The sequence below is a fragment of the Microbacterium sp. 3J1 genome (assembly GCF_001049495.1).
GTDB lineage: Bacteria > Actinomycetota > Actinomycetes > Actinomycetales > Microbacteriaceae > Microbacterium.
The window spans coordinates 453,746-569,088 of record NZ_CDWI01000011.1 but is presented as its reverse complement, the minus strand read 5'-3'; the positions used below and the strand labels follow the sequence as shown (position 1 = coordinate 569,088).

Genomic DNA, 115,343 nt, shown 5'->3' with positions numbered 1-115,343 from the left:
CGCGTGCCGCCGAGGGATGACTGCGCCGCAAGCGACCGTGGCCCGCCGGTGGTGGAGCTCAGACCGTCGTGAGCACGCGCCGTCGCGCCTCGACCCGGTAGGACAGCAGGGCGATCAGTAGCCCGGCGACGGCGAGCGCCGCCCCCGTCCACGACGGAGCGGTGAATCCCCAGCCGATCGCGATGACGACGCCCCCGAGGAAGGCCCCGAGGCTGTTGCCGATGTTGAGGGCCGAGTGGTTGAGCGCCGCGGCGATCGACTGGTTGTCGCCGGCGACGTCCATCAAACGCGTCTGGATCGTGGGGCTCAGCACGGAGGAGACGAACCCGACGATCACGACGAGGATGCACAGGCTGACGATCCAGAACGACAGCGCCGCGAGCAGGCCGAGGACGACCGCCAGCAGAGCGAGTCCGAACAGCAGCGTGCGCTTCAGGTCGATGTCGGCGAGGTGCCCGCCCACCAGGTTCCCGGCGGTCATCCCGAGGCCCATGAGCACGAGGACGATCGGCACCACCCATTCCGGCGACCCCGCGACGTCGGTGACCAGCGGGGCGATGTAGCTGTAGACGGCGAAGAAGCCGCCGAATCCGATCGAGCCGATCCCGAGCGCGAACCACACCTGCGGGATGCGGAACACGCCGAGTTCCTGCCGCATCGTCCGCCCGGGCGAACCGGGGTGCTCGGGAACGAAGAACGCGATGCAGACCGTGGCCAGGGCGAAGACGAGGGCGACCACAGCGAACGCGACCCGCCAGCCCCACTGCTGCCCGAGGAACGTGCCGAGCGGCACGCCGACGACGTTGGCGACGGTCAGACCCGTGAGGATGAACGCGACGCCCTTGGCGCGATTGCCCGGGCCCATGACGTCGGCGGCGACGAGCGCGCCGATGCCGAAGTACGCACCGTGCGGGAGCCCGGCGAGGAACCGGGACATCCCGACCAGCTCGAACGTCGGCAGCACGACCGTCAGCGCGTTGAACAGGGTCAGGGCGAGCGCCAGCCCGATCATCACGCGGTGACGAGGGAAGCGCGCGACGAAGCCGGCGATCGACGGTGCACCGACGACGACACCCAGTGCGTAGAGCGAGATCAGCCATCCGGCCTGGCTCAGCGCGTCCTCAGGGCTCGACGCCCACTGCGTCGGAAGCAGCTCGGCGGCGATGTTGGGCAGCAGCCCCATGATGACGAACTCGGTCATGCCGATGCCGAAGCTGCCTATGGCGAGGGAGAGGAGCGCCCACTTCGCCGCACCCCTCGATTCAGTCGAGGGATTCACCCGTCCATGCTACCGGTCGGCGGAGTCGTCGATCGCCGCCTCCAGGCGCTCGATCTTGGCGTCGAGCTCGCCCGAGTACCCGGGACGGATGTCGGCCTTCAGCACGAGCGAGACCCGCGAGCCGAACGGCATCACCGCCTCGGTCGCGCGCTTGACGACATCCATCACCGAATCCCAGTCCGGGCCCTCGATCTCGGTGAACATGCTCGTCGTGCGGTGCGGCAGACCCGACTCCCGCACCACACGCACGGCGGCGGCCACCGCATCGTGCACTGAGGCGTCGGCGCGGTCGGAGCCATCGGCAGGGGCGCCGCTCGGGGCGACGGAGAAGGCGATCAGCATGGGTTCACTCCCGGGTGTCGGTGTTTCGGAGGACGGGCACCCGCGCCAGAGAGCGGATGCCGACGATGAGGAGGACGACGAGCAGCACGTTCCGCACGCTCAGGATGCCGACGGCGAGCGCGTCGGCACGCAGCAGCGCATCGTAGGTCAGCGGGTACACGAGGAACGTGAGAGCGCACGACGCGAGCACGAGGACGGCCGGCACACCCGCCCTCGCTCGGTCGAGCACGATCCAGATCACGACGGGTGCGATGAGCCACGTCTGGAACTGCGGCGAGCCGACCTTGTTCACGACGATCAGCGCCACGACCAGCGACAGGGCGAGCGGAGGGAAGAGTCGCGAGAGCGCCGCCCCGCGCATCGACTTCGTGGCACCGAGCACCGCGATCACGAGCACGACGACGATCATGAGGGGTGTGAGCACAGCGCCGACGGCATCCGTGCCCGCCGCCGAGACCTGGAAGGTGAGGATGTCGAAGCTGTACTCGATACGCGCCGCGCCGGCGACCGCGAGCCAGAGGAAGGGCGTCGCGGCGACCGCCTCGATCTGGAGTCCCCGCCCGGCCTGCTCCGTCAGGAAGCCGAAGATCTCGGCGTCCGCTCCGAGAAGGAACATGATCGCGACGATGCCGGCGGTCACCGCGGCGGCGGTGACGAGCATCCGCATCCTGTGCCGAGCCGCGACGACAGCGGCCGCGAGGAGCGCTCCCGGCCAGATCTTGATCCATGCTCCGACCGTGAAGAGCACGGCGGCGAGCGCGGGGCGTCGAGTCAACCACAGACCGCCGATGACGGCGAGGGGCACGGTCACCGCATCGATGCGGTAGAGAGCGACCGGACCGAGCAGCAGGAGTGCGACGATCCAGAACCACGCCGCGCGTCGGCGCGGGTGCGAGGGCGAGCGTCCGACGAGCACGCCGAATGCGACCGCGTCCAGGGCCGTCACCAGCGCCGCCCACGCGATCAGATAAGCCGTCGAGACGCCGACTGCTCCCACGAGCGGCGCGGCCAGGACCTCGGCGGCCAGCATCGGGACGAGGGCGACCTGCGGGTACACCCAGATCTCGGTGATCCCCACGACAGATTCCCCCGCGAGCGCGGCGGCGGCCCAGGGTTCGTACACGAGGACGACGTCGCCCATCGGCTGGCTCGGGTACAGCCACCCGGCGGTCGCCGTCAGCGCGTGGACGACGATGAACGCGCACCACAGGAGCGCGACATGCAGCACGGGGGTGCGGCTCACGCCAGGAGGTCCGCGACCGCGAGCGGAAGAGCCTCGGCGACGTCGAGCGCGACGATCGGATGACCGTGGCGGCCGCGCTCGGGATCGACCCCGGCTGCGATCCGACCCGCCGAGCCGTGGAGCCAGGCTCCTGCCGCGGCGACCTCGGCGAGCGGCGCGTCCGGGTTCCCAGCGAGCATCGTGCCGAGCACTCCGCCGAGCACGTCGCCGGTCCCGGCCGTCGCGAGCCACCCCGTTGCTCCCGAGACCTGCAGCACCGCACCGTCCGGCGAGGCGATCAGAGTGTTCGCTCCCTTGAGCAGCACGACGGTCTCGAGCGCCTCGGCCGCTCGTGCGGCCGACCATGCCCGGTCGGCGTCGACATCGGGCCCCATCCCGGCTCGGGCCTGCAGTCGAGCGAACTCGCGCAGGTGCGGCGTGAGCAGCACGGGTGCGGTGGCGGCATCGAGCGCCAGATCGAGGGCACCGGCGTCGACGACGACCGGCTCGTCGCCGAGCAGAAGCTGCCGCAGCTCCTCCTCCTCGCCCTCGGTGCGGTGCTCGGAGCTCGTTCCGGAGCCGATGACCCACGCCCCGACACGGGCGCCCTCGATATCCGGGCTCACCACGGTCTCCGGACGACGCGCCAGGACGGCATCCGCCGCTCGGCCCTCGCCGATGTAGCGCACGTACCCGGCGCCCGCACGCCACGCCGCCTCCACACCGAGCACCGCTGCTCCGGGGTAGGCGGGCGAGCCGGTGCGCAGTCCCACGACGCCGCGCGAGTACTTGTCGTCGTCAGCACCGGGGACGCGCACGAAGCGCGCCGTGTCTTCGCGGGTCCACTCGCGCACCTCGAACATGACTCCACGTTAGTGCGGCGGCCCTCCATCACCCAGCAGCGCACTAGCGTCGGAGGGTGAGCATTCTCTTCTCCCCCGTCAGCATCCGGTCCGTCGACTTCCGAAACCGGCTCTGGGTCTCGCCCATGTGCATGTACAGCGCCGTGGACGGCGTCGTCCAGGAATGGCACCACACCCATCTCGCTCAGTTCGCATCCGGCGGTGCCGGTCTGATCGTCGCTGAGGCGACCGCGGTCGTGCCGGAGGGCCGGATCTCACCCCGTGATGTGGGCCTCTGGAACGACGAGCAGCGCGACGCCTGGGCCCCGATCGTGCGGGCCATCCACGACCGCGGGGCCGCCGCGGGGATCCAGCTCGCCCACGCCGGCCGCAAGGCGTCGACCTGGTGGCCGTGGGCGGACGACCGGGGCTCCGTTCCCGAGTCGAAGGGCGGATGGCAGACGACTGCCCCGTCCGCGATCGCGTTCGACGGATTCGCCGAGCCGATCGCGCTGGACGGGTCCGGGATCGACGCCGTGGTCGACGGCTTCGCCTCGGCCTCGCGCCGCGCGCTGGACGCCGGATTCGACGTGCTGGAGATCCACGGCGCGCACGGCTACCTGCTGCACCAGTTCCTCTCGCCGCTGTCGAACCTGCGGGACGACGAGTACGGCGGAACCCTCGAGAACAGGGCACGGCTGCTCCTCCGAGTCATCGACGCGGTGCGGGATACGGCGGGCGACGGCGTGCCGCTGTTCGTGCGCATCTCCGCCACCGACCATGCCGAGGGAGGCTTCACCGCCGAGGAGGCCGCGCTCGTGGGCCACTGGGCCACCGAGCACGGCGCCGATCTCATCGATGTGTCGAGCGGCGGACTCGTCGCCCACCAGCAGATCGACGTCTTCCCCGGCTACCAGGTGCCCCTGGCCGAGACGGTGCGGCAGGGCGGGCGCATCCCCGTCACCGCGGTCGGGCTCATCACCGCCGCAGCCCAGGCAGAGAAGGTGCTCGCCGACGGGGCTGCCGACGCGATCTTCGCCGGCCGCGAGTGGCTGCGCGACCCGCACTTCGCGCTCCGCGCGGCGCACGAGCTGGGAGCCGAGATCGCCTGGCCGCCGCAGTACGACAGAGCGCACTGGCGCTGACACGACGAAGCCCTCCGGTCCTTGCGGGAACGGAGGGCTTCGTGCTGTGGGGCGTCAGTGGCCGCGGACCCGACGCGTCGCGTCCTGCACCTCGCCCACGAGCTCTTCCAGGATGTCCTCGAGGAACAGCACGGCCGTCGTGTTCCCCTGCGCGTCGCGCACCTTCGCGAGGTGGCGACCGGCGCGGCGCATCACGGCGAGAGCATCCTCCAGATCGGTGTCCTCCTGCACGGGGACCATGTGGTGGATGCGCTTGGACGGCAGCGGCTCGACGAGCTTCGCCGCCGCGTCCGGGCCCTCCGACGCGCGGAGGATGTCCTTCAGATGCACGTAGCCGACCGGAAGGCCTTCGCCGTCGACGATCACGTAGCGGGAGAACCCGTAGCGGGCGACCGCCTTCTCGATGTCGTCCGGGGTGGTCGTCTGCGGCAGGGTGACGAGATCGCCGAGCGGGACCGCGATGTCGCGAGCCTTCTTGTCGGTGAACTCGACCGCGGCGGCCACCGCTCCCACCGTGTCGGCGAGCACGCCCTCACGGCGCGACTGATCGACGATGGTCGCCACCTCGCCCAGGGTGAAGGTCGAGGCCGCTTCGTTCTTCGGCTCCACCCGGAACAGGCGCAGCACGCCGTTCGCGGCGGCGTTGAGCACCCAGATGACGGGCATGAACGCCTTCGACACCCAGACGAGCGGCGGGGCGAGGATGAGCACCGCGCGGTCCGGCACCGAGAACGCGAGGTTCTTCGGCACCATCTCGCCGAACACCACGTGCAGGAACGACACGATCAGCAGCGCGATGGTGAACGACACCGCGTCGACGACGCCGTCCGACCAGCCGACCGCGTGCAGCGGCGCCGCCAGGAGGTGGTGGATGGCCGGCTCGGAGACGTTCAGGATCAGCAGCGAGCAGATGGTGATGCCCAGCTGAGACGTCGCCAGCATGAGCGTCGCGTGCTCCATGGCGTACAGAGCGGTCTTGGCCGCACGCGAGCCCTGCTCCGCCCGCGGCTCGATCTGCGAGCGTCGTGCGGAGATGACGGCGAACTCGGCCCCCACGAAGAACGCGTTCGCGACCAGGAGGACGACGAGCCAGGCGATTCCTGCCCAATCGTTCATCGGGTCACCTCCGAGTCCGTGCCCTGCGGGCTCGCGATGTAGCGGATGCGATCGACACGGCGACCGTCCATGCGGACGACGTGCAGCGTGCCGGTGTCGAGCGCGACCTCGTCGCCGACGACCGGGACGCGCTCGAGCACGCTCATGATGTAACCCGCGACGGTGTCGTAGACGTCGCCTTCCGGCACGTCCACGCCGGCACGGCGTCGGAGCTCGTCCGGGCGCAGCTCGCCGGGGAACGTCACCCCGCCGCGTCCGACGACGACCCCGGCCCTGGTGCGGTCGTGCTCGTCCGACACCTCGCCGACGATCTCCTCCACCAGGTCCTCGAGTGTCACGAGCCCGGCTGTGCCGCCGTACTCGTCCACGACGACCGCGAGCTGATATCCGCGTGCTCGGAGCTCGGTGATGAGACCGTCGACGTGCGCGGTCTCGGGCACTCGGAGCGGCTCTGTCGACAGAGCGCCGACCGGGACCTCGGCACGGCGATCCCGGGGCACCGAGATCGCCGCCTTCAGGTGGACGACGCCGGTGATGTCATCGAGATCCTCGCCGTACACGGGAAAGCGGCTGTGGCCGGTGCGTCGGGCGAGTTGGACGACTTCGTCCGCCGGGTCACTGGCGGCGATCGCGTGCATGCTCGGGCGGGCCGTCATGACGTCCGCAGCGGAGAGGCGCGAGAAGGTGAGGGTGCGGTCGAGCAGGGTCGCCGTGTCGGCTTCGAGCAGTCCGGCGCTCGCCGAGCGCCGGACGAGCGATGAGAGCTCCTCGGCCGTGCGTGCGCCCGAGAGCTCCTCCTTGGGCTCGATGCCCATGCTGCGCAGAACGCCGTTCGCGCTGCCGTTGAGCACCACGACGGCGGGCTTGAAGACGGTCGTGAAAGCGACCTGGAACGGCACGACGAGCTTCGCCGTCGCCAGGGGCAGCGCGAGTGCGAAGTTCTTGGGCACGAGCTCGCCCAGGATCATCGACAAAGCAGTGGCCACCACCATCGCCACGACCGTCGCTATGGGCGCGATCGCCGCTTCGGGGATGCTCCAGGCGACGAGCGTCGGCCGCAGCAGGTTCGAGAGCGCCGGCTCCATCGTGTAGCCGGTGAGCAGCGTCGTCAGCGTGATGCCCAGCTGTGCGGCCGACAGGTGGGTGGACGTGTGCCGGAGAGCGCCGATCGTCAGCGACAGACGCGATTCTCCGCGGGCCTGACGGGCCTCGAGGTCGGCGCGGTCGAGGTTCACGAGCGCGAACTCGCTCGCCACGAACAGGCCGGTGCCGACCGTGAGCAGCAGCCCCACGCCCAACAGGATGTAATCCATCAGTGGTTCCCCTCGACTCGGAGAGGCGGGCGATGGGGCGATCTACTGCAACTGGGAGGGTCGTCCATAGTGTGTCGATTGTACGGGATCACCCTAGGAGCACGGGCGGGGAGGATGACCGTCTACCAGCTGACCGGCAGCGCCTTGCCCTCCTCGTATCCGGCCGCCGACTGCAGCCCCACGAGGGCGCGGTCGTGGAACTCCGGCACCGACGAGGCGCCCGCGTACGTGAACGACGATCTGACCCCCGAGGTGATCATGTCGAGGAGATCCTCGAGGCCCGGACGCAACGGATCGAGATAGATCTTCGACGAGGAGATCCCCTCGGCGAACAGCTCCTTGCGGGCGCGCTCGTACGCGTCGAGACGACCGAACCGCGCCTGCACGGCCTTCGTCGAGGCCATTCCCCATGACTCCTTGAAGAGCCTGCCCTCCGCGTCGCTCTGCAGTTCGCCCGGGGCTTCGATGGTGCCCGCGAACCACGAGCCGACCATCACCGAGGCCGCACCGGCGGCGAGCGCCAGTGCCACGTCTCGCGGATACCGCACTCCCCCGTCGGCCCAGACGTGGGCGCCGAGCTCGCGCGCTGCCTCGGCGGTCTCCAGGACCGCCGAGAACTGCGGTCGGCCGACCGCGGTCATCATCCGCGTCGTGCACATCGCCCCGGGGCCGACGCCGACCTTGAGGATCGAGGCCCCTGCTGCCACGAGATCCTCGACGCCGTCGGCGGTCACGATGTTGCCGGCGACGATCGGGATGCCGAGGCCGAGTTCGGCCACCGCGCCGAGGGCGCGCAGCATCCCTTCCTGATGGCCGTGCGCGGTGTCGACGACGAGGACGTCCACGCCGGCGGCGGCGAGGGCTCTGGCCTTCGACGCGACGTCGCCGTTGATCCCGACCGCGGCCGCGACGGCGAGACGTCCGTCGCGATCCAGGGCGGGCGCGTAGAGCGTCGAGCGCAGGGCGCTGCGGGCGCTCAGCGTTCCGACGAGGTGTCCGTGGTGGGTGACGGTGACCATCTCGACGCCCGCGTCGGTGATCACGTCGAAGGCGTGCCGCTCGGAGCCGATGTCGTCGGCGTCGAGCGACGGGGTGCCCGAGTGCACCAGGTCTCCGAGCTGCGCGTCGGGGAGCGCCGTGGCGAGCCTGGTCGCGGGGAGCACTCCGATGATCCGGTCGACGTCGTAGGGTGCGGCTCCCGACGCCACCACGATCCCCTGCCCGGCAGTCGGGGGCATCAGCCGAAGAGCGTCCGCGACGGTCGCCTCGGGGGGCAGCACGATCGGGGTGTCCCACGGCACCGGTTGCGCCTTGACCTCGCGGATCGCGGCGTCGAGACTCTGCAGCGGCATGTCCTGAGGAAGCACCCCGAGCCCGCCGCGCCGCGCGAGCACGGCGGCGAGCCGGGGCCCGGTGACCGAGTTCATGTTCGACGCGACGAGCGGAAGCGTCGCCGGCGTGCCGTCGCGGGGCGACAGATCGACCTGCAGGCGGCTGGTGACGGCCGAGCGCCGCGGCACCAGGAACACGTCCGAGTAGGTCAGGTCGACTGCGGGTGATTCGCCGGAGAACTCCATACGCCCACGGTACCCAGGTCACGGCGACAGGGCTGCACCTCTTGGCCGATTGCGCAGCGAAACAGGTTAGGCTTGTCAGTCGAGAGTGTGCGGGCCCGGACGCATCCTGCGTCGCGGTGTGCACATGTGGAATTCAGCGATGAAAGAGGGCGATCGAGCGTGTCGAACCAGGTGACCGGCGTCGGGGGCGACGGGGGGTTCGGAGCCAATTCCTGGCTCGTGGAAGAGCTCTACGAGCAGTTCAAGGTGAACCGCGATTCCGTCGACAAGGAATGGTGGCCGATCCTCGAGAAGTACCACTCCGAGGCCGCCGGCTCTCCCGCCTCCTCCCCCGCACCTGCTGCCGAGCAGCCCGCGCATCCGGTCACCGCGCCCATCCCCGTGATCGGGGCTCAGCCGGTCGCCCGCACGACGACGAAGCCCGCCGCCGCCGCTCCCATCCCCGCCCAAGCGCCCAAGCCGGCGACCAAGGAGGCACAGGACGCGGCCGAAGAGGACAAGGTCACCCCTCTCCGCGGTCTCCCGAAGACCCTCGCCGCGAACATGGACGAATCGCTGACCGTCCCGACCGCGACCAGCGTGCGCACGGTCCCCGCGAAGCTGATGATCGACAACCGCATCGTCATCAACAACCACATGGCGCGCACCCGCGGCGGCAAGATCAGCTTCACCCACCTGATCGGGTGGGCGCTCATCCGCACGCTCGACGAGTTCCGCAGCCAGAACGTCTTCTACGCCGAGATCGACGGGAAGCCCTCGGTCGTGGCACCGGCTCACGTCAACCTCGGCATCGCCATCGACCTGCCCAAGCCCGACGGCACCCGCGCTCTGATGGTCCCCAGCATCAAGCGGGCCGACACGATGACGTTCAGCGAGTACCTCGTGGCGTACGAGGACCTCGTCACCCGCGCCCGCGGCAACAAGCTCACCGCGGCCGACTTCCAGGGCACCACGGTCTCGCTGACGAACCCCGGCGGCATCGGCACGGTGCACTCCGTGCCGCGCCTCATGAAGGGGCAGGGCTGCATCATCGGCGCCGGTGCCCTCGAGTACCCGGCGGAGTTCCAGGGGGCTAGCCAGAAGACGCTGAACGAGCTGGCCATCGGCAAGACCATCACGCTCACGAGCACCTACGACCACCGCGTCATCCAGGGCGCGGGTTCCGGCGAGTTCCTCAAGAAGGTGCACGAGCTGCTGATCGGCCAGCGCGGCTTCTACGACGACATCTTCGCGGCTCTGCGCATCCCCTACGCACCGATCCGCTGGAACCCCGACATCGCCGTCGACCTCGCCGAGCGCGTCGACAAGCAGTCCCGTGTCCAGGAGCTCATCAACTCCTATCGCGTGCGTGGACACCTCATGGCGGACATCGATCCCCTCGAGTACGTGCAGCGCTCGCACCCGGACCTCGAGATCGAGAGCCACGGACTCACGTTCTGGGACCTCGACCGGGAGTTCGTCACGGGCGGCTTCGGTGGGCGACGCGTCGCCAAGCTCCGTGACATCCTCGGCGTGCTGCGCGACTCGTACTGCCGCACGCTCGGCATCGAGTACATGCACATCCAGGACCCCGAGCAGCGCCGGTGGTTCCAGGAGAAGGTCGAGGTCAAGTACCAGAAGCCCGGCCACGACGAGCAGCTGCGCGTCCTCCGCAAGCTCAACGAGGCCGAGGCCTTCGAGACCTTCCTGCAGACGAAGTTCGTCGGCCAGAAGCGATTCTCGCTCGAGGGCGGCGAGTCGCTCGTGCCCCTGCTCGACGAGATCCTGCAGGGTGCGGCCACGGCCGGCCTGGAAGGCGCCGCGATCGGCATGGCCCACCGCGGTCGGCTCAACGTCCTCACGAACATCGCGGGCAAGACCTACGGTCAGGTCTTCCAGGAGTTCGAGGGCACGCAGACCCCCGGCAACCAGCGCGGCTCGGGCGACGTGAAGTATCACCTCGGCACCGAGGGAACCTTCATCGCCGACGACGGATCGCAGCTTCCGGTGTACCTCGCCGCCAACCCGTCGCACCTCGAGACGGTCGACGGCGTGCTCGAGGGCATCGTCCGCGCGAAGCAGGACCGCAAGCCCATCGGCACCTTCACCTGGCTGCCGATCCTCGTGCACGGCGACGCCGCGTTCGCAGGTCAAGGCGTCGTCGTGGAGACGCTGCAGATGTCGCAGCTCCGCGGCTACCGCACCGGCGGCACGGTCCACATCGTCGTCAACAACCAGGTCGGCTTCACGACCCTGCCGAACGACTCCCGCACGTCCGTCTACGCCACGGACGTCGCCAAGACGATCCAGGCGCCGGTGCTGCACGTGAACGGAGACGACCCCGAGGCCGTCATCCACGTCGCGCAGCTGGCGTTCGAGTACCGCGAGAGGTTCCACCGCGACGTCGTGATCGACCTGGTCTGCTACCGCCGACGCGGTCACAACGAGGGCGACGATCCCTCGATGACCCAGCCGCTCATGACCGACCTCATCCAGGCGAAGCGCTCGGTGCGCAAGCTGTACACCGAGTCCCTGGTCGGGCGCGGTGACATCACCGAAGAGGAGTACGACGAGGCCAAGGCCGACTTCCAGAACCGCCTCGAGATCGCGTTCGCCGAGACCCACGCCGCGGAGACCGGGGCGATGTCGATCGGACAGGATCTGCCGCCCCTCGACGAGCAGGTGGGCGCGCCGGAGGTCACCGGCGTGTCGAACGAGGTCATCCAGCTGATCGGCGACGCCTTCGTCAACAAGCCCGAGGGCTTCACCGTGCACCCGAAGCTGCAGCAGCAGCTCGAGAAGCGCCTCGACATGAGCCGCAACGGCAACATCGACTGGGGCTTCGGCGAGCTGCTCGCGTTCGGTTCGCTCCTCGTGGAGGGAACCCCCGTGCGCCTGGCCGGTCAGGATTCGCGACGCGGCACCTTCGTGCAGCGCCACGCGACATTGCACGACCGGGCGAACGGCCAGGAGTGGCTGCCGCTGTCGAACCTCTCCGAGTCGCAGGGACGCTTCTTCGTCTACGACTCCCTGTTGAGCGAGTACGCGGCCCTCGGCTTCGAGTACGGCTACTCGGTCGAGGCGCCCGAGGCGCTCGTGCTGTGGGAGGCGCAGTTCGGTGACTTCGTCAACGGTGCGCAGTCGGTGATCGACGAGTACATCTCGGCGGCCGAGCAGAAGTGGGGTCAGCAGTCCAGCGTCACGCTTCTGCTGCCGCACGGATATGAGGGTCAGGGACCCGACCACTCCTCGTCGCGCATCGAGCGCTTCCTGCAGCTGTGCGCTCAGGAGAACATGATCGTCGCACGTCCGTCGACGCCGGCCTCCTACTTCCACCTGCTGCGCCGCCAGGCCTACGCACGTCCGCGTAAGCCGCTGATCGTGTTCACGCCGAAGGCGATGCTGCGTCTTCGCGGCGCGACGAGCCCCGTCGAGGCCTTCACCCAGGGCCGCTTCGAGCCGGTGATCGACGACGCCCGCGACCTCGACCGGTCCGCCGTGAAGCGCGTGCTCGTCCACTCGGGCAAGGTGCATTGGGATCTGCGGGCCGAGCTCGAGAAGAAGCCGAACCCCGAGGTCGCCCTCGTGCGGCTCGAGCAGCTGTACCCGACGCCGATCGACGGGCTGAAGGCCATCACGGACTCCTACCCGAACGCCGAGCTCGTATGGGTCCAGGAGGAGCCCGAGAACCAGGGAGCCTGGCCGTTCCTCGCTCTCGCCTTCGCGGACGTCCCCGGAGACCGGTCCTTCCGTCCGCTCTCGCGTCCGGCCTCCGCGTCGCCCGCGACCGGGTCGTCGAAGGTGCACGCGGCCGAGCAGGCGAAGCTTCTGCGCGATGCGCTGACGACGTCCTGACCCGGGCGGACAAACGCACAGAAGGGGGCGTCCCGACCGAGGTCGGGACGCCCCCTTCGTCGTCGGGATGCGGTCAGTACCAGATGTCGAGAGCGGGCGCGGGGAACGATGCGAACGCCCGGTCGAGCGACTCGATCGCAGTGACGCCGGCGGCGATTCGCCCGGCCGCCGACAATGTGGATGCGCTCACGGCGCCGGCGAAGAGGACCGACAGCGTGGCGACGTCGAGATCGACGTCGCTCGCGGCGTCGGCGACGTTCTCTACGGCGGCGCGGCCGGATCCGTCGACGCGCAGGCGCCAGACACCCTCGGCGATGCCCAGCCGGTCGTTCACGCGGATGACGAGATCGAGTGGCGCCGAGTAGGTGCGGCTCTCGAGGACGGCCCGCACGTCGAGGATGCGCAGCCATCCGTGGTCGTGCACGGTCTGGGTGACCCCGCGCGGATCGCGGACCAGCCAGGGCAGCGGGTCGTCAACCGGACGCAGGTCGGCGGTCACCTCGTCGACGAGATCGTGCTGCAGGGCGAAGCCCCACAGCGCGGCCGTAGCCTCCGCCGTCTCCGCCACGAGCAGCCGCACGTTCAGCGCGAACCGGAACGAGCCGTTCCGCTCGCTGAGCGTGAACGCCAGCACACCGCGCACCGCGCCGGAGCCGTCTCGGAACCGCACGCCGCGGACCTGGTCGCGCTCGGTGTCGCTCGGCGAGAGCCCGGCCATGCCCTTCCACCGCGCGTCCCACCCGGGGATCAGCCCGAGACGACCGAGGCGGGCACGCTCGTGCACCTCGCCCAGCTCGGCTGCCAGCATCTCCCTGTCGACGTACTCGAACGTTCCTTCCGTCGACGGCCCCGCCCATCCGGCTCGACGCGTGTCGACGGCGACGTGCGACATCGGCAGGGCGGAACCGAACCCATAGCGGCCATAGATCGTGGCCTCGCTGACCGTCAGACCGGCGATCGGCACGCCCGCGCCCGCCGCCGCCCGGAGCTCGCCCTCGAGCAGCGCTCTCGCGATTCCGCGCCGGCGGTGCGTCGCCGCGACCGTGACCCCGCTGATCGCCCACATCGGAATGTGCGTCCCCCGGCCGACCGCGAGGGGGGTCACCCAGGAGTCGATCGTGGCGACGGGTCGCGCCTCCGCGGACTCGGGGGCGTCGTACACCCCGATGTTGCGTCGCGCCTCCATCGCGGAGCGTCCGAAGGTGAGCGCCTCGGCAGACGGCTCAGGCCCGAGGAATCCCCGTGACATCGTGCGCTGGAATCCCTCGACGCGCACAGCGTCGTCGAGGTCCAGCACCCGGTACGAGAGGGACTGGGCCGCAAGCCTCTCGGCAGAGGTCGGATCGACGGGAGTGTCGCGTGAATCGATGCTCGTCATGTCCCCACCCTACGGGGGACGCCGACGTCGTCGGGTGGGCGCAGGTCAGTGCTGCGCGGCCTGCACCTCGCGCAGGCGCGCGAAGACCTGGTCCCGCAGCTCCTCGGGAGCGGTCTCCTTGCACGCGCGCGCCACGACCTCGGTCAGCGTGGTGGCGACGAGTGCTTCGTCGCGGCACGAGGGGCAGTTCTCCAGGTGCTCGCGGATCTCGGTGTGCTCGGTGTTGCACACTTCGTTGCGGAGGTACTCCTCCAGGTCTTTCCGGGCTTTGTCGCAGCCGCAGTCGGTCATTTCTTGCTCCTCGGTTCGGCCGCGGAGAATCCCCGCTCCGCGGCGTAATCAGCCAGCAGCTCCCGCAACATCCGCCTGCCTCGGTGCAGTCGGCTCATCACGGTGCCGATGGGCGTCTTCATGATGTCCGCGATCTCCTGGTACGCGAAGCCCTCGACGTCGGCGAGGTACACCGCCAACCGGAAGTCCTCGGGCACGGCCTGCAGCGCGTCCTTGACGACGGATGCCGGCATGTGGTCGATCGCCTCCGCCTCGGCGGAACGGCTGTGCGAGGCGGTGGTCGACTCGGCCCCGCCGAGCTGCCAGTCCTCGAGCTCGTCGATCGTGCCCTGGAAGGGCTCGCGCTGCTTCTTGCGATAGATGTTGATGTACGTGTTGGTGAGGATGCGGTACAGCCACGCCTTGAGGTTCGTGCCCTGTGTGAACGTCGACCACGAGCCGTACGCCTTGACGAACGTCTCCTGGACGAGGTCGGCGGCGTCCGCGGGGTTCCTGGTCATGCGCATGGCAGCGGCGTAGAGCTGATCCATGAACGGGATCGCCTGTTCCTCGAATTCGCGCCGAGGGTCGTCGACCGAGGCTGCGGTTGCGGTGTCATCCATCACCGGCCAGTCTAGGCCGCTGAGGTCCGTCGACCCGCGTTCCATCGTGGCGAGCATTCTGTCTCCTTCTCGGCGAGCACACGCCATTCGATGGGCCTGCGACTCGCGTTTACTAAGGTGGGAACCGATGAGCGCCAACAGGTATTCCCCCTCCCCTGTCCAGGGCGCCTACGTGGCGCCCACGATCGCCGATCCCGTTCGTGCCACCGTGACCGTCCCCGGCTCGAAATCGCTCACGAATCGCGAGCTCATCATCGCCGCGATCGCCGATGGACCCGGGCGGCTGACGTCCCCTCTGCACTCGGACGACTCTCGTCGGATGGTCGAGGCGCTGCGCGCGCTCGGCGTCGGGATCGAGGAGGTCGACGGAGCGGGCGAGTTCGGGCCGGACCTCGTGGTCACCCCTGCGAGGCTCGTCGGCGGCACTACGGTCGACTGCGGTCAGGCGGGCACCGTCATGCGCTTCATCGCCCCCCTCGCCGGGCTCGCGCAGCACGACGTCCACCTGACGGCGCACGAGACGGCGCTTCACCGCCCCATGGGCGGGCTGATCACAGCCCTGCGCGACCTCGGTGTCGACATCGACGACGAGGGCACGTGGGCGCTGCCTTTCACGATCCGCGGTCATGGCCGGATCCGCGGCGGGCGAGTGGAGATCGACGCCTCGGCCTCCAGCCAGTTCGTGTCGGGTCTGCTCCTCGCCGCTCCGCGCTTCGACGTCGGGTTGCATCTCGTCCACACCGGCGAGCACCTGCCGAGCCTTCCGCATATCGACATGACGATCGAGGCGCTGAGCCGGCGCGGCATCCGCATCGAGCGCCCGGCGACGGGCGAGTGGCTCGTCGAGGCGGGCGTCCCCCGGGCCAAGGAGATCGCGATCGAGCCGGATCTCTCCAACGCCGCGCCCTTCCTCGGCGCCGCGCTCGTCACCGGTGGGTCTGTCTCGGTCACCGGATGGCCGGTGCATTCGACGCAGCCGGGCGCCCTCCTGCCCGAGATCCTCCAGGCGATGGGCGCGCACGTCGGTAGGCACAGCGGCGTCCTCACGGTCAGGGCGGGCACCGAGATCCGCGGTCTCGACCTCGACCTCTCGGCGGCGAGCGAGCTCACGCCGACGCTCGTCGGACTCGCGGCGTTCGCGTCGGGGCCCACCACCATCCGCGGCATCGGTCACATCCGACTGCACGAGACCGATCGCATCGCCGCCCTCATCGGCAACATCCGCGCTCTCGGCGGAGAGGCCGAGGAACTCTCGGACGGCCTCCGCATCGTCCCGCGCGATCTCCACGGGGGTGCGTGGGCTGCCCACCACGACCACCGCATGGCGACGACGGGCGCCCTCATCGGTCTCCGCGTTCCGGGCGTCGAGATCGACGACATCGGCACGACGGCGAAGACGCTGCCCGAATTCACCATGCTGTGGGAGCGGATGCTGAGGGGCACCGCCGCGTGAGCTGGCTCGACGACCCGGACGACCTCGAGGGCGACTTCGAGGACTACGACGAGAGCAGCATCCGGACCCGTCCGAACCCGAAGGCCAATCGCCCGCGCACGAAGCGACGGCCCGCTCACGACGACGCTCGCATCGGGCGCGTCCTCGGCGTCGACCGCGGGCGCTACTCCGTGCTCCTCGATGAGGGCACGGACGACGAGCACACCCTCACCGCCTCCCGTGCGCGTGAGCTCCGGCGCACGCCGATCGTCACGGGCGATCAGGCGCGCGTCGTCGGGGACACCACGGGCGACGACGGAACCCTCGGCCGGATCGTCGGTATCGTCGAGCGCACCTCGCTGCTGCGTCGCAGTGCCGACGACACCGATCAGGTCGAGCGCGTCATCGTCGCCAACGCCGATCAGATGCTCGTGGTCGTCGCCGCGGCCGACCCCGAGCCCCGCGCGCGTCTCGTCGATCGCTACCTGGTCGCCGCCCTCGACGCCGGCATCCGTCCGCTGCTCGTCGTGACCAAGACCGACATCGCCGACCCGTCCTCCTTCCTCTCGCACTTCGACGGCCTGGACCTGCGCGTCTTCACCAGCGCGCGCGACGAGATGCCCGTCGACGAGATCGGCGCAGCGCTGGTCGGCCATTCGACCGTGTTCGTCGGGCACTCCGGCGTCGGCAAGTCGACCCTGGTCAACGCCCTGGTCCCCAGCGCCCTGCGGGCGACCGGCCATGTCAACCAGGTGACCGGGCGCGGGCGGCACACGTCGTCGTCGACCGTCTCCCTCCGCTACGAGGGTGCCGAGGGCACCGGATGGGTGATCGACACCCCGGGTGTGCGCTCGTTCGGCCTCGGGCACGTCGACCCCGAGAACATCCTCGCCGCCTTCACCGAACTCGCGACCATCGCCGAGGACTGCCCTCGCGGATGCACCCACCTTCCCGACGCGCCGGACTGCGCGCTCATCGAGGCCGCCGAGCGGGGTGAGCTCACCGAGACGGGGCTGGCCCGTCTCGACTCCCTGCAACGGCTGTTGCAGACGTTCGCAGACAAGGCCGAGCAGACCCCCGGACGCTAGGCTGAGAGCGTGACTGTGCGCCTGGAACCCGGAACCGCTGCCCCCGACTTCTCACTCCTCGACCAGGACGGCCAGACCGTCCGGCTCTCCGACCTGCGGGGTGAGAAGGTCGTGCTGTATTTCTACCCGGCCGCGATGACGCCAGGATGCACCACGCAGGCCTGCGACTTCCGCGACAGCATCTCCTCACTCCAGGGAGCCGGGTACCGCGTCATCGGCGTCTCTCGTGACGAGCCGGCGAAGCTCGCCGAGTTCCGTGATCGCGACGGACTCACCTTCACTCTCCTGAGCGACCCCGACCATGCGGTGCACACGGCCTACGGCGTGTGGGGAGAGAAGATGAACTACGGCAAGGTCGTCGAAGGCGTCATCCGCTCGACCTTCGTGATCGATGCCGCCGGGTCGATCGCCCTCGCCCAGTACAACGTCAAGGCCACCGGGCACGTCGCACGTCTGCGGAAGCTCCTGGGCATCGACGACTGAGTCACGGCGGACCTACTCCGCGGCCGCCTGGTTCTCCGCACGGGTGGTCGCGATCAGGAGTCCGAATCCGAGGAGCGCGGGAAGCCCCACGGCGATGGTGAAGAGCCACACGATCGGCTGGACCGTCAGGGATGCGATCGCGAGCGCGACGCCGAGCACCTGGAACACGAGACCTCCCGACCGTGCCCAGGAACGCCCCGACCGCGTGCCCACCGCGAAGGCGATCAGCGCGACCGCGCCGATCAGTGTGAGCACGATGAGCGCGATGGCGGTGGACATCGACGCCGCGTTCCCCGCGCCGAGCCCGGCGATCTCGATGAGAGCGAACACCACGAGGGCGATGCCTTCCGCGGCGAGGACGCCTGCTGCCGCGAGAGCCAGACCGGGTGAGCGCACGATGTCTCCTGAGAATCGAATGAGAAGCGAAAAAACCCTTGATTTCGCCGGATTCATGTAACAGAATGGACAGCGTCATGTGCTCCCACAGCGGCGTGGGGCGGGCTTCGTGTCCGCATCACAAATGCGGGCATCCGTCCGTATCTCAACAGGGTAGCTGAACCCGAACTGCCACCCGAAATCGAGACGTCGCGCGGCGACGTCTCTCGAACATCCACACCGAGGAGCCCCCATGGATTGGCGCGACAAGGCCGCCTGCTTGACTGTCGACCCCGAGCTGTTCTTCCCGGTCGGGAACACCGGCCCGGCCGTCGATCAGATCGAGAAGGCGAAGACCGTCTGCGCCACCTGCACGGTCACGGAGATCTGCCTGCAGTACGCCCTGGAGACCAGCCAGGACTCGGGCGTGTGGGGCGGCCTCTCCGAAGACGAGCGTCGCGCTCTCAAGCGTCGCGCCGCTCGCGCCCGCCGCGCTTCCTGACGTATGAGAGAAGGGCCCGAGACGATGTCTCGGGCCCTTCTCTCATGTCGGCGTCACGCCGTCAGCCATCGCAGAGGGATGTCGATCACGACCTCCGTGCCTTCGCCTTCGCTCCCCCGCCATTCGATCGACCCACCCAGCTCGCCCTGGATGAGGGTGCGGATGATCTGCGTCCCGAGCCCCTGACCGATGCGTCCCTCGGGCAGTCCGTGCCCGGTGTCGCGAACCGTGACGCGCAGGTTCTCCTCGGTGCGGGCGGCGTCGATCGTGACGATGCCCTCCTGACCCGCGAGCCCGTGCTCGACCGCGTTGGTGACGACCTCCGTGAGCGCGAGGGCCAGCGGGGTCGCATACTCGCTCGGGAGCACGCCGAAGCGTCCTGTCGACTGCGTCCGCGCCCGGGTGTTGGGGGCCGAGGCGACCTCGGCGACGAGCTTGAGGACTCGATGGAAGACCTCGTCGAAGTCGACCTTCTGAGTGAGCCCCTGGGCCAGCGTGTCGTGCACGACGGCGATGGAGTCCACGCGCCTCATGGCCTGGGTGAGCGCATCCCGTGCTTCGTCCGAATGAGTGCGACGCGCCTGGATGCGCAGCAGGGAGGCCACCGTCTGCAGGTTGTTCTTGACCCGGTGATGGATCTCCCGGATCGTCGCATCCTTCGTGATGAGCTCCTGCTCCTGATGACGGAGCTCCGACACGTCCCGGCAGAGCAGGATGGCGCCGATGCGGGTTCCCCGATCCTTCAGCGGAATCGCGCGGAGGGACACCGTGACCCCGCGAGCCTCGATGTCGGTGCGCCACGGGGCCCGGCCCGTCACGACGACCGGCAGCGATTCGTCGACCTGACGCGACGGCGGCACGAGCCGGGTGGTCACCTCGGCGAGCGACTCACCCTCGAGCTCGTCGTCGAAGCCCATCCGGTTGAATGCCGACAGCGCGTTGGGGCTGGCGAAGGTCGTGATCCCGTCGACGTCGATCCGGATCAGCCCGTCGGATGCGCGCGGCGCCCCGCGACGCGGGGAGGTCGGAGCGGCGGGGTCGGGGAAGCTCCCGTCGGCGATCATCCGGAAGAGGTCGTCGGCGCACTCGTCGAAGGTGATCTGCTGGCGAGACGGCGTGCGTGCCTCACCGAGGTTCGTGTGCCGGGTGACGACGCCGATCACGGATGCCGGGCGCTGACCGCCCTGACGCTCGCTGACGATGGGAACGGCCCGCACCCTGGTCGGGGTCTCCTCGAACCAGTCCGGCGAGGACGAGTCCACGATCTGCGCCGACTCGAAGGCGCCCTGCACCTGCGTGCGCCATTGCGGACGCACCCGCTCCCCCACGATGTCGCGATAGAACAGCGTCGCCGCGCCACTCGGGCGAGCGTGAGCGACGGCTACGAAGGAACCGTCCTCGGTCTGGACCCACACCACGATGTCCGCCGAGGCGAGGTCGGCGAGCAGCTGGCCGTCGCCGGCGAGACGATGCAGCCACTCCACATCATTGTCGGCCAGTCGGCCCTGGGCATGCGCGAGATCACTGAGGGTTGACACCCCACCAGCCTAGAGCGCCCGAGATCAGAGCACGGCCAGGGACGTGGCCCGCCACCTGCGGTCGTACCCCTCCAGGCGGATCGCCACAGCGCGTGTGCGGCCCGGCCCTGCGACGACCACCACCGCCTCGACCTTGCCGTCGGCGGGCTCGGTGACCCGCACGGAGCGGACCTCGAATGTCGGGCGCGCAGGCGAGACCCCCCTCGCGCTGCGCGCCCTCGCCGACAGGTTCGCCCGTGCCACCAGATTGCGGTAGGCGTCCTCGTTGAACCACCGGGCGAGCTGATCGACTTCTCTGACCCCGGCGAGCACTTCGAGGACACCATGAGTGAGGCTGCGAAGGAGCGGCTGCGGATCCGGCAGCTCGGCGGACGGCGTGGGCTGCGGTGCGAAATACTCATGAAGCGTCATCTGCAGAACTCTCGATCGGGGAAGACTCGGCTCAGTAGAGCACGCACTCCGCAGCCGTCCCGGCGGGTTCGGCGAGGAATGTGGATAACTCGTACATCGTCGGCTGAGGTTCGCCTACGGTGGGGCGGTGCATTGGGATCGGCTGTTCGAAGACCTTGAAGGACAGCTCGCCTCGGAATGGGAGGGCGAGCGCGCGGCGCTGGACGCGGAGTCGGAGCGACTGCGCATCTCGAGGCTCGACCTGCGGAGCCGTCTGCGGGCTCTGTGCGTGATGCAGGCTCCGGCGACGATCGATCTGCCGGGCGGGCGCCGGGTTCGATCGCGGCTGCACGCTCTCGGGGCGGATTGGATGGCGGCCGCGATGATCGAGGCCGAAGGCGTCTCCACGGCTCGCACCACTCGGCTCTTCCCGCTGTCAGCCGTTCGCGGCCTGACCACCGACCACGGCCTGCTCCTCGCGAGTCTCGAGGAGGGCGAGGCGTCGAGCGCCGACCTCCGAGAGCGCATGACCCTCGGATTCGTCCTCCGCGACCTGGCACGCCGCCGAGTGGCCGTCAGGATAGTCGGACTCGACGGTCCTGACCTGCACGGCACGATCGATCGCGCCGGTGCCGATCATCTCGATCTCGCGCTGCACGATCCGGGCGAGGCGAGACTCGCGGGCGCGGTGCGAGGATTCCGGATCCTCCCCTTCACCGCACTGGTCTCGGTGCAGGCGCTGGGAGATCAGATGCCGTGAACCCGCGACGTGCCCCAGACCTCCGGGAAGCTCGCCTCGCTCGCCTGCCGCCACAGAGCCATGCGACGCGCTTCCTCCGACTGCTCGGCGAGATACTCCGCCAGGCTCGACTCCTCGACGCGCCACCGCGACGGCGACCCGAGCTTCGAGCCGCGCAGACGGCCCTGATAGACGAGGTCGATGACCTCGTCGACATCGATGCAGAGCAGCTCGGCGACCTGTGCCGGCGCGAGAAAGCGCGGAGCAGCAGGGAGCGAGTCGGTCATACTCCCATTCTGTCGCGAAGGCGACGGCAGGCCCAGCCCACGAGAGCGCTGTGGATAACTTCGGCCCCTGGATGCCGGGATCTGTGAGCATGGCGACATGAACAAGGCCACCCGTCGTCGTCGCGCCGTCTGGGGCGACGCACGTTTCCTGGTCGGCATCGTGATGGTCGCTCTCTCCATCGGCGGGGTGTGGCTGGTCGTCTCCTCGGCATCCGCGACCTCTCCCGTGCTCCAGGCGAACCGCACCATCGTCCAGGGCGAAGCGCTCGTCTCGAACGACTTCCGGGTCGTGGAGGTGAACCTCGGCGCGATCGTCGACACGTACCTCGCCCCGCAGGATCTCGTTCCCGGGCTCGTCGCGGCGCGAACGGTGTCCGAAGGCGAGCTCCTCCCGTCGAGGGGAACGACGGACGCCGAGACCAGCCGCACCACGACCGTCGTGGTCGAGAGCAGCACCGGCATCCCCGCTCAGGTGAAGACCGGATCCGTCGTCGAGCTGTGGCACGCCCCGACGCTCGACGAGAGCGGTGAGACGGACGTTCCGAGACTTCTCGTCGCCGATGTCACCGTCGCCGAGGTGACGTCGTCCGAGGGAGTCCTCGCGGCCGGGGGAACGTCCGTGGAGCTGGTGGTCGAGCGCGCCGACGTCGCCGACGTCCTCGCCGCGATCACCGGCGGCTCGCTGCTGTCGATCGTCCCGATCGGGGCCGCCCCGTGACGAGCGTCGTGGTCGCGATGGCTGAGCCTCGCGCATCGACTCTCGCGGCGGAGCTGGAGATCGAGGGAATCCGCGTCGCCGTCGTCGCCCCCGGCAGCATCCTGCCTCTCCCCGAAGGGACGGAGGCACTCGTCGTCAGAGCGGAACGCGCGGTGCTCACCCCGGCCCTCCTCACTGCCTGCGACCGCGCGGGGGTGAGGATCATCCCGGTCGGTGGCCACGGCGACGCACGGCTCCTGGCACGGTACGGCCTGCCGACGGCGCTGCCCGATGGAGCCAGCGGATGGGAGGTCGCCGTGGCACTGTCGGCGGACATCCCGCAGGCCACCCTGCGAGATGCCGGCGGACCGCACCGTGTCACCGTGGTGTGGGGTGCTCACGGCGCTCCGGGACGCACCACGCTCGCGATTCAGCTGGCGGTCGAGCTTCGCAGGGCGGGGCGCCGCACGGCCCTGGTCGACGCCGACACGGTCGCTCCCTCGATCGCCCTCCTCCTGGGCCTCAGCGATGAGGCCCCGGGCATCGCCGGTGCGTGCCGCCGTGCCGAGCTCGGCGCCCTCGATGCCGCCGAGCTGTCGCGATTGTCGGCGACGCTCGAGACGGCGGCCGGAGAGATCGACGTGCTCGGCGGCATCAATCGCCCGTCGCGCTGGCCGGAGCTCTCCGCGGCGCGTCTGCGCTCGGCGCTCCAGGCCTGCAGGTCGTGGACCGAGGAGACGGTCGTGGACGTCGCGAGCGACTTCGATGCCGACGACGAAGCCACCTACGATCTCGCCGGACCCCGACGCCACGCGGCCACCGTCGCGGCGCTGCAGGAGGCCGATGCGATCATCGCCGTCGCGTCGGCCGACCCGCTGGGAATCAGTCGCTTCATTCGCGATCACGCCGAGCTGCGCCGTCTGATCCCCTCCACGCCGATCAGCGTCGTGGTGAACCGGCTGCGACCAGGGCCTCTGGGTCTCGATGCCCGCGGGCAGATCCGTCGCACGCTCGATCGCTTCGCCGGCATCACCGACATCACGTTCGTACCCTTCGACCAGCGGGCGGCGGATGCCGCTCTGCTGCACGCTCGCCCGATGGCGGACGTCACGCCGAGGTCGTCCCTCGTCGCCGCTGTCCGAACCCTGGTCCCGATGCGGGCCGAGTCAGCGCCGGCGGCTACTGGCGATAGCTCGAGAGGAAGTTCCCGAGGCGCTCGACGGCTTCTGCGAGCACGCGAGGCTCCGGGAGGGTGACGAGACGGAGATGATCGGGCGCCGGCCAGTTGAACCCGGTGCCCTGCACGAGCAGGATGTGCTCGGAGACGAGGAGGTCGTACACGAGCTTGGCGTCATCCCGGATCTCATGCACCTCCGGATCCAGACGCGGAAACGCGTACAGCGCGCCGCGGGGCTTGACGCAGGAGACACCGGGGATCGACTCCAACCCCTCCCAGGCGATGTCTCGCTGCTCATGCAGCCGACCGGTCGAGGCGATCAGAGCATCGATCGACTGCACACCGCTGAGGGCCGCCTGCACGGCGTGCTGCGCGGGGACGTTGGGGCACAGACGGGTCGACGCCAGCAGGTTGATCCCTTCGAGGAACCCCTTGGCGTGCGACTGCGGCCCGGTGATCACGAGCCACCCCGAGCGGTAGCCGGCGACCCGGTAGGTCTTCGACAGCCCGTTGAAGGTCAGGCAGAGGAGATCGGGGGCCAGCGTCGCGGTCGGGATGTGCACCGCGTCGTCGAAGAGGATGCGGTCGTAGATCTCGTCCGACAGCAGCAGCAGCTCGTGCTCCCTGGCGATCTGGACCATCCCCGCGAGTACCTCACGGGAGTACACGACACCCGTGGGGTTGTTCGGGTTGATGATCACCATCGCCTTGGTCTGCGGTGTGATCTTCGAGCGGATGTCCTCGAGGTCCGGCTGCCAGCCGTCGTCCTCGTCGCAGAGGTAGTGCACGGGCGTGCCGCCCGCAAGGCTCGTCATGGCGGTCCACAGCGGATAGTCGGGTGCGGGGATGAGAACCTCGTCACCCTCGTCGAGCAGCGCCTGCATCGTCATCGTGATGAGTTCGGAGACGCCGTTGCCGAGGAAGACGTCCTCCGGATCGAAGCGAGGGAAGCCGTCGATCTCCTCGTACCGGCTGACGACGGCACGCCGGGCCGAGACGATGCCCTTGCTGTCGCTGTACCCATGCGCCGAGGGAAGCGCCGCAAGCATGTCATGGACGATCTGGTGGGGCGCCTCGAAGCCGAAGATGGCCGGGTTCCCCGTGTTGAGCTTGAGGATCCGGTGGCCCTCCGCCTCGAGTCGCGCCGCCTCGACGAGCGTGTTCCCACGGATCTCGTACAGGACGTTCTTGAGCTTCGACGACTGGTCGAAGTGGCGCGATGGTGTCATTGAGCAAGCCTACAGCGACGAGAAGAGGGACCCATCCAGACGGATCGGCCCCTCTTCTCGACTCGGACTACTTCTTCTTCTTGCTCTGAGCGCGACGCTGCTCGCGGTTGCCTGCGGCGGGAGCCGCCGCATCCGTCCGCTGCCCGAACGCGCCGCGGGCCGCCTGTTCCGGCTCGGCCTGCTCCGGCTGCGAAGTACGCGCCGCGGCGGCCTGACGCAGTCGGTCCGTGGCGGCCTGCTGCACCTGCCCCCGCTCGTTGCGGACCTCGACCTCGCCGGCGTCGTTGGCCGCGGAGTACTCGAGCCGCTGCTCGTCTCCACCCTCCGACAGCCCCTTGGCCTCGACCTCGGCGGCCTCGGAGTCGCCGGCACGGCGCACCTCGACCTCGAGGTTGTAGAGGTAGCCGACGGACTCCTCCTTGATCTGTCCCATCATCGACTGGAACATCGCGTAGCCCTCGCGCTGGTACTCGATGAGCGGATCACGCTGGGCCATCGCCCGCAGGCCGATGCCGTCCTTGAGATAGTCCATCTCGTACAGGTGGTCCCGCCAGCGGCGGTCGAGCACCTGCAGCACCACGCGCCGCTCGAGCTCACGGGTCGCCGCCTCGCCGAGCGACTGCTCGCGCGCCTCGTAGGCGATCTTGGCGTCGGAGAGCAGCTCGCGGGTGAGCCCGTCTGCCGTGATGCCGCCCTTGCGCCCCGCGGCTTCGGACACGACCTCGTCGATCGTGACGCTCACCGGGTAGAGGGTCTTGAGCTCGGTCCAGAGCGCGTCGAAGTCCCAGCTCTCGTTGTGGCCCTCACCGGTGTGGTCGCGGACGACGCCGCTGATGGCATCCTCGATGAAGTGCTGCACGCGATCCGCGATGTCGTCGCCCTGGAGGATGTGACGGCGGTCCGCGTAGATCGCCTCGCGCTGGCGGTTCAGGACGTCGTCGTACTTGAGGACGTTCTTGCGCATCTCCGCGTTGCGGGACTCGACCTGGGACTGCGCGCTGCGGATCGCTCGCGACACCAGACCGGACTCGATCGGGACATCGTCGGGGAAGTTGGTCCGCGAGAGGATCGCCTCGGCCGCGCCCGACTGGAACAGACGCATCAGATCGTCGGTGAGGCTCAGGTAGAAACGGCTCTCTCCGGGGTCGCCCTGACGACCGGAGCGACCGCGCAGCTGGTTGTCGATGCGTCGGGACTCGTGACGCTCGGTGCCGAGGACGTACAGACCTCCGGCTTCGATGACCTTCTCCGCCTCTTCGGCGACGACGCCCTTCATGGACTCGTAGGTCTCGTCCCACGCGACCTCGTACTCCTCGGGAGTCTCGACGGGGTCGAGGCCCTTGCCCTTGAGCTCCTGGACCGCGAGGAACTCCGCGTTGCCGCCGAGCATGATGTCGGTTCCGCGCCCCGCCATGTTCGTGGCGACGGTCACCGCGCCGAGGCGCCCGGCACGTGCCACGATCTCGGCCTCACGCGCGTGGTTCTTGGCGTTGAGGACCTCGTGCTTGACGCCCTTCTTCGCGAGGAGTCGCGACAGGTACTCGCTCTTCTCGACGCTGACCGTTCCGACGAGCACGGGCTGGCCCTTGGTGTGCCGCTCCGCGATGTCCTCGACGACCTGCGCGAACTTGGCCGTCTCGTTCTTGTAGACGAGGTCGGACTGGTCCTTGCGGATCATCGGCCGGTTGGTGGGGATCGGGATGACGCCGAGCTTGTAGGTGGACATGAACTCGGCCGCCTCTGTCTCGGCGGTACCCGTCATGCCGGCGAGCTTGTCGTACAGGCGGAAGTAGTTCTGCAGCGTGACGGTCGCGAGGGTCTGGTTCTCGGCCTTGACCGGCACGCCTTCCTTCGCCTCGATCGCCTGGTGGATTCCCTCGTTGTACCGGCGTCCGACCAGGATGCGTCCGGTGTGCTCGTCGACGATCATGACCTCGTCGTTCATCACGACGTAGTCGGTGTCCTTCTTGAACAGCGCCAGCGCCTTGATCGAGTTGTTCAGGAACGAGATCAGCGGGGTGTTCGCCGACTCGTAGAGATTGTCGATGCCGAGGTAGTCCTCGACCTTCTCGATCCCGGGCTCGAGCACGCCGACGGTGCGCTTCTTCTCGTCGACCTCGTAGTCCACGCCGGGCTCCAGCGTGCGAGCGATCTTCGCGAACTCGGCGAACCAGCGGTTGGCCTCACCCGACGACGGTCCCGAGATGATGAGCGGCGTACGCGCCTCGTCGATGAGGATCGAGTCGACCTCGTCGACCACGGCGAAGAAGTGCGACCGCTGCACGAGGTCGTCCTTGCGCCACGCCATGTTGTCGCGGAGGTAGTCGAAGCCGAACTCGTTGTTCGTCCCGTAGGTGATGTCCGCGGCGTACTGCTCGCGGCGCACCGCCGGAGTCTGACCGGACACGATGATGCCCGTGGTCATCCCCAGGGCTCGGTACACGCGTCCCATCAGCTCCGCCTGGTAGCTGGCGAGGAAGTCGTTGACCGTGATCACATGCACGCCCTCGCCCGCGATGGCGTTGAGGTACGCGGGGAACGTGGCGACGAGGGTCTTGCCCTCACCGGTCTTCATCTCTGCGATGTTCCCGAGGTGCAGCGCCGCACCGCCCATGATCTGGACGTCGTAGGCACGCATGCCGAGCGTGCGCTTGGCCGCCTCCCGCACCGCTGCGAAGGCCTCGGGCATGAGCTGGTCGAGCGTCTCGCCCTTGGCGTAGCGCTCGCGGAGCTCCACGGTCTCGTTGCGGAGCTCGTCGTCCGTGAGCTTCGAGATGTCCTCTTCCAGCGCGTTGACGGCCTTCACCACCTGGTTCAGACGGCGGATGACCCGCCCCTCCCCGGCGCGCAGCAGCTTCTCAAGAGGATTCGCCACAGATGTCATCTCCCTGTCGGTGGTTCCGGCACCGCCGCCGATCGGGCGCGCACCAGACATACCCTGTCATGTTATCGGCCCGTGACCTCCACGTCGCCTGCATGGCGCGCCGCCGATACTTTCCCGGTATGTATATATTTGGCCTCGACACAGGAGGTCGACATGTCGGTGCGCCAGAGCCTGCTCGCGATACTCGCGCAGGGCCCCTGCTACGGCTACCAGCTGCGGCACGAGTTCGATCGGCGCACCGGTTCGGTGTGGCCGCTCAACGTCGGTCAGATCTACAACACGCTCGAGCGGCTCGAGCGCGATGCGTTGGTCTTCCGCGGCGAGCCCGATGAGCGCGGCCACGTCTATTGGGAGATCACCGAGGCGGGGACCCGCGAGGTCGAGCGATGGCTCGCGACAGCCGTGGAGCGCAGCCAGGCGACACGGGACGAGCTCGCCATCAAGGTCGCGGTCGCGGCGACTCTTCCCGGGGCCGACGTCAGCGGGGTCCTCGCGGTCCAGCGCATCACATCGTCCCGTCATCGCGACGCGCTGCGGCGCCTCCGCGAGTCCCCCGAGGACGGGACTCCGCAGGGGCTCGCCCGCGAACTCGTCCTCGACGCGATGCTGTTCACCGCGGACGCGGAGCTGCGCTGGCTCGACCACGTCGAGCAGCGTCTCACAGACCACCCCCCGCACGCGCTGGCACTGGAGCTGAACCCCGATCGACCGAAACGTGGTCGCCCCTCCCGGGCGGTCGGCGCTGCGCTCGTCTGATTCCCGTTCGCCTGAAGCGGATGCACAGCCAGCGCTCTCGTCAGGGAAACTAGGATCAGTCCTATGGCTGGAATATGGGGCAGACGCAAGCGCGAACAGGAAGAGCTGGCCGCACAGGATGCCGACCTGGCGCGACGTGCGGAGCAGGCTCTCGTCGGCGCAGACGAGCGCATCCGCTCGACCTCCGACGAACTCGTCTTCGCGGAGGCGGAACTCGGGGAGTCGCTCACCGGCGACCTTCGTAAGGCCCTGAGCGCCGTGCGCACCCATCTGCGGGAAGCGTTCCAACTCCACCAGCTCAACCACGATGAGATCCCGGACACGCCCGAGGAGCTGCGCACCCGCAACGCGCGCATCATCCAGCTCTGCGACTGGGCACAGGATCTGCTCGACGAGAAGACCTCGGCGCTGGCCGAATCGATCGCGAAAGTGCGCCGCGCCCCGGAGATCATCGCTCAGGTGCGCGCGGACGCCGCTGCGCTGAGCGGCAGGATCCCGCACACCAATGAGTCCGTGGCTCGCCTGTCCGCACGGTACTCGGACTCGGCGATGCACCAGATCACCGCGAGCGCCGCAGAGGCGGAGCAGCTGATCGCCTTCGCCACGCACGGCGCGGATGTCTCGGAGCGCCGTCGCGAGGCGAAGCAGAACGAAGAGGCGAACCTGGCCCTGGAGACGGCGACCGAGGCGACCCGACGCGCGTCGGCGCTGCTCGACGCCGTCGAGGACTTCGAGATCGAGGCGCTGCGAGCGGAGTCCACGCTGGCCGAGGTCGTGGCGGACTCGCGCAACGACCTCATCGCGGCGCGCTCGGCACCCCAGGTCCCCGCTGTGGCGTCCGCGGTGAGCGCCCTGCAGGCGGCCCTCAGCGCGCTCTCCCCCGCAGGCACTCCGGGAGACCCGTTCGCCGAGCTGTCCCAGTTGCGCGACGCGAACACGGCGCTCGACGACGCCATCGCGACGGCACGGCACCGCGCGGAGCACCCCCTGCCGAGCATCCCCCAGGTCCAGCACGCGATCGACGACGCCGACCGCCAGCTCGGCGTGGCACGCGGCCTGATCGCCGGCCACCGCGGATGGATCGGCGCGGATGCGCGCACCCGACTCGCTGAGGCCGAGCGCCTGCGGGTGGACCTGTCCGACCTGCTTCCCGCAGAGGAGACTCGCGAGCAGGCGCTCGCGAGCGCCCGGCGTGTCGCGCACCTCGCCTCCGAGGCGCTGCAGCTCGCGCAGCGGGACATCGACTCCGCCCGGCCGCAGGATCAGGGCTGGGGCGGCGACGGCTGGGGCGGAGGCGGCGGTTGGGGCGGCGGTCGACGCGGCGGCGGTGGCGGCGACATCGCATCCGGCCTCCTCGGCGGGCTCGTCATCGGAAGCCTTCTCGACGGCATGTTCGACTGACCGACCGTCCCCGAACGTGAGAGCGGCCCGGTCCTGTGGAGGACCGGGCCGCTCTGCGTGTGCCGTCAGGACGCGAGAGCCTCGGAGGGCGGCGCCTGGGTGCTGAGGGCGATCACGCCGTAATCCCAGCCCTTGCGACGGTAGACGACGCTCGGGTGATCCGTGCGCACGTCGACGAACAGGAAGAAGTCGTGGCCGACCAGCTCCATGCGGTCGACCGCCTCCTCGACCGTCATCCACTCCGCGTCGAAGCTCTTCGTGCGGATGACGACGGGCGAGTAGACCTCGTCATCACTCTTCTGCACAGGGATGCTGCCCGTCGCGACGGCCTGCAGCACGTCGGCGGACGCCGGCTGCACGTCGATCCCCTCGAGGGCACCGCTGCCCTTCTCGAAATGCGCGCCGCGAGGGTGCTGTCGACCGTCGACGCGCTTCTCCTTGGCTCGACGCAACTGCTCCGACATCTTGTCCACAGCGAAGTCGAGCGCGACGAACTTGTCGCCGTCCGTGGCCTCCGCTCGAACGACCGGTCCCTTGCCGACCAGCGTCAGCTCGACCGTCTCGTCCGGCACTCGGCCGTTTCGATACACCCGGTGGGTGACCTTCACATCCAGTCTCTGCGCTCGCGCTGCGAGCGTCTGGACTCTGGCGATCTTCTCCTCGACAACGGTTCGGAAGCGGTCGGTGATACCCACCCCGACGCCGACGATGCTCGTTTCCATTGCTGCCTCCTTGTCCCGGTCCTCCCGGCCAAGGGCGGACCGTGGTCGCCTTGTGACCCCCAACCGTAGTCCGCATGCCGACGGAAGTCACGGGTCATTTACTCCGTGTCTCCGATGTGTTCACGGTGCGTTCGCTGTGACGTGGTGTGGCGGCGAGCGCCACCGCCGCCACGACGCGGAACCCGGCGACGTCGAGCGCCCGGGCTGCCTCATCGAGGGTGGCGCCGGTGGTGACGATGTCGTCGACGAGTATCACCGGCCTGCCCCGCCCGCGCCGCGTGGACCACATGCGACCGTGAACGTTGCGCGCACGCTGCGCGACGCCGAGCTCGCGCTGGTCGGCTCCCCCGCGCTCTGTCGAGAGCAGCCGGGTGGGCTCGGCTCCTGCATGGCGGAGGAGCAGCTCGGGTACCCGGTAGCCACGGCGACGGAATGACGATCGCGACGTGGGCACCGGCACCGCGAGCGCCTTCGTTCCCGTCCCAGCCGTGTCGCGGAGGACGGCGCCCAGCGACGCCCCCAGAGGCCGAGCGAGCAGGGTCTCCCCCTCATCCTTGAGCCTGCGGATGCAGCGCGCCGCGACCGACTCGAACGGCAGCGAGGCCCGCACCGGGAGGCCGCCCGGCGTGCGGACGTCTACCGGCCGAGGTCGAATCGCCTCGCGGCAGTCGTCGCAGAGCAGCGTCTCGGGGCTCCCGCACCCCGCGCAGTCCGCGGCGAGCAGGAACGAGAGGAGCTCAGCACCGATGGTGCGGAACGGGCGGGACGAGGGCATCCGTCGATCCTGACGGACCGAGGATCCGTCAGCGCCGGGAACGCTGCGAATCCTCCCACCCGTGTGGATGCCGAGCCGATCGTCGCATCATGGGGAGAGCGGGTCAGCGTCAGCGGCCCGCCCTCGTCGCCAGCACGATCACGCCGACGGTGGATTCGCTCCACGCCGAGCCGCTGCGTGCGAACACGGCGCCCTCGGCCCCGAGCACGCGCACCCCCGCCGCAGCGCGAGAACCAGCGATCGACACCGCCCCCGTCGGCGCGGCTTCGGAACTGCCTGATCCGCCCACGATCTGCGTCACCACGACCCGGCCCTCATCGTCGGCGAGCAGTCCCAGCCGGTCGGCACCGAGCCAGACGAGGCCAGTGACCGGGCCGTCGAGCTGGGTCAGGCGCTCGGTCTCGCCGAGTTCCATCGGAACCCCCGCGTCATCGCGGACCACCGCAGAGATCACGAGCCAGCGTTCGCCTCCGACCACGACGACGGCGGCGACGCGAGCACCGTCTGCCGAGACCCGGATCGCGGAGACCTGTGAGGCCTCCGGCCAGGCGCCGGCGACCGGATGCGCGACGACGTCGCTGCCGATCGCCTGCAGCCCCGACGGCGCGCCGCCGGGAACGGACCAGGTGAAGTCGAGCGGGTCCATCGACGGACGCACCAGCCCCGCGCGCGGATCGAGCTCGTCGAGTCGCCCGTCGCCGACGAGATACACATGCCCGTCAGCGAGCTGCACCGCCGCGTGCGAGTCGTCCACGGCCACGTCGATGGAGAGGATCTGCTGCGGGAGGGCGAGGATCTCCTCGGTCACCCCCGGGATGGGCGTGACCTCGCTGCCCACCACGGTGCCGAACTCCCCCTGTTTCAGGACGAGGCTCCCGGCATCCATCGGCTGGTCGATGAGCTCGACCACCCCGGCGTCCAGAGCGCGGCCGTCGACGCTGAACCGCACCTGGCTGATCTGCAGACCCGCTTCGACGAGGGTCGCCTGCAGCTGGGTGCGCATGCGCGCGAGCGTGGTGGGGTCGAGGCCCAGAGCGGCCCGACTGAGGGCCACGTCGGCCACCTGATCGGCGTCGATGGGCACGGCATCCCTCGCCAGCTGCACACCCGGCGGGAACGCGCTCTGCACGGCCGGATCGAGCCACGGGCTGGGTGCCCCGCCGATCAGCGACTGGGTGATCGTCGTCGCGATCGTCGCGCGCCGGGGGTACCACCGGACGTCGGGCACGAGTCGCTCCCACGTCTGGTCGTAGTACTGCAGGGCGTAGTCGTCGTACACGCGCGAGAACCGTGACTCGTCGATCACCACTCCGTCCGGCGCCTCGGAGATCCGCCATTGGCCGTCACGGAAGGTCACGACGAACGCGGAGTTGGACGCGCTGAGCTCCTCCGCGTACGCCCCGGTGCCATCCACGCTCGCCACCTGGTCGAAGCGCACCCGGACGTCCGCGGTGTCGCCGTCCTCCGCCTCGACGCCCTCACCGAGAGTCGACGAGAAGGATCGTGTGGCTGCACTCGCGTCGATCGACACCCCGGTGTTGGGCCGCCATGTGGTCGCGAGCTCGGGCGTGAGGAAGCCGCGCGCGGTGTCCCAGTTGTCCGCGGGCGTGATCGCAGCCTCCATGAACCCTTCGACGATCGCTGCCGGTCCCGCCCCGTCCACCGGGCCCGAGGCCAGCGGGAGGAAGTCCGGGTCCTGCGGAGAGGCCCCGAGTGCGAGTCCCGGCTGCACATCGCCCGTGGTCGGGAGTCCCGTGCACGCCGACAGCAGCACGACGCCGAGCGCGACGGCCAGCGCCCGAAGAGTGCGGGATCCACGCGACGTCATTCGATGCTCCCTCGGTCGAAGAGCTCGGCAGGCAGGTCGGCGAGCTGGATCGGCTGCGTCGCGTCGCCGAGCTCTGACAGCGGCTCCTGCGGCTCGGTGGAGATCGGTGACGGCCCGTCGAGCACGTCGCCTCCTCGCGGCAGCGTCAGCACGAAGTTCGATCCGACTCCCAGCTCCGACCACACGGCGAGCACGCCGCCGTGCAGCGTCGCATCGCCGAGAGCGATCGAGAGCCCGAGTCCGGTGCCACCGATCGTGCGCTGTCGCGAGGGGTCGGCCCGCCAGAAGCGATCGAACACGCGCTCGGCGTCGGCCGGATCCATTCCCAGGCCGAAGTCGCGCACTCCGGCGGCGACCGCGTGCTGATTGCTGTCCACGGTGACGACGACGGGCCGTCCCTCGCCGTGCTCGATGGCGTTGCCGATGAGGTTGCGCAGAACCCGTCTGACGCGCCGGGGGTCCATGTCCACCGGAGAGTAGCCTCCGGGCGCGACGAGTCGCAGCTCGGTGCCTCGTTCGTCGGCGAGCGGCTTCATCTGCTCGATGATGTCCTCGGCGAGGTGAGCGAGGCTCGTCGCCTCCAGCTCGAGTTGGACGGATCCCGCGTCGTAGCGGCTGATCTCCAGAAGATCGGAGAGCAATGTCTCGAAGCGCTGCACCTGGGTGTGCAGCAGCTCCGTGGTCCGTGCGGTGGTCGGATCGAACTCGGTCCGCTGGTCGTTGAGCATGTCGGCCGCGAGGCGGATCGTCGTCAAAGGTGTCCGCAGTTCGTGCGAGACGTCGGAGACGAAGCGCTGCTGCACGAGGGAGAGCTCGCCGAGCTCCTTGATCTGCGCCTCGATGCTGTCGGCCATGGCATTGAACGAGCGACCGAGAGTGGCGATCTCGTCCTCGCCGTGCACGTCGATGCGCACGCCGAGATCTCCGGCGGCGAGGCGCGCGCTCGTCTCCGCGGCCTCCACGATCGGGGTCGACACCGTGCGGAGGACGATGAACGAGATCGCGGCCACGATCGCCACGAGCCCGATACCGGCTATCCACAGTGTGCGCTGAACGAAGGTGAGCGTGTTGTCCGCGTCGGCGAGGTCATAGGCGAAGTAGATCTCGAAGGGGCCCGCCTCCGGCACCTGGAGCTGCTGTCCGACGATGATCCCGGGCACCGAGCGCCCGCCGATATCCAGAGACACGGACTGCCATGACTGCCAGTCGTCGAACTGCACGACGCGGTTGCTGAGGTTCGGGCTCACGGAGTTGAAGCTGAGGCCGGCTGTGAAGCCGTTGAGCGACACCGCGTCCAGGCCGACGTTGATCCGTCGGCCTGCGAGCCCCTCAGCGGTGGAGTTCCGGCCGAGGTCCTCCTGGACACTGTCCCACAGCTCGACGAGTGCGCCTGCATCGTCGCCGAGCGCGGTGGCGTCCAGCGTCGTCTGCGCCTGGTTCACTGCACGCGCGGCATCTTCGAGCGCCTCCTTCTTGCGCGACTCGAAGAGGTCGTTCTGGATCACCAGCGCCATCGTGACGCAGGTGATGAGGATCGCCGTGGAGGTGAGGAGGAGTGTGATCGTGAGGGTGCGGAAGCGCAGGGACCGGCGCCACAGCGCGCCGAGCACCGTCGGCCATCCTCGCCAGTCGCGAATCACAGCGACCGCCGTGGTGGTCGCTGTCGTCGCGGCCATGCTGCCTCTAGCCCGCACTCCCGGCGCGGTAGCCGACGCCGCGGACGGTCATCACGATCTTCGGGTTGTCGGGATCGAGTTCCACCTTCGCCCTCAGCCGCTGCACGTGCACGTTCACGAGGCGAGTGTCGGCCTTGTAGTGGTACCCCCACACCTGCTCGAGCAGCATCTCGCGGGAGAAGACCTGCTGGGGCTTCGATGCGAGAGCGACGAGCAGCTGGAACTCCAGCGGTGTCAGGGCGATCGGGGCCGTACCCCGGCGCACCTCGTGCGCGTCGACGTCGACCGTGAGGTCGCCGACGCGGAGCTGCTCTCCCACCGTCTGCGGCGTGGGACGCAGGCGGGTGCGGATGCGCGCCACCAGCTCCTTCGGGTTGAACGGCTTGACGATGTAGTCGTCGGCGCCGACCTCGAGTCCGCGGACCACGTCGGCCGTGTCGCTCCTCGCCGTGAGCATGATGATGGGGACCCCCGACTCCGCTCGGATGCGGGTGCAGATCTCGATCCCGTCCATGCCGGGCAGCATGAGGTCGAGCAGCACCAGGTCGGGACGCAGGGTGCGCCACTCCTCGACAGCACGCGCACCGTCTGCGCAGAACACCGGCTCGAAGCCCTCAGTGCGCAGCACGATGCCGATCATCTCGGCGAGCGCGGTGTCGTCGTCGACCACAAGAATGCGTGAGGTCATAACTGTTACCTTATGGCACTCAGTACCACCGCCCCCATGTCTGCGAATCGCCCGAGTGTTGTGACACGATGGGAGCGCACGACGGAGGGAGTGCCGGTGACCGGCCAGACGTGGACCCCCGCCCCGAAGAGGGGCATCATCCCGCTGCATCCGCTGACCTTCGGGATGCTGTTGGGGCGCTCCTTCTCGGCCCTGCGCCACAATCCGAAGGTGCTGTTCGGCTTCGGCGTCGTGATCCAGCTCGCGGTGGTCGTGCTGAGCGCGACCGTCATGGGCTTCGTCTTCGTCACCACGTTCACCCGTCTGGAGTCCCTCTCCCCGGCCTCCTCGGACTTCGAGGCCGTGTTCGCCGGCACCATCGCCATGAACATCGTCGCGGGGCTCGCGGTGGGGCTCGCCTCGATCGCCTTCACCGCCCTGATGCAGGGCGTCGTCGCAGCGGAGATCGGGTACGCGGCCGTCGGGGTCAAGGCGACGCTCGGGACGCTGTGGCGACGAATGGTCCCGTCGTTCTGGCGTCTCGCCGCTTTCGCATCGCTCTCGGTGATCTTCATCTTCGGCGTGATCGTCATCCTGTTCCTGATCATCGCCGGGTTCGTCGCCGGGGGTCTCGGGGGCTCCGCCGAGGGGATCGGCGGCATCGTGATCCTCGTCTTCCTGGTCCTGCTCGCGACGATCCCGCTGATGGTGTGGCTGACCACGAAGCTGCTCCTCGTGCCGTCGATCCTCGTGCTCGAACGCGCGAAGCTGCGAGATGCACTGGTGCGGTCGTGGCGTCTGACGCGCGGACGTTTCTGGATCGCCTGGGGCGTCACGTTCCTCATCGGCGCCATCATGGGCGTCGCGATGCAGCTGGTCAGCCTGCCGGTGACGCTGCTCAGCTCGATGCTCGGCGGCGTCATCGCTCCGACGGGATCGATGGACACGTCCGCGATCATGGGTTTCGTCTTCGCGCTGCTCGCTCCGCAGATTCTGCTTCTCGTGCTGCAGGCCATCACCCTGGTCGTGCAGAGCACGGCGGGAACCCTCGTCTACCTCGACAGCCGGATGCGCTACGAGGGCCTCGACCAGGCGCTCATCAGCCACGTCGAGCGGCGTGATCTCGGGTGGACGGACGAACAGCTCGGCGACCCGTTCACTGTCGATCCCGCGCGCGCGGTGACGAGCGCTCCGCCCCCCAAGCAGGCACCGGAGTGGACGACGATGACGGTCGGGTACGACCCCTCTCAGCCGTACGCCGGGCAGCAGTATCCCGCTGCGCAGTACCAGCCGCAGCAGTACCAGCCGCCGCAGTACCAGCCGCAGCAGTATCCGGTGCAGGCGAACCCCGTGCAGCAGTACCCGGCGCCGCCCGCCCCCATGCAGCCCGAACCGGTGCAGCCACCCCCGTTCGCGTCTGCGCCGCCGAGGCCCGCGCCTGCCCCTGCACCTGCACCTGCTCCTCCCCTCTGGACGGCCCCGGGATCCGGCGGCGAAGGGTCGGCATGATCCGTCGGTTCGACGAAGTCCTCATCCCGGACGGGGACGAGGCGCGCGAGTGGGCCGAGGTCGAGCTCTCGAACCCGCGCTATGCCGACGCGAAGCCGACGTGGTTCGATCTGCTGGCGCGCGACATCGGGCGCTTCCTCGCTGACCTTTTCAGTCCTGAGAACGGTGCGAACGTCGGACCTTCCGCCCTGATCGTGGTGTGCGTCGTCGTCTTCGCGGCGCTCGTCGCAGCGCTGATCATCTGGGGGCGCCCCCGACGGTCGCGTGCGGTGTCCGGGCGACGTACCGACCTCCTCGGCGCGACGGACGACCGCACTGCCGCCCAGCTGCGAGCGGACGCCGAACGCAGCGCTCGGGCCGGCGACTGGGACGAGGCCACCATCCTGCGCTTCCGCGCCCTCGCCCGCGGCCTTCTCGAGCGCGACCTCATCGACCCCTCCCCCGGCGCCACAGCACAGGCGATCGCGCGCGAGGTGTCGCACGTGCTGCCGACCGAGGCCTCGGCCGTCCGCAGCGCCGCCGCCTCCTTCGACGATGTGCGCTACCTGAGGCACCCCGCCACCGCTGAGCGCTACGCGGAGCTGGCCGCGACCGACGACCGTTTCGTCGCGGCTCGCCCGGAAGCGGTGACGGCATGACGGTGCTCGGCGAACGCGCATCCTCGTCCGCCACCACCGGAACCACGGGGGCCGCAACCACCGGCACCACCCGCACCACCACCACCGCAGAGCGCCTTCCGCGTGGGAGAAGACTGCGGTCGCTCGGAGGCTGGGCCGTTCTCGTGGTGCTGGTCCTCGTCGGCGTCTACATCGCGATCCAGGTCAGCGTGCAGATGCCCGCGCAACGCGGGTCCCTCGACCCCGAGAGCGTCGGCGACTCGGGTGCCGGGGCCCTCGCCGGGATCCTCGCCGACCAGGGAGTGGAGATCCAGGTGGTCCGGTCTCGCACCGAGGCGAGGGCCGCCGTCGACGAAGACAGCACGCTGGTCATGGCGAACCCGTACACCCTCACCGACGAGGGCCTCCTCGACCTCCTGGAGCCGGCGCAGCGGGTCGTGTTCCTCTCCTCCGGCACCCACCTGCTCAACGTCCTCGAGATCGGCGACAACGCGTCACCGGACTCGGCTCCGGTCACGGCCGGCTGCGAGTCCCGTGAGTTCTCCACGGTCGGCGAGATCCGACCCGACCGTCTCTTCGCTCCCGCCGACGACGTGGAGGGATGCTTCGGCTCCGACACGTCCGACGCCGCGGCCGTGCTGATCGACGAGCGCGACGGAACGACGCGCATCGTGGTCGAAGGCGCGCGGCTGCTGAGCAACGCCTACCTCGCGGAGGACGGCAATGCCGCGCTCGGGATCGCCCTGCTCGGGCAGACGGAGCGAGTGGTCTGGTACGTGCCCAGCTTCGCCGACACCGACATCGAGGCGCAGACGCCGGACACGCTCGGCTCGCTCACTCCTGGATGGGTGACGCCCGCGATCCTGCTCCTGATCCTCGCGGGGATCGCCGCCGCCGTGTGGCGAGGCCAGCGATTCGGCCCGCTCGTGGCCGAGACGCTTCCCGTGACCGTCCGCGCCTCCGAGACCATGCACGGCAGGGCCCGACTCACCGCGAAAGCCGCCGACGCGCCCCACGCCGCCGAGGCGATCCGCGACGGCAGCCGGCGCCGCCTCGCTCGTCGTCTCGGGCTCGCAGCGACGGCGAAGCCCGAAGAGGTCGCCGATGCCGCCTCCGACAGGCTGCGGGTTCCACGCGGCGCACTTCACGAGCTGCTCGGAGGCCGGCTTCCCTCGGACGACGCGTCGCTCGTCGAGCTCGCGCGTCGGCTCGACGACCTCGAGGGCGCGGTCGAGCGATCCACCGGAGAACTGGGGAAGCCGGAGTGAACCGCCCTGCCCCCGCCCCTGTCCCTGTCCACCCATCACCATCGAAGCCGAGGACACCACGTGACTGTTGAGAACTCCACCGACGCCGAGCTGCGTCAGGCCATGCACCGGGTGCGGACCGAGGTAGACAAGGCCGTCGTCGGGCAGGCGGGAACGGTGACCGGACTGCTGGTGTCGCTTCTGGCTCGAGGCCACGTCCTGCTCGAGGGCGTCCCCGGGGTCGCGAAGACGCTGGTCGTGCGCTCGTTCGCGCGGGCTCTCGGTCTCGACACGAAGCGCGTGCAGTTCACGCCCGACCTCATGCCGGGTGACGTCACCGGTTCGCTCGTCTACGACGCGCGCACGGGCGAGTTCGACTTCCGTGCGGGTCCGGTGTTCACGAACATCCTGCTCGCCGACGAGATCAACCGCACCCCTCCCAAGACGCAGGCGGCGCTGCTCGAGGCGATGGAGGAGCGTCAGGTCTCGGCCGACGGCGTCAGCCGACCGCTGCCCGATCCCTTCCTCGTCGCCGCCACCCAGAACCCGATCGAGCACGAGGGCACGTACTCGCTCCCCGAAGCCCAGCTGGACCGGTTCCTCATGAAGCTCGTCGTCGGCATGCCCGAGCGCGACGCCGAGGTGACCGTGCTGCGCAAGCATGCGTCCGGCTTCTCGCCGCGCGAGCTCACCGGCGTCGAGGCGGTGGTGAGCGCCGACGAGATCCGCGCGGCCCAAGCAGCCGCGTCGAACGTCGAGGTCACCGACGATGTGCTCGGCTACGTCGTGGACCTCGCGCGAGCCACCAGGCAGTCCCCCTCGGTGGAGCTCGGGGCGAGCCCACGCGCGTCGACCGGCCTGCTCGCCGCAGCCAAGGCGTGGGCCTGGTTGAACGCCTCCTCCGCCGTGACCCCCGACCACGTCCAGACCATGCTCGTGCCGGTCTGGCGGCACCGTCTGCAGCTGCGGCCCGACGCGCAGATGGAGGGCGTCTCGGCGGACGCCGTGCTCACGTCGGTCGTCCAGCAGACCCGGGTCCCGATCTAGGTGTTCGTCACCGGTCGCCTCGCCCTCGCCGTCGCCGTCGGCGTCGTCCCGCTCGTCCTCGCCGGACTCGCGGGCTTCCCGGCGTACGCCGTGCTCGCAATCTGGGCGGGTCTGTGCGCGGCGCTCGTGATCCTCGACGCCGTGCTGGCTCCGAGCCCCCGCGCGGTGACCGTCACCCGACGCGTCCCCGCCCGTGCACGTCTCGGAGAGACCGCGACGGTGAGCGTCGCCCTGCACAACCACGGACGCCGGACCCTCCACGCGACGATCCGTGACGCCTGGCAGCCCACGGCCGGCGCAGGCTCCGAGCGCCAGCAGCTCACCGTCCCCGCCGGCGAGCGTCGGCGCGTCTCGATGCCGCTGCTGCCGCGCCGCCGCGGCGAGCTCGTGAGCGAGTTCGTCGTCATCCGCTCGCGGGGCCCGCTCGGGGTCGCCGGCCGTCAGGCGACGCATCGGGTTCGCGGTGCGATCCGCGTGCTCCCCGCCTTCTCGTCGCGCAAGCATCTCCCCTCGAGGCTCGCCCGGCTGCGGGAGCTCGACGGCAACACGAGCATCCAGGTGCGAGGACAGGGCACCGAGTTCGATTCGCTGCGGGAGTACGTGCGCGGCGATGACGTGCGTTCGATCGACTGGCGGGCGACGGCGCGCGCCGGCACCACCATGCTGCGCACCTGGCGACCCGAGCGCGACCGTCACGTCGTGATCGTCATCGACACCGGGCGGACCGCCGCGGCCCGCGTCGGCGACGGGACGAGGGTCGACGCAGCGCTCGAGGCCTCTCTGCTGCTCGCCGCGCTCGCGGCCCGCGCCGGCGACCACGTGCACCTGCTGATGTTCGACCGCGTCGTGCGGGCCAGGGTGACGGGTGTCGAGGGAACGGCGCTGCTGCCGGCGCTGACGGATGCGATGGCTCCGGTGCATGCACGACTCGTCGACACCGACTGGGCGGGTGCCTTCGCCGCGGTGCGTACCCTGACCACCCGGCCCTCGTTGATCGTCGTGCTGACCGCTCAGGACGCCGCCGAGTCGGCGCGAGGGTTCCTCGGCGCGTTCCCCGATGCATCCAGAGCGACCTCCATCCTGGTGGGATCCGTCACGGACGACGGGATCGCCGATCTCGCCCGGCGGCGTGGTTCTCGCGAGGAGGTCTACCTCGCCGCTGCTGCGGAGCGCACGATGCGCGATGCGGAGAACGTCGCTGATGCCATCCGCCGCGCGGGCGGGGAGGCTATCGCCGCCGACCCGGAGTCCCTGCCGCCACGGATCGCGGATCGATATCTCGAGCTCAAGGCCGCCGGACGCCTCTGAAGCCGCGGTCGCACCGGGCGATCTGGCCCTCTGACCAACCGGGCAGTCGGGTGGGGTCGAGCGGGCGTCAGCCTGCGACCAGGCGCGGCGTCCCCGCCTCGTACTCCAGGAGGTCGCCGGTCTCGCCCCGGCGGTGGGCGCGCCCGCCGATGACGAGCATGTAGATGAGGAACACCGCGAGCGCGGCGGCGCCGATCCCGATCTTGATCGGCCACGGGAGCGCCCAGCCCGTCACGAAGCCCTCCACGAGACCGGCGAGGAGAAGCGCGAACACGAGGCCGATCGCGACCGTGGCGAGGGCACGACCCTCTGTCGCCAGCGATTCTCCCCGAGAGCGGTGCCCGGGCGCGACCCACGACCAGAACAGATGCAGGCCGCCCGCAGCCGCGACGAAGATGCAGGTCATCTCGAGCATCCCGTGCGGGAGGATGTACAGGACCATGATGTCGGCCTTGTCGTGCGCGGCCATGACCGCCCCGGAGACCCCGAGGCCCATGGCGTTCTGCACCAGTGCGTTGATCGGCCAGATGCCGGTGATCCCGAACAGCACGCACTGCAGCGCGATCCACGCGTTGTTGGTCCACACCATCCCCATGAACACCGCAGCGGGATTCTCGGTGTAGTACCCGGTGAAGCTCTCGTCGGCATACTGCTCGAGGAGGTCCGGCGGACCGAGAGTCGCGATCAGCGCGGGGTCGGACGAGATCCACGCCGCCGTCCCGACGGCGACCGCTACGAAGCAGAGGGCGATGACCAGCGTCGTCCAGCGGAGGCGATACAGCGCGGCCGGCAGCTGCTGCGAGAAGAACCGGGCCGTCTGGGTGAGGATGCTGTCCGAAGCCCCGGTGAGGCGCAGACGCGCGCGCACCAGGATCGTCGAGAGGTAGGAGCCCTGCGGCGACTCTCCGACGGAGGTCTTCAGATCCGCGAGATCGGCGGATGCCGCGCGGTAGCGGACGATGAGCTCATCGACGCCCGCGCCGTCCAGTCGTGCATGACTGAGCTCTTCGAGCCGCTCCCACTCGGCTCGGCGTGCATCAGTCAGCGCATCGGCATCCACCTGATTTACTGTACTCATGTCTGCCCCGCTCGATACGTCCGACGAGGTCCTCTCCGGCGAGGCGGTCGCGATCGACGTCCAGCCGATCGGCTTCGTGCTGCGGGCGGCCGGGGCCATCATCGACATGCTGCTGAGCCTCGGCGTCTTCCTCCTCACGATCCTCCTGCGCGTCTGGCTGTCCGACATCGGCGTCCTGGATGAGACGACCGACCGGATCGCACTGGTCTCGTCGCTCGTCATCAGCTTCGTCGTCCTGCCGATCACGGTCGAGATGCTCCTCAAGGGGCGCAGCCTGGGCAAGCTGGCGGTCGGCGGACGCATCGTGCGCCTCGACGGAGGCGCGACCGGCTTCCGTCACGCCTTCATCCGCGCCCTCCTGGGCGTGCTCGAGATCTACATGACCCTCGGCAGCGTGGCCGTCCTGGCGGGCGCGTTCAGCGCGCGCTCGCAGCGACTCGGCGACATGGTCGCCGGCACCTACAGCCAACGCGTGCGCACGCCGAGACTGGTCGCCTCCGCGCCGGTCCTCCCCCCGACGCTCGCAGGCTGGGCGCAGATCGCCGATGTGGCACGTCTCCCCGACCGCCTGGCTCGGCGCATCTCCCAGTTCCTGCAGAGCGCTCCCCGCATGATCCCCGCCGCGCGCGCCCGCGTCGCGCAGGACCTCCTGACCGAGGCCGCGCCCTTCGTATCGCCCATGCCGTCCGCACCGCCGGAGCTGGTGCTCGTCGGCATCACCGTGCTGCGTCGGGAGCGCGAGCGTCGAGCGCTGCAGATCGCCGATCGTCGCGCCGAGAAGCTCAGCGGCCGGCACGTCGGCGTCTGACGACGCGACACCGTCAGCCTCGTGCGGGGCGTGACCGGGAGTCCGACGTCAGGCGCGCAGCGCCTCGTGCCGCACGACGAGCCAGCCTGCGGGAACCGACAGCCGATCAGCGTGCGGAGAGCACAGGTCGTGGGCGTTGGGGTGGTGGGCGATGCCGAGCGGGCCGAGGGCCGCCATCTGGTCGCCGTAGTCGTAGGTGAGCGTCGCCACCGCTTCTCGCGCGCAGCCGACCTTCGAGCAGAGTCTTCCGTCCATCTCCGCCAGGCTACGACCGCCGCGGCGGATGTGCCGGAGGCCGCGCCGCTCGCGGCGACCCACGTCGTAGACTTTCGCTATGCCTCGTCGCTCCCGTGCCTCCGCCGCGCCCCGTCGCGGGGCTCGCCACGGTCGGCACGGACGCCTGGGCCGCAGCGAGGTCGTGCGGCCTCCTCTCGCTCCGCTCGACGGGAGGATCGACCGATTCGATCTGACCGTCGGCACCGCGGTGGAGTTCCTGCGAGGGACCTGGCCCGAGCTGGAGGACGTGCGGTTCGAGATCGGCGCGATGCCCGCGTTCGACGCCTCGGTGGAGGTGCCGCGCTGGTATCTCGACCGGGAGAACCGCCGCATCGTCCTGTTCCGCCTGCCGATCGAGCGCCTTCTGCCTCCTGGTCACGACGACGGCGCCCACCGGAAGATGGCGATCGAGAGCGCGGTCTTCCGTGCAGCGGCGGAGTACGTCGGCCGCGAGCCGTGGGACTTCGGCGGCCACGACCACTGACCGCGCCGGCCGCACCCCTGACTCAGGGGTAGACGGTGATGCTCTGCTGCGCGCCGGCCGCCGGCCAGACCGGCCAAGCCGCGAGCGCCCCCGCGGCGGTCATCGTCACTGCCGCGTGCACCGGCGACGATGCGCTCACCGAGTAGACCGTGCGGTCCGTCACCTCGACGGATGCGGACGACTGTGCGGAGACCGTCAGCTCCTGCGGCTCGCCGCCGTCGACGGTCTCGATGCGGACGGTCGCCTCCTCGTCGCCGTCGTTGACGATCATCAACTCCGCGGCGGGCCCGTCGGGTACGGCCACCAGCACCTGCTCTTCGAGCTCGGGGGCAGGGGTGATCCAGGTGAAGTCCGTCTGCGGTCCCGCACCGTCCTGCACCCTCACCGCGGCGAGAACGGGAGCCTCAGCATCGATGTGCACGCTGTAGGTGCCCGGTGACAGAGAAGACAGCGACAGCTCCTGAGGCTGGCCGGCGATGAGCGGCACCGAGAACTCGTCGGCCGCAGTCGTCTCGCCCACCTCACGCACGGTGACCGATGCCTGGGTGTCGGCCTCGGGCGCGAGCATCCGGAGGACGGTCATCTCGGCGTTGTCTCCCTCGCTCTCGAACATCTGCACACCGGCGATCACCGGTCGCTTCTGCGGTGCGGCGACGGCGTCCTGCAGATCGACGCCCGCAGGGTCGAGGGTGCGCGTCAGCGACGACTGCAGCACCGCCCGCACGGGAGAACCAGTCGCCGTCACCTTGACGACGGGGATCCCGGCCCCCGTGGCCATCGACGTGAGCGGAAGGGCGAGCTGCGTCTCGGCGGGCACGATCACCGATCTCGATCCCCGCACGGATCCGAAGACCTCGAGAGTCACCGTGGAGGGCACGGCTCCCGGGTTCGTGAGTACGACGAGGTCCTCGGTCCCCGTCGCGACCGTGCCGCCGACCAGCCAGGACTCGGTACTCGCCGGACGGCACGGGGCGGAGGCGAATCCGAACAGGTCGGGAGCGGCGATGGAGACCGATTCCGTCGCTGCCAGTTCGGGCGCCGTGCGTCCTTCGACGACGCCGGTGAGGCGCTGTACATCACCGCCGTCGACGAGGTCTTCGACGGCGAGAGGGGTCGACTCGGGGGCGCCGCTCGTCCCGTCGACCGTCACGCGCGGAGAAGCGGCTGAGACCATCTCGAGAGGCCGCGACGTCGTGCGCCCGATCGCCCTGAGGTCTCCGTTGCACACCAGTACGGTGTCGCCGGGAAGAGGGGTCACCTCCGCCTGCGCCGGCTCATGTGCGATCGTGGGCCAGGGAGCCCCGACGGCGACGATCACACCGACCACGCAGGCGGCTGCGACGACGGCGCCGGTGAGGACGCGGGCGCTCGTCGCAGCGACGCGGAATGCTCGGGTGCCGTTCATCGCTTGTCCTCCGAAGTGTCTGCGGGCCGCATGTCGGCGCCGTCCGCATCGAGGTCCGAGGCGGACACCTCGCCCGATGCGGGCTCGAACTCGGGGTCGCGCTGTGGGTCGAGCTCCGGCTCGGGCTCGGCCTCGGGCAGCGGGTCCGGGGAAGACTCATCCAGCTCTGCGGCACCTGCGGGAACCGCGTGAGGATGGTCGTCCTCCAGGTCCTCCGTGTGCCGAGGAAGCACGAGCGGCTCGTCAGGGGCTCGCCCGACGATGCGTGACTTCGCTCTGGCGGCTCTGCGGGATGCCCGCGTGGGGATCGACAGCAGCAGCGCCGCGATCATCAGCACGAGCTGCACCGTGACGACCAGACGCGCCGTCGCGTGCTGGCCCGCAGACAGAGCGCCGCGCGGTTGCGCCTCCGCCTCCAGCCGGTACAGCACGCCACGATCGGTCGATCCGGCCTGGACGAACCCGGGGCGCTGATCGAGCGACGTCACGGCCGCCGTGTGCAGAGTGCGCGCGCGGTCGGATCCGTCGTCCGACAGCTCGGCAAGGAGCACGTAGCCGATTCCGACCTCTCCGAGTTCCGCGGCACCGTCGAAGTCCCGGGCCGAGAGCAGGTCGACGGCGAGGGTCGTGATGTCGGTGCCCTGGGGTTCGGTCGCCGTGCTGAGCATCGTCGACTGAGCGCTGAGAGTCTCGCTCGCGCCCCAGGCGACCTCTGCCGCCAGGCCGCCGTCGTCCTGCGGCGTGAGCACGAGCGTGCCCACCGGCCGATCGTCGACGGCCTGCGCGGCGACATAGGCGGGAAGCGACGACGCGGGACCGTCCTGCAGGACCGTTCGATCGGTGTGGAAGGCGGCGAGGGCGGGGACTGCGCACACCGAGACGGCGAGCCCGGCGACTGCGGCGCTGACGAGCCGGATGCGCGGCATGGTGAGGGCCGTGTCGAGCGTAACCAGAGCGGCGCCCGTGATGCCGATCCACGCGAGGCTGAGGCCCGCCCCCGGCCAGATCGGCACCGGCACGCCCTGCGCGAACGACACGGTGATCCCGACCGCGAGAAAAGCGGTGGCGAGGCCGCTGAGGGCGACGACGAGGAGCGTGATCCCGGCTCGCCACCGGGGGGCGACGGCGGACAGGAGCGCGAGGAGCGCGAGAGGTGCGAGCAGGACGCCCGCCCAGGGAGCGAGCTCTGCCCCGACCACGGTCGCCCAGCCGGCGAAGTCGGTGGTCGGGAAACCGGACGCGAGTGCGAGACGCCCCGCTGCGTCGGCCGAGGCCTGGGGTCCCGCCCAGATGAGGCCGGGATCCGCGAGCACCGCGATCAGACTGCCGTGACGGAGCTGCCAGACGACGAGCGGCGCGAACAGTGCGGCGGCCGGAACGAGGACCCAGAGCAGACGTACGGCACCGCGGAAGCGCCCACCGCCGAGCGTGATGCCGAGCGCGACGACCCAGAGAAGGACGAGAGCCGGGATCAGCGAGGGTGCGCAGGCGACGACGCCCGCGAAGAGGATGGATGCCGCGCCCGCCGCGCCCCAGGACCGATGCGCCACGACCGCGGTGTGGAACAGCCACGGCAGCAGCAGGTGCGCGAGCACTCCGGCGGGACGGCCGTCGATGAGGGCGGTGAGGAACGTCGGCGCCAAGGCCCAGACGATGCCCGCGAGGATGCGGAGTCCGGCGCGATCGGTCACCCGTGTGGCCGCGAACCACCCGCCGAGCACGGCGAGCGGGAGTGCGAGGATCCACAGCAGGACGAGAGCGAAAGACGGCCCGGCCGGCCAGAGGGAACCGAGGACCGCGAGCACGGCGGCGAACGGGTCTGCCGGACCGATGACGTCGACTCCCAGACCCCGCAGCCCCCACAATGCGTCCTCCCAGAGGGCCGCGACCGTCGTGCGGAGCGGGAGCAGGGCGCCGCCGCCCAGCACGGGCCAGGCGAGCAGCGTCGTGAACGTCGCCACGCTGACGACCAGTGCCGCCAGGACCGCCCAGGCCCCGCCTCCCGAGAAGAAGCGGAGCTCGCTCACCGCATGCCCCTCGCTGCCGTGGCCGTCGTCCAGCCGTCGCCGCAGGTCGTACCTGCTCACGCGCAGGGGCGCGATGCTGGACCAGCTCGACGTGCGGAAGGCGCGGATGCGCTGTCGAGACCTCGCGATGGCTCCGAATCGCACCATCGCCGTCAGCGCGGCAGCCCATTCGGGGATGACCTCCTCGGGGCGCTTGCCGATGAGGTGCGTGATCGACCGCCACAGAGCGAGTGGGAGCAGAGTCAGCCAGTGCAGCGGCACGGCGAACGCCGGCGCGTAGGCCAGCCGGCGGTGCAGCTGGGCGACCCTGACGGCGTAGGCACGACGACCGCGGCCGGTCGGCAGCGCTGCCGGCCCGTCGGGCGATACCGAGATCCGGGCGGACGGGACGAGGACGACTCGACCACCGCCGAGGCGTGCGCGGACGCCGAGATCGAGTCCCTCGTCCGCTCCGGCGAGCGCGGGGTCGACGCGCAGTGCGTCACGGACCTCGCCGCGGATGAGCATTCCCCGGACGTCCGCGCCCAGCGCGTCGTCCCGCCCGTCGTGCTGTCCCTGGTCGAGCTCGCCCGAGGCGAGTTCGACCGAGCGGCCGAGCGTGGTCATGCTGACGCCGAGCGAGACGATCTCGCGGTCGTTGTCGGTGTGTACCAGCTTGGGTGCGACGATCGCCGCAGACGGTGAGCGTTCCAGTGTGCCGATGAGCCGCTCCAGAGCACGGGGGTGCGGAGCCGTGTCGTGCGCCAGCAGCCACACCGCGCTGCCGTCGGCGACGCGGGGCCTGGCCAGCTCCACGGCGTCGGCGTACGAGGTGCCGCCTCGCGCCTCGATGATTCCTTCGACCATGCTCGCGACGGTCTCGCTCTCCCGAGCGGTCCGTGCGTCGCCGCACATCACGAGAGTGATGGCGGAGGGAGGAGCGGTCTGGGATCGCAGGGCGTCCAGTGTGCGGAGCAGCTGCGCGCGGGCGGACGAACCGGGGCGGGCCACGATGATGGCATGAACTCGGGCTGGCATGACGTGGCAAGCCTAAGCGCGGTATGCCGGACGCCCGAGCAGTGGCCGCGGCGTGGCCCCCAAGCGGATGTCGCGGGTCAGCTGGCCTGTCGCTTGAGCTTGCGACGCTCGCGCTCGGACAGACCGCCCCAGATGCCGAAGCGCTCGTCGTTGTTCAGTGCGTACTCGAGGCACTCGCCGCGCACGTCGCATGAGGTGCAGATCCGCTTCGCGTCGCGGGTCGACCCGCCCTTCTCGGGGAAGAAGGCCTCGGGGTCGGTCTGCGCGCACAGCGCATCAGCCTGCCAGGCGAGGGCGTTGTCGTCGTCGGCCTCGATCTTCCGCACCCCGGGGACACCGAGGTTGATCGGATCGACGAACCAGTTCTCCGGTACGTCCGAACGGTAACCCGTCATCTCGATCTCCAACCCATTGTTCCGCCCCCTCGGCGGGCCGTGCACCACTAATTACACCCGTGTCATTCGATTCGGTCAAGTCGCAGATCGTAAACCCTCAAGCAAGTCTTGAAGGTTCTTGAACTCTGCACGGCGTGTCGCGTCGTGACCCGGAGACCGACCGGACGGGGCTCCGTGTTCCCGGAACCCGGTCGGATCACGCGCGAACAGAGCCCGGTGAGGCCACGAAGGCCTCCCCGGCACCGCTCAGCGTCAGCGAGGTCTCGTCAGCCGACGCGAACACGGCGGAACCGACACGGACCTGGCGCGCCTCGCCGTCGGCTCCGCTCACCCGCACATCGCCCGCCGTCGCGAGCACCATCGTCGGGCCGGCGACAGGCACCACGACGTCGGTGCTCCCGAGCGTCACGCGGCCCAGAGCGAAATCGACGACCGGTACCGGGTAGGTGGTGACCACGCCGTCATCGGCGGGGCGGAGCACGGGAACCTCCCCCGCGGTGGTGTCGAGGATCGACAGGAGCTCCGGCACGTCGATGCGCTTGGGCGTGAGTCCGCCCCGCAGCACGTTGTCACTCGCAGCCATGATCTCGACGCCGAGACCGGAGACGTACGCGTGCAGTAGTCCGGCGCGCAGGAAGATCCCCTCGCCGCGACGCAGCACGACATGATTCATCAGCAGGGCGACTGCGACGCCGGGGTCGCCCGGGTACGCCTCGGCGATCGAGGCGACGCCTCTGATCGTCGTCGTCCACTCCCCCACGTCCGTGCGAGCCGCTCGGAGCACGGATGCGATCACCTGATCGACCTCTGCCTGCGCCTCACCGGACAGAAGCCACCCGATCGTGTCGCGCAGCGCATCGCCGGCGGCACCCAGCCTGGCGGCGAGCGCTGCCACACCCTCGCCCTCGCCGAGCGTCTGCAGGAGACGCAGGGTGTCCGGCACCGGACGCAGACCGCTGAGCGACTCGAATCGATCGCTCAGCGCGACGATCAGCTCAGGCTTGTGGTTGTCGTCGCGATAGTTGCGGGCGGGATCGGCGGGGTCGAGCCCGGCTTCTCTCGCCCAGCCCTCGCGTGCCTGCTCGAGAGTGGGATGGACCTGGATCGACAGCGGCGACGCCGCCGCGAGCAGCTTGAGGAGGTAGGGCAGCGAGCCGCCCGTCACCTCGTCGAGCGTGCCCCCGCCCTCGACGTCGGCGGGGTCGCCGGGGTGGTCCCCGAACCAGACCTCCGCCTCGGGTGCGGTCGACGGACCGCGACCCTCGAGATCGGCGAGCAGGGTCAGCGAGCCCCAGGCGTAGTCACGGGGCGCGTTCGAGAGGCTGAGCAGCATGCCACCAGCGTAGAGGCAGCCGTCCGCCCGACACGCGCCCTCAGCTGCGCCGCCGGTCGTGCGCGGTAGCCTGAACGCGATGGCCCAGTACACGAAGCATCCCGTGGCGGCCCCGCCGAGCGCACCCGAGCGCGAGTCGACGGGGCATCTCCTGCTGCGCGGCTACATCATCCTCGTGCTGTTCACGACGTTCGCGCACTCAGCGGTCTACAACCTCGTGGGCGAGGTCGGCGCGGTGATCGCCCTCGTGGTGTTCCTTCTCGCCACGGTGGCCATCGGCGTGCCTCTGCTGGCGCGGAACAGGCCGCAGCCTTTCGCCTGGCGACGACTCCCCTGGGCGGCGATCGCATACACGGTCCTCGCGCTCGTGTCCGTCGCCTGGTCGCAGTGGCGCGGGGCGACCCTGATCACCTGGGTCCTGCTCGCGACGGTGACCGTCAACGCGCTGTTCATCGTGCATGTGCTCACCTGGCACGAGATCGTCCGCGCGCTGGCGTCGGCGTTCAAGTGGATCCTGGGGCTGTCGCTCGTTCTCGAACTCTGGGTCGCGCTGGTGGTGCACGGCCCGATCCTGCCGAACTTCTTCGACCGCCCTGAGGGCGAGATCGACCCGCACTGGTACTGGGTGCGCGGGAATCTCTTCGACGGCGACCGCATCCAGGGCATCGTCGGCAACTCGAATCTGCTCGCCATCATCAGCCTCTTCGCGATCATCACCTTCGGCGTGCTCTATGCAGCCCGTGCCCGCTGGCGCACCACCCTCGCGCTGTGGGGGCTCCTCGCCGCGTTCTTCCTGCTCCGCGCCGGCTCCGCGACCGCCTACGCATGCGCCGCCGCCGCCGGAGTCGTGCTCGTCGTCGCACTTCTCATGCGGCGCACCACCACCCCCGGCGGGCGGACCAGGCTGTACGTCGTCGTCATCGGAGGGGCCGTCGTCCTCACCGCCGCCGTGTGGCTGCTGCAGAAGCCGCTCCTCGCCCTCCTCGGCCGCAGCTCCGACCTCACGGGCCGCTCCGACAAGATCTGGGAGAAGGTGCTCGACCGCGCAGCGGAGCATCCGCTCTTCGGCAACGGGTTCTCGAGCCCGTGGGTGCCGTTCGACCCCGCCTTCGCCGGGTGGATCGAGGACCACGGCATCACCGTCTTCCACGCGCACAACATGTGGCTCGACGTCCTGATGCAGCTCGGGGTGCTCGGCCTCCTGCTGGTCGGTCTGGCGTACCTCAGCCTTCTCTGGCGGTCGTGGTTCTTCGCGATCGACCGTCCTCGCTGGGACCTGGACTCCACCCGCCCGTACTCGCCGCTCACCCTGCTGCCGAGCCTCTTCACGATCGTCCTGCTCGTGCAGGGCTTCACGGAGTCGACGCCGATCATGCTGTGGGGGTGGATGCTGCTGGTCGTGCTCTCGTTCAAGATCAAGGCCGTTCCTCTCGTGGGCGTCGGCGAGCGCGAGCGAGTGATCGAGCGCGGAGAGAGAACACGGCGGGTTCCGTGACGCCGCGACGTCGTCTGGCCCGCCTCCTCGGATCGGCCGAGTTCGCCCGCGCGTTCACGATCGCGGTCCTGACCGCGGTGTTCGGCTCGTTCACGATCGAGAGGATGGCCTCGCAGGTCACCCTCGCGACGGTCATCTCCGCACTCTGCGTGCTGGGAGCCGGCATCCTGTGGGTCAGGCGCGAAGAGCTGTCGCTGCTGCGCATAGCCCCGTCGTCGCTGCTGGCCTTCCTCGCGTGGGCGCTCGTGAGCGTCGCCTGGACGACCGATCGGAGCGACTCGCTCCTCGCCTGGCTCTCGCTGCTCGGGTACGCGTTCCTCGCGATCACCGTCGGCCACATCCGCGACACCCTCCAGACCGTCCGCGCACTCGGCGACACGCTCCGCGGCCTGCTCGCCCTCTCGCTCGGGCTCGAGATCCTCTCCGGCGTCCTGCTCGACGTGCCGTTCGTGTTCCTCGGCATCCAGGGCGACCTCGCTGCGGGCGGACCGGTCCAGGGCATCTTCGGCAGCCGCAACATGCTCGGCTTCATCGCCGTGATCGCACTGATCACGTTCTTCATCGAATGGCGGTCGCAGTCCGTGACGGCGCCGATCGCCGTGCCGTCCATGGCGCTCGCGGCCCTGCTCGCCGTCCTCTCGGCATCGCCCACGGTGCTCGTCCTCGCCGCCGCCGTCGCCGTCGCCGTGGCCGCTCTCACGATCGTGCGCCACGCCCCTCCGGAGCGGCGCACGTTCGTCCAGTGGGTACTCGGCGTCCTGGTGACCCTCGCCCTCGCTGCGGCATTCGCCCTCCGGCATCCGATCATCGCCCTCATGAACGCCGGATCCGACTTCTCCATCAGGGCGACGCTCTGGAACACCATCCTCGACTTCGTGGCGCTGAAGCCGATCGAGGGCTGGGGCTGGTTCGGCTCATGGGCGCGCGGCGAGTACCCGTTCACCTACATCAACTTCCAGCTCGACGATCGTCATCAGAGCGCGCTGAACGCCTACTTCGATGTGCTGCTGCAGCTGGGCGCAGCGGGACTCGTGCTGTTCCTGCTCCTGGGCGGCATCGCCCTGGTGCGGTCGTGGCTGGTCGCCAGCGTGCGCCGTTCGGTCGTCTACGCGTGGACGCCCCTGATGCTGGTGACCCTCGCCGTCGACTCGATGTTCGAGAGCTTCACGCTCGTCGACGCCGGCTGGTTCCTGCTCGTGCTCTGCGCGCTGCGGGCCGGGCAGTCCCGGTCGTGGCGGGAGAAGATCGACGCGGCGCACACCGGAGCGATCCCCACTCTGCGATCGGAACACTGAGGCTCACGCCCGCCCTCGGGGGATTCCGAGTTCGGGCAGGTAGGCTGGGATCTGCTCGCGGCGACCCGCGGGGCCCCCAGCTTCCGGAGATCCCACCTCGTGACACACGTCCCCTTCGACCCGGCGTCCGCGACGATCGTCATCGTCACCTTCAATCGATCGCATCTGCTGACCGGCCTCCTCGAGAGCATCACGGCGATGGACCCGAAGCCCGGCCACGTCGTGATCATCGACAACGCATCCTCCGATGACACCACCGACGTGGTCGAGTCCTTCCGCGAGCGGCTGGGGACCGAGATCGTCTACCGGCGCCTCGAGACCAACACAGGCGGCTCGGGCGGGTTCAGCGAGGGCATGCGCACCGCGTACGAGCTCGGGTCCGAGTGGATCTGGATGATGGACGACGACGTCGAGGTCGTGCCCGACGGCCTCGCGAAGATGGGCAAGTGGGCACCGCGGTTCAAGAGCATCCAGGGCCGCCGCTACGACTACGACGGCAGTGAGTTCTACTGGCAGTACCGGATCGCGGAGCGCATGGGCATCCCGATCCCGTTCGCTCCGTCCGGCTTCGACGACTCCGGATACAAGGAGATGAACAGCGGATGCTTCGAGGGCATGTTCATCCACCGATCGATCGTGCAGCAGATCGGCCTCCCGGATCCCCGGTTCTTCATCTACTGGGATGACCAGATGTACGGCTGGCTCGCCTCGCGCAAGACCACGGCCGTCATCGTGGACGAGTTCGTCCTGCGCCGCACCCGCGAGATCAAGCAATGGGACATGGGCATCCGCCACATGAACGCCTCGAGCAACGCCTATCGCTTCTACATCATGCGCAACCGCGCGTACATCAAGAAGTACTACCGGGTCCACGGCACCTACAACCCGGTGCTGTTCGGACTCGGCACAGCCATGACCTTCGCCAAGGAGCTCATCCGCCTGTTCTTCGTCGAGCGCACCGTGCGCGGGACGAGCAACCTCTTCCGCGGGCTCAAGGAAGGCGGTCGCCTCAGCCGCGACCGCTCCTGGCAGCCGATGGCACCCCTGGAGGGCTGACAGCCATGACCGACGAGCAGCAGCCCGACCTGCGATGGGCGCCGACGGATCCGACGCCGAGCAACCGCTGGCGGATCTGGCTCATCGTCGGACTCATCGTCGCCGGACTGGTCGTGGCCGCGGTGCTCGTCTTCCTCCTGCTGCCGCGCGGAGGGTCGCCCGACCCCGGCGCCTCGCCCTCCGCGTCGCCGACGGCGAGCGCATCCCCATCGGTGTCGCCGTCGTCATCGCCGACGGCGGCCCCTGAGCCGACGATGACGCCGATCACGACCCCGCCGCCACCCGTGGACCCCACGGTCGAGGCGTTCCGCGGTCAGGTGCAGGTGTACCTCGATGACGCGCTGGTCGGACTGGACATCGTCTCGGAGACGAGTGGCGATGAGGCTCTGGCCGTCGTGGCCACACTCGAGGCCGATGCGCAGCGCCTGGCGGAGACAGCCGCACCCTCCACGATCGCGGCGGAGTGGGGCGACGCCCTCGGCACCTACGCGCAGCGACTCACCGACCTGCGCGACGCGGTCGACGCGGGGCGCGGTGTTCCTGCGGCGGTGGACGCGGCCCGCGACGCGGCGGAGACGCTTCGCGACATCGTCGGGCTCTGATCCTCGCCGAGTGCGTCGCTCAGCGAACGGAGCCGCGACCGCCGCTCAGGCTTCGCCGGATTCGAGGCGACGCAGCCGCTCCTCGTAGTGCGAGGCGAGTTCGAGACGGAGTCGCGCCCGCTCATGCTCGAGCCTCGCTCTCACGAGTGCGTTCTCCGGGTCGGGCTCGTCGAGCTCGAGGCGGTTCCTGAGCCACTCGAAGCGCTGCTCGAGCGCGGCCAGCTGCGGCGCGATGCGGTCGAACTCCGAGCGGATGTACGAGAAATCCGCCTGAGTGCCGCCCAGGCGGGCGTCGTAGTCGCGCTGGGAGCGGTCCACGGCGGCGAGCGCCTCGGCGAGCCGTGCATCCACGCGCGCATCGACGCGGGCGTCCACACGAGGATCCACGCGGCGTTCGACGACAGTGTCAAGGCGGCGGCGGAGTCGGTTCAGCATTCAGTCCTCAATCATTCGGGTGATTGCGATGGTCGGGTATCGGGAGAAGATCAGTGGTGGTAGCTGATGCGTCCGGAGTCGATCCAGCCGCGCATGAGGGCGGACTCCAGGTCGATGCGATGCTCAGCGCCGACGGCGGACGGGTCGCCGTACGCATGATTCCAGGAGGTCTGGTCGGGAGCATCGATGAACGAGAATCCGGTCGCATCGATCGTCGCGTGGGGGAAGAGCCTGGTCGCGATCCAGAGCATGACCGTGCCGGTGGTCGCCCACTGTCCGCCCGCGCGGGGATCGGCGCCCAGAGCCTCACCCAACGGCAGGATGACCTCGCGATTCGGCATCGTCACGATCCCGAGGTCCGCGGGCCAGAACTCGGGGAGCTTCGGGTTCTCCCACAGGAGCCGCCCGGGCTCGATCATCAGGTACACCCGGTCTGTGTAGTCCGCGAAGAACCAGGGCGTCGGACGCACGCCGCGGTTGAAGACGACCACGTCGACTCTCCTGCCGACCGCGGCGGGGCCTTCGTCGTCGTCCATGCGGAAGCCGTTGACCCGGATCACGAGATCAGCCGAGTCGATCACTGCGGCGCGCTCGTCAGAGGGGTCGAGGGGTTGATTGCCGACCACTGCGATACGCCGGATGCCGGCGGCCGAACCGTAGGACTCCACGAGCGGCCGAAGACGGTCGTAGAACGCCGCCTCTTCAGCCGTAGCCTGCTCGCCACCGACGAGCCCCGTCACACGCCCCATAGATCCTCAGCTTAGGGGACGCGGCAGTCAGCGAGGAACAGCGGAACCGGCGCGGGGACCGCCGCGACTCATCGCGTCTAGAGTTGTCGGCGTGACCTCTGCACAGACCATCGATCTCTCCGCGGCGACGATCGGCGCCGGCTCTCCCGTCTTCACCATTGCGGAGATGTCGGGGAACCACAACGGAGACATCGAGCGTGCGCTCGCGATCGTCGACGCCGTGTCGACGACCGGTGCCAACGCCCTCAAGATCCAGACCTACACGGCCGACACGCTGACCATCGACTCCGACCTCCCCGCGTTCCGGGTGGCGGGAGACCACGATCTCTGGGGCGGACGCAACCTCTACTCCCTCTACCAGGAGGCGCACACCCCCTGGGAATGGCATGCGGAGATCTTCGATCGGGCCAGGTCCCACGGGCTCATCCCGTTCTCGACACCGTTCGACCCGAGCTCCGTCGCGTTCCTCGAGGACCTCGGCGTCGAGCTGTACAAGACGGCGTCGGCGGAGATCGTCGACCTTCCCCTCCTGCGAGAGGTCGCACGCACCGGGAAGCCGATGATCGTATCGACGGGGATGGCCACGCTCTCCGAGATCGATGCCGCGGTGACCGCGATCCGGGACGCCGGCAACACGCAGCTCGTGCTCCTCGCCTGCACCGCCGCCTACCCCGCCGTCCCGGAGGAAGCACGGCTCGGCAACATCCGGACCCTCCGTGAGGCATTCGACGTGCCGATCGGTCTCTCGGACCACACCCTGGGGATCGGTGTCGCCGTCGCAGCCGCCACTCTGGGTGCCGTCGTCATCGAGAAGCATGTGACGCTGGACAGGGGGGACGGCGGGGTCGACGCCGACTTCTCCCTCAGTCCGAGCGAGTTCGCCGCGCTGGTCGACGCCGCCGAGCAGGCGCGGATCGCCGCAGCCAGCGGGACCGCCTTCGGACCGACCCCTCAGGAGCATGCTGTCCTCGCGCTGCGGCGCTCGCTGTACGTGACATCGGACGTCCGCGCCGGAGACGTCGTCGGCCCGGCGAACGTGCGCTCCATCCGTCCGGCGGGAGGCCTGGCCGCCGATCAGTTCGATCTCGTCGCCGGTCGCCGCTTCACCCGAGACGCCGAGCGCGGCACTCCCCTCACCTGGGATCTGCTGTAGTCCTGCTGCCGACCAGCCGCCATTTCGCGAAGGCGAGAAAGCCGTCGCCGTCTGGGGGCAGGTGCGGCAGGTAGCCGTTCGCGCGGAACAGGCGCAGGGATGCCGTGTTCTCGCCGTGCACGATGGCGAGCAGCCGGGTGGGCGCGTCGACCGAGAGCGCGCGTTCGGACGCCGCGAGCACGGCCGAGGCCAGCCCTCGCCCTCGGTACTCCGGCGCCATCGTGATCGACAGCTCCCAATCGGTGTCCGAGTGCCGATCCCAGCGAGAGGTCGCGACGGGGTGCCCCTCGGATTCGACGATGAGCAGACGACGATCGGGGTGCCCCACGACGCGGGCGAGCCAGGCCACGTGGGCGTCCCAGTCGACCGCTCCCCTCGTGCGGGAGTTGGCGCGGGTCGCCGGGTCGTTGCGCCAGTCGAACAGCATCCGCGCATCGTCGAGCGTCGCGGCCCTGGCCATCATCGGACTCGGCGATCGGGAGCCGGCGGACGCCGGAGCCGGCCCGGTGTCCGGGACTGTGTCCGAGGCGGTGTCGACGAGCTGCTCCCAGGACGCCACGATCCGCCAGGCACCCCGCCCGTCGACCGTCTGTCGAAGCCGCGCGGCCTGAGCGGCGAGCGCACCGCCGTCCGCGAGAAGCGCATCGAGCGCACCGATCCGCTCCTCCAGGTCGTCGTGGGGCGGGGCACCGAGTCCGACCGCCAAGCCGCGTGAGACGACATGGTCGTACCCGGGGCGCTGGTTGTCCACGGCGCACACGAGCGCCATCGGGAGTCCCATGCACGCGAAGTCCCAGACCGAGGTCCCTGCGGCGGTCACGACCAGATCGTGCTCGCGCGCCACGGCGGGCAGGTCGTCCACGAATCCGATGACACGAACGTCGTGCGCGGAGTGCTGCGCGGCGGCGTGCACCTCGCCTCGACCGCGGGGATCCACCACGGTCACCGCGAGCGGCCGAGCGATGCCGTCGAGCGCGCGGGTGACGCGAGCGGTGAGTCCCTGCGGATCGGATCCGCCCATCACGACCAGGACCCGCTGCAGGGCCGACTCCCGGCGCGGTGCATCCCTCTGCCGGAGCACCTGTTCGCGGACCACCGCGAGGTCGACACCCGCGAGCGGGTTCCTGCTGAGGTCCGGCCGCTCGAACGAGGCCTCCGCGCCGAGATTGGCGTCGATGGAGAGGTCGGCCGCGCGCACCCCGAACGGGCCGTCCTGCATGTTGCTGATCAGCGCGGGAGAAGAAGCGAGGTCGGGCACCTCTGCATAGCTGTCGACGTGCACGACGTCCGCCTGCATCGTCGCAGCCGTCAGCGCGGCCGGAAGCGCAGCCCCCGCGACGCTCTCGACGTCCACTCCGGGCTCCGCACGCGACGCGAGACCCGCCGCTGCCTCGTCGATGTCGCCGATGATGCGCACCGACCACCCACGACGTCTGGCCGTCTGGGCGATCGTCAGGGTGCGCATGAGGTGGCCCATGCCGGTCTCGGTGCTCGCGTTGCAGTGGAGGACGGCTCGTCGCTGACCCATGGCTCGCCCTTCATCACCGGCTCCGGGGCGCGCTCGCACCCACCCGATAGGATAGGCCGGGCGTGATTCAACCCGAGAATCCGCGCCACACGACAACGCTGAGGAGACAGAGTGTCGGTTCTCGAGGGCTCCAGCATCCTCATCACCGGCGGCACCGGATCGTTCGGCAAGGCCTTCATCCGCCATGCCCTGACGCATATCAATCCTCGCCGTCTGGTCATCTTCTCGCGGGACGAGCTCAAGCAGTACGAGGTCAGGCAGCAGTTCGGAGACGACCCGCGTCTGCGGTGGTTCATCGGCGACATCCGCGACGAGCGCCGCCTCGCCCGGGCGCTGCACGGCGTCGACTACGTCGTGCACGCCGCCGCGCTCAAGCAGGTGGACACCGCCGAGTACAACCCGTTCGAATTCGTGAAGACGAACGTCCTCGGAAGTCAGAACGTGATCGAGGCGTCGATAGACGCGGGAGTCAAGCGCGTGGTCGCCCTGTCGACCGACAAGGCGTCGAGCCCGATCAACCTGTACGGAGCGACGAAGCTCACGGCCGACAAGCTGTTCATCACCGGCAACCACTACGCAGCCGCCTACGACACGCGTTTCGCGGTGGTCCGGTACGGCAACGTGATGGGATCCCGCGGCTCGGTGATCCCCTTCTTCGAGAGACTCGGCGCGGAGGGCAAGCCGCTGCCGATCACCGACCTGCGGTGCACGAGGTTCTTCATCACGCTGCCCCAGGCCGTCGAGATGGTCGTCGACACGTTCGAGCTGATGCAGGGTGGCGAGCTGCTGGTCCCGCGCATCCCCTCGATGAAGGTGACCGACCTCGCTCACGCCGTCGTGCCCGGAGCGGAGCTCGTCGACGTGGGCCTGCGACCGGGTGAGAAGCTCCACGAGGAGATGATCAGCCCCGAAGAGGGACGTCGCGCGGTCGTCGTCGCCGAGGGCAAGTACTTCATCATCCAGCCCGACCTCGCCTCCTGGGGCTACCAGGTGCCGCGGGACGCGGTGCCGGTGCCCGAGGGCTTCGCGTACCGATCCGACAGCAACGACGAGTGGTATTCGCAGCAGGAGATCGCGGAGATCATCGAGGCGGGGATCTGACGATGCTCCCCTACGGTCGGCAGTCCATCTCCGAGGACGACATCCAGGCGGTCGTCGACGTGCTCCGTGGCGACTGGCTCACCACCGGACCCGCCGTCGCCGCGTTCGAGAAGCGGCTCGGTGAGATCACGGGCGGGCACCGGGCAGTGACGGCGACGTCCGGCACCGCGGCCCTGCACATGGCCTACGCGGCCGCCGGTGTGACCGCCGGTGATGTCGTGATCTCCACCCCCATGACCTTCATCGCGACGACGGCGACGGCATCCATGCTCGGCGCGCGGATAGTCTTCGCGGACGTCGAGGCGGACACCGCCCTGATCGATCCTGACGCCGTCGATGCACTCGTGGACGAGAGCACCCGGGTGATCGCCGCGGTGGACTATGCCGGCCACCCCGCCGACTACGACCGGCTCGCGGCATCCGCCTCGCGTGTCGGCGCGCTCGTGCTCGACGACGCAGCGCACTCGATCGGCAGCACGTACAAGGGCCGACCGGTCGGCGACCTGGCCGACATCACGACGCTCTCGTTCTTCCCGACGAAGAACCTCACCACGGGCGAGGGCGGCGCGGTCGTGGCAAGAGACCCGGAGATCGCGCAGCGCGCGCAGGAGTTCCACAACATCGGCCTCGTCCGTGATCCCGAGCGCTTCCGAGTACTCGGCGAAGGAAGCTGGCACCAGGAGGTGCACGAGTTCGGGGTGAACTACCGGCTGACCGACATCGCGTGCGCGCTGGGGCTCTCGCAGCTCTCTCGACTCGAGGCCTTCAAACGTCGCCGGGCCGAGATCACCCGCCGGTACGACGAGGCGCTCGCCGGCATCGATGGGGTCACCACGCCCGTCCAGCGCGGCGATGTCGACGCGATGCGCCACCTCTACCCGGTGCGGATCCTCGAGGGTCGCCGTCGCGAGGTCTTCGATCGTATGCGGGAGCTCGGTGTCGGAGTCCAGGTGAACTACATGCCGGTGTACTGGCACCCCGTCTACGCGGACGCCGGCTACCGCCGCGGCATGTGCCCGAATGCGGAGGCTTTCTATCAGGAGGAGCTGTCGCTGCCGATCCACCCCGAGCTCACGGGTTCGCAGGTGGACCAGGTCGTCGACGCGCTCACCGAGGCGCTTCGTTGACACGGATCGGCATCATCACGCAGGCGCGGATGACGAGCACCCGCCTCCCCGGCAAGGTGCTGCTCCCCGCCGGCGGCCGATCACTGCTCGATCATCACATCGACCGGCTGCTCCGAACGGGCCTTCCCGTGGTCGTGGCGACGACCACGAACACGACGGACGACCCGATCGAGTCGCTGGCCCGATCCCGCGGCGTCGAGGTGTTCCGCGGCAGCGAGGCGGACGTGCTGAGTCGATTCGCCGGAGCGGCGACCGAGAGCGACCTGGATGCCGTCGTCAGGGTGACGTCGGACTGCCCCCTCATCGACCCGGCCCTCATCGACGAGGGGGTCCGGCGCTACACCGACCTGGATGACCCGACGGCGTACGTCTCCAACGTGATCGAGCGGACCTACCCCCGCGGCTTCGACTTCGAGGTGTTCTCGACCGCCGCGCTCCTCGACGCCGACGCCCGATCGTCGGACCCGACCGAGCGCGAGCACGTGACGCCCTACCTGTACCGCAACCGCAGCGGGCGCACCCGGCTCCACGCCGTCCTGCACGCCTCGGACGCGTCTCACTACCGTCTGACCGTCGATACCGCCGACGACCTCGTCGTCGTACGGGAGCTCATCGAGAAGCATGACGCCGCGGCCCTCGGGGCTGCCGACATCATCGCGATCCTGGACGAGCATCCGGCGCTCGCGTCGATCAACGCGCACGTGGAGCAGAAGAAGCTCGGAGAATGAGCGTCCCGCTCCCTCGCCCACTCCTCCGGCTTCAGGAGTTGTAGTCCGCGTTGTACCGGTCGAGCACGTCCGTGATCGGCGCGTCCAGCACGAGCTCCCCCTTGTCGAGATAGAGCCCGCGCGTGCAGAAGCGCCGCAGGTCCCGCTCGTTGTGGCTGACGAAGAACAGCGTGCGTCCCTCGGCGAGCAGCTCGTCGATGCGCTTGTAGCACTTGTCTCGGAAGGCCTTGTCGCCGACCGCCAGCACCTCGTCCACGAGGAGGATCGGCTCGTCGAGCTGCGAGACGACGGAGAAGGCCAGTCGCACCTTCATCCCGTTGGAGAGGTGCTTGTAGGGGGTGTCCTCGAAACCGGCGAGCTCCGCGAACGCGATGATGCCGTCGTAGCGGCGGGAGACCTCGTCGCGCGACATGCCGTGCAGGCCGGCGGTCAGCCGCACATTCTCCCTCACCGTGAGGTCGCCGACGAAGCCGCCGGTGATCTCGATGAGCGGGGCGACACCGCCGTTGACCTTCACTGTCCCCTCGTCGGAGAGCAGCACCCCGGCCACGAGGCGCAGCAGCGTCGACTTGCCCTGGCCGTTACGCCCGACGACCCCGATCGACTCCCCCGGCTGCACGGTGAACGTCACGTCGCGCAGCGCCCAGAACTCACCGGGACGCGATCGTCGAGAGGCTCCGGAGAACAGGTCCTTGAAGCTCCGCCGTCCCCGGCGGTTGCGGCGGAAGCGGACTCCCAGCCCGCGCACCTCGATGGCCGGCGGCATCACAGCTCCTTCAGCACGGGTCGCTCGAGCCCGCGGAACGTCCACATTCCCAGCGCGAGGATGGCGACGCACATCACCGCGCTGATGAGGACGGGGATCGGCTCCCAGAGGTCGGGGAAGAAACCCACCCGGTAGAGCGTGAAGATCCCGGCAAGCGGATTGAAGGCACCGATCGTGTCGAACGGGGCGGGCAGGTCGTTAAAGCTGTAGATGACCGGCGAGGCGTAGAAGAGTGCCCGCAGGATCAGGGCGGTCGTCCGTTCGAGGTCGGCGTACAGCACGCACAGCGGAGCCACGAGCAGCCCCAGCCCGACGAGGAGCACGGTCTGCATCACCATCGCGACGGGGAACCACAGCAGCGACCAGGTGACGGTGGCACCGCTGAACACGGCGAACAGCACGAGCACCGGGAGCGAAAACAGGAACTCGATGCCCTTGCTGAGCACGATGCGATTCACCCAGATCGACCGCGGTATCGCGGTCGATCGCACCAGACGCGAGTCCTTGCGGAACGCACGGGTGAAGTCGCCGACAGACGAGTTGAACCACACCCAGGGCAGCAGCGCCACGATGAGGAACACGATGTAGGGGTCCTCCCCCACGCTGCGGTGGAAGACCTGCGTGAAGACGAACCAGTAGATCGCGCTCATCACGAGCGGATCGAGCACCGACCAGAGGTAGCCGAGGAAGCTCGTCGCGTACCGGACCTTGAGGTCGCGGGCCGACAGCAGCCACAGCGAATGCAGGTACCGCCGCGGGGTGCCCGGCGCCCCGACAGCATCGTGACTCACGGTGTCGAGTCTACGAGAGCGAGTTGTTCCAGAGCGACAGCGCCGAGCCGATGGCCATGTGCATGTCGAGGTACTGGTACGTCCCGAGACGCCCGCCGAAGTGCACGTCCCTCTCGCCCTTCGCGAGGTCGCGGTAGGCCAGCAGACCCTGCCGATCGGTGTCCGTGTTCACCGGGTAGTAAGGCTCGTCGTCACGGGTCGCGAACCGGGAGAACTCGCGCATGATCACGGTCTTGTCGGACTCGTATACGTCCTTGCGCTCCGGGTGGAAGTGCTTGAACTCGTGGATCCGCGTGTACGGCACGTCCATGTCCGGGTAGTTCATGACGCTCGTGCCCTGGAAGTCGCCGACGTTGAGCACCTCCTGCTCGAAATCGAGCGTGCGCCAGCTCAGTGCGCCCTCGGCATAGTCGAAGTAGCGATCGACCGGGCCGGTGTACACCACGGGCAGCTGGCCGACGGTGGCCTTCTTGCTCAGCGGCTGCGACTCGTCGAAGTAGTCGACGTTGAGCTTGACGTCGATGTTCGGGTGGTCGGCCATGCGCTCGAGCCACGCCGTGTAGCCGTCGGTCGGGAGCCCCTCCCACGTGTCGTTGAAGTAGCGGTTGTCGTACGTGTACCGCACGGGAAGGCGGCTGATGATGTCGCCGGAGAGCTTCTGGGGGTCCGTCTGCCACTGCTTCGCCGTGTAGTCGCGGAAGAACGCCTCGAAGAGCGGACGACCCACGAGGGCGATGCCCTTCTCCTCGAAGTTCGCCGCGGTCTTCGCATCGAACTCGCCCGCCTGCTGCTTCACGAGAGCGCGGGCCTGGTCCGGTGTGTAGGCCGACTGGAAGAACTGGTTGATGGTGCCGAGGTTCACGGGCATCGGGAACACGGTGCCCTTGTGCGTCGTGTAGACGCGGTGCACGTAGTTCGTGAACGACGTGAAGCGGTTGACGTACTCCCACACGGTCGCGTTCGAGGTGTGGAACAGGTGGGCACCGTAGCGGTGCACCTCGATCCCAGTCTCGGGCTCCGCCTCGCTGTAAGCGTTGCCGCCGATGTGGTGACGACGGTCGATGACCATGACCTTGCGGCCGGCATCAGCCGCGCGCTCTGCGATGGTGAGGCCGAAGAAGCCCGATCCGACGACGAGGAGATCCATATTGCTGCTTTCTGCCTGGGGCTCAGGGACGCGCGGTTCTGGCCGCGGCACACAGCAGTCCACTCTAGCGGCAGGCCGCCCCGAGGAACCTGTCAGGCCGCCGTATCGAGGAGAGCGTCGACCGACTCCTCGATCTGCGGCCGCAGCATCCGCACGTACTCCAGGTTGAGGTGATCCGCGTCGTAGTAGACGGGGATGCCTCCGATGACGGCGTAGCAGGATTCCTCGTCGCAGAAGGAGGACGTGAGGTCCAGGGATCGCACGAGCGGCGAATCAGCCACGAGCGCCGCCGCGACGACCGGGTCGGAAGGCTGCGCCTGAGCGCGCGGGCGTGCGCACACGAGAGGGTCGGCTTCGTTCAGGAGCACGCAATCGGGAGACCGCACCTCGCCGTTGAAGGGCGGGTCGGCGAGCGCGAGCACCCGGGTGTCGGCAGACGCCCACGATCTCCAGTATTCCGCGAGCCCCTCCTCCATCTGCTGCGCAGACGGGATTCCGCTCCCGTCGTCGGCCGTCTGCAGCCTCGACGCCATCGCGGTGACGACGAGGTCGGGGCGCTCCTCCTCGATCGTCCGCGAAAGGTCGCCCGCCCAGGTCTCGCATCGTTGCGCGTCCTCCGGCGCCCACGCCCCCCGGAAGCCCACGAAGGACACGTCCGCCACCGGGCACCCTCCGTAGTAGCTCGTGGTGACGATCCACTGACGTTCTCTGGCGAGATCGAAGATCGCGCCCTGCCACTGCTGCGCATGCGAATCGCCGACGAGCCACACCCTGGTCGGGTCCGCCGCGCCGCCGGAGAAGTCGCATTCGAGGGTGGTCTTCTGGTCGCCGTAGGCGAGGATGGGAAGGAACTCCCCGCACTCCTCGGGCGTGTAGAAGTACTCGTTCGCCGAGGTCATCACAGAGTAGTCGGCGGGTCCGAACCGATCGTCGCACTCGGCGCCGGGGGCGAGGGCCGCCGGCCCCTCGCAGGACGACGCGACCACCTCCGTCGGCGGTTTGTCGGCCTCGACCCGCGCGTGGTACCAGGTGAGGGTGGCGGTGACGAGGGCAGCGACGACGAGCATTCCTGCGAGCATGAGCCCCACAGCCCGCGCGGAAGACCCGCTCCAGAACCGCCACCGTTGACCGGCGTCCTCGACGTAGCGCTTCGTCAGCGCCGCCAGTGCGAGCGCGAGAAGCAGTACGGCCGCCTTCGAGAGCGTGGTTGCCTCGCTGCCGATCACGAACGGCGCCGCGACGATGAGGGGCCAGTGCCAGAGATACAGCGAATAGGAGATTCCGCCGACCCATTGCACGGGTCGCAAGGCCGTCACAGTGGAATGCCAGAGGGACGCGTTCGAATTGCCGGCGATGATGACCGCCGCAGTGCCGAGCACCGGGATGAGCGCGACGTGGCCAGGGAAGGGTGTCGCATGGTCGAACACCAGCGCGGAGTAGGCGATGAGCCCGAAGCCGACGAGGCTGAGGACGTTCGCGGTCAGGCGCGAGAACCGGATGCGAGCGCCGACGAGCGCGACGGCCCCGCCGATCGCGAACTCCCAACCTCGCGTGAACGTGGCGAAGTACGCCTGGGACGGAGCGATGACCGTGTACACGATGCTCGAGGCGAACGAGAGGATGCCGATGCCCGCGACGACGACGATCAGTGCCGTCGACGTCCGAGCTCGCGCCGAACGACGAGATGCCGGCTGCGATGAGCGCTTCGACAGAGCGAGCGCGCCCAGCAGCAGCAGCGGCCAGATGATGTAGAACTGCTCCTCGACCGACAGCGACCAGTAGTGCTGTGCGACGCTCGCCGCATCGTTGAGTGCGGAGTAGTTGACCGACATCGACGCCAGGAACCAGTTCTCGACGTATCCCGCGCTGGCGGCGATCTCCCAGGCGTTCCGGCCCCACCGGGGGTATGGCAGGAATGCCACCACCAGAATGAGCGAGGCGACGAGGACGAGGAACGCAGCCGGCAGCAGACGGCGGATGCGGCGGGCGTAGAAGGCACCCAGCCGCACCGTTCCGGTCCTGGTCATCTCTCCCACGAGGTGCCCCGTGATGAGGAAGCCGGAGATCACGAAGAAGACATCGACGCCCACGTACCCGCCGGTCAGCCGCAGCGGCCAGAGGTGGTTCAGGACGACTAGACCGATCGCCACGGCTCGCAGCGCCTGGATATCGGTGCGGAAGACCCGCGCCTTGGGTGTCGACGCCGCACGCTCCGCAGTCTGCAGCGGCGAGCTCACGGAACGAGGTACTCCCGGAGCAGCTCGTCGCTCTGGCGGGGGACGAATCCGCAGGACCGCGTACGTGCGAGATCGAGGACGCTGTACAGCGGGCGTGGAGCGACGGGAGCGGATGCCGAGGCGAAGTAGTCCTCGGTGGAGACTCCGGTCACCCGAGCCGGATCGTGGCCCGTGAGCTCGAACACCTGACGGGCGATGTCCGCCCAGGTCACGACGTCGCCCTCCGACGTGAGGTTGTACACGCCGTAGTCGGGACGGACCTCGAGGAGGTGCCGGATGAACGCGGCGATCTGCGATGCGAATGTCAGCCGCCCGCGCTGGTCGTCCACGACCTTGGGGTCGATGCCCCGCTCGGCGAGCGAAGCCATGGTGCGCACGAAGTTGCCACCACTGCCGATCACCCACGAGGTGCGCACGATGTAGTGCCGCGGCGCGGTGGAGACCGCGAGGTCTCCCGCCGCCTTGGACTGCCCGTACACGCCGAGGGGGCCGAGCGGATCGCTCTCCCGGTAGGGCCGCTCCGAGGACCCGTCGAACACGTAGTCGCTCGACACGTGCACGAGCGTGATGCCGTTCTCTGCAGCGATCCGAGCCAGTGCAGCGGGGCCGGCGGCGTTCACCGCCCATGACGCCGTGCGTCCTTCGGGCGTCTCCGCCTGATCCACCGCCGTATAGGCGGCGGCGTTGATGATCGTGTCGTAGTCGCGCCAGCGCCGCGCGCCGGCGAGATCGGGCGCGCCCAGATCGAACTCGTCGCGAGTGGTCCACTCGACGTGGTCGAGTCCGTCGAACTCGCCACGCAGTGCGGTGCCCAGCTGTCCGCCGGCGCCCACGATCAGCGTCTTCCGTGCGGCGATCGGCTGCACGTCGGCGAGGCGGGGGTGACCGAGGTCCTTCGCCGAGACCTCGGCATCCGACAGAGGGATCGGCCATTCGACGGCTGCGGTCTCGTCCGCGAGGTTGAGGAACGAGTATGCGGCGTCCGGCGACCAGTGGTCGTTCACGAGATAGGTGTACGCAGTGTCCGGCTCGAGCGTCTGGTACGAGTTGCCGACGCCACGAGGCACGAAGATCGCCTTCGACGGGTCCAGCTCCGTCGTGAAGACGGCGCCGAAGGTCGGCCCTTCGCGCAGGTCCACCCAGGCGCCGAAGATGCGTCCGGTGGCGACCGAGACCCACTTGTCCCAGGGCTCGGCGTGGATGCCCCGAGTTGTCCCCACCGCGTCGTTGAAGGAGACGTTGTTCTGCACGGGACCGAAGTCCGGGAGCCCGGCGGCGGTCATCTTCTCGCGCTGCCAGTTCTCCTTGAACCAGCCTCGCGAGTCGCCATGCACGGGGAGATCGAAGACCACCAGCCCGGGGATCGTCGTCTCCGTCCTGCTCAACGGCTTGCCGAACTCGATGTCACCCACGCTTCACTGTCCCTTCGAGGCGTAGAAGGCCTCGGTCTGATCCTTGGACGGCGCCCACCACGACTCGTTGTCGCGATACCACCGGATCGTCGCGGCGAGCCCCGACTCGAAGTCCGCGAACTGCGGCGACCAGCCGAGCTCGGTGCGCAGCTTGGTCGAATCGATCGCGTAGCGCAGGTCGTGCCCCGCTCGATCCGTGACGTGGTCGTATGCGTCGCGCGGCTGCCCCATCTCCTCCAGGATCAGCTCGACGACCTCCTTGTTGTTGCGCTCGCCGTCAGCGCCGATCAGGTAGGTCTCGCCGATCTCACCCTTCTCGAGGATGGTCAGCACGGCCGAGGAGTGGTCGTTCGCGTGGATCCAGTCGCGGACGTTCTCGCCGGCGCCGTAGAGCTTCGGGCGGATGCCGCGGATGACGTTGGTGATCTGCCGCGGGATGAACTTCTCGACGTGCTGGTACGGGCCGTAGTTGTTCGAGCAGTTCGAGATCGTCGCCTGCACGCCGAAGGACCGCACCCAGGCGCGCACCAGCAGGTCGCTGCCGGCCTTGGTCGACGAGTACGGCGACGACGGGTTGTACGGAGTCTGCTCGGTGAAACGCTCGGGGTCGTCGAGCTCCAGGTCGCCGTACACCTCGTCCGTGGAGATGTGGTGGAAGCGCGTGCCGTGCTTCCGCGCGGCCTCCAGCAGCGTGTACGTCCCGATGATGTTCGTGTCGAGGAACGGCCGCGGGCTGTGCAGCGAGTTGTCGTTGTGCGACTCGGCCGCGTAGTGCACGACCGCATCGGCCTCGGCGGTGAGCCGGTCGACGAGCTCTGCGTCAGTGATGTCGCCGTGGACGAAGCGGACCCGGTCCTCGGGCAGCCCGGAGAGCGACGCCCGGTTGCCGGCGTACGTGAGCGCGTCGAGGACGGTGACGGTGTGCTCGGTGTTCGCGACCGCGTAGTGCACGAAGTTGGACCCGATGAAGCCGGCGCCGCCGGTGACGAGGATGTTCGACATCAGCGACCTCTTTCCAGTGTCTCGAGCAGATAGGTTCCGTAGCCCGACTTCACGAGCTTCTCGGCGCGCTCGCGCAGCTGCCCGTCGGTGAGGAAGCCCTGACGCCAGGCGACCTCTTCGGGTACGCCGATGCGCAGGCCGGTACGGCGCTCCATCGTGCGGACGTAGTCCCCGGCATCCGACATCTGGTCGAATGTCCCGGTGTCGAGCCACGCCGTCCCGCGCGGAAGCACCTCCACCTGCAGGCTCCCGCGCTCGAGGTAGGCGCGGTTCACGTCGGTGATCTCGTACTCGCCACGGGCGCTGGGCTCGAGCGTCCGGGCGATCTCGACGACGTCGTTGTCGTAGAAGTAGAGTCCGGGAACCGCGTAGTTGCTCTTCGGCTGGGCGGGCTTCTCCTCGAGGGACACGGCGCGCCCCTCCGCGTCGAACTCGACCACTCCATAGGCGGAGGGCTCGGCGACCCAGTAGGCGAACACGGCTCCCCCGTCGACGTCGGTGTACCGCTTGAGCTGAGTGCCCAGACCGGGTCCGTAGAGCAGGTTGTCGCCGAGGACCAGAGCGACCTTGTCGTCGCCGATGAAGTCGGCGCCGATCACGAAGGCCTGAGCGAGTCCGTCCGGAGACGGCTGCTGAGCGAACGTCAGGTTCACTCCGAACTGCGATCCGTCGCCGAGGAGACGCTCGAACTGCTCCGCGTCGTGCGGGGTGGTGATGATCAGGATGTCCTTGATCCCCGCAAGCATGAGCGTCGAGAGCGGGTAGTAGACCATCGGCTTGTCGTACACCGGAATGAGCTGCTTGGAGATGCCGATCGTGATCGGGTGCAGTCTGGTTCCGGAGCCGCCGGCGAGGATTATGCCTTTCACCCCCATATCGTGCCACACCCCGACTGGGAGCCCCCAAAGCCACGGTGGACTTGCGCCACACTGATCACACTGGCATCATCAGTTGATTTCCGTCACAATGAGCAGGTGACCGGCTCAAAATCCCCACGTGTGCGCGGCCTCATCGCCAGCGCGGCGGCCATCGTCTTCTCCGTCTCGCTCCTCGTCGCGACCCCGACCGCAGCGAGCGCTGCGCCGGTGCCGTCCTCCGGCGCCCTCTCGACCGTGGCGTCGAGCGCGACAGTCGCGGCCGCGCAGGGGTCAGCCGCGACCGGGATAGCCAAGACGGCGAATCTCGCGCTCTTCCGACCGGGCAACATCATCGCCGACGCCGTGTTCTTCAATCCCGCGACGATGGATGTCGGCCAGATCGACAGCTTCCTGCGCGGCAAGGTGAAGGCGTGCCGTTCCGGGTACACGTGTCTGAAGGACTGGCGCCAGAACACGCCGACGCGGCCCGCCGACAACTACTGCCGAGGGTATGCAGGCGCCGGCAACGAGTCCGCCGCGACGATCATCTACAAGGTGGCGCAATCGTGCGGCATCAATCCGCAGGTGCTCATCGTCATGCTCGAGAAGGAGCAGAGCCTCGTCACGATGACCTACCCCGGCATCGGCCGCTTCAACGCCGCGATGGGCCAGGGATGCCCCGACACCGCAGGCTGCGACCCCAACTACGCCGGCTTCTTCTATCAGGTGTACGGCGCCGCGCGTCAGATGAAGATCTACGCCGAGGGCCGCTGGTTCACTTACTACGCGCCGGGCAAGACGTGGAACATCCTGTACAACCCCGATCGCGCCTGCGGCTCCTCCCCCGTGTACGTCGAGAACACGGCGACGGCCGCACTGTACTACTACACGCCGTACCAGCCGAACCGCGCCGCGATCCTCGCGGGATACGGCGAGGGCGACAACTGCTCCGCGCACGGGAACCGGAACTTCTACCAGTTCTTCACCGACTGGTTCGGCAGCACCCAGTCCGCGCCGCTCGTGCAGGGCGTGGGGCAGACGAATGTGTATCTGCTCTCCGGCGGGCTCAAGTGGCGAGTCGGCAACCTGGAGGACCTGGCCGCCTTCCAGTCGCGGCTCGGAGGCGTCGCATCGGTTCCGGCCTCGTACGTCGACCGGATTCCCACCGGGTCGGACGTCTCCCGCTACGTGCACGATGCGCGCACCGGGACTCTCTACATCCTCGATCCCGACGGAACCAAGCATCGGTTCACCAGCCCTGACCAGATCACGAGATTCGGGTACTCCTTCCCGTCGTACGTCAACGTGGACGCGTCGCTGCTCGACCGGTTCACCCCGGGCGCGGACGTCGCCGACTTCTTCCGCGTGTGGGACGGCCCAGAGCTCTACCTCTTCGACAAGGGCACCAAACGCCACATCGCGACCTACGCCACCTGGCAGTCGGTGTCCAAGGGCACGCCCGGCTACGTCGCCTACATGCCGTCGGCCCCCGCGAAGGCCCTTCCGCACGGTCCCGCGATCATCGCGGCGAACACCCTGGTGCGCGCGGCTTCGTCCGGCGACGTGCAGGTGGCTCTCCCGAGCGGCAGCCTGCTGCGCATCCCCAGCTTCGCGCTGGCCGGCGAGTTCGGAGCGACGAGCTACGCCATCCTGCCGGATGCGTCGCTGGCGCCCAATCCCCGTCTCGCCGGCAGCCTGACGCCCATCGTCCAGTGCGGCGCCACCACGTATGTGGCCTCCGCCGGCCGACTCGTGGCGGTCTCTGGGACTGCGCTGGGCGGCGTCACCCCCGTCAAGCTCTCAGCCCCGGACTGCGGCGCTTTCACCGTCTCGTCGTCGTCCCAGGCCTCTCCGCTGTTCTTCCAGGTGCCCGCGTCCCCCGAGGTGTACGCACTGGAGGGCGGCAAGCTGCGTCATGTCCGGAGCTATGCGCTTCTGCAGCAGCTCAACGGGTCGCGCCCGCTCACTCTCGTGAACTGGTCGCGTGCCACTGTGAACGACTTCCTGACGGGCCCCCACCTCGAGGACGGTGTCTTCGTGAAGTTCACCGGACAGTCGGAGGTCTATCAGAACTCCGCCGGTCAGCTTCGCCACGTCCGGGACTACGCCACGCTTCTGACGCTGAACGGGGGCCGCGTCCCCTCGGTCCTCGAGCTCAAGTCGGACTGGAAGTCGATGTACAAGTTCGGGTCTCCCGTCCTCGCGAGCGGCACCTTCGTGCAGTTCGCCGGAGAGGGCGAGGTGTACCGGTACACCGACGCTCAGCTCCACCACGTCCAGTCGTACGCGAGCCTCGTGCGCCTCGGTCAGGGAAGCCTGCCGCCGATCATCACGCTCGCTGCCGACCTCAAGGCCGGGTATTCGATCGGCACCCCGATTCCGTGAGCCGGAGAACCTCCGCGACTGTGGGATCGTAGAAGCATGAACTCTGCGAAGGATCAGACGCTGGTCATCGTGCCTGCTTGGAATGAAGCGAGGAACGTCGGAGCGACCGTCACGGAGATCCTGCAGGCGAGCCCTTCGTACGATGTGCTCGTGATCGACGACGGCTCGACGGACGACACCGCGAAGGTGGCCAGGGCTGCCGGCGCACGCGTTATGACGCTGCCGTTCAATCTCGGGGTGGGCGGCGCGATGCGCACCGGATTCACGTACGCCCAGCGCATGGGGTACGAGCGGGCCATTCAGGTCGACGCCGACGGACAGCACAATCCCGCCGACATCGACAGGGTGCTCAGCGGGCTGGAGGCTGCCGACATCTCGATCGGAGCGCGCTTCGCCGACGTGGGCGACTACTCGGTGAAGGGACCGCGCCGGTGGGCGATGGTCTTCCTGGCGAGGACCGTCTCCAAGGTCGCCAAGACACGCCTCACGGACGTGACCAGCGGTTTCCGCGCGGCGAACCGGCGCGCCATCGCCCAGTACGTCGACTACTACCCGGCCGAGTATCTCGGCGACACGATCGATTCCCTCGTCGCCGCATGTCATGCAGGCCTCACGGCGACCCAGATCCCCGTGGCGATGCGACCGCGCACGCACGGCACGCCCAGCCAAGGCCCCATCGGCGCATCGATCTACCTCTTGAGGTCGGTGTTCGCACTCGGCCTCGCACTCGTCCGCGGCTCGATCACACGGCCGCGCAGCATCTCGGGAGAGACCCCCGCATGATCATCTTCGTCGGAATCGCTCTCTCGCTGGCGATTCTCGTGCTCGTCCTCTGGATGCTCATCGCCCGTCGGATCCGAGAGAAGTACGCGGTCATGTGGATCGTGATCGCTCTCTGCGTGCTCATCCTCGGACTCTTCCCGCAACTCCTCCTGTGGGCGACCGCGACGCTCGGCGTACAAGTCCCGGCGAACCTCCTCTTCTCGCTCGCCATCGTGCTGCTGCTCGGTGTCTCTCTGCACCTGTCGTGGGAGATCTCCCAGGCTGAGGACGAGATCAGACGAGTCGCAGAGGAAGCCGCTCTGTCCCGGACGCAGATCGAGGTCCTGAGCGAACGCCTCGAAGCCCTCGAATCCCGTCTGCAGGCCGGTCACGACGGCTCCGCGCCGCCGCCCGTCTCGTGAGCACGGAGGTACCCGTGCCGTCGCGGGCGAGCGCGTGGGCGGTGGTCACGGTCTACCGGCCCGACAGCACCCCGCCCCTCCTCGCGCAGCTCGCGCCGCAGGTCGATGGCATCGTCGTGGTCGATGACGGCAGCGGTCCCGACGTCGAAGACGTCCTCCAGGCTGTGCGCCGCCTCGGCCACGACGTTCTCGCACTGACGGAGAACTCCGGAATCGGCGCGGCGTTGAACGCCGGCATCCGTCGCGCGCGAGAAGCCGGGGCGGATCTGATCGTCACCTTCGACCAGGATTCGGAGGTCTCCTCGACCTACGTCGAAGAGTTGATGACCGCTCACGACGCGGCGACCGCCGCGAGTTTCGCCGCCGGACCGGTGGTGCCGGAGTACTTCGCCGATGTCAGCCAAGCCGAGGCCTCCGACGCATCGTCGCCGGTTCTGGCCTCCCATGCGATCCAGTCAGGGATGCTGATCCCCGTGAACGTCCTCGATCGCGTGGGCATGATGGACGAACATCTCTTCATCGACCTCGTGGACACCGACTTCGAACTCCGTTGCGCAGCGGCCGGGCTCCCGTGCATCGTCTCGCGAGGATCCAGATTGGAGCATCGGCTGGGCGCACGCTATCGCCTGCGCGGTCCGCTCGGCGCCCTGCTTCCGGCGGTGACGCTCAGTACCCCTTTCCGGTACTACTACCGGGCTCGCAATCGGATCATCATCGATCGGCGCCACCGCCGCTTCCGTTCCCGGCTGATCCGGGAAGGACTCGCTGACCGGATCTACTTCCTGGTGGCCCTCGCCCTCGCGAAGCCGCGCAGACCGATGTGGGTCCTGCTGCGCCGGGGCACTCAGGACGGCCGTGCGGGGAGGGGTGGCCGGATGCCGGCCGATCTGGCGGCTCAGGCCGCGGCGATCACATGGCGGGCGGAACGGCAGCCGGAGTGACTCCGTCGGCCTCCGACGCACCCCGACGATAGGTCGACAGCGCGGGCCCCGCGAGCACGACGAGCGCCGCGAATTCGGATGCCGCCACTCCCATGGCGATGACCTCGGCCGCGCCGAGGAACGATCCCGCGAGCATGATGGTCAGACCGACCACCGCCGCGGTGATGGTCGCCATGAAGACCACACGCGCGCGGTTCGCCGGGATCAGGAGGTTCCGGATGAGCGGCGTCGCCATCGAGATGCAGAAGAACGCGATGCCGAAGAACGCGCACGGCAGCGGATCGGCAGCCACCTTCGGACCGAAGACGAGGGCGGTGGCCCAGGGCCCCAGGAGGGCGATGGCGAATCCTCCCAGCATCCCCAGCGCCCCGTGGGCGATGAGGGCGAACCTCTGGCGCGCGCGGGCGTCGACGGCGGAGCGGTCGAGGACCCAGGCCTGGAGGGCATTCCCGACGGCGACGATGAGGAGGGTGCCGATCCTGTAGGCACGGTCCGCCGACGCGAACGCGCTGGCGTCGGCGGCGTCGAGGCCGGCGGTCGCGATCGGGATGGAGGTCGAGCCGTACGCGTTGCCGGTCGCGTCGATCGCGGCGGTCGGAGCGAGCATCCTGATGATGCGTCGGAACGCGGGGGTCCGCCGCTCCTCGCGCAGACGGGCGTGTGCATTGAGCCACGCGTGGATCGCATACGCGGGAAGACAGAGAGCCAGCAGCAGGGCCGGGTACGCGAGGATCGCCCCCCAGAACGCGATCAGCGGAAGGGCGATGAGGGATGCAGCGAGCTTCGGCAGCGCATCGAAGATCATCAGCCCGCGCGCATCCCCCTGACCGATGCAGAACCAGGCAGGCGTGAGCCCGGACGCGGTCATGGCGACAGCCACGGCGATGGTCTCGACGCGGTACGCCGGTCCGGAGACGGCTGCGGCGACGATGCCCGCGAGAGGCATCACCACGGCGGCCAGGATCAGACGCGATCGGAGGCTCTCATGCAGGATGACGGCCCGTTCGGCCCGGGAGTCGCTGCGGGCGACGCGGACCGGCCCGAGGATCCCCCAGCCGAAGAGCACGCCCACCATGCCGAGGATCCCGATCGACTGACCGGCTGAGAAGTTCGCCCACCCCTCGTCTCCCACGATCCGCGAGATGACCGGAAGTATGATGAAAGGTGCGAGCGCTGAGAGAACCGGGGCGCCCGTGAAGCCCGCGAGCCTGAGCATGAGTGACCGCATCCCCCCCAGTGTATGCGCCCGTGTTCATGAAGAGAGACCTGAGCCTTGACAGACAGACCGAGCGTCAGCGTGTGCATGGCCACCTACAACGGCGCCCGTTTCCTCCGCGAGCAGATCGACTCGATCCTCGAACAGCTGCATCCCGGTGACGAGCTCGTCATCGTCGACGACGCCAGTTCCGACGACTCCGTCGCGATCGCCGAGTCCATTGCGAGCCCCCTCATCACCATCCACCGCAACGAGCGGAATCTCGGATACGTCCGATCGTTCGAGCGTGCGATGGGCCTTGCTCGCGGCGACGTCCTGCTGCTCGCGGATCAGGACGACATCTGGACCGAGGGACGCGTCGACGCGCTGCTCGGCGCCACCGAGACCTCAGCGGTCGTCGCGTCCAATCTCGTTCTCCTCGAGTCCGGACAGCCGCTGCGCTCGCCCCTCACGGCCCGTCCGTGGATGCTGCGTTCCGACGCCGGCGGACACGTCGTGCGCAACGAACTGAGCATCCTGGCGGGGAACGCTCCGTACTTCGGGTGCGCGATGGCCGTACGACGCGATGCGCTCGACTTCGTGCTGCCCTTCCCCGGGTTCCTCGACGAGTCGCACGACCTGTGGATCGCGACATCGGCGAACGTCGCCAGGGAGCTCGCTCACGTCGAGGCACCCACCGTGATGCGTCGCGTGCATGAGGACAACGCGTCGTCCGCGAGACCTCGAGGCATCGTTGCGGCGCTTCGTTCACGCGTGTTGCTCGTCAGACTGTGGCGCGAAGCGCTCCGACGGCGTGCTCGGCGCAGCGCCGCGCGTCCCTGAGAGTGGCTCAGCCGCCGACCGCGGCGCGAACCAGGGGCGCGAGCTCGCGCTGGAACCACCCGGTGAGTGAGAGCGCGTACGACCCGCTCAGGTGATTCTCGTCGCTGAACGCGATCAGCCCGCCGACCACGGCGTGACAGGTGCCCTCCGGGCAGACCACCGAGCGGAGGTCGAGCAGCGGAATCCCTTCGCCGGCGGCGACGTCTTCGACCCATGTGTCGGTGGGCGAATCCGTCCATGCACACGCATCGGTCACCTCCCCTGCGGCAAGAATGCACGCGGGTCCCGTTATCAGGTCGCCGTCGCGCACGTCGCGGCCATCCACGTTGGGGGTGTCGGTGACCACGATGACCGACTTGCCTGCAGCGCGGAGCTCTCGGAATGCGCCGGCCGCGTTCTCGGGCCATTCCCCGCTGTCGCCGCGGGTGCTCACGATGACGACCTGGAGATCGGGGTCGGCGGCCGCGGCGTCGATGGCTTCGGCTCCCCACGCGGCGCATCGTGCGGCATTCTCGTCATCGGCACTCGACGCGACACGGAAAGGGTTGCACGCTTGGCGCGTCTCGACCCGCAGATCCCAGCCGTTCTCCTCGGAGACCTTCTGCAGGGGCGCCACGATGTGGTCCGCGTGGGAGTCGCCGATGAGGAGGACGTTGGCGGATGCCGGTTCGGCGGCGCCGAACGCACACGATCGCTCCACCCAGCTGCCGACGGTCTCACTCGAGCACGCATCGGCGGCAGCCCCCGCATCGAACCACGCCCACGGCCCGTCGCCCTGAGCGAAGGTCGGATCCACGTATTCGGTGTAGGCGAATGCATCGTCGCAGTCGTTGTACACCGCCTGCGCTCCGACGCAGTCGTCAGCCCCGGTCCCGCTGCCTTCGAGCTGTTCCTGGAGGTCCTGCTGACGCTGGTCCACGGCTGCCTGAAGAGCGTACGCCGCCGGAATCACCGCACCGACGATCAGGATGATGCTCGCGGCCATCGCACCGAAAGTGACGCTGCGCCGGCGGAACAGGCCCTTGGGACGCCGGAACGGTCGTTCGACATAGCGCTCGGTGAGCAGGGCGAGAACGCCTGTCGCCGCGAGGATGAGCGGAATGCGCACCCATGACGGCCACTCGCCGACGTTCGCCGCGACCACGACGATGAGGGGCCAGTGCCACAGGTAGATCGAATACGAGAGGTCCCCCACCCATTGCACCGGACCGATATGGCTCAGCCGTTGCGGCGACAGCCCGAAGTCGCTGTCACCGAGCACGATCAGCAGCGCAGTGGCGCCGACCGGTATCAGGGCGATCGCCCCGGGGAAGGCAGTGCCTGCTCCGAAGGCGAAGGCGGAGCCGACGATCGCTGCGAGGGCGGCCCACGACAATGCCACATGCACGGTCTTGGCGAGACGAACCGTGGGGACGAGTGCCACGATCCCGCCCAGGGCGAACTCCCACGCTCGGGTGGTGGTGATGAAGTACGCGGACGGCTGCGACCTCGCGGTCTCGACGATCGAGAACACCAGCGATGCGATGAAGACGAGCAGCAGTACGAGGAGCACCGCCCGCCTCGTCGTCACGGTGGTGGCGCGGGCGCTCCGTCGATCACCGTGAGAAGGCCTGCCCCGCAAGGCGAGGAAGACCGCGACGACGAGGAGCAGTGGCCAGACGAGGTAGAACTGCTCCTCGACGGAGAGCGACCAGTAGTGCTGCACCAGCGATTCCGGGTTGCTGGCGTTGAGGTAGTCGACCGCACTCGCCGCGAGATTCCAGTTGAGTATGTATCCGGAGGCGAAGGCGATCTCGGTGAAGTTCTGCACTCGCGTGATCCCGGGCATCACGGTGAAGGTCAGCACTGCGCAGACGGCGAGCACGAGAAGCGAGGCGGGAAGAAGGCGCCGCACGCGGCGAGCCCAGAACTCGGTGACACGCACGGTGCCCGTCGCTTCGAGCTCGCGCACCAGGTGGGCCGTGATCAGGAATCCGCTGATGACGAAGAAGACGTCGACGCCGATGTATCCGCCAGGGAGCAGCGCAGGCAGCAGATGGAACACCACCACGAGAGTGACGGCCAGAGCCCTCAGTCCTTGGATGTCGAGGCGCTTGCCGCCGGCACCGGCCTTCGGAGGCGCGCTCGCCGGCCTGAAGCCGCCCTGCCGCGAGAGCGTCTCCGTGCTCACTTGAGGAGGTTCCGCTTGCTCATCTCATCCAGCGACCGCTGGTAGCCGTCTTCTTCCACGGGCTCCGTCAGCACCCACTCGACGAAGGATGCGACGCCTTCGCGGAAGTCGGTCGCCGGGCGGAATCCCAGGACCTCTTCGAGGTGTGCGGTGTCGGCCACGTTGTGACGGATGTCCCCGAGCCGGTAATTGCCGGAGATGCGAGTGGGCACCTCCCGGCCGAAGGCCTCGAACAGCGCGGCCACGACCTCGTTGACCGTCGTCGCGACACCGGAGCCGACATTGAAGGTCTCCCCGGCAGCGCGCTCGTCCGTGGATGCGAGATAGGTCGCTTCGACGACGTCGTCGATGTAGACGAAGTCACGGCTTTCCTCGCCGTCCTCGAAGATGTTGATGTCCTTGCCCTGGCGGATCAGTGTGGAGAAGATCGAGAGGATGCCGGTGTAGGGGTTCTTCAGCGACTGACCGGGGCCGTACACGTTCTGATAGCGGACCGACACCCCCTCTTTGCCGATGGTGGGAGCCACCGTCATGACGAGCGATTCCTGCATCTGCTTCGTGATGCCGTAGACGCTCGAGGGGTGCAGCTTCGCGTTCTCGTCGGTCGGTACGAGCGTCAGCGCACCCTCACCCGGGTGGTGGACGTCAAAGTCGCCGGCCGCCATGTCGGCATCCTTGCGGTGACTCGGATACACCAGACGACCGTCGTCCGTGCGATACGAGCCCTCGCCGTAGATCGACCGGGAGGACGCGATCACGACGCGACGGACGGTGTTGGTCTCGTTCGCGAGGAGGTCGAGCAGCTTCGCGGTGCCGCCCACGTTGGCCTCGACGTAGCGGTCGATCTCGTACATCGACTGTCCGGTGCCGGTCTCAGCGGCCAGGTGCACGACGATGGTCGCCCCCTCGAGTGCCCGACGCAGATCATCGACGGAGGTGACCGTCCCCTCGATCACCGAGGCGATGCCGTCCAGCGAGCGCAGGAGCGGGGACGTGGTCGCCGGGTCCTCGCCGTGCACCTGCGGGATGAGCGCGTCGAGGACCGTCACCCGGTGTCCGTCCTTCGCGAAGCGGGCGGCGAGGCGCGTGCCGATGAAGCCCGCTCCCCCGGTGATCAAGACGTGCTCAGGCATCGGTTGGCCCTCCAGAAAGTCGTTCGGCGAGACGTTCACGCCGGGCGTCCGCTCAGATGGAGAAGATATGCGCCAGCGTCGATTGTAGTCCAGCGCTGTTGCCGTGCCTGAGTACGCCGGGCAGCTCGGCGATGGCGTGGAGACGCGACATCAGGCGCACTCTGGCGGTGCGGGCGGTGCGGCGCCACCCGTGACCCGCCGCCAGAGCCGAGGCCTGCCGGTAGTACGTGCGTTCGTCCCTGAACCGGCGACCGTCCAGAAGCGTCTTCTGCGAAGCGCTCGATCCGTGACGGCGATATGAGAAGACCACCTGGGGGTCGTATGCCAGCACACCGCCCTCGAACGCGACGTCCATGAGAAGCGCCAGGTCCTGGATGATCGGGAGGCCGTCCCGGAAGTCGATGCGCTTGAGAGTCTCGGTCCGGAACGTCAGCGACGGCCAGTACAGCCAATCGCCGCGGATCAGGCTCGTCGCCATCTGCTCGCCCCGCAGCACCGCGATGCCCTGCCGACGACGCGGTGCGAGCAGGCCCTGCTTGACTCGGTCCACCAACGGTGTCACCGGCGCACCGTTCTCGTCGATGACGACCACGCCGGGTTGGATCACATCGGCGTCGGGTACCGAGCGGATCACCGCACGGATGACCTCCAGATAGCGGGGATGCATGAGGTCGTCGCACCCCAGGATCGTGATGAACGGGCTCGTCGCCCGCCGGATCGCCTCTCGATAGTTCTCCGTGATGCCGAGATTCACCTCGTTGCGCACGTACTCGATGCGCGGGTCCTCGATCGCCGCGAAGTACTCCGCCACCGTGGAGTCGGGATAGCAGTCGTCGATGACGATGAGGCGCCAATCCTGAACGGTCTGCGCTCGCACGGAGTCCACGGTCTCGTACAACAGGCCGGGGTCGCCCCAGAACGGCACGAAGATCTCATGAGTCACAGCGTCAGCATCCCGTCACCTCGTACAGCTTCGCGGTCCCTTCGGAATCGATGAGGGTCACCGCATCGGACACGGCGAGACGGCGGAGACCGTCGTAGTCGTGCTTCGCCCCGTGGATCTCGTCGGCGCCGAAGTCCAAAACGTATCTCGTCCCCGTGCGCTCCACCGCGTCGCACACTGCCGAGCCGGGCTTCGCGCCCGCCAGATCATCGAGGATGAGCTGCTCGTCCTCCGTGAGCTCCATCAGCACGTGCGGCATCGTGACGCGGCGGTCGGCATAGGCGTATGCCATGCCCGCCCCGGTCCAGCCGCTGCCGGCGATCACGGCGTCCTCCGGGACCTCCTCCGGGAGCCGCTCCATCAGCTCGAGCTCGTCCGTGGAGACGAGCCGTGACTCGTCGCTGTACGCGTACACGGCGGACACGAATCGGATCGCCTGCTGGTTGGTGTAGAGCTGCGCGCCGAGGAGCACGACTCCGACCGCGCCGAGAACCGCGACGACGGCTCGACGCGACCCCGCCTCGCCCGTCGTGATCCGTCGGACCCACTCGGAGACGACGTAGCCCCCATACGCCGCGATCGGCACCACGAGCATCGGCAGCAGTGCTGCGAGGCGTGGCGAGTTGTTGTACCACGCGGCTGTGAGCAGGTCGCGGAGCGTTGGCCACACCATGGCGCTCGCGACCACGTACAGGGTCGCCACGATCACGTAGAACACGATCGGCAGGGCGGCCGACAGCGTCTGCCGCCGGAGCAGCGCGGCCCCGCCCACGATCAGGAGCACTACCGCGATCCAGGTCACGTTCCCGTAGGTGGGCGACAGGGTGAGCGCCTGCCCGATCGCCTGCCCGACCGACTGCTCGACGGGCCACCCGCGGGCTTCGGCCGCCGGCTTCAGAACCGTCCAGGCCACGGCAGCCACTCCGAGAGCGACCACGAAGAACACAGTGGTGCGGATGAGGACTCCGCGCTCCGGCTTGTCGCGAACGAAACGCGCGTAGGCGAGCGTGGCCGCGGCCATGGCGAGGACGATCCACGCGACGAAGGCGCCGGGATGCGCGATCACCAGGCCGGGGAGTGCGCCGAGGAGTGCGAAGGAGAGGATTCCCCGATGCACGGGAGACGCGGCGGAGCCGAGACCCAGCAGTTCGACCGTCGCGGCCAGGACTGCGGGAAGGAGGCTCACCGCGAGGAAGTACGGATAGAGGACCCCGTAGTCGATCATCAGGATCGGGAACACCGGGATGATCGCCGCCACGACGCCCGCTGTGAGCGTGACGGCCCGCTGGGCGCCGATCATCACCCTCGTGAGAAGGAGCACGGACGCCGGCCACACGAGTGCGGCGACGACGAGCATCGTCGCGTTCGACGCGATCATGATGGACGCGCCGCTGGTCTCCGCCACGAGCGCGACGAGGGCGTGCCAGCCGTCCGGGTAGAACCAGAGACCGCCGTTCGGGCTCGTCATCGCACCGATCGTCATCGGAGACGCCGAACCGGTGTCCATGATGTAGCGCACGGCGTTGAGGTGGAAGATGTTGTCGAAGCTCTGCGAGATGTTGTTGGCATCGCCGACGATCAGCACCAGCTGGACGGTGAGGATGACGCCGGACGCGACGAGCGCCCACACCGTCGTCCTCCCGGAATCCTCCGGCGACAGGACGGACGACGCTCCGCGCAGCGCCTTGCGGATCGCGAAAGCCACCCCCATCACGACGAGAGCCGTGAGGGCGACGGGGATCACCGTCCATCGCATGCCGACCAGCGGTGTCCACAGCGAGGCCAGCGCGACCACGGTGACCGACGCCGGCGCGGCTAATGCCCACGCCCACAGCCCGCGCAACGTGATGATGCGGGCGATGAGGTATCCCGGAACGAAGAGCAGCGCCGCTGCGATGATCGACGGCAGGACCGCCGATACCCAGCTCATCGAGTGGCCTCGGGGTACCGGACCTTCGGGTTGAACGTGATGCCCTGGAACCATTTGCCCAGGAGCTTCGCCCGCAACGGCAGGGGAACACGACCGCGGTGCAGGCTGACGAACAGGCGCGCGCCGAACTCCACGAAGTAGAGGAATCCGCGGTGGTGCAGCTGCCAGGACGCTTCGTTGCGCACTCCGTACGAGAACTTCCACAGGCTCTTGCTGTCGACCATCGCGAAGTTCACACCGCGGTTGTCACCCATGTCGTGCACGACGAAACTGTCCATGACCTGCACACCGGGGCACCGTCGGGTGAGGCGCAGGGTGTACTCGCGGTCGTCGAACCAGATGAAGTACTCGGAGTACGGCAGGCCGTATTCGGCGATCGCCCATCGAGGGATCAGAACCGACACGAAGGAGCATGCCGTCACCATGACGTTGTTCTGGCCCTTGACGAGCAGACGCCCCCAGTCCCACGTGGGCACCGGGTTGTTCATCTCGCAGATGCTGCCGTCGGTGAACTCCACGACCGAGCAGGCGAACGGGACGTCCTCGCCCAGCTCCGCCACCGCGCCGTCGAACCCGGCGATGAGCGATGCGAGCGCCTCCGGCTTCGGGTAGCAGTCGTCGTCCATGATCCAGACGTGGTCGGCTCCGGAGGCGTAACCCTGCAGCATCCCCTCCGAGAAGCCGCCGGCTCCCCCGGAGTTGGTCTTCATCGTCACGATCTCGAGGGGCACCGTGGTGTTGAGCGACGCGAGATACTCGGCCGTGCCGTCGGTCGACGCGTTGTCGATGACGAACAGGGTCTCGACCGGGTGCGTCTGCGCCTCGATCGAGGCGATGACGGTCTTCAGCTTCTCGAGCCTGTTGAACGTGACGACCACTCCAGCAACGCTCACCACGAGCTCACCTCTTCCTCGAACCATGAACTCGCCGATTGCTTCGACAAAAGCTTCTTCTCCGCCTTGCGCTCCTTGCGCCACAGCGCCTCGCGCGCGGATTCATCGGAGATGAGGGGCGCGACGGCCGCCGCCAGGCCCCGAGCAGCGAGGCGCGCATAGCGGGGCACCAGCGCCGACGGCGGGATGATGTCGCCCTGAGCGCCGACGTCCGTCGAGATCACCGGGACCCCGTGGGCGATGGCCTCGAGGGTCGTGAGCGTGAGACCCTCGTTGTGCGACGAGACGACCAGAACGTGCGCCTCGTCGAGAGTCTGGGACACCGGCGTTCCCGAGGTGCGCCGGATGATGTCGGCCGTCAGCCCCTCCGCCGCGATGATGTCGTCCACCCATCCCGACAGCTCGCCGTCCCCGTGCAGGATGAAGCGGAGCGTGAACCCCTGGCGCTTGAGTCGCCGAGCCATCGCGATGAAGACCTCCGGTGCCTTCTGCCTCGCCATCCGCCCGACGAAGGCGGCGGTGAACACGTCGCCCTCGCGGCGCCGCTGGAACTCGGCGTCCTTCGGTTTCACGGTCAGTCCGCCGAGAGGCGCCATCACGACGCGCTCCGCGGGAATGTTCTGGACCTCGGTCATCCAGTTCGCGAGGCTCGGTGAGATCACGTGGTGCGTCGTCATCGACTTGGAGGCGATCGCACTGCTCAGCGGGTAGCCGCCGCCGGTGTACTCGACGATGTGCGTGCTGTCGACGATCGGGATGCCGGGACGCGAGGCAGCGATCCAGGCGACGCGATCGTACAGCCACTGGTTGTGGTGGATGACGACGCCCTTGACGTCGAACGTGCGGAGGATCGCGCGGAGCAGCGGCTCGACGCCCGGGGTCTGCGAGTCGACAGTCGGCTCCGAGAACGGGATCAGCAGGGCTCCGTCGAGTTCCGCCCTCGTGACCCACGGCTGGTGCGAGTCCCTGTTGGTCAACACGATCGGCAGGAACCCCGCCTCGCGGACCAGCCGCACCGTCTCGAACGCCCAGAGCTCCGCGCCGCCGAGCTCGAACCAGTGGAGTCCGATGATGACCGCTTTCGGCGCGCCTTCGGCGGCGGGGCCAGCCTGGACGATCACGTCGTCCTCATGCGCACCGCCCTCGCGGAACTCCCGCTCGTAGTCGCGGGGCTCGATCGCCGTGGTCATCCGTCGACGGAAGCGCAGCAGCGAAAGATCGCGCGCGTCGTCGTACAGGAGCGGAGCCCGCGACTTCACCTGGCGGGCGAGTCCGCCGATCAGACCGCGGCGCGGAGGACGGTACGGGTCCGACTCCAGCACCGCATCCGACGAGACGTGGATGTGGCGGGCGCGCGACGCGACGAGCGCGTTCGCCTTCGCCTCGGTCGTCTCCGACGCGCGCTCCTCGATCTCCACCGTGCTGACGATGTCGAACGATTCGATCCGCCTCCTGTTCGACCGGGACAGGCCGGTGAACGTGGTGTCGTCGGTCAGACGCGGCAGGGTCTCCACCGTGCCGTCGTACCGATGGATCCGGAGCGTCTGCTGCGGGGCCATGAGCGCGTGGAAGTTCAGCGCCCCGACGAGAAGGCGCCGCTCGCGCTCCGTCATTTCGCTTCCGGTCTGCGGATCCAGGAACCGGAAGAGCGCAGGCTGATCGAGAGCTTGAAGAAGAGTCACGGATACAGTTTGCTTTCGGATCGACGGACGCACGAGACCTCCGCGATCCTACCAGCGCGGCGGCGCCCGACTCTGGACCGCACCTGAGTCGCCGCCATCCCGATCCCATCGATCTGCCAGGGATCGGACGAAGAGGATCGTATGATTGCTGACGGTGCGCGCGCGCAGGTCGGCGCATACGGAAGGTGGAATCTCGGTGGCACAGGCTGGCACAGTCGATGACCAGAGGATGACGACCCCCGGCGCGAATCGAGGCCTCCTCGAGGTCTTCCGCCAGCGGCATCTCCTCTCGCTCATCGTGCGCAAAGAGGTTCAGATCCGGTACCGGGGCTCGATCTTCGGGTGGCTCTGGTCGTACGTGAAGCCCCTCGTGCAGTTCGTGGTGTTCTTCGTCGCCATCGGAGTGTTCCTCGGTGCCAACGACCGCGTCGAGTTCTTCCCGATCTATCTCCTCTCGGGGATCACCGTCGTCACCTTCTTCAACGAGGCGTTCTCGAACGGCACCCGATCGCTCGTCGACAACGCGGCCCTGATCAAGAAGATCTATCTGCCGCGCGAGATGTTCCCGGTCTCGAGCATGCTCATCGCGGCGGTGAACACCGTGCCGCAGATCATCGTCGTCGTCGCGATCGCGTTGTTCTTCGGCTGGGCGCCGACCTTCGCCTCCTTGGGCGCGCTGGTGCTGGCCCTCGTCATCATCGCGATCCTCGCGACCGGACTCGGCCTGTTCTTCGGCTCGATCAATGTCACCTTCCGCGATGCCCAGAGCTTCGTCGAGATCATCGTCATGATCGCCATCTGGGCGTCGCCGGTGATGTACGACTGGATGCAGGTGGCGAGGGTCGTGCCGGAATGGCTGTTCGTGCTGTACCGCCTGAACCCGATCACGGCGGCGGTCGAGCTGTTCCACTACGGGATCTGGTTCCCTCTCGTGCAGGACTCCGCGACAGTGGTCCCGGGACTCTGGACGTACGGGCTCATCGCGCTCGTCACGTCGCTCATCGCGCTGGTCATCGGCCAGCTCGTCTTCCGCCGACTGGAGGGCCGCTTTGCCCAAGACCTCTGATGCCCGGCCGCTGCCGCGGATCATCATCGACGACGTCCACAAGGACTTCAAGCTCCGTCACACCCACTCCATCAAGGAGACCGCTCTCGCGGCGATCCGACGGAAGCCGCTGACGACCGATTTCCACGCCCTGGACGGGGTCTCCTTCGAGATCGGCGAGGGCGAGTCGGTCGCGTTGCTGGGTTTCAACGGATCCGGCAAGTCGACGATGCTGAAGCTGATCTCCGGCGTCCTGGAACCGGATGCGGGATCGGTCCTCACCCGCGGCCGCGTCGCAGGCCTCATCGAGGTCGGCGCCGGCTTCCATCCCGACCTGTCCGGTCGGGAGAACATCTTCCTCAACGCGGCCATCCTCGGCATGAGCAAGAAGGAGACCGAGGCCCGCTACGAGGAGATCGTCGCCTTCAGCGAGATCGAGCAGTTCATCGACACGGAGGTGAAGCACTACTCCTCCGGGATGTTCCTGCGGCTCGCCTTCTCCGTCGCGATCCACACCGAGATGGACGTGCTCCTGATCGACGAGATCCTCTCGGTCGGTGACGAGCCGTTCCAGAAGAAGTGCCTCGCCCGCGTGCGCGAGCTCCATGCCAAGGGCAAGACCCTCGTCGTCGTGAGCCATGACCTGAACATGGTCTCGAACCTGTGCGATCGCGGCATCCTGCTCCAGGGCGGGAAGATCCGCTTCGACGGTCCGAGCACGGAGGCCGTGGAGATCATGCGCGCATAGACCGCGCGCAGGTCAGAGATCGGCGTGCAGGCCCCAGACGCGCTCCGCGGAGCTCATCCACGAGAAAGCGCGTGATCGATCCGCACCGAGCACGCTGAGCTTTCGAGCGCCCGCTCCCACCGCGTCCTCGATGGCTTCGGGGAGCTCGGATGCGGGGACGATCGCTCCCCCGTCGACGATGACGTCGCGGTGCGTCTCAGCCTCGACCGCGACCACGGGAACGCCCAGCGTCATCGCCTCGATGACACGCCACGGCCACGCGGCGACGTCGCTGGTGGCGACCAGCGCCGACGCTCCCGCGAACACGGCTGCCCGGTCGTCGCGCGAGAGCGTGCCGCGGACGTGCGCCCGTGACTCGGGCAGCCCGGCCGCCGCTGCAGCCTCGGCGATCCGCGGCTCCGTCCCCTCCGGCGCGTCGAGCACGACGGCGTCGCGCCCCGCGGCGAGGGCGGCGGTGAACCCTGCGCTCAGCGAGTCGAGGGTTCCCGTGAGGACGATGTAGCTCGCCGGAAGAGACAGCGCCTGACGGCGGGCCGCGGCGTCGAGCGGCACGACGAATCCCTCGGGCGCGGCACCCGGGATCACTCTGACACGGCCGCCGACCTTCGCGATCTCGGCGAGCCGCTCGCCCATGGCATGCGACGGAACGACGATGGCGTCGGCGTGCTTCGCCGCCCGCTTCAGCATGGCCCTGTGCCAGGCGACGGTGGTCTTGGGCAGGCAGTCGGGCGCGTCCCACGCCTGCAGGTCCCAGAGCGTCACGGTGGTCTGATCGTGGTCGTGGACCCGGTCGTGGCGAATCAGCGGCGCCATGAGCGAGGGCGCGTGGATCAGTCCTCCGCCCACTCCCGGCGCGAGTCCGAGCTGCCACGAGGTCGCCAGCTCCCGTCGGGCGAGAGGCAGCCGGCGCACCTCAGCGATTCCCGTGATCGACACCTCGGCGCCGGCCGGGACGATGGCCTCCACATCGCATCCGGAGGGAGCGGTGGCGACGAGGCCTGCGGCGAGGTCCCTCGCTGCGAAGGCCTGGTCGGCGTTCACGACGTGCGCCAGCTGATCCAGAACGATACGCAGCCGAGCACCCATGCGACAACAGTAATCGCCTCCGCCCCGTGATCCTGGGAGCGTGACGGCGTGCGACGAGAATCATCGCCACCGCCCTCCGCCGATCCGGCGGTTTCATGCTTGAATGCACGAATGAGTGACGGACGCCTTCCGGTACGCCGCCATTGGCTCCGCTGGGCCATCGGCGTGATCGTGACCCTTCTCGTGCTCGCGATCGGGTGGGTCACGGTGCGGGGCATCGGAGCGGTGAACGATCTGCAGCAGGTCGCGACGTCCTCGAAGGGGCTCAAAGCCGCGATCGGCGAAGGTGATCTCGATCGCGCGGCCTCCCTGTCGCGGAGCATCGCCCATCACGCGCAGTCCGCGCATTCGCTCACCTCCGATCCGATCTGGAACGGATTCGCCGCAGTGCCGTGGCTCGGCCCCAACTTCTCCGCCGTGCGAGACGTGTCGGAGATCGCCGACGACGTCGCCTCCGATGCCCTGCTGCCCGTGCTCGACGCGGCCGGTGCGCTGAACCTGGGCACTCTGGGTCTCTCCAACGGCGGGATCGACCTCGCTCCGTTCGCGGCGATCGAGCCGCCGCTCGCCGACGCGAGCTCCACTCTCGACGCCGCTGAGGACCAGGCGCTCGCGATCGACGCCGATGCGACGCTCCCTCCCCTCGCCGACGCCGTCCGCGAGATGCGGTCGACCGTGACCCAGGCCGCGACGATCGTCGGGTCGCTGCACGGCGCCGCCGCGTTGCTGCCGAGCATGCTCGGCGCCGAGGGGCCCCGCTACTACGTCCTCGCGATGCAGAACAACGCCGAGCTCCGTTCCTCCGGCGGCATCGTCGGGGCGATCGCCCTGGTTCTCGCAGAAGGCGGACGCATCAGCCTCGTCCAGCAGGCCTCCACGGCCGACTTCCCGCCGCTCGACGCTCCTCTGCCGGTCAGCGAATCCACGATCGCGCTCTTCGAGGACCGCCCCGGCCGCTATCTCCAGAACATCACGAGCATCCCCGACTTCACCGAGGCGGGTCCGACCATCGCCGCGCGGTGGCAGCAGCGGTTCGGGACGCCGGTCGACGGCGTCATCGCGGTGGACGCCGTCATGACGCGCAACCTCCTCGCGGTGACCGGTCCCCTGCCCTTCGGGCCGTTCACGGCGGACAAGGACACCGTGGTCGATCTCCTGCTGTCCGAGATCTACGCGGCCATCCCCGATCCTCTCGTGCAGGACGAGGTCTTCGCGCAGGCGGCTTCCACGTTGCTCGGCGCCGCCCTCTCGAGCGCGGATCCGAAGGACCTCGTCGGCGCTCTCGCCGAGTCTGCGGCCGAGGACCGCATCCGGATCTGGAGCGCCCACGAGGACGAGCAGTCGCTCCTCGCATCGTCGACCCTCGGCGGCGCACTTCCCGAGGACGACTCCGAGACCCACGTGGGCGTGCTCCTGAACGACGCGACCGGCGCGAAGATGGATTACTACACGGATGCCGAGATCACGACGTCGATCGGGCTGTGCGACGGGCAGCCCACGACGCAGGTCCGGGTGACGTGGACGAGCGACGCCCCCGCGGACGCCGCCACCTCGCTCCCGATCTACGTCACCGGCGGAGGCACCTATGGGGTGTCGCCCGGTTCCGTGCGCACCCTCATCTCCGTGTACGGCCCCGAGGGGGCCACGCCGGTGCACATCGACCGCGACGGCGAGGAGCAGCCGGTGCAGACAGCGCTGCTCGGGACCAGGACCGCCGTGCAGCACGACGTCCTCCTGGCGCCCGGGGAATCGACGACCGTGACGGTCGAGTTCCAGGGCACGGGGGCCGGCGAACGGCTGACGGTGGTCGATCACACGCCCATGATCGACGGCCCCGACATCTCCCGCACAGAACTGCGTTGCGCGTCGTGACTTTGCCCCCTCGATGATGTAGTGTCATCTCCACTGGGGAATATCTGGGTTCAGCAATTCTGTCGTGGGGACAGGATGAGCCCACGCAGACGGATGCAGGGGTGTATCTGGATGCGATTCCGCGTGAATTTCTGGGGAGAATCATGCTGAAGAAATTGGCCGCAATCGGCCTGACCGCTGGCGCATTGGTGCTCATGGCACCGTCTGTCGCCTCCGCCGCACCGACCGTCCCGACCGCGGACGACTCGTATGCGAACACGCCCCGCGTGGCCGTCGAGGATCCGATCATCGACACCTGCGAGGTCTCGTCCGTCGCCTTCGGCGCGGGCTACTTCCAGCCGTCGGAGAACGTCGGCGTGTCCGTCTCCGGTCAAGACGCCGGCGACTCCGCGATCTCGGGGAACACGGCGGCTGCCGACGGCAGCCTCCTGGTGACGTTCCGTCCGCCGTCCGACGGAGAGGGATCATATTCCCTCGCCTTCGCGGGGACGCGATCGTACACCGCGACCATCACCGTGTCGCAGGGTCACGACGCCGCCACGAGCTGCGATCACGATCCCGGCGTCGCGGCGGCGGGCACCGAGTTGCCGCTCACGGGCGGGAGCCTCGAGCTCGCGCTCACGGGCGGCGAAGTCTCGCCGTGGGTACTCGGGGGTGGAGCGGCCGCACTGGTCGCTGGAGGAGCACTCGTCGCCACCGGCGTCGCGCGTCGCAAGCGCGCCTAGGTCAGATCCTCGCTCTGCGGGGGTCGACTGGACGACGGTGATCCCTCCCCCTCCGATCACCGTCGTCTGGCGAATCCGGTCCTGGACCGGGGGCCCACGACGGCCACCTTCCACTCTCGGGTGACCGTCGTGGGTTTTTGCGCGCTCCTGCGCCTGGTCAACTGCGCCCCGTCAGTTGGCGCCTCGGGGTCACGGCGTCGGTGCAGGGGTCTCCGTCGGAGGGTGCAGCGTCTGCTGGACCAGCTGATGGATGAAGGCGTAGTCCGGTTCGTACTCGTCCACACCGGTCTCGGGCGTGAGCTCGATGGTCGTCACCTGCTGCTCCTTCGCCTTCGTCATGAGATCGAAGAACTCGGGCAGCTTGTCCTGCGGCAGATCCGTACTGATCAGCGCCGTCCCGGCCGCAGCGACCTCGTTGAAGCGGGTGAGCACGGTCTGCGGGGTGAACTGAGCGAGGATCGCCGCCTGCAGCTCCCGCTGCCGCTTCATCCGATCCCAATCGCTCGTCGTGTAACGAGAGCGGGCGTACCACTGCGCGGTGTCGCCGTCCATGACCTGCTCGCCGGGTTCGATCCACCCGATCGCCCAGGCGTCGACGTCATAGGGGTCCGTCCCATCGGGCGGGCCGCCCTTGGGCAGACGCTCCGTGACGGTGATCTTGACGCCCCCGAGGGCGTCGACGAGGTCGGCGAAGCCATGCATGTCGACGAACACGTAGTACGGGATCTCGATGCCCAGGACGCCCTCGGCCGCATCCTTCGTCGCCTCGATACCGGCGTCCGACCCGTGTGCGGCCGCATCGGGGTACAGGCTGGCTCCGGCATCCTCGCGGCAGATCTCTGCGGCGTTGCGGACGTGGTTCATCCAGCCGTTCCAGCCGCACGAGCTCGAGCTGTGCCCTTCGAAGCCGTCGGGGTACAGCGCCTGCATCGGGCTGCCGCCGCTGAACGGCGCGTGGGGCAGCTCGCGCGGGATGCCGGTGATCGTCACAGCGCCCGTGCTCGCGTTCACCGACACCACGGAGATGCTGTCGAACCGCATCGAGTCTCGGCCTTCGCCGCTGTCGGCTCCGAGGAGCAGGATGTTGTAGTACCCGTCGCTCGGCGGCAGGCTGGGGCCGCTCTGTCCGAAGATGGAGCTGATCGTGTTGCGCGCAGAGCCCACGACGGACGCCGCGTAGGCGGTGGCCCCGCCGACCAGGCCGAGCAGAAGAAGAGCGACGAGAGGGATCGCGAACTTCGACAGACCGGGCACCTTGACGAGCCGGACGAGCCGCAGGACGTCGAAGGTGAGCACGATCCACAGCACGACGTACGCGACGAGCAGCACCTGCACGAGCGTGAGCAGGGCGGCCGAGAAGAAGCCTCCTCCGACCGTGAGCCAGAGCAGCACGGGGCGCGCGAACAGTGCGAGCCCCGCTGCCACGACGACGAGGAACCATGCGAGGAGCGTCGCGCCCAGGCCGAAACGGCCCAATCGGCGGCTTCCTGCGAGCACCTGCGCCGAACCGGGGACGAGGACGTTGAGCAGCACCAGCCACCAGCCGCGCTTGGTCATCATCGACGCGTCCGAGGTGTCGGGACGACGCAGCGGCCGTGTCTCGATCAGCGGCCGGGTCGCTCCGCGCGGCGGCGCCAGCGTCACAGCGAGCCCTTCAGCCGTTCGTTCTTCTCCTCGACCTGCACCTCGAGGTCCAGCGCGTACGCCTCGACGCGGTCGGCGAGTTCGTCGTCGGACGTTCCGAGGATGCGCACGGCGAGCAGGCCGGCGTTGCGCGCACCGCCGATGGAGACCGTCGCCACGGGGATGCCGGCAGGCATCTGCACGATCGAGAGCAGCGAGTCCATGCCGTCGAGGTACGCCAGCGGAACCGGCACACCCACCACCGGCAGGGGCGTCATGGAGGCGAGCATGCCGGGAAGATGGGCTGCTCCCCCGGCGCCTGCGATGATGACCCGGATGCCGCGGCCACGTGCCTCGCGTGCGTACTGCATGAGCTTGTCTGGCGTGCGGTGGGCCGAGACGACCTCCACCTCGTGCGGGATGCCGAAGTCCGTGAGCGCCTGCGACGCGTCCTTCATCACGCGCCAGTCGGAGTCGGAACCCATGACGACGCCGACGAGAGGCGCGGTGGAGGAGTGCAATGGCTCAGTCACTCACTCAGGCTACGGTCTCGGGCTGAGAGAAACCCCGAACGGCACGCCCTGCGCGACCATCGTCCGGCGGGTCAGTCGAAGTGCGCGGCTGCCGCGCGCGCCGTGTAGACCGCGTCATCGAGGTCATCTCCCGACACGTTGACATGCCCGACCTTGCGACCCGGTCGCGGGGCCTTGCCGTAGGTGTGGATCTTCGCCGACGGATGCTCGCTCATCGCGGCCGCGAACCGGTCGCCCATGGTCCCCTCTGACGGCCCACCGAGGATGTTGACCATCACCGACCACGGTGCACGGGGCGACGGGTCGCCGAGCGGAAGATCGGCGACGGCTCGCAGGTGCTGCTCGAACTGCCCGGTGACCGCACCGTCCTGGCTCCAGTGGCCGCTGTTGTGAGGTCGCATCGCGAGCTCGTTGACCAGGATGCGCTCGTCGTCGGTCTCGAAGAGCTCCACCGCCAGCATGCCGGTGACGCCCAGCCCTTCGGCGATGGAACGACCGATGCCCTCCGCCACCTCGACGAGGCGCCCTGCGGCAGCCGGCGCCGGTGCGATGACCTCGGCGCAGACGCCGTCGCGCTGCACGGTCTCGACCACGGGGTACGCCACGATCTCACCGCTGGGCCGCCGCGCGACCTGCTGCGCGAGCTCACGCGCGAAGGAGACGAGCTCCTCGACCAGAAGAGCCTCGCCCTCGGCGAGACCGCCCAGCCAGTCCTGCGCCTCGTCGGCCGACCGCACCACGCGGACGCCCTTGCCGTCGTACCCGCCCCGCGGGGTCTTCACCACACCGGCACCGCCATGCGCATCGAGGAACACCTGCAGCTCCGCGGCGTCGCGAACGGGCGCCCAGTCGGGCTGGGGCACGCCGAGCTCGGCGAGGCGCGCCCGCATGACGAGCTTGTCCTGAGCGAACTGCAGGGCATCGGGACCGGGATGCACGGCGACGCCGTCGTCCACGAGGGCGCGCAGCACCTCCTGCGGCACGTGCTCGTGGTCGAACGTGACGACGTCGACATCCGCGACGAAAGCGCGCACCACCTCGAGGTCGCGGTAGTCGCCGACGGCGGTCGCCGCGAGCTGAGCGGACATTCCCTCGTCTTCAGCGAGGACTCTGAGTTCGAGACCCAGTTCGACCGCCGGGGCGATCATCATCCTGGCCAGCTGACCTCCACCGATCACGCCCACACGCAGCGCCATGTGCCGCCTCCATTCGTCCAGACCATTCTCGCGCATCACTGCGCGTGTCGATCACACGCCGGCGCCTGACCTCCGGCGAACGATCGGTTCAGAATTCGCCGGGCCCGTCGTAGGAGGACTGGGCGTCGCGGTGGGCGAGGATCTGACTGACCTCGATCTGGTCGGCGAGGGTCTCGTGGACGAGCGTGACGTTCGGCACGTTGAGCAGCCGCAGCGGAGCATCGACCCCGTTGGAGAGCGTGATGGTGCCCGCTCCCCACAGGCGCTGCGCGAGGCCCCTGCGAACCCCGATCGTGTACCCGCGGGCGTGTGACATCTCGCGACGGCTGCGAGAGCCGATGCCCTGGTTCACGATGACCCGACGGGTCGTCACCGTCGTCGTGCGCGAGAACCAGACGATGTACGGCACGACCACGAGCAGCAGCACGACCGCCCCGGCCGCACTCAGCAGCATCCAGTTCTCGAACGGCTCGGGAAGGTTGTCGAAGAAGTAGGCAGTGGCTCCGAAGACGGCGATGAGCACGAGGGCCGACCAGAAGAGCCGGCGGGCGTGTCCCCGGAAGCGCGCGATGAGCAGCTCCTCGCTGGGCGCGCCGGGGGGTGGCATCGTCGGCCGTCCGCCGAGAGTCACTGGCTGGGTCACCCCTCCATTGTGCCTGTCACCACTGACAAGAGGCTCTGTTCGCCGGGCGTGTCAAGCTCGGGAGGCCCGCACATGCACGACGTCGCCCGCCGACACCGCATGGTCGACGCCGTCCGCGCGCACCACGAGTCGTCCCTCGCCGTCGAGCGCAACCGCCACCCCCTCCAGCAGACGATCGCCGGGGAGCGACACCCGCACCGCGAGGCCGATCGTCGCGCAGCGGCGGATCACCTCTGCATGGAGGCCACTCAACAGAGCGTCGTCGGACGCGGCGAGCGCGGAGACGAGACCGTCGAGTCCGGTCAGGTAGCGGACGAGGAGCAGGTCGACATCCACGTCGACGCCGAGGACCGCGAACGACGTGGCCGACGGCACCGGAAGCTGATCCGGCGTCATCGTCGTGTTCACGCCCGTGCCGACGATCACGGCCTCGGTGGTGGCCTCGGCGAGAATGCCGCAGATCTTCCGACCGTCGACGAGGACGTCGTTCGGCCACTTCACCTCGACGGCGTGCTCGGGGAGCTGGTCCGCCACGGCATCCGCCATCGCCGCACCCGCAGCGAGCGGGATCCATCCCCGGAGGTCGACGCGCGAAGGCAGCCGCCGCAGGAGGACGGAGACCGCGAGGGACGTTCCCGCCGGCGCCGTCCAGGTGCGGTCGAGCCGACCTCGGCCCGCCGTCTGGTTGTCCGTGATCACCGTCGACAGATGGGGCCAGGCCGCGACCTCGTCAGCCGAGGCGCGGAGCTCCGCGTTCGTCGACCCGGCCTCGGCGAGCACATCGATGCGCGGGACGACCGCGCGGACGAGCGGAAGCTCCATGCTCAGACCTCCTCGTCGTCGACCTCGTCGTCGTCGTCGTCCTCGTCGCGGCGGATCGCGCCGACCTCGTGCTGGTGCCAGCGGTCCCACTCCTGCATGAGGCGCTCGATCGCCGTGTGGAACTTCTCGGTGGCCACCCCGGGTGTCGTGTCGCCGAAGTAGTGCTGGACCCACATGCGGAGCCTGGCGATCGCCGCCTCGTCCGCCCGCACGCGCTCGACCTCTGACACGATGTCAGACGCGGAGCCGGCCGTCAGCCACTCGCAATCGGACAGATAGCCGTTGGTGTCGATCGAGGCGCGTTCGTCCTGCGGCCTCGTGATCATCAACGGCTTGCCCACGGCCAGGCGGTCGTACACCATCGCCGAGATGTCCACGATGGCGACGTCGGCCGCAGCGAGCTGCCACCCGAGATCCGCCCCGTCGTCGTAGACGTGCTGGGCGGACGGGTCGGCGCTGTTCGCCGCGGAGATGGCCGCGACGATCCGGCGGTGCGCTGCGCCGTACTCGTGGTCGACGACTCCGCTGCGCGGATGCGGGCGATAGACGACCCGGTGCTGACGCGACGCGAGCAGGGCGCCCATCAGCTTCTCGCCGTGCGTGGCGATCGAGCCGTAGTGCGCGCTCGGCCGGTCGCCTTCCCACGTCGGAGCGTAGAGGACCACCGTGCGGTCGTCAGGGGTGTAGGGCAGCGACCCCGCGTAGTGGTCGGCCTGCGGCCGGCCGATCTCGATCGTGCGTCCGTCGATGTCGTAGTCCCACAGCGTGCGCGAGAGCCGGTCCCGAGCCGCCTGACCGGCGACCAGCGCGTAGTCGTACGCCTTGTACTGGTTCGTCGTCATGTACATCTTGTCGGACTCGCCATGGTTGATGAAGACGTGCCACCGACGCCCGTATCGGAACATCTGGAAGTTGCGGGTGTTCTGATTCACGTAGAGCACGACCCGGATGTCCTGCGTGGCGATGAACCGCTCGAGATCCCCGATGGTCGGGACGAACGCGACGGGAGGCGCCTCCTCGTCGAGCAGCCGGTCGGCTCCTGTGGCCGAGCGCGCGAGCACGACGACCGGCCAGCGCCGTGCCAGTTCGGCGAGCGGACGGTACCACTGACGCATCTGGTACATGTTCACGGCGCCGTCCGCGAAGTACACGGCGACGCGGTAGCGACCGGGCTCGTGGGGCTCGCTCGCGGCGAGACGGCGACGCACCCGCTGCACGGCGGTGCGAGAGACGAGCGCCCGCTTCAACAGACGGTAGGCCTTCTTCGAATCGGACACTGCACCCATCCCTCCAGGATACCGAGCGACGTCCGGGCGCGATCACCCGAGCGCCGCGGCGCATCCGCCACGGTCAGCGTTCGTCCCGGCCGCTCATGCCATGATCGTCATGTGCCAGACATCGACATCACCTCTCCCGAGCCCGGGGTGTCGTTCGTCATGCCGGTCCTGAACGAGCGCGCCTATCTCGAGCACGCCGTCCGCTCCGTGCTCGCGCAGGAGCTCGACCTGCCGGCCGAGCTCGTCCTCGCGCTTGGCCCCTCCTCCGACGGCACCACCGAGCTCGCTCGCGAGCTCGCCGCCCACGATCCGCGCATCCGCCTCGTCGACAATCCCGCCGCCCACATCCCGGTCGGGCTGAACGCCGCGATCCGGGCGAGCCGCTACGCGACGATCATCCGGGTCGACGCCCACTCCGAGCTCTCTCCCGGGTACGCGGCGCGTGCTCTCGAGACCCTGGAGCGCAGCGGCGCGGCGAACGTCGGAGGCGTCATGCGCGCCGATGGACGCACGCCGTTCCAGAAGGCCGTCGCCCGGCTGTACAACTCGCCGGTCGGCCTCGGCGGAGGCGCGTATCACGGAGGCACAGAGGAGGGCGAGGCGGAGTCGGCGTACCTCGGGGTCATGCGACGCGAGGTCCTCGACGAGGTCGGCCTGTTCGACGAGTCGATCCGCCGCGGCGAGGACTGGGAACTCAACCTGCGGATCCGTCAGGCCGGGCACCGGGTCTGGTTCGATCCGCAGCTCGCCGTCACCTACTGGCCGCGCGAGAGCTGGCTGCGACTCGCCCGCCAGTTCCGCGCGACGGGTGCATGGCGAGGAGAGCTGGTCCGGCGGTTCGGCCGTCGCAACGGCATCCGCTACTTCGCTCCCCCGGGTCTCGTCGTGCTCGTGGCCGTCGCCGCTCTGGTCGGCGTGCTGCAGGCGACGCGTGTGATCGGCGGCGCCCTGTCTCTCGTCTTCTCCGCGCTGATGTACCTGCCCCTGCTCGTCTACGTGCTGCTCGTGCTCGCGGTCGCCTCCTCGCCCTCCGGCGGTGGCGTCCGACAGCGACTGTGGACGGTGGTCGTCCTCCCCACGATGCATCTGTCCTGGGGCCTGGGCTTCATCGGCGGTGTGCTGCGCGGCGCACGGGACACCGTGGATGCGTCGCGGCTCGGCACCCGCAACACGCCGCTCCCGTAGCGTGGGACATCATCGGACGGGCCGGAGAGCCGGCCCGCTCAGCGTGTGACGAACCCCTGATCGAGGATGCGCGCGACCACCCGCTCTGCGGCATGGCCGTCGTCACGCGCGTTGAACTGCGCGCGCCATGCCGCGTAGCGCTGTGCGTAGGCCTGCTGCATACCCTCGTCGGCGAGCGCTGCCACGAGCTCGTCCTGGGTGTCGACCAGCGGGCCCGGCGCCCGGGACGCCAGATCGAAGTAGAACCCGCGGAGCTGCCCGCGGTAGTGCGCGAGGTCGGGCACGAGGAAGTACATCGGCTTCCCCGTGACGCTGAAGTCGAACATCACCGAGGAGTAGTCCGTGATCAGCGCGTCGGCCGCCAGCAGCAGCTGGGCGGTCTCCGGATAGCCGGTCACGTCGATCACTCTCGCACCCGCGCGATCGCGTCCCTCCTCGATCGTGCGCGAGTGCCCGCGGACGAGGACGACGGAGTCGGTCTGCTGTGCGAGCTTCTCGGGATCGATGAAATCGACCATCTCCTTGCGGTCATCGCGCCAGGTCGGGGCGTACAGGAGCACGCGCTCCCCCTCGTCGATCCCCAGCGACGCACGGATCGACCGGCGGTCTCCGGTGACGAGCGCGTCGTTGCGCGGGTACCCCTCGACCCAGATCGGACGCCCGAAGAACGCATACGCCTTGCGGAGGATGCGCTCGGAGTACGTGTTCTGTGCGAGGAGCACGTCCCATCGACGCGACTCCTTGACGACGGCCGCCATGCGACGCGGGTCGAATCCGGGGCGGTGCAGAGCCAGTCGCTTGAGAGGCGTGCCGTGCCAGGTCTGCAGCACCCGCTGGCCGGGTTTGCGCGCGAAGCGCCGACGCAGCCAGTCGTTCACGACGAGCAGGCGTGCCGAGGCGCGGGCCCGCCACCATTCCGGGCTTCCCTCGACGACGGCGACAGCGCCCTCGGGCACGGCGACCGACAGGTCGACCACACTCCAGTAGCGCACCACATCCGGCGCCTGGGCAGCCAGGGCGCGGTCGATGGCACGCGGATTGCAGCCGACGCTGCGCCCGTAGAAGCTCTCGAAGAAGACCGCGTTCTCGCTCGCGCCGGAGTGAGCGACGTAGCGTCCTTCGAGCGTCGCCTGCCCCTCGACCGTCTCGTACACGGGGTCGATCGGAGCGGCGATCCGCGCCGTGGCACCGTCGAGCGCGATCCGCACACCCGACAGCACGTGCGCGGCGATGTGGAGATCCTCCAGCTCGACGCCCGGGATGCGGATCTCGTAGCGGCCCGTGGGCAGAGGCAGCTCGACGCCGCCCCACCTCGATGCCCGCAGGGGGAAGGTCGCCGTCCAGTTCTTCCCGCCGCCGGTCATGCGCGCGTCCACGCGCGCTCGGGGCCCGATCAGCTCCGCCGCCGAGGGGCGCTCGCCGGTCCCTGCGATGACCAGCGTCTCTGCCGTCTCATCGATCCGGGCGGTCGTCATGCTGCTCCCTTCGGCGCGGGAATCCCCCGCGCACGGATTGTGTCGTACACCCGACGGGTGTTGCGTCCGTCGCGGAACGCATGCATCTCCGCGCTGAGCGTAGCGGAACGGCGGGATGCCGCCTCGAACACGCCGTCGTCGGCGAGCAGGGCGCCGAGCCGGAGGAGGACCGCATCCCAGTCCTCGGCGACATCCGACCCCGCGACATCCTCGTAGCGACCGTAGAATCCGCGGGTCCTCGCGTACTCCTCGGCGTCCGGCGCGAGATAGAGCACCGGCATCTCGAGAAGCCCGACGTCGTACGCGAGCGAGGAGTAGTCGGTGATGAGGACGTCGATCGCGGGGAGCACCGGAGTCACATCGGGGACGAGACCGGAGCCCAGCATCCTCACCCTGCCCGTCTTCGGCGGGTGGTAGCCGCCTTCGCCGAGCGGATGCGAGCGGATGAGGAGCGCCGCGTCATGCTCCTCCAGCGCGCGGACGATCGCCGTCCACTGCGCCGTGTCAGGGATGGCGGGATCGGCCGCGCCGTCGCGCCAGGTGGGCGCGTAAAGGATCGTCCGGCTTCCCACGGGCAGCTCCTCGCCGAGGGCATGACGCAGCACGGAGGAAGCGCGGGCCGTGCGCTCGTCAGCCGTTCCCTGGGAGAGCACATCGACCCGCGGCTCGCCGGTGACCACCACGCGATCGTCACCCAGCGCGAAGGCCGATTCCAACCGCCCTCGCGATCGGTGCGAGGCCGCGGGGAGCACACGGATGCGCTGGGCCGCGCTGCGGTAGAGGAGCCCGATGAGCCGTCGAAGCAGCGAAGCGCCGGGAACGGCGGGGACCTGCGTCGTGGCGGGTGAATCCAGACCGATGCGCTTCAGCGGGATGCCGTGCCAGAGCTGCACGACGAACGCTCCGGAGTCGGCGTAGCGATTGACGTCCCCGAGCCCGTGGGTCACGACCACGACCGCGGCGCGCGCCGTCGCCCACCAGCCGCGAAGGGTGTCTTTGCGGACGGTGCGGATGCCGAGGGCCGCGGCGTCCTGGTCCTCACGGTCGGACGCCGTCAGCCAGAGTGTGTCGTGGCCGCGCTCGTCGGCCAGCCTCCAGAGCGCCAGGGCCCCGTCGCCGATCCCCGCGCCGCACCCGAAGACCCAGCGGTCTCCGCGGGGAACCAGCAGCGTGCCGACGCGCCCCGCGAGATAGAGCGGGATCCGCAGCAGCTTGGCCGCATTGCCGGATCCGAAAGAGAAGGACGCCACCCCGCGAGCCTATCGCGGGGTGGCGTCCTCACCTGGCAGCGGCCGAGACGGCGGGCCTCAGCCGGCGAGATCGCCCAGGGTGACGTCGATCTCATACTCCTTGCCGCCACGGATGTAGGTGACCTTCGCATCACTGCCGCCGGCCGCGGCCCTGACCTGTGCGGTGAGATCGCTCGCGCTGGTGATCGGAGCGCCGTTGAACGCGGTCACCACGTCGTCGGTCTTGAGGCCCGCCTCGGCAGCGGCGCCGCCCGGGGTCACGTCGGCGATGTAGGCGCCGGCGACCGAGGCGCCCTCGACACTCGCCGCGTCCTGCACCGATGCGCCGAGCAGGCCGTGGGTGGCTGCGCCGTCGGCGATGATCTCCTCCGCCACGCGCTGAGCGATGTTCGACGGGATCGCGAAGCCGATGCCGATCGACCCCGACTCTTCGGAGCTCCCCGAGCTCGCGATCGCCACGTTGATGCCGATCAGCTCACCCTTGCTGTCCACCAGGGCGCCTCCGGAGTTGCCGTGGTTGATCGCGGCATCGGTCTGGATGACGGCGATCGAGATCGATTCGGAGGTCTGCTGGTTCGTGTTGCCCGGCAGGTCGAACTGGAACGGACCCTCGCCCTCTTCAGGGGTCTGCTGCTCCTGGGGGGCGTCTTCGGACGACGAGTCCGGCAGAGCGGACGATGCGATCTGGATGCTGCGGTTCAGCGCGCTGACGATGCCCGTGGTGACGGAGTTCGACAGCCCCAGCGGCGCGCCGAGGGCCACCGCGGTGTCGCCGACGTTGAGCTCCGACGAGTCGGCGAACTCGATCGGCGTCAGGTCCTCTGCCCCGGTGAGCTTGATGACGGCGAGGTCGTAGATCGGGTCGGTGCCCACCACGGTCGCCTCGAAGATGCGTCCGTCGGACGTCGTGACGCGGATCGCGGGATCCGCTGCCGCACCGCCGAGGGTCACGACGTGGGTGTTCGTCAGCACGTAGCCGTCGTCGCTGATGATGACGCCCGACCCGCTGCCGGCCTCGTTCGCCCCGGCGACCTCGATCGTGACGACCGACGGGAGGGCTTCGGTGGCGACGGCTGTCGTCTCGTTCACGGATCCGGGGTTGTTCACGGTGACGGTGCTGGGGCCCTGAGCGACTCCGGTGGAGTCGTCGTTCGAGATGCCGTCGAGGATCGCTCCGCCGCCGAATCCGGCGACACCGCCGACCAGGGCTGCGGCGACGACGATGGCGGCGAACTTCACGCCGGCGCGGGGCTTCTGCTGCTTCGTCGCGGTGTCCGCGCCGAAGGGCTGCGTCGGCTGATCCGCGGTGTGGATGCCGAAGGCCGCGCCTCCGGCCGTGGCGGTCGGAGCGCCGGGATGCGTCGGGGCACCGGGATGCGCGGGAGCGCCGTAGCCGGGCGCCTGCGACGCCGGAGGGGCGAATGGGTTCAGCGGCGCGGCCGGAGTTGCGGCGGGCGTCGAGGTGAACGTCGACGGGACCTCGTGCCCCTGGCCGGGGCGCGGCGCCGCGGCGTCGGCGCCGGTGGTCTGAGCGGCGGCATGCGTCGTCGAACGGTCGACGACCTCTGCTGCCTGGGTGGACGGCACGGCGTCGTGCGACGCGGGTGCCGAGTGGTCCTGGGTGCTGTCTTCGTTCATGGTGTGTGCTCCTTCAACAACGCCCCTTCAGAGTGACGCCTGTATCTGTGCGTTTCGTATGGCGAAGATGAGTTTCACCTATGGCCTTAGCCTGTTCTTCATGAGTGTCATCCCAGGCGCGTGGCGGCGCACGGCGGCAGGTGCCGGTCTCTTGGCCGACGACGGAACCGTCGCCCCCACCATCTTCGCAGAGATGTCCGCGGCAGCGGCCAGGACCGGGGCGATCAATCTGGGCCAGGGGTTCCCCGACGAGGACGGTCCCGCCGAGGTGCTCGAGGCTGCGCGAGCCGCGATCTCGGCCGGTGCGAACCAGTACCCGCCCGGACGGGGACTGCCCGACCTGCTGGCGGCGATCAGCGAGCATCAGTCGCGCTTCTACGGCCTCACCGTGGATCCGGAGCGCGAGGTCATCGTGACCGCGGGTGCCACCGAGGCGCTCACGGCCGCTCTGCTGGCCCTCATCGACGGGCCCGACGACGAGGTCGTCGTCTTCGAGCCCTATTACGACTCCTACGCCGCGGCCGTCGCCCTCGCCGGCGCCCGCTTGGTCACCGTTCCGCTGCGAGCCCCCGACTTCCAGCCGGACGCCGATCGCCTCGCCGCAGCGGTGACCGATCGCACGCGCGTGATCCTCGTGAACGATCCGCACAACCCCACCGGCGCGGTGTTCGGACGCGAGATCCTGGCCGAGATCGTCCGGCTCGCCGACAGACACGACGCGATCATCGTGACGGATGAGGTGTACGAGCACCTCTCGTTCTCCGCTCCGCACACGCCGATCGCGACGCTTCCCGGTGCGGCATCGCGCACGCTCACGATCTCTTCCGCCGGCAAGACGTTCTCGACCACCGGATGGAAGATCGGCTGGGTGCATGGCCCCGCCCCGCTGATCACGGCGGTGCTCACCGTGAAGCAGTATCTGACCTACGTCAACGGAGCGCCGTTCCAGCCGGCGGTCGCCGTGGGGCTGCGGCTCGACGACCGGTACTTCACGGAGGCCTCCGAGACCCTGGCGCGCAAGCACGAGGTGCTCGGTGCCGGCCTTCGAGCGGCGGGTTTCGAGGTGCACGTACCGCAGGGCGGGTACTTCACCGTCGCAGACGCCTCGCCGCTCGGCGGGCGGGATGCCGCCGCCTTCTGCCGCGCGCTGCCGGAGCGGGCGGGAGTGGTGGCCATCCCGTTGAGCGCCTTCACGTCCGCGCACCACCGCGCCGACTATGCCGGGCTGGTCAGATTCGCCGCATGCAAGCGCATCGAGGTGCTGGAGGAGGCGGCGGCGCGACTGGCGACCGGCTTCGGAGACCGCTCGTCTCAGCGAGGCCGCACGGCATAGCGCCGCATCTGCAGGGAGGGATTCACGGCGCGCACGCGCTCGATCACGGACCGCTCGACGACGGATACGGCCATGCCCTCTTCGGAACCGACGCCGGCGAGCACCACGCCCTGCGGGTCCACGATCTGCGAGTGGCCCACTCCGATGGGGGCGGGGTGATCGGCCGCCAGGACGTATGTCGTGTTCTCGATCGCGCGCGCCGCGAGCAGCGTGGTCCAGTGGTGCTCCTTGAGAGGACCGCGCACCCACTCCGCAGGGACGACGAGCACATCCGCCCCGGCGTCGACGAGTCCGCGCGCGACCTCCGGGAACCGCAGGTCGTAGCACGTCATGAGACCGAACCGGATGCCGGCGACCTCGAAGGTCGACGTCGTCAGCTCCCCCGCTTCGATCCAGTCGGACTCCTTCTGGCCGAAGGCGTCGTACAGGTGCTGCTTGCGGTACGCGCCCAGGATCCCGTCGCCCCGCACCGCCACCACGGTGTTGTGTACGTGTGTGTCGTCGGACCCGTTCTCGACGAGCCCCGCGACGATCACCACCCCGTAGTCCGCAGCGAGGGCGGTGAGAGCCGCCACGAACTCGCCGTCCAGACTCTGCGCGTTCTGCGCCAGGGTCGCATCCATCGGGTTCACGAAGTAGCTGGAGTACTCGGGGAAGACCACGAGCTTCGCCCCGCGCGCCGCGGCCTGTGCGGTGAGCGCGGCGATGCGGTCGAGGTTCGCCGCGCGCGAGTCCGTCGGGGCGAACTGGCAGACCGCGACGGGCACAGCGGCGGAGGAAGTGACATCGGTCATGCTCACATCCTCCCGCATCGGTCCGAGCGTGGCCTCGATTCGCGACCTCTCAGAATCCGTGTTAGGCTATAACTCGTGCCGCGGGGTGGAGCAGTTCGGTAGCTCGCCGGGCTCATAACCCGGAGGTCGCAGGTTCAAATCCTGTCCCCGCAACAAATGAAAGGCCCTCTGATCGGGAGAAATCCAGATCAGAGGGCCTTTCGCTTTTCCAGTTCCGGGTCGCGGCACTGCTCTCTCAGCATGATCGCGCCTGACGCCGGCACTGCTCGCAGGCGATGTCTGACGGCTACGGCTACGGATACGCAGATGGGCGCCCTCCGAAGAGGGCGCCCATCCGATCGTCAGAGGGAGGTCACTCCCCCGCTGCCGCCTCGAGTTCGAGGAGTGCATTGACAGCATCCGTGAGCCGCTTGTCGGCCTCGGCGAACTTCGTCAGGTCGCCCGACTTCAGAGCGGCATCGCGATCCGTCAGAGCCTGCTGAGCGGCGGCGAGGGCCTCCGCCTGAACATCTGTGGGCTCGGCCGGCGTCGTCGGTACCTCTCCGGTCTCGGGATCGGGCTCGACCGGCTCGACCTGGTCGTCGCCGCCCGTCGCTCCGGAATCACCGCCGAACAGCGTGTCGAGTGCTGCGGTCAGTGTGTCCTCGAACGCGACCTTGTCACCGAAGGCGACGAGCACCTTCTGCAGACGCGGGAGCTTCGTGCCCTCCGACGACTGGACGTAGACCGGCTGGACGTAGAGCAGACCGCCGCCGACCGGCAATGTCAGGAGGTTTCCGTAGAGCACCTCGGACTCGCCCTGCTGCAGGAGGTTCAGCTGCGGCACGACGGCCGTGTCGGAGTTGTACGTGTTCTGCACCTGACCGGGACCGGGCACAGTGGTGTCCGTGTCGATCTCCAGCATCCTCAGCTGCCCGTAGCCCTCCGCCTTGACGCCCGCTTCGGATCCGGCGTCCGAGTCGACCGCGAGGTAGCCCATCAGGACGTCACGGTTGCCTCCGCTCCCCGATGCCGACGGGATGAAGGTCGAGAACATCGAGAACCGCGGTGAATCCTGACCCGGCATCTGCATCGTCAGGTAGTACGGCGGCTGGAGCACCGCGTCGCTGCGCGGGTCGTTCGGCGTCTGCCAGCGATTGTCCTGCTGAGCGAACGAGCCGGCCGTGTCGATGTGGTACGTGCCGAGGATGTCGCGCTGCACCTTGAACAGGTCGGTCGGGTACCGCACGTGGCTCATCAGGTCAGACGACATGTCGCTGACCGACTTCAGCGTGGACGGGTAGATCTTCTGCCACGTCTGCAGCACCGGATCCTCGTCGTCCCACGCGTACAGGGTCACCGACCCGTCGTAGGCGTCGACGGTCGCCTTCACCGAGTTGCGGATGTAGTTGATCTCGTCGATCGCGAGGGTCGGCGACGGCACGTTCGAGTCGGCGATCGCCTCGGACAGGCTCACGCTCGTCGAGTACGGGTACGTCGAACTCGTGGTGTAGCCGTCGATGACCCAGACGATGCGCCCGTCGACCACGGTCGGGTACGGGTCGCTGTCGAGCTCGAGGTACGGCGCGACCTTCTGGACCCGTGTCTTCGGGTCGCGGTCGTAGAGGATCTGCGAGTCCTCGTTCACGAGGTTCGAGAAGAGGATCTGCTCCGACTGGAACTTCAGCGCGTAGAGCAGCTTGGTGAAGGTGTTCCCGATCGCGGGGCCGCCCTCCCCCTCGAAGGTCGTCTTGGTCTCGTTCGAGCCGTCCTTGCCGCGGGGATAGTCGATCTCGACCGGGTCGGCGCCGTCGGGAGCACCCACGATGGAGTACTCCGGGGAGTGCTCGCCGAAGTAGACTCGCGGCTCGAAGTCCTCCTGCTCGGTGAGGAATCCCGAGGAGGGGATGCCGCGCTCGAGGAAGACCGGCTCGCCGTCACTGGTGCGCTGGTTTCCCGCCGCCGCGACGAGGCCGTAGCCGTGCGTGTACACCGCTGCGCGGTTGTTCCAGTTGCTGACGTCGACGCCCTCCATGTCGAGGTCGCGGACGGAGACCACGGTGTCCTGCATGACGCCGTCGATCTCATAGCGGTCGACGTCGAGGTTCTCCTGGAACTGGTAGTAGCCGCGGTACTGCTCGAGCTGACGCACCGCCGGGCTGATCACCGCGGGGTCGACGATGCGGATGGACGCGGTGGTCTCGGCATCCTCGCGCAGCTGGCCCGCTTCGGCGTCGGTCTCGGCCTCGAACGGCGTGGTCTCGAGATCGGCGACACCGTAGGCCTCTTTGGTGCCGTCGATGTTCCGCTGGTAGAACTCGGCCTGGTAGGCGTTCTGGTTCGGGCGCACCTGGAACGTCGTGACGGCCCACGGGAATCCGACGCCCACGACGAGCGACGCGACGATGAGGAGCGCCGTCGCCGCGAGCGGGAAGCGCCACCGGCCGATGACGGCCGTGACGAAGAAGAGGACGGCGACGAGGGCGGCGATGATCGCGAGGATCGCGAGCCCGGGGATCGTCGCGTTCACACCGGTGTATGCCGGCCCGACGATGCGGTCGTCCTGGGTGACGAGGGTCTTGTAGCGATCGAGCCACAGGCTCGCCGCCTGAACCAGCAGGTAGAGGCCAGCGATCACCGCGAGCTGGATGCGGGCGGGCTTCGAGATGCGCAGCTCGCCCTGCCCAATGCGGACGGAGCCGTACAGGTAGGACACGAGGGCCGTCACGATGAGCGTGAGCAGCAGCACCGCCGACACGAACGCCGCGAGGATCGAGTAGAAGGGCATCGCGAACATGTAGAAGCCCGTGTCGACGCCGAACTGCGGGTCGGCCTGGTCGGTGGCGACACCGTTCGCCCACAGCCAGACCGTCTTCCACTGGCTGGCCGCCGAGAACCCGGCGAACAGACCGAAGAAGATCGGCATGCCCCACATCGCGAGGCGCCGGAGCGGCTCGATGACCTCCTGGTACCGGTCGAGCTGCGAGCTCAGGCGCACGTAGACGGGGCGCAGACGGTACGCCAGCTGGATCGCCACGAACAGCGGGACGGCCATTCCGAGGAATCCGATGACGAACATCACCGCGGTGGCGAACCACTGGGTGGTGAGGACACCTGCGAAGCCCACCTGGTCGAACCAGAGGAATTCGGTGTAGAGCGACGAGAAGACGAAGAAGACGGCGATGAGCGCGGCGATGATCGCCAACGAGATGCCGAAGATTCTTCGCGAGGTTCGGGGAGTGGCCGAGTTCGGTGCGGGGGTCGAGGTCACTGTCCCATCCTAGGCACGCCTCACTGTGCTCCGGCTGTCATCCCTGTCACGGGGAGGTCACGGCGGATGCGCTCATCGGGCGTTCGCCACATCGCAGCTCGGGAGCGCTGCGACGTCGCCGCCGTCGGCGATCACCTCGAGGGCTGCCAGAGAGTCGTCGAGCGTGGCGGTGCTGACCACGGTCAGCCCGTTCGGGATGTGCCCGATGACCTCGTCGCAGTTCGACTCGGGGGCGAGGAAGTACTCGGCACCGGCGTCACGCGCGCCGTAGAGCTTCTGACGGATGCCGCCGATGGGTCCGACGGTGCCGTCGGCCTCGATCGTGCCGGTGCCGGCGACGTTCTCTCCCCCGTTGAGCTCTCCAGGGGTCAACGTGTCGATGATCCCCAGCGCGAACATCATCCCCGCGCTGGGACCGCCCACGTTGTCGAGCTGCAAGGTGACGTCGACCTCGAAGTCGTAGTCGGTTCGCAGGGTCACTCCGATGAGCCAGGTCGTGACATCGCCGTCGACGTGCTCTTCGGGCGTGACCTCGACCTCCTGCTCCTCGCCGTCGCGCAGCACGGTGAACACGATCGGGTCGCCCTCGGCATCCTGGATCGCCTCACGCAGCTGCTTCGCGGACGTCACGTCGGTGCCGTCGATCGCGGTGACGATGTCCTCGGGCTCCAGGGCTCCCTCCGCGGGAGCGCCCTCGACGACCTCGACGACGGCCACCTCAGCACCGGTCTCCAGGCCGAGCTCGGTGAAGGCCGCCGCCGTCGCCTCGTGCTGCGAATCGACCATGAGAGTGGCGTTGCGCTCGTCACGCTGCTCGGTGGTGACGCCCTCGGGGAACACGGAGTCGAGCGGGACGACCGCCCGGGACGGGTCCGTCCACGCGAGCGCGAGTTCGAACCAGCTCGGCGTGCGCTCGCGATTGCCGACCACCTGGACGGTGGTGAGATCCAGCGTGCCCGCCGTCTCGAACGTGTCCGCACCCTCGACGCTGATCAGCGGAACCTGCTCGCCGTCGGCGTCGGCCGCGGTGCCGAGGGTGTCGTAGACGGGCCCCGGCCGCTGGATGACGTACGGCGTGGGGAGGAAGGTCAGAACCACGAGCGCGATCAACGCGACGATCAGTGCCCAGACTCCGAGTCCGAGCTTCACAGACCGTGTTCGATCCACAGGGTTCCTCCGTCGTTCGCGGGCGGCGTACAGCGATCTGCCCGCGGCGGGGTCTCGCGGCGCATCCTGTGACTAGCGTAGATCCCACGGCTTCAGACGTGCTGAGAGGCGATCGCGATGGCAGACAACGACCCCACCCCCGAGGACTTCCAGGAGTTCCTCCGACGCATGATGGCCGGCCAGGGTGCCGGCGACATCGATCCGGAGGCGCTGCGCAACGCGTTCTCCGGCATGGACGGGCTCCAGCTGGACCCCGCCATGATGCAGTCCATCATGGCGCAGCTGCAGGGGGCCTTCGGCGGCGACGCCTGGGAGAACGCCCTCCGCCAGGCGCTGCACATCGCCAACCGCGACGGCCTCGGCATCGCCGACGGCGCACGCACGTCCCTCGCCGACTCGTTCGCCCTGGCAGACCTCTGGCTCGGCGAGGCGACGACCATCTCCGAACTGGCGGAGACGCCCCGTGCGATGACCCGCGGCGAGTGGGTCGAGGCGACGCTGCCGGTGTGGAAGGAGATCGCCGACCCCGTGTCGACGAGCATCGCGGACGCGCTCACGAGCGCCCTCGACACGCAGGTGCCCGACGACATGCGCGGACTCGTGCAGGGCGCGGGCAAGCTCATGCGCGGACTCGGAGGCTCGGTCTTCGCCGCACAGTTTGGACAGGTGCTGGGCAACCTGTCTCTCGAGGTGGTCTCCGGGGGCGACGTCGGCATTCCCGTGCTGCCTGCGGGCACGGCGGCCATGATCCCGCAGAACCTCTCTGCCTTCGGCGAGGGACTCGAGATCCCCGAGGACCAGATCACCCTGTATCTCGCGACGCGGGAGCTCGCCTACGCGCGGCTCTACCGTCACGCGAAGTGGCTGCACCTCCATGTCATGGCGCAGATCACCGACTTCGCCCGAGGCGTGACCGTCGACGTCGACGCGCTCGAGGACGTCGCGAGCCGACTGGACCCGTCCGACCCCGAGGAGCTGCGGGCCGCGATCGAGGGCGGCGCTCTCCTGCCCACCCAGACCGACGCGCAGCGCGACGCCCTCGCCCGCCTGGAGAACCTCGTCGCGACGATCGACGGCTGGGTCGATGTCGTGACCGCGCAGGCGACGTCACGGCTCCCCGACGGCGCGCGGATCGCCGAGGCGGCGCGCCGACGTCGCGCCGTGGGAGGACCGGCCGAAGACGCGCTGGGCGCCCTGGTGGGACTCAAGCTGCGACCGAGGCGGCTCCGCGAGGCGTCGGCCATGTGGCAGGCGGTGACGGATGCGGTGGGCACGGCCGGACGAGACGCCCTCTGGGACTACCCGGACCTCATGCCGACCTCGGAGGACATCGATGACCCGTCCGCGCTCGTGGCGCGGCTGCAGGCGACGGCCCGCGGAGAGCAGCCCGTCGCCGACGAGTTCGACGAGGCACTCGCGCGCCTGCTCGACGGCGAGGACTTCTCGGCCGACGGCGGCGACGCGAGACCCGGCGCTTCGGGCCCGGACGGGGTTTCCGACGGAGCGGACGCCTCTCCGGACACGGACGGCCCGGCCGACGACGAGGGAACAGGCGGCGATAGGCCGGTATGACGCGCGGGACTTCTCCACGGATGCGCTGAGCCCGCCCCACTGAGGCGGGAGGATCCGCAGAATCGGGGGATGTCTCCGCTGACTCCCAAGACGATCACCCGCCTGGATCCCGGCGTCCCGCTTCTCTGGCGCGACGCGGAGACACTGCAGGTCGGCATAGAGGGCACCCTGCGGATACCTGCGTCCGAGCCGTGGGTCGAACTGCTGGTCGGGCGTATGGCGGCGGGCTTCCGCCGAGCATCCTTCGATGTTCTGGCGCACTCCGTCGGCGCTCCGCGGGGCGAGGCCAGGATGCTGCTCGCCCGACTCGATCCACTGCTCGTCGACGACCCCGAGACGCCCCATGCCGCATGGGTCGAGAGCATCGATGTGGCGGACGCGCGCTGCGAGTACCGGATGCGCGAGGCGCTCGCCGATGAGGGGGTGGCCGCCGGAACCCGCGAGGATCCGGGCGACATCGGGGTGATCCTGATCGAAGGCGCCGCGGCGGCTATGCAGTTCGCCCGCTACCTCCGCGAGGACGTCACGCATCTTCCCGTCGCGCTCGAGCGCGGGCGCATCTCGGTCGGCCCCGTGGTGGTACCCGGCGAGACGCCCTGCCTCGCCTGCCTCGGGCAGCACGAGCGGGACGACGATCCGGCGTGGCCGCGCATGCACGCCCAGCTGATCGGGCGGTCAGCGGGCCCGGTGAGCGCTGCCCGCATGGCCGAGGCGGCGACGGTCGTCGCGCAGCTGCTGTCGCGCACGTCACAGACCGGACGCTTCGTCGAGCTCAGCGCTGACGGACACCGCGCGTGGCGGTCGGTGACGTTTCACGAAGAATGCCGGTGCCGCGAACGGTCGTTCCTATCTCTGCCAGGAACCTCGAGGGCGCACGATCCCCTCGACCGGCAGACCGGGACCACGACAGGGAGAGAGTACGCGCGGCTCGCGTGACGCCGACGTAGGCGAGGCGGCGCTCCTCGTCGATCGCCTCGAACCCGGTGGCGTACGAGATGGGCAGCGCCCCCTCCGCCCACCCGGCGAGATGGACGTGCGGCCACTCGAGCCCCTTCGCCGCGTGCAAGGTGGACAGGGTCACGGTGCGCATGGTCGGCTCGTGCTGGTCCTTCGCCCGCGCCATCAGCGTGTCGCTGAAGCTGCGCAGGTTCTCGTCCGGCCCCGCCTCCTCGGCGAGTCGCAGGATCGCCCGTCTGGCTTCCCATCCGTCACGCTGGGCCCCGCCCGCCGCGGGAGGGTCATCGGTGAGACCGAGTTCGCGCAGCACGCGCTGCACGCCGGGAAGGAATCCCTGTTCGGTCGGTGCGACCGCTGCGGCCCGCAGCGCGAGGATCGCCTGTCGAACCTCGGGCATGGCGAAGAACCGCGTCCCGCCGAGGACGGACGTCGCGATCCCCTCCGCGGCGAGCGCCTGCTGGATCGCGGCTGACTGGGCGTGCGCGCGGTAGAGCACCGCGATGTCCGCTGGTGATGCGCCGGCCTGGATGCGCGCGGCGATCGCGGCGGCGATCCCCTCGGCCTCTTCCCGCTCGCTGTCGTACGCCGTGACCGTGGGAGCCTCGGCGTTGAAGGTCTCTCGGGCCGGTACCAGTTCGAGGGCGCCCGGTCGTCCGTGCATAAGCGCGTTCGCGGCTTCCAGGATGGGTGCCTGCGAGCGGTAGTTGGTCTCGAGACGCACGACCGTGGCGTCCGGATGCCGTCGCTCGAACTCCAGCAGGAATCTCTGCTCCGCTCCGGCGAACGAGTAGATGGTCTGGCTCGCGTCACCGACCACGCAGATGTCGCGACGATCCCCGAGCCAGAGCTCGAGCAGTCTGTTCTGGAGCGGCGAGACGTCTTGGAACTCGTCGACGGTGAAGTGGCGGTACTGCTCGTGCACGGACGCGGCGACTCTCGGCTCCGCCTCGAGCATCCCGGCGCACGCCAACAGCACGTCCTCGAAGTCGAGCTGGTGCCTCTCGTCCTTCAGCGCCTCATAGCGCTGCTGCAGTTCGACCATCTGCGTCGGATCGAACCCGCTCACGGTCCGCCCCTGCGCGGCGTGCTGCTCGATCGACAGCATCGACACCTTGCGCCACTCGATCTCGGACGCGATGTCGCGGAGGGTCGCGGTGCTCGGACGCAGACGCATCGCGTCGGCGGCCTGCCCGAGCATCCGGACCTTGTTGTCGATGATCGACGGCGCGGGCGATCCGGCGAGCGTCGGCCAGAAGAAGTTCAGCTGCGCGAGCGCGGCCGCGTGGAACGTACGCGCCGCGACACCCTCGACTCCGAGTGCGCGCAGACGACCGCGGAGCTCTCCCGCGGCCTTCGCCGTGAAGGTGACCGCCATGACTCGCGACGGCGAGTACGCGCCGGTGTCCACGCCGTGGGCGATGCGATGGGTGATGACCCTGGTCTTGCCGGTGCCGGCACCTGCGAGCACCGCCACAGGACCTCGCAGCACCGACGCCGCCTCGCGTTGACGATCGTCGAGGGCGTCGAGCGCGCTCACCTGGGGTCGCTCCCCACGGAGCCGGGTCGCTCCTCGAACCAGGAGACGATGAGTGCTCGGGCGATGGAGGCAGGGCCGGGGAGACCCACCGGTCCGTCGCCGCGGAGAGCGGAGCCGATCTCGTCTCGCGTGAACCAGCGGACGTCGATGATCTCCTCGCCGTCGGGGCGCACCTCGTCCTCATCGACCGCCACGGCGCGGAAGCCGAGCATCAGCGAACGAGGGAACGGCCAGGGCTGGGACGACATGTAGCGGAGCGACGACAGGCGGACGCCGGATTCCTCTTCGAGCTCGCGGTGCACCGTCGACTCCAGGGACTCCCCCGCCTCGGTGAATCCCGCGAAGCACGAGTACATCCGCCCTCCCCAGTTCGCGTTCGCTCCGAGGAGCAGCCGCTCGCCGTCCGGACTCTCGACCGCCACGATGACAGCGGGGTCCATGCGCGGGAAGTGCTCGCGTCCGCACACCAGGCATCGCCGCGACCACCCGGCCTGACGCAGTTCGGTGCCTCCTCCGCAGCGCGGGCAGAACGGCGCGTCGCGGAGCCAGCCGGCGAGGGCCAGGGCTTCGATGAGCAGCTCCGAGTCCCCGGCGCTCAGGTTCGCGCCGAAGTCGCGGAGCCCGAGCCAGGTCTCCGCCGGGGCGGCGTCGACACTGTCCGCCTCCGGCGCGAGGGAGGCCAGCAGCACCGCATGTCCTTCGGCGTCGCGTCCGAGCAGCGCCCACGTCGCCTCGGCGATCTCCGCCGGCGGAACACGCAGCAGCGCGGCCTCCTGGAGGTCTGCGCCGGCTATGCGCACCCGCCCGTCGCGGACGGCGATCACTCGGCTCGATTCCTCGCCGCGCAGTCGATCGACGATGCCCGATTCGGTGCGCAATTCGGCGGCGCGGTCGAGGGATGGGCGCATTGTGGTCATCGACTCCCTCTCTCACGGGCGTGGCGGAGGCGGGACCGCCCCTGAGCCGACCTACCCTGGGGGGATGGGACGCTCTCCTTTCACTCTAGCCGCGGCTGTGACGGCCGCATTGCCCGGAGCGGACGTCACGGGAGCCCGCGCTCTGACCGCTGACGGTGACAGCCGCTTCGACTCCGCCGTCGCGACGCTCGCCGACGGACGAGAGCTGGCGATCCGTGTCGCCGAGGACGACGAGGCGGCCCGAGAGCTCGCGGCGGAAGCGCTCGCGCTGCGCGCCCTGACGGCCGGCGCGCGCGCGATGCTGCCCTTCAAGGCCCCTGAGTACGTCGGCGAGACGCGTCTGGGCGATGCGCCGGCGCTCGTCACGGAGCTGCTTCCCGGATTCCAGATCGAGGCCGCGCTGGTCCCCCCGGGACGCGGAGCGGCGGAATCGATGGGCACTGCCATCGCGGCGCTGCACGCTCTTCCGACTTCGGTCGTGCGCGGTGCGGGACTCCTCACCCGCACGGCCCAGGAGTCGCGCGACGAGCTCGCGCGGCTCGTCGACACCGCCGCGTCGACCGGACGCGTTCCGGCTCGCCTCACCGTCCGGTGGCGCGAGGCCATGGCCGACGACGATCTCTGGCGATTCGAGGCGTCCGTCGTCATGGGCGGTGTGCAGGCGTCGTCCTTCGTCTTCGACGACGACTCCGAGCGCGGCCCCGCGGTGACGGGCCTGCTGGGGTGGCACGCGCTCTCGGTCGGGGATCCCGCCGTCGATCTGTCCTGGCTGTCGACAGCACCCGATGCTGCGGCCGACGTCCTCGCGGCTTACGCCCGCGCCTCCGATCGTGTGCTGGACGGAGCGCTCGAGGTGAGGGCCCGACTGCTGGCCGAGCTCGAGTTCGCCCGCTGGCTCGTGCATGGCGATTCGCTCCGTCGTCCGGATATCGTCGACGACGCCGCGGCACTGCTCGAGGCTCTCGCAGACGGACTGCGCTCGGACGACCTCCGGGTGATCTCGTCCCGCCAGGACGGGGTGGACTCGGCCATGGACGCTCTCGATCGGGTCCCGGCCCCTGCGGCTGCGGGCGCCGACACCTCCATGCAGACCGACGCCTATCGACCGGGCGAGCTGTGGCACGAGGATGCCGACGGCACCGAGACGTCTGACCTGACGGATGCCGCGTCCGACGCCGCTCGCCGGGCGCAGATCGGCGGCCTGGAGACCGAGGACCTCAGTGGCGTCCGGACGGTTTCCGACCATGCCGACCGCGAGGGCGCCGGGCGCGAGCATGCGGGGAACTCCGGCGGGAGCACCCGGCAGGATGCGCGTCGGGACGGGGACGACGTCGCTTCGGCGTCCCCGGAGGACGAGGCTCAGCGCGCAGCGCGTGCCGCGCTCCAGCGGTGGAAGAGCTCGGACTCGGAGTAGATCCGGTCCCCGGGGATGACGAGGTCATCGGCCACGTAGTACAGCGCCACGTCGATCTCCTCGAGCGGCACCCCGAACCGACGGTGATAGGCCAGCCGGTAGAGCGCCAGCTGCAGCATCCGCTCCTCGCGCTCTGCGGCCGTGCGCGGCGCCTTGCCGGTCTTCCAGTCCACGATCTCGATCCGCCCGCCCCTGTCCTCCCGGCGGTAGACGGCGTCGAGCTTGCAGATCACGATGTGCGGTTCGCCCGCGTCGTCCTCCACACCCGCGCCGAGGGCGAAATCGATCTCGATCTCGACCGCGATGGGCTTTCGTCCGCCCCACTCGCTGCGCTCGAAGATCGCCTGCAGTGTGGAGAGGTCGGCG

The 115,343-nt window shown here is 69.1% G+C and carries 99 protein-coding genes and 1 tRNA gene (1 of these 100 cut by a window edge); 40 read left to right on the top strand and 60 right to left on the bottom strand.

What is annotated here, in order from left to right:
* Nucleotides 1-58: 58 nt before the first annotated feature.
* From BN2660_RS11645 to BN2660_RS11630, 4 genes are read right to left on the bottom strand one after another with little or no spacing between them, the layout of a single operon-like run.
* Nucleotides 59-1,279, bottom strand: coding sequence for an MFS transporter (locus BN2660_RS11645; RefSeq protein WP_091231978.1), 1,221 nt, complete (start codon nt 1,277-1,279; stop codon nt 59-61).
* A gap of 9 nt (nt 1,280-1,288) precedes the next feature.
* Nucleotides 1,289-1,621 carry a thiamine-binding protein gene (locus BN2660_RS11640; RefSeq protein WP_091231976.1) on the bottom strand — a complete coding sequence of 111 codons (333 nt, stop codon included), beginning with the start codon at nt 1,619-1,621 and terminating at the stop codon, nt 1,289-1,291.
* Between the two features lie 4 nt (nt 1,622-1,625).
* Complete coding sequence (locus BN2660_RS11635) at nt 1,626-2,864, bottom strand: hypothetical protein (RefSeq protein ID WP_255305141.1); 1,239 nt, start codon at nt 2,862-2,864, stop codon at nt 1,626-1,628.
* Nucleotides 2,861-3,706, bottom strand: a complete 846-nt coding sequence (locus tag BN2660_RS11630; RefSeq protein ID WP_091231973.1) for an ADP-dependent NAD(P)H-hydrate dehydratase — start codon at nt 3,704-3,706, stop codon at nt 2,861-2,863. The genes BN2660_RS11635 and BN2660_RS11630 overlap by 4 nt, the downstream gene beginning before the upstream one ends.
* Before the next feature lie 56 nt (nt 3,707-3,762).
* Here BN2660_RS11630 and BN2660_RS11625 point away from each other — a divergent pair, with 56 nt between their 5' ends.
* Nucleotides 3,763-4,830: an NADH:flavin oxidoreductase/NADH oxidase gene (locus BN2660_RS11625; protein WP_091231970.1), complete on the top strand. Its 1,068-nt coding sequence runs from the start codon at nt 3,763-3,765 to the stop codon at nt 4,828-4,830.
* Nucleotides 4,831-4,884: 54 nt separating this feature from the next.
* On the opposite strand, the gene BN2660_RS11620 is transcribed toward BN2660_RS11625, so the two are convergent.
* The 3 genes from BN2660_RS11620 to BN2660_RS11610 form a co-directional block, all read right to left on the bottom strand.
* Complete coding sequence (locus BN2660_RS11620) at nt 4,885-5,946, bottom strand: hemolysin family protein (protein WP_091231967.1); 1,062 nt, start codon at nt 5,944-5,946, stop codon at nt 4,885-4,887.
* Nucleotides 5,943-7,259: a hemolysin family protein gene (locus tag BN2660_RS11615; protein WP_091231964.1), complete on the bottom strand. Its 1,317-nt coding sequence runs from the start codon at nt 7,257-7,259 to the stop codon at nt 5,943-5,945. Before BN2660_RS11615 ends, BN2660_RS11620 begins: the two co-directional genes overlap by 4 nt.
* A gap of 122 nt (nt 7,260-7,381) precedes the next feature.
* Nucleotides 7,382-8,836, bottom strand: coding sequence for a GMP reductase (locus tag BN2660_RS11610; protein WP_091231961.1), 1,455 nt, complete (start codon nt 8,834-8,836; stop codon nt 7,382-7,384).
* 159 nt (nt 8,837-8,995) lie between these two features.
* Here BN2660_RS11610 and BN2660_RS11605 point away from each other — a divergent pair, with 159 nt between their 5' ends.
* Nucleotides 8,996-12,670, top strand: a complete 3,675-nt coding sequence (locus BN2660_RS11605) for a multifunctional oxoglutarate decarboxylase/oxoglutarate dehydrogenase thiamine pyrophosphate-binding subunit/dihydrolipoyllysine-residue succinyltransferase subunit (protein ID WP_091231957.1) — start codon at nt 8,996-8,998, stop codon at nt 12,668-12,670.
* Nucleotides 12,671-12,743: 73 nt separating this feature from the next.
* Here BN2660_RS11605 and BN2660_RS11600 read toward each other — a convergent pair whose 3' ends face one another.
* From BN2660_RS11600 to BN2660_RS11590, 3 genes are read right to left on the bottom strand one after another with little or no spacing between them, the layout of a single operon-like run.
* Nucleotides 12,744-14,048 (bottom strand): GNAT family N-acetyltransferase, encoded by a 1,305-nt coding sequence (locus tag BN2660_RS11600; protein WP_091231954.1) that lies wholly within the window; start codon nt 14,046-14,048, stop codon nt 12,744-12,746.
* A 45-nt stretch (nt 14,049-14,093) separates the two neighbouring features.
* Nucleotides 14,094-14,339, bottom strand: a complete 246-nt coding sequence (locus tag BN2660_RS11595; protein WP_042541911.1) for a zf-HC2 domain-containing protein — start codon at nt 14,337-14,339, stop codon at nt 14,094-14,096.
* On the bottom strand, nt 14,336-14,941 hold the full coding sequence (locus tag BN2660_RS11590; RefSeq protein ID WP_255305137.1) for a sigma-70 family RNA polymerase sigma factor: 606 nt from the start codon (nt 14,939-14,941) through the stop codon (nt 14,336-14,338). Before BN2660_RS11590 ends, BN2660_RS11595 begins: the two co-directional genes overlap by 4 nt.
* Nucleotides 14,942-15,068: 127 nt before the next feature.
* Between BN2660_RS11590 and aroA the strand changes: the two genes are divergently transcribed.
* Genes aroA through bcp form a run of 3 tightly spaced genes read left to right on the top strand, consistent with a single transcriptional unit; the run spans nt 15,069 to nt 17,944 of the window.
* On the top strand, nt 15,069-16,394 hold the full coding sequence (gene aroA / locus BN2660_RS11585; RefSeq protein ID WP_091231948.1) for a 3-phosphoshikimate 1-carboxyvinyltransferase: 1,326 nt from the start codon (nt 15,069-15,071) through the stop codon (nt 16,392-16,394).
* Nucleotides 16,391-17,461, top strand: coding sequence for a ribosome small subunit-dependent GTPase A (gene rsgA / locus BN2660_RS11580; protein WP_091233619.1), 1,071 nt, complete (start codon nt 16,391-16,393; stop codon nt 17,459-17,461). Before aroA ends, rsgA begins: the two co-directional genes overlap by 4 nt.
* A gap of 9 nt (nt 17,462-17,470) precedes the next feature.
* Nucleotides 17,471-17,944 (top strand): thioredoxin-dependent thiol peroxidase, encoded by a 474-nt coding sequence (gene bcp, locus BN2660_RS11575; RefSeq protein WP_091231945.1) that lies wholly within the window; start codon nt 17,471-17,473, stop codon nt 17,942-17,944.
* Nucleotides 17,945-17,956: 12 nt separating this feature from the next.
* Here bcp and BN2660_RS11570 read toward each other — a convergent pair whose 3' ends face one another.
* The gene (locus BN2660_RS11570; protein WP_176697172.1) at nt 17,957-18,340 is read right to left on the bottom strand and encodes a hypothetical protein; all 384 of its coding nucleotides are present in this window, start codon (nt 18,338-18,340) and stop codon (nt 17,957-17,959) included.
* A 232-nt stretch (nt 18,341-18,572) separates the two neighbouring features.
* On the opposite strand from BN2660_RS11570, the gene BN2660_RS11565 reads away from it, so the two are divergent.
* On the top strand, nt 18,573-18,821 hold the full coding sequence (locus BN2660_RS11565) for a WhiB family transcriptional regulator (protein WP_017203224.1): 249 nt from the start codon (nt 18,573-18,575) through the stop codon (nt 18,819-18,821).
* 53 nt (nt 18,822-18,874) lie between these two features.
* Here the strand turns inward: BN2660_RS11565 and BN2660_RS11560 are convergent, their stop codons facing one another.
* Both BN2660_RS11560 and BN2660_RS11555 read right to left on the bottom strand, forming a co-directional pair.
* Entirely contained in the window at nt 18,875-20,359 is a 1,485-nt protein-coding gene (locus BN2660_RS11560; RefSeq protein WP_091231938.1) for a sensor histidine kinase, read from the bottom strand.
* Nucleotides 20,360-20,383: 24 nt separating this feature from the next.
* Entirely contained in the window at nt 20,384-20,770 is a 387-nt protein-coding gene (locus tag BN2660_RS11555; protein ID WP_091231935.1) for an Rv3235 family protein, read from the bottom strand.
* Nucleotides 20,771-20,897: 127 nt separating this feature from the next.
* Between BN2660_RS11555 and BN2660_RS11550 the strand changes: the two genes are divergently transcribed.
* Nucleotides 20,898-21,509, top strand: coding sequence for a hypothetical protein (locus BN2660_RS11550; RefSeq protein ID WP_091231932.1), 612 nt, complete (start codon nt 20,898-20,900; stop codon nt 21,507-21,509).
* Here BN2660_RS11550 and BN2660_RS11545 read toward each other — a convergent pair.
* Complete coding sequence (locus BN2660_RS11545; protein WP_091231927.1) at nt 21,497-21,775, bottom strand: helix-turn-helix domain-containing protein; 279 nt, start codon at nt 21,773-21,775, stop codon at nt 21,497-21,499. The two genes, BN2660_RS11550 and BN2660_RS11545, sit on opposite strands and share 13 nt — an antisense overlap.
* A gap of 97 nt (nt 21,776-21,872) precedes the next feature.
* Here BN2660_RS11545 and BN2660_RS11540 point away from each other — a divergent pair, with 97 nt between their 5' ends.
* Nucleotides 21,873-22,493: an SAF domain-containing protein gene (locus tag BN2660_RS11540; protein ID WP_091231924.1), complete on the top strand. Its 621-nt coding sequence runs from the start codon at nt 21,873-21,875 to the stop codon at nt 22,491-22,493.
* Between the two features lie 17 nt (nt 22,494-22,510).
* Nucleotides 22,511-23,728, top strand: a complete 1,218-nt coding sequence (locus tag BN2660_RS11535; protein ID WP_141651284.1) for a CpaE/TadZ family protein — start codon at nt 22,511-22,513, stop codon at nt 23,726-23,728.
* Here BN2660_RS11535 and BN2660_RS11530 read toward each other — a convergent pair.
* Both BN2660_RS11530 and secA read right to left on the bottom strand, forming a co-directional pair.
* Nucleotides 23,652-24,878 carry a pyridoxal phosphate-dependent aminotransferase gene (locus BN2660_RS11530; protein WP_091231918.1) on the bottom strand — a complete coding sequence of 409 codons (1,227 nt, stop codon included), beginning with the start codon at nt 24,876-24,878 and terminating at the stop codon, nt 23,652-23,654. The two genes, BN2660_RS11535 and BN2660_RS11530, sit on opposite strands and share 77 nt — an antisense overlap.
* 67 nt (nt 24,879-24,945) lie before the next feature.
* On the bottom strand, nt 24,946-27,753 hold the full coding sequence (gene secA, locus BN2660_RS11525; protein WP_091233614.1) for a preprotein translocase subunit SecA: 2,808 nt from the start codon (nt 27,751-27,753) through the stop codon (nt 24,946-24,948).
* A 162-nt stretch (nt 27,754-27,915) separates the two neighbouring features.
* Here secA and BN2660_RS11520 point away from each other — a divergent pair, with 162 nt between their 5' ends.
* The gene (locus tag BN2660_RS11520) at nt 27,916-28,518 is read left to right on the top strand and encodes a PadR family transcriptional regulator (protein ID WP_091231911.1); all 603 of its coding nucleotides are present in this window, start codon (nt 27,916-27,918) and stop codon (nt 28,516-28,518) included.
* Between the two features lie 63 nt (nt 28,519-28,581).
* Nucleotides 28,582-29,919, top strand: coding sequence for a coiled-coil domain-containing protein (locus BN2660_RS11515; RefSeq protein ID WP_091231908.1), 1,338 nt, complete (start codon nt 28,582-28,584; stop codon nt 29,917-29,919).
* Between the two features lie 65 nt (nt 29,920-29,984).
* Here BN2660_RS11515 and raiA read toward each other — a convergent pair whose 3' ends face one another.
* From raiA to mtrA, 5 genes are all read right to left on the bottom strand, one after another.
* Nucleotides 29,985-30,641 carry a ribosome hibernation-promoting factor, HPF/YfiA family gene (gene raiA / locus BN2660_RS11510; protein WP_091231905.1) on the bottom strand — a complete coding sequence of 219 codons (657 nt, stop codon included), beginning with the start codon at nt 30,639-30,641 and terminating at the stop codon, nt 29,985-29,987.
* Nucleotides 30,642-30,735: 94 nt separating this feature from the next.
* Nucleotides 30,736-31,416, bottom strand: coding sequence for a ComF family protein (locus BN2660_RS11505; RefSeq protein WP_091231901.1), 681 nt, complete (start codon nt 31,414-31,416; stop codon nt 30,736-30,738).
* A gap of 109 nt (nt 31,417-31,525) precedes the next feature.
* The gene (locus tag BN2660_RS11500; protein WP_091231898.1) at nt 31,526-33,244 is read right to left on the bottom strand and encodes an LpqB family beta-propeller domain-containing protein; all 1,719 of its coding nucleotides are present in this window, start codon (nt 33,242-33,244) and stop codon (nt 31,526-31,528) included.
* On the bottom strand, nt 33,241-34,920 hold the full coding sequence (gene mtrB, locus BN2660_RS11495; RefSeq protein WP_091231895.1) for an MtrAB system histidine kinase MtrB: 1,680 nt from the start codon (nt 34,918-34,920) through the stop codon (nt 33,241-33,243). The genes BN2660_RS11500 and mtrB overlap by 4 nt, the downstream gene beginning before the upstream one ends.
* A 7-nt stretch (nt 34,921-34,927) precedes the next feature.
* A complete protein-coding gene (gene mtrA, locus BN2660_RS11490) occupies nt 34,928-35,608 on the bottom strand; it encodes an MtrAB system response regulator MtrA (protein WP_091231892.1) in 681 nt (226 codons plus the stop codon).
* 96 nt (nt 35,609-35,704) lie between these two features.
* Between mtrA and BN2660_RS11485 the strand changes: the two genes are divergently transcribed.
* From BN2660_RS11485 to BN2660_RS11465, 5 genes are all read left to right on the top strand, one after another.
* Nucleotides 35,705-37,096: a glycerophosphoryl diester phosphodiesterase membrane domain-containing protein gene (locus BN2660_RS11485; protein WP_255305136.1), complete on the top strand. Its 1,392-nt coding sequence runs from the start codon at nt 35,705-35,707 to the stop codon at nt 37,094-37,096.
* Nucleotides 37,093-37,734, top strand: a complete 642-nt coding sequence (locus BN2660_RS11480; RefSeq protein ID WP_091231889.1) for a DUF4129 domain-containing protein — start codon at nt 37,093-37,095, stop codon at nt 37,732-37,734. The genes BN2660_RS11485 and BN2660_RS11480 overlap by 4 nt, the downstream gene beginning before the upstream one ends.
* Complete coding sequence (locus BN2660_RS11475) at nt 37,731-38,981, top strand: DUF4350 domain-containing protein (RefSeq protein WP_091231886.1); 1,251 nt, start codon at nt 37,731-37,733, stop codon at nt 38,979-38,981. Before BN2660_RS11480 ends, BN2660_RS11475 begins: the two co-directional genes overlap by 4 nt.
* A 102-nt stretch (nt 38,982-39,083) precedes the next feature.
* Complete coding sequence (locus tag BN2660_RS11470) at nt 39,084-40,007, top strand: AAA family ATPase (protein WP_255305182.1); 924 nt, start codon at nt 39,084-39,086, stop codon at nt 40,005-40,007.
* A complete protein-coding gene (locus BN2660_RS11465; protein ID WP_091231879.1) occupies nt 40,008-41,315 on the top strand; it encodes a DUF58 domain-containing protein in 1,308 nt (435 codons plus the stop codon). It begins immediately after the preceding gene.
* Between the two features lie 67 nt (nt 41,316-41,382).
* Here the strand turns inward: BN2660_RS11465 and BN2660_RS11460 are convergent, their stop codons facing one another.
* Nucleotides 41,383-42,375, bottom strand: coding sequence for a stage II sporulation protein M (locus BN2660_RS11460; RefSeq protein WP_091231876.1), 993 nt, complete (start codon nt 42,373-42,375; stop codon nt 41,383-41,385).
* A gap of 16 nt (nt 42,376-42,391) precedes the next feature.
* Here BN2660_RS11460 and BN2660_RS11455 point away from each other — a divergent pair, with 16 nt between their 5' ends.
* Nucleotides 42,392-43,201 (top strand): RDD family protein, encoded by an 810-nt coding sequence (locus BN2660_RS11455; RefSeq protein ID WP_091231873.1) that lies wholly within the window; start codon nt 42,392-42,394, stop codon nt 43,199-43,201.
* Nucleotides 43,202-43,249: 48 nt separating this feature from the next.
* Here the strand turns inward: BN2660_RS11455 and BN2660_RS11450 are convergent, their stop codons facing one another.
* Nucleotides 43,250-43,456, bottom strand: a complete 207-nt coding sequence (locus BN2660_RS11450; protein WP_091233611.1) for a DUF3499 family protein — start codon at nt 43,454-43,456, stop codon at nt 43,250-43,252.
* Between the two features lie 163 nt (nt 43,457-43,619).
* Between BN2660_RS11450 and BN2660_RS11445 the strand changes: the two genes are divergently transcribed.
* Entirely contained in the window at nt 43,620-43,961 is a 342-nt protein-coding gene (locus BN2660_RS11445) for a metallopeptidase family protein (protein ID WP_091231870.1), read from the top strand.
* 22 nt (nt 43,962-43,983) lie between these two features.
* Here BN2660_RS11445 and BN2660_RS11440 read toward each other — a convergent pair whose 3' ends face one another.
* From BN2660_RS11440 to manA, 4 genes are all read right to left on the bottom strand, one after another.
* A complete protein-coding gene (locus BN2660_RS11440; RefSeq protein ID WP_091231866.1) occupies nt 43,984-45,366 on the bottom strand; it encodes a DUF5719 family protein in 1,383 nt (460 codons plus the stop codon).
* Nucleotides 45,363-48,410, bottom strand: coding sequence for a glycosyltransferase (locus BN2660_RS11435; RefSeq protein WP_091231863.1), 3,048 nt, complete (start codon nt 48,408-48,410; stop codon nt 45,363-45,365). Before BN2660_RS11435 ends, BN2660_RS11440 begins: the two co-directional genes overlap by 4 nt.
* Before the next feature lie 77 nt (nt 48,411-48,487).
* Complete coding sequence (locus tag BN2660_RS11430) at nt 48,488-48,805, bottom strand: WhiB family transcriptional regulator (RefSeq protein ID WP_067117393.1); 318 nt, start codon at nt 48,803-48,805, stop codon at nt 48,488-48,490.
* 196 nt (nt 48,806-49,001) lie between these two features.
* Entirely contained in the window at nt 49,002-50,138 is a 1,137-nt protein-coding gene (manA, locus tag BN2660_RS11425; RefSeq protein WP_091231860.1) for a mannose-6-phosphate isomerase, class I, read from the bottom strand.
* Between the two features lie 79 nt (nt 50,139-50,217).
* Here manA and BN2660_RS11420 point away from each other — a divergent pair, with 79 nt between their 5' ends.
* The 4 genes from BN2660_RS11420 to BN2660_RS11405 all read left to right on the top strand — a co-directional run bounded on the left by BN2660_RS11420 (nt 50,218) and on the right by BN2660_RS11405 (nt 54,586).
* The gene (locus BN2660_RS11420) at nt 50,218-51,633 is read left to right on the top strand and encodes an O-antigen ligase family protein (protein ID WP_091231857.1); all 1,416 of its coding nucleotides are present in this window, start codon (nt 50,218-50,220) and stop codon (nt 51,631-51,633) included.
* Nucleotides 51,630-52,928 carry an O-antigen ligase family protein gene (locus BN2660_RS11415; RefSeq protein ID WP_091231854.1) on the top strand — a complete coding sequence of 433 codons (1,299 nt, stop codon included), beginning with the start codon at nt 51,630-51,632 and terminating at the stop codon, nt 52,926-52,928. The genes BN2660_RS11420 and BN2660_RS11415 overlap by 4 nt, the downstream gene beginning before the upstream one ends.
* Nucleotides 52,929-53,027: 99 nt before the next feature.
* Entirely contained in the window at nt 53,028-53,984 is a 957-nt protein-coding gene (locus tag BN2660_RS11410) for a glycosyltransferase family 2 protein (RefSeq protein ID WP_091231851.1), read from the top strand.
* Nucleotides 53,985-53,989: 5 nt separating this feature from the next.
* A complete protein-coding gene (locus BN2660_RS11405) occupies nt 53,990-54,586 on the top strand; it encodes a hypothetical protein (RefSeq protein ID WP_091231849.1) in 597 nt (198 codons plus the stop codon).
* A gap of 45 nt (nt 54,587-54,631) precedes the next feature.
* Here the strand turns inward: BN2660_RS11405 and BN2660_RS11400 are convergent, their stop codons facing one another.
* Complete coding sequence (locus BN2660_RS11400) at nt 54,632-54,961, bottom strand: hypothetical protein (RefSeq protein ID WP_091231845.1); 330 nt, start codon at nt 54,959-54,961, stop codon at nt 54,632-54,634.
* Between the two features lie 110 nt (nt 54,962-55,071).
* Nucleotides 55,072-55,770, bottom strand: coding sequence for a glycosyltransferase family 29 protein (locus BN2660_RS11395; protein WP_218054114.1), 699 nt, complete (start codon nt 55,768-55,770; stop codon nt 55,072-55,074).
* Nucleotides 55,771-55,861: 91 nt separating this feature from the next.
* Here BN2660_RS11395 and pseI point away from each other — a divergent pair, with 91 nt between their 5' ends.
* Nucleotides 55,862-56,923 carry a pseudaminic acid synthase gene (gene pseI, locus BN2660_RS11390; protein WP_255305135.1) on the top strand — a complete coding sequence of 354 codons (1,062 nt, stop codon included), beginning with the start codon at nt 55,862-55,864 and terminating at the stop codon, nt 56,921-56,923.
* Here pseI and BN2660_RS11385 read toward each other — a convergent pair.
* The gene (locus BN2660_RS11385; RefSeq protein ID WP_176697171.1) at nt 56,904-58,451 is read right to left on the bottom strand and encodes a bifunctional UDP-2,4-diacetamido-2,4,6-trideoxy-beta-L-altropyranose hydrolase/GNAT family N-acetyltransferase; all 1,548 of its coding nucleotides are present in this window, start codon (nt 58,449-58,451) and stop codon (nt 56,904-56,906) included. The genes pseI and BN2660_RS11385 overlap by 20 nt on opposite strands.
* Nucleotides 58,452-58,562: 111 nt before the next feature.
* Between BN2660_RS11385 and pseB the strand changes: the two genes are divergently transcribed.
* Genes pseB through BN2660_RS11370 form a run of 3 tightly spaced genes read left to right on the top strand, consistent with a single transcriptional unit; the run spans nt 58,563 to nt 61,407 of the window.
* On the top strand, nt 58,563-59,552 hold the full coding sequence (pseB, locus tag BN2660_RS11380; protein ID WP_091231838.1) for a UDP-N-acetylglucosamine 4,6-dehydratase (inverting): 990 nt from the start codon (nt 58,563-58,565) through the stop codon (nt 59,550-59,552).
* Between the two features lie 2 nt (nt 59,553-59,554).
* A complete protein-coding gene (locus BN2660_RS11375) occupies nt 59,555-60,679 on the top strand; it encodes a DegT/DnrJ/EryC1/StrS family aminotransferase (protein WP_091231835.1) in 1,125 nt (374 codons plus the stop codon).
* Complete coding sequence (locus BN2660_RS11370; RefSeq protein WP_091231832.1) at nt 60,676-61,407, top strand: cytidylyltransferase domain-containing protein; 732 nt, start codon at nt 60,676-60,678, stop codon at nt 61,405-61,407. Before BN2660_RS11375 ends, BN2660_RS11370 begins: the two co-directional genes overlap by 4 nt.
* Nucleotides 61,408-61,438: 31 nt before the next feature.
* Here the strand turns inward: BN2660_RS11370 and BN2660_RS11365 are convergent, their stop codons facing one another.
* From BN2660_RS11365 to rfbA, 7 genes are all read right to left on the bottom strand, one after another.
* Nucleotides 61,439-62,173, bottom strand: a complete 735-nt coding sequence (locus BN2660_RS11365) for an ABC transporter ATP-binding protein (protein WP_091231828.1) — start codon at nt 62,171-62,173, stop codon at nt 61,439-61,441.
* Nucleotides 62,173-62,964, bottom strand: a complete 792-nt coding sequence (locus BN2660_RS11360) for an ABC transporter permease (RefSeq protein WP_091231825.1) — start codon at nt 62,962-62,964, stop codon at nt 62,173-62,175. The genes BN2660_RS11365 and BN2660_RS11360 overlap by 1 nt, the downstream gene beginning before the upstream one ends.
* 10 nt (nt 62,965-62,974) lie before the next feature.
* Entirely contained in the window at nt 62,975-64,111 is a 1,137-nt protein-coding gene (glf, locus tag BN2660_RS11355) for a UDP-galactopyranose mutase (RefSeq protein WP_091231822.1), read from the bottom strand.
* Nucleotides 64,112-64,203: 92 nt separating this feature from the next.
* Nucleotides 64,204-66,348 carry an acyltransferase family protein gene (locus BN2660_RS11350; protein WP_176697170.1) on the bottom strand — a complete coding sequence of 715 codons (2,145 nt, stop codon included), beginning with the start codon at nt 66,346-66,348 and terminating at the stop codon, nt 64,204-64,206.
* Nucleotides 66,345-67,760, bottom strand: coding sequence for a sugar nucleotide-binding protein (locus BN2660_RS11345; RefSeq protein WP_091231816.1), 1,416 nt, complete (start codon nt 67,758-67,760; stop codon nt 66,345-66,347). The genes BN2660_RS11350 and BN2660_RS11345 overlap by 4 nt, the downstream gene beginning before the upstream one ends.
* Before the next feature lie 3 nt (nt 67,761-67,763).
* Nucleotides 67,764-68,762: a dTDP-glucose 4,6-dehydratase gene (gene rfbB, locus BN2660_RS11340; protein ID WP_091231813.1), complete on the bottom strand. Its 999-nt coding sequence runs from the start codon at nt 68,760-68,762 to the stop codon at nt 67,764-67,766.
* A complete protein-coding gene (rfbA, locus tag BN2660_RS11335) occupies nt 68,762-69,631 on the bottom strand; it encodes a glucose-1-phosphate thymidylyltransferase RfbA (protein ID WP_091231810.1) in 870 nt (289 codons plus the stop codon). Before rfbA ends, rfbB begins: the two co-directional genes overlap by 1 nt.
* Before the next feature lie 105 nt (nt 69,632-69,736).
* On the opposite strand from rfbA, the gene BN2660_RS11330 reads away from it, so the two are divergent.
* From BN2660_RS11330 to BN2660_RS11315, 4 genes are read left to right on the top strand one after another with little or no spacing between them, the layout of a single operon-like run.
* Entirely contained in the window at nt 69,737-72,004 is a 2,268-nt protein-coding gene (locus BN2660_RS11330) for a hypothetical protein (protein ID WP_141651283.1), read from the top strand.
* 36 nt (nt 72,005-72,040) lie between these two features.
* Nucleotides 72,041-72,787: a glycosyltransferase family 2 protein gene (locus tag BN2660_RS11325; RefSeq protein WP_091231804.1), complete on the top strand. Its 747-nt coding sequence runs from the start codon at nt 72,041-72,043 to the stop codon at nt 72,785-72,787.
* On the top strand, nt 72,784-73,188 hold the full coding sequence (locus tag BN2660_RS11320; protein ID WP_091231801.1) for a DUF2304 domain-containing protein: 405 nt from the start codon (nt 72,784-72,786) through the stop codon (nt 73,186-73,188). Before BN2660_RS11325 ends, BN2660_RS11320 begins: the two co-directional genes overlap by 4 nt.
* Before the next feature lie 14 nt (nt 73,189-73,202).
* Nucleotides 73,203-74,129: a glycosyltransferase gene (locus tag BN2660_RS11315; protein WP_176697169.1), complete on the top strand. Its 927-nt coding sequence runs from the start codon at nt 73,203-73,205 to the stop codon at nt 74,127-74,129.
* Here BN2660_RS11315 and BN2660_RS11310 read toward each other — a convergent pair.
* On the bottom strand, nt 74,098-75,357 hold the full coding sequence (locus BN2660_RS11310) for a polysaccharide biosynthesis protein (RefSeq protein WP_141651282.1): 1,260 nt from the start codon (nt 75,355-75,357) through the stop codon (nt 74,098-74,100). The two genes, BN2660_RS11315 and BN2660_RS11310, sit on opposite strands and share 32 nt — an antisense overlap.
* 69 nt (nt 75,358-75,426) lie before the next feature.
* Here BN2660_RS11310 and BN2660_RS11305 point away from each other — a divergent pair, with 69 nt between their 5' ends.
* A complete protein-coding gene (locus BN2660_RS11305) occupies nt 75,427-76,167 on the top strand; it encodes a glycosyltransferase (RefSeq protein ID WP_255305181.1) in 741 nt (246 codons plus the stop codon).
* A gap of 7 nt (nt 76,168-76,174) precedes the next feature.
* On the opposite strand, the gene BN2660_RS11300 is transcribed toward BN2660_RS11305, so the two are convergent.
* Genes BN2660_RS11300 through BN2660_RS11275 form a run of 6 tightly spaced genes read right to left on the bottom strand, consistent with a single transcriptional unit; the run spans nt 76,175 to nt 84,918 of the window.
* Nucleotides 76,175-78,337, bottom strand: a complete 2,163-nt coding sequence (locus BN2660_RS11300) for an acyltransferase family protein (RefSeq protein ID WP_091231789.1) — start codon at nt 78,335-78,337, stop codon at nt 76,175-76,177.
* Complete coding sequence (locus tag BN2660_RS11295) at nt 78,334-79,470, bottom strand: NAD-dependent epimerase/dehydratase family protein (protein WP_091231786.1); 1,137 nt, start codon at nt 79,468-79,470, stop codon at nt 78,334-78,336. The genes BN2660_RS11300 and BN2660_RS11295 overlap by 4 nt, the downstream gene beginning before the upstream one ends.
* A gap of 52 nt (nt 79,471-79,522) precedes the next feature.
* Complete coding sequence (locus tag BN2660_RS11290; RefSeq protein WP_091231782.1) at nt 79,523-80,413, bottom strand: glycosyltransferase family 2 protein; 891 nt, start codon at nt 80,411-80,413, stop codon at nt 79,523-79,525.
* 4 nt (nt 80,414-80,417) lie between these two features.
* Nucleotides 80,418-82,343, bottom strand: coding sequence for a DUF6541 family protein (locus BN2660_RS11285; protein ID WP_091231779.1), 1,926 nt, complete (start codon nt 82,341-82,343; stop codon nt 80,418-80,420).
* The gene (locus BN2660_RS11280; protein ID WP_255305132.1) at nt 82,340-83,236 is read right to left on the bottom strand and encodes a glycosyltransferase family 2 protein; all 897 of its coding nucleotides are present in this window, start codon (nt 83,234-83,236) and stop codon (nt 82,340-82,342) included. Before BN2660_RS11280 ends, BN2660_RS11285 begins: the two co-directional genes overlap by 4 nt.
* Nucleotides 83,233-84,918 carry a glycosyltransferase gene (locus BN2660_RS11275; protein WP_141651281.1) on the bottom strand — a complete coding sequence of 562 codons (1,686 nt, stop codon included), beginning with the start codon at nt 84,916-84,918 and terminating at the stop codon, nt 83,233-83,235. The genes BN2660_RS11280 and BN2660_RS11275 overlap by 4 nt, the downstream gene beginning before the upstream one ends.
* 229 nt (nt 84,919-85,147) lie before the next feature.
* On the opposite strand from BN2660_RS11275, the gene BN2660_RS11270 reads away from it, so the two are divergent.
* Nucleotides 85,148-85,984, top strand: coding sequence for an ABC transporter permease (locus tag BN2660_RS11270; protein ID WP_091231773.1), 837 nt, complete (start codon nt 85,148-85,150; stop codon nt 85,982-85,984).
* Nucleotides 85,968-86,711 (top strand): ABC transporter ATP-binding protein, encoded by a 744-nt coding sequence (locus BN2660_RS11265; RefSeq protein WP_091231769.1) that lies wholly within the window; start codon nt 85,968-85,970, stop codon nt 86,709-86,711. The genes BN2660_RS11270 and BN2660_RS11265 overlap by 17 nt, the downstream gene beginning before the upstream one ends.
* A gap of 12 nt (nt 86,712-86,723) precedes the next feature.
* Here BN2660_RS11265 and BN2660_RS11260 read toward each other — a convergent pair whose 3' ends face one another.
* Nucleotides 86,724-87,797, bottom strand: a complete 1,074-nt coding sequence (locus BN2660_RS11260; RefSeq protein ID WP_091231765.1) for a glycosyltransferase — start codon at nt 87,795-87,797, stop codon at nt 86,724-86,726.
* Between the two features lie 111 nt (nt 87,798-87,908).
* On the opposite strand from BN2660_RS11260, the gene BN2660_RS11255 reads away from it, so the two are divergent.
* Both BN2660_RS11255 and BN2660_RS11250 read left to right on the top strand, forming a co-directional pair.
* The gene (locus BN2660_RS11255; protein WP_091231762.1) at nt 87,909-89,669 is read left to right on the top strand and encodes a DUF4012 domain-containing protein; all 1,761 of its coding nucleotides are present in this window, start codon (nt 87,909-87,911) and stop codon (nt 89,667-89,669) included.
* 143 nt (nt 89,670-89,812) lie between these two features.
* Complete coding sequence (locus BN2660_RS11250) at nt 89,813-90,394, top strand: hypothetical protein (protein WP_091231759.1); 582 nt, start codon at nt 89,813-89,815, stop codon at nt 90,392-90,394.
* 189 nt (nt 90,395-90,583) lie between these two features.
* On the opposite strand, the gene BN2660_RS11245 is transcribed toward BN2660_RS11250, so the two are convergent.
* From BN2660_RS11245 to BN2660_RS11220, 6 genes are all read right to left on the bottom strand, one after another.
* On the bottom strand, nt 90,584-92,038 hold the full coding sequence (locus tag BN2660_RS11245; protein WP_255305131.1) for an LCP family protein: 1,455 nt from the start codon (nt 92,036-92,038) through the stop codon (nt 90,584-90,586).
* Nucleotides 92,035-92,502 carry a 5-(carboxyamino)imidazole ribonucleotide mutase gene (gene purE, locus BN2660_RS11240; protein ID WP_091233593.1) on the bottom strand — a complete coding sequence of 156 codons (468 nt, stop codon included), beginning with the start codon at nt 92,500-92,502 and terminating at the stop codon, nt 92,035-92,037. The genes BN2660_RS11245 and purE overlap by 4 nt, the downstream gene beginning before the upstream one ends.
* Nucleotides 92,503-92,621: 119 nt before the next feature.
* Nucleotides 92,622-93,746, bottom strand: a complete 1,125-nt coding sequence (locus tag BN2660_RS11235) for a 5-(carboxyamino)imidazole ribonucleotide synthase (RefSeq protein WP_091231756.1) — start codon at nt 93,744-93,746, stop codon at nt 92,622-92,624.
* A gap of 88 nt (nt 93,747-93,834) precedes the next feature.
* A complete protein-coding gene (locus tag BN2660_RS11230) occupies nt 93,835-94,389 on the bottom strand; it encodes a PH domain-containing protein (protein WP_255305130.1) in 555 nt (184 codons plus the stop codon).
* Nucleotides 94,390-94,440: 51 nt separating this feature from the next.
* Nucleotides 94,441-95,211: a biotin--[acetyl-CoA-carboxylase] ligase gene (locus tag BN2660_RS11225; protein WP_091231753.1), complete on the bottom strand. Its 771-nt coding sequence runs from the start codon at nt 95,209-95,211 to the stop codon at nt 94,441-94,443.
* Between the two features lie 2 nt (nt 95,212-95,213).
* On the bottom strand, nt 95,214-96,497 hold the full coding sequence (locus BN2660_RS11220; RefSeq protein ID WP_091231749.1) for a CDP-glycerol glycerophosphotransferase family protein: 1,284 nt from the start codon (nt 96,495-96,497) through the stop codon (nt 95,214-95,216).
* A 102-nt stretch (nt 96,498-96,599) separates the two neighbouring features.
* On the opposite strand from BN2660_RS11220, the gene BN2660_RS11215 reads away from it, so the two are divergent.
* A complete protein-coding gene (locus tag BN2660_RS11215; RefSeq protein WP_255305129.1) occupies nt 96,600-97,673 on the top strand; it encodes a glycosyltransferase family 2 protein in 1,074 nt (357 codons plus the stop codon).
* A gap of 38 nt (nt 97,674-97,711) precedes the next feature.
* Here the strand turns inward: BN2660_RS11215 and BN2660_RS11210 are convergent, their stop codons facing one another.
* From BN2660_RS11210 to BN2660_RS11200, 3 genes are read right to left on the bottom strand one after another with little or no spacing between them, the layout of a single operon-like run.
* Nucleotides 97,712-99,148, bottom strand: coding sequence for a CDP-glycerol glycerophosphotransferase family protein (locus BN2660_RS11210; RefSeq protein ID WP_091231746.1), 1,437 nt, complete (start codon nt 99,146-99,148; stop codon nt 97,712-97,714).
* Nucleotides 99,145-100,398, bottom strand: coding sequence for a CDP-glycerol glycerophosphotransferase family protein (locus tag BN2660_RS11205; RefSeq protein WP_091231742.1), 1,254 nt, complete (start codon nt 100,396-100,398; stop codon nt 99,145-99,147). The genes BN2660_RS11210 and BN2660_RS11205 overlap by 4 nt, the downstream gene beginning before the upstream one ends.
* Nucleotides 100,399-100,455: 57 nt before the next feature.
* Nucleotides 100,456-102,036 carry a S1C family serine protease gene (locus BN2660_RS11200; protein WP_091231739.1) on the bottom strand — a complete coding sequence of 527 codons (1,581 nt, stop codon included), beginning with the start codon at nt 102,034-102,036 and terminating at the stop codon, nt 100,456-100,458.
* Between the two features lie 100 nt (nt 102,037-102,136).
* Here BN2660_RS11200 and BN2660_RS11195 point away from each other — a divergent pair, with 100 nt between their 5' ends.
* Nucleotides 102,137-103,369 (top strand): aminotransferase class I/II-fold pyridoxal phosphate-dependent enzyme, encoded by a 1,233-nt coding sequence (locus tag BN2660_RS11195; RefSeq protein WP_091231737.1) that lies wholly within the window; start codon nt 102,137-102,139, stop codon nt 103,367-103,369.
* Here BN2660_RS11195 and BN2660_RS11190 read toward each other — a convergent pair.
* Nucleotides 103,348-104,163, bottom strand: a complete 816-nt coding sequence (locus BN2660_RS11190; protein ID WP_091231734.1) for a carbon-nitrogen hydrolase family protein — start codon at nt 104,161-104,163, stop codon at nt 103,348-103,350. The genes BN2660_RS11195 and BN2660_RS11190 overlap by 22 nt on opposite strands.
* A gap of 79 nt (nt 104,164-104,242) precedes the next feature.
* Here BN2660_RS11190 and BN2660_RS11185 point away from each other — a divergent pair.
* Nucleotides 104,243-104,316 (top strand) — tRNA-Met (locus BN2660_RS11185).
* A 199-nt stretch (nt 104,317-104,515) separates the two neighbouring features.
* Here BN2660_RS11185 and BN2660_RS11180 read toward each other — a convergent pair.
* Together BN2660_RS11180 and BN2660_RS11175 are read right to left on the bottom strand one after the other, a co-directional pair.
* Complete coding sequence (locus tag BN2660_RS11180; protein WP_091231731.1) at nt 104,516-107,413, bottom strand: UPF0182 family membrane protein; 2,898 nt, start codon at nt 107,411-107,413, stop codon at nt 104,516-104,518.
* Between the two features lie 72 nt (nt 107,414-107,485).
* A complete protein-coding gene (locus BN2660_RS11175) occupies nt 107,486-108,580 on the bottom strand; it encodes a YlbL family protein (RefSeq protein WP_091231727.1) in 1,095 nt (364 codons plus the stop codon).
* Between the two features lie 117 nt (nt 108,581-108,697).
* Here BN2660_RS11175 and BN2660_RS11170 point away from each other — a divergent pair, with 117 nt between their 5' ends.
* Nucleotides 108,698-110,152, top strand: a complete 1,455-nt coding sequence (locus tag BN2660_RS11170; RefSeq protein WP_091231724.1) for a zinc-dependent metalloprotease — start codon at nt 108,698-108,700, stop codon at nt 110,150-110,152.
* Nucleotides 110,153-110,924: 772 nt separating this feature from the next.
* On the opposite strand, the gene BN2660_RS11165 is transcribed toward BN2660_RS11170, so the two are convergent.
* Together BN2660_RS11165 and nudC are read right to left on the bottom strand one after the other, a co-directional pair.
* Nucleotides 110,925-112,646: an ATP-dependent helicase gene (locus BN2660_RS11165; protein WP_091231721.1), complete on the bottom strand. Its 1,722-nt coding sequence runs from the start codon at nt 112,644-112,646 to the stop codon at nt 110,925-110,927.
* Nucleotides 112,643-113,563 (bottom strand): NAD(+) diphosphatase, encoded by a 921-nt coding sequence (gene nudC, locus BN2660_RS11160; RefSeq protein WP_091231718.1) that lies wholly within the window; start codon nt 113,561-113,563, stop codon nt 112,643-112,645. Before nudC ends, BN2660_RS11165 begins: the two co-directional genes overlap by 4 nt.
* Before the next feature lie 64 nt (nt 113,564-113,627).
* Between nudC and BN2660_RS11155 the strand changes: the two genes are divergently transcribed.
* Complete coding sequence (locus BN2660_RS11155; RefSeq protein WP_255305127.1) at nt 113,628-114,977, top strand: protein kinase family protein; 1,350 nt, start codon at nt 113,628-113,630, stop codon at nt 114,975-114,977.
* Here BN2660_RS11155 and BN2660_RS11150 read toward each other — a convergent pair.
* Nucleotides 114,923-115,343: the end of an ATP-dependent helicase gene (locus BN2660_RS11150; RefSeq protein ID WP_141651280.1), read on the bottom strand. The gene runs 3,101 nt beyond the window's last position; the window shows 421 of its 3,522 coding nt (coding positions 3,102-3,522); its start codon lies beyond the right edge, outside the window — the gene reads right to left on this strand; the stop codon is at nt 114,923-114,925. The two genes, BN2660_RS11155 and BN2660_RS11150, sit on opposite strands and share 55 nt — an antisense overlap.

What these genes read in the sequence shown, in the direction of transcription:
- aroA (WP_091231948.1), top strand. Translation starts at nt 15,069, where the DNA reads ATGAGCGCCAACAGGTATTCCCCCTCCCCTGTCCAGGGCGCCTACGTG.
- nudC (WP_091231718.1), bottom strand. Translation starts at nt 113,563, where the DNA reads ATGACCACAATGCGCCCATCCCTCGACCGCGCCGCCGAATTGCGCACC.
- mtrA (WP_091231892.1), bottom strand. Translation starts at nt 35,608, where the DNA reads ATGACCTCACGCATTCTTGTGGTCGACGACGACACCGCGCTCGCCGAG.
- BN2660_RS11565 (WP_017203224.1), top strand. Translation starts at nt 18,573, where the DNA reads ATGGATTGGCGCGACAAGGCCGCCTGCTTGACTGTCGACCCCGAGCTG.
- BN2660_RS11555 (WP_091231935.1), bottom strand. Translation starts at nt 20,770, where the DNA reads ATGACGCTTCATGAGTATTTCGCACCGCAGCCCACGCCGTCCGCCGAG.
- BN2660_RS11190 (WP_091231734.1), bottom strand. Translation starts at nt 104,163, where the DNA reads ATGACCGATGTCACTTCCTCCGCCGCTGTGCCCGTCGCGGTCTGCCAG.
- BN2660_RS11630 (WP_091231973.1), bottom strand. Translation starts at nt 3,706, where the DNA reads ATGTTCGAGGTGCGCGAGTGGACCCGCGAAGACACGGCGCGCTTCGTG.
- BN2660_RS11325 (WP_091231804.1), top strand. Translation starts at nt 72,041, where the DNA reads ATGAACTCTGCGAAGGATCAGACGCTGGTCATCGTGCCTGCTTGGAAT.
- BN2660_RS11540 (WP_091231924.1), top strand. Translation starts at nt 21,873, where the DNA reads ATGAACAAGGCCACCCGTCGTCGTCGCGCCGTCTGGGGCGACGCACGT.
- BN2660_RS11395 (WP_218054114.1), bottom strand. Translation starts at nt 55,770, where the DNA reads ATGGGGCGTGTGACGGGGCTCGTCGGTGGCGAGCAGGCTACGGCTGAA.
- manA (WP_091231860.1), bottom strand. Translation starts at nt 50,138, where the DNA reads ATGCTGCTCAGCCTCTCGAACGCGCCCCGTGACTACGCCTGGGGCTCG.
- BN2660_RS11480 (WP_091231889.1), top strand. Translation starts at nt 37,093, where the DNA reads ATGATCCGTCGGTTCGACGAAGTCCTCATCCCGGACGGGGACGAGGCG.
- BN2660_RS11255 (WP_091231762.1), top strand. Translation starts at nt 87,909, where the DNA reads ATGAGTGACGGACGCCTTCCGGTACGCCGCCATTGGCTCCGCTGGGCC.
- BN2660_RS11405 (WP_091231849.1), top strand. Translation starts at nt 53,990, where the DNA reads ATGACCGACGAGCAGCAGCCCGACCTGCGATGGGCGCCGACGGATCCG.
- BN2660_RS11155 (WP_255305127.1), top strand. Translation starts at nt 113,628, where the DNA reads ATGGGACGCTCTCCTTTCACTCTAGCCGCGGCTGTGACGGCCGCATTG.
- BN2660_RS11470 (WP_255305182.1), top strand. Translation starts at nt 39,084, where the DNA reads ATGCACCGGGTGCGGACCGAGGTAGACAAGGCCGTCGTCGGGCAGGCG.
- BN2660_RS11320 (WP_091231801.1), top strand. Translation starts at nt 72,784, where the DNA reads ATGATCATCTTCGTCGGAATCGCTCTCTCGCTGGCGATTCTCGTGCTC.
- BN2660_RS11260 (WP_091231765.1), bottom strand. Translation starts at nt 87,797, where the DNA reads ATGGGTGCTCGGCTGCGTATCGTTCTGGATCAGCTGGCGCACGTCGTG.
- BN2660_RS11595 (WP_042541911.1), bottom strand. Translation starts at nt 14,339, where the DNA reads ATGACCGACTGCGGCTGCGACAAAGCCCGGAAAGACCTGGAGGAGTAC.
- BN2660_RS11530 (WP_091231918.1), bottom strand. Translation starts at nt 24,878, where the DNA reads ATGACACCATCGCGCCACTTCGACCAGTCGTCGAAGCTCAAGAACGTC.
- BN2660_RS11545 (WP_091231927.1), bottom strand. Translation starts at nt 21,775, where the DNA reads ATGACCGACTCGCTCCCTGCTGCTCCGCGCTTTCTCGCGCCGGCACAG.
- raiA (WP_091231905.1), bottom strand. Translation starts at nt 30,641, where the DNA reads ATGGAAACGAGCATCGTCGGCGTCGGGGTGGGTATCACCGACCGCTTC.
- BN2660_RS11170 (WP_091231724.1), top strand. Translation starts at nt 108,698, where the DNA reads ATGGCAGACAACGACCCCACCCCCGAGGACTTCCAGGAGTTCCTCCGA.
- BN2660_RS11600 (WP_091231954.1), bottom strand. Translation starts at nt 14,048, where the DNA reads ATGACGAGCATCGATTCACGCGACACTCCCGTCGATCCGACCTCTGCC.
- BN2660_RS11210 (WP_091231746.1), bottom strand. Translation starts at nt 99,148, where the DNA reads ATGACGACCGCCCGGATCGATGAGACGGCAGAGACGCTGGTCATCGCA.
- BN2660_RS11610 (WP_091231961.1), bottom strand. Translation starts at nt 8,836, where the DNA reads ATGGAGTTCTCCGGCGAATCACCCGCAGTCGACCTGACCTACTCGGAC.
- BN2660_RS11420 (WP_091231857.1), top strand. Translation starts at nt 50,218, where the DNA reads ATGGCCCAGTACACGAAGCATCCCGTGGCGGCCCCGCCGAGCGCACCC.
- glf (WP_091231822.1), bottom strand. Translation starts at nt 64,111, where the DNA reads ATGGATCTCCTCGTCGTCGGATCGGGCTTCTTCGGCCTCACCATCGCA.
- BN2660_RS11520 (WP_091231911.1), top strand. Translation starts at nt 27,916, where the DNA reads ATGTCGGTGCGCCAGAGCCTGCTCGCGATACTCGCGCAGGGCCCCTGC.
- BN2660_RS11235 (WP_091231756.1), bottom strand. Translation starts at nt 93,746, where the DNA reads ATGGCGCTGCGTGTGGGCGTGATCGGTGGAGGTCAGCTGGCCAGGATG.
- BN2660_RS11440 (WP_091231866.1), bottom strand. Translation starts at nt 45,366, where the DNA reads ATGAACGGCACCCGAGCATTCCGCGTCGCTGCGACGAGCGCCCGCGTC.
- purE (WP_091233593.1), bottom strand. Translation starts at nt 92,502, where the DNA reads ATGGGTTCCGACTCCGACTGGCGCGTGATGAAGGACGCGTCGCAGGCG.
- BN2660_RS11455 (WP_091231873.1), top strand. Translation starts at nt 42,392, where the DNA reads ATGTCTGCCCCGCTCGATACGTCCGACGAGGTCCTCTCCGGCGAGGCG.
- BN2660_RS11615 (WP_091231964.1), bottom strand. Translation starts at nt 7,259, where the DNA reads ATGGATTACATCCTGTTGGGCGTGGGGCTGCTGCTCACGGTCGGCACC.
- BN2660_RS11620 (WP_091231967.1), bottom strand. Translation starts at nt 5,946, where the DNA reads ATGAACGATTGGGCAGGAATCGCCTGGCTCGTCGTCCTCCTGGTCGCG.
- BN2660_RS11270 (WP_091231773.1), top strand. Translation starts at nt 85,148, where the DNA reads ATGACGACCCCCGGCGCGAATCGAGGCCTCCTCGAGGTCTTCCGCCAG.
- BN2660_RS11295 (WP_091231786.1), bottom strand. Translation starts at nt 79,470, where the DNA reads ATGCCTGAGCACGTCTTGATCACCGGGGGAGCGGGCTTCATCGGCACG.
- BN2660_RS11365 (WP_091231828.1), bottom strand. Translation starts at nt 62,173, where the DNA reads ATGCCGCCGGCCATCGAGGTGCGCGGGCTGGGAGTCCGCTTCCGCCGC.
- BN2660_RS11450 (WP_091233611.1), bottom strand. Translation starts at nt 43,456, where the DNA reads ATGGACGGAAGACTCTGCTCGAAGGTCGGCTGCGCGCGAGAAGCGGTG.
- BN2660_RS11195 (WP_091231737.1), top strand. Translation starts at nt 102,137, where the DNA reads ATGAGTGTCATCCCAGGCGCGTGGCGGCGCACGGCGGCAGGTGCCGGT.
- BN2660_RS11200 (WP_091231739.1), bottom strand. Translation starts at nt 102,036, where the DNA reads ATGAACGAAGACAGCACCCAGGACCACTCGGCACCCGCGTCGCACGAC.
- BN2660_RS11375 (WP_091231835.1), top strand. Translation starts at nt 59,555, where the DNA reads ATGCTCCCCTACGGTCGGCAGTCCATCTCCGAGGACGACATCCAGGCG.
- BN2660_RS11250 (WP_091231759.1), top strand. Translation starts at nt 89,813, where the DNA reads ATGCTGAAGAAATTGGCCGCAATCGGCCTGACCGCTGGCGCATTGGTG.
- rfbB (WP_091231813.1), bottom strand. Translation starts at nt 68,762, where the DNA reads ATGTCGAACATCCTCGTCACCGGCGGCGCCGGCTTCATCGGGTCCAAC.
- BN2660_RS11515 (WP_091231908.1), top strand. Translation starts at nt 28,582, where the DNA reads ATGGCTGGAATATGGGGCAGACGCAAGCGCGAACAGGAAGAGCTGGCC.
- mtrB (WP_091231895.1), bottom strand. Translation starts at nt 34,920, where the DNA reads ATGGCCGCGACGACAGCGACCACCACGGCGGTCGCTGTGATTCGCGAC.
- BN2660_RS11640 (WP_091231976.1), bottom strand. Translation starts at nt 1,621, where the DNA reads ATGCTGATCGCCTTCTCCGTCGCCCCGAGCGGCGCCCCTGCCGATGGC.
- BN2660_RS11505 (WP_091231901.1), bottom strand. Translation starts at nt 31,416, where the DNA reads ATGCCCTCGTCCCGCCCGTTCCGCACCATCGGTGCTGAGCTCCTCTCG.
- BN2660_RS11225 (WP_091231753.1), bottom strand. Translation starts at nt 95,211, where the DNA reads ATGGAGCTTCCGCTCGTCCGCGCGGTCGTCCCGCGCATCGATGTGCTC.
- BN2660_RS11590 (WP_255305137.1), bottom strand. Translation starts at nt 14,941, where the DNA reads ATGGATGACACCGCAACCGCAGCCTCGGTCGACGACCCTCGGCGCGAA.
- BN2660_RS11385 (WP_176697171.1), bottom strand. Translation starts at nt 58,451, where the DNA reads ATGGGTCAGCGACGAGCCGTCCTCCACTGCAACGCGAGCACCGAGACC.
- BN2660_RS11475 (WP_091231886.1), top strand. Translation starts at nt 37,731, where the DNA reads ATGACGGTGCTCGGCGAACGCGCATCCTCGTCCGCCACCACCGGAACC.
- BN2660_RS11535 (WP_141651284.1), top strand. Translation starts at nt 22,511, where the DNA reads ATGGCTGAGCCTCGCGCATCGACTCTCGCGGCGGAGCTGGAGATCGAG.
- BN2660_RS11500 (WP_091231898.1), bottom strand. Translation starts at nt 33,244, where the DNA reads ATGACGTCGCGTGGATCCCGCACTCTTCGGGCGCTGGCCGTCGCGCTC.
- BN2660_RS11310 (WP_141651282.1), bottom strand. Translation starts at nt 75,357, where the DNA reads ATGCGGTCACTCATGCTCAGGCTCGCGGGCTTCACGGGCGCCCCGGTT.
- BN2660_RS11430 (WP_067117393.1), bottom strand. Translation starts at nt 48,805, where the DNA reads ATGACGGGTTACCGTTCGGACGTACCGGAGAACTGGTTCGTCGATCCG.
- BN2660_RS11220 (WP_091231749.1), bottom strand. Translation starts at nt 96,497, where the DNA reads ATGGGTGCAGTGTCCGATTCGAAGAAGGCCTACCGTCTGTTGAAGCGG.
- BN2660_RS11285 (WP_091231779.1), bottom strand. Translation starts at nt 82,343, where the DNA reads ATGAGCTGGGTATCGGCGGTCCTGCCGTCGATCATCGCAGCGGCGCTG.
- BN2660_RS11435 (WP_091231863.1), bottom strand. Translation starts at nt 48,410, where the DNA reads ATGCCAGCCCGAGTTCATGCCATCATCGTGGCCCGCCCCGGTTCGTCC.